This is a genomic window from Prosthecobacter fusiformis, assembly GCF_004364345.1.
Lineage (GTDB): Bacteria > Verrucomicrobiota > Verrucomicrobiia > Verrucomicrobiales > Verrucomicrobiaceae > Prosthecobacter > Prosthecobacter fusiformis.
The window spans coordinates 58,487-154,221 of sequence record NZ_SOCA01000011.1; the positions used below are offsets into that span (position 1 = coordinate 58,487).

The 95,735-nt window shown below is 57.6% G+C and carries 77 protein-coding genes and 2 tRNA genes; 41 read left to right on the forward strand and 38 right to left on the reverse strand.

The genetic code is table 11. The features are described 5' to 3' along the window. Nucleotides 1–123 precede the first annotated feature (123 nt). Together EI77_RS20320 and EI77_RS20325 are read left to right on the forward strand one after the other, a co-directional pair. Nucleotides 124–711 carry an REP-associated tyrosine transposase gene (locus EI77_RS20320; protein ID WP_133797148.1) on the forward strand — a complete coding sequence of 196 codons (588 nt, stop codon included), beginning with the start codon at nt 124–126 and terminating at the stop codon, nt 709–711. A 442-nt stretch (nt 712–1,153) separates the two neighbouring features. Then, the gene (locus tag EI77_RS20325) at nt 1,154–1,630 is read left to right on the forward strand and encodes a hypothetical protein (RefSeq protein WP_133797149.1); all 477 of its coding nucleotides are present in this window, start codon (nt 1,154–1,156) and stop codon (nt 1,628–1,630) included. Nucleotides 1,631–1,654: 24 nt separating this feature from the next. Here EI77_RS20325 and EI77_RS20330 read toward each other — a convergent pair whose 3' ends face one another. The 6 genes from EI77_RS20330 to EI77_RS20355 all read right to left on the reverse strand — a co-directional run bounded on the left by EI77_RS20330 (nt 1,655) and on the right by EI77_RS20355 (nt 11,100). After that, nucleotides 1,655–5,293: a PVC-type heme-binding CxxCH protein gene (locus EI77_RS20330; protein WP_133797150.1), complete on the reverse strand. Its 3,639-nt coding sequence runs from the start codon at nt 5,291–5,293 to the stop codon at nt 1,655–1,657. 747 nt (nt 5,294–6,040) lie between these two features. Then, the gene (gene ilvA, locus EI77_RS20335; RefSeq protein ID WP_133797151.1) at nt 6,041–7,291 is read right to left on the reverse strand and encodes a threonine ammonia-lyase; all 1,251 of its coding nucleotides are present in this window, start codon (nt 7,289–7,291) and stop codon (nt 6,041–6,043) included. A gap of 266 nt (nt 7,292–7,557) precedes the next feature. After that, the gene (locus EI77_RS20340; RefSeq protein ID WP_133797152.1) at nt 7,558–8,520 is read right to left on the reverse strand and encodes an alpha-ketoacid dehydrogenase subunit beta; all 963 of its coding nucleotides are present in this window, start codon (nt 8,518–8,520) and stop codon (nt 7,558–7,560) included. Continuing rightward, the gene (locus tag EI77_RS20345; RefSeq protein WP_243838963.1) at nt 8,517–9,560 is read right to left on the reverse strand and encodes a thiamine pyrophosphate-dependent dehydrogenase E1 component subunit alpha; all 1,044 of its coding nucleotides are present in this window, start codon (nt 9,558–9,560) and stop codon (nt 8,517–8,519) included. The genes EI77_RS20340 and EI77_RS20345 overlap by 4 nt, the downstream gene beginning before the upstream one ends. Nucleotides 9,561–9,839: 279 nt before the next feature. After that, nucleotides 9,840–10,748, reverse strand: coding sequence for a nucleotidyltransferase family protein (locus tag EI77_RS20350; RefSeq protein ID WP_133797153.1), 909 nt, complete (start codon nt 10,746–10,748; stop codon nt 9,840–9,842). A gap of 139 nt (nt 10,749–10,887) precedes the next feature. Continuing rightward, entirely contained in the window at nt 10,888–11,100 is a 213-nt protein-coding gene (locus EI77_RS20355; protein ID WP_133797154.1) for a hypothetical protein, read from the reverse strand. Nucleotides 11,101–11,356: 256 nt separating this feature from the next. On the opposite strand from EI77_RS20355, the gene EI77_RS20360 reads away from it, so the two are divergent. From EI77_RS20360 to rpoC, 11 genes are all read left to right on the forward strand, one after another. Then, a tRNA-Thr gene (locus tag EI77_RS20360) sits at nt 11,357–11,431 on the forward strand. Nucleotides 11,432–11,503: 72 nt separating this feature from the next. After that, nucleotides 11,504–12,688, forward strand: a complete 1,185-nt coding sequence (gene tuf, locus EI77_RS20365) for an elongation factor Tu (protein ID WP_133797155.1) — start codon at nt 11,504–11,506, stop codon at nt 12,686–12,688. A 120-nt stretch (nt 12,689–12,808) separates the two neighbouring features. Then, nucleotides 12,809–12,884: transfer RNA gene (locus EI77_RS20370), tRNA-Trp, on the forward strand. A gap of 46 nt (nt 12,885–12,930) precedes the next feature. Beyond that, a complete protein-coding gene (locus tag EI77_RS20375; RefSeq protein ID WP_133797156.1) occupies nt 12,931–13,152 on the forward strand; it encodes a preprotein translocase subunit SecE in 222 nt (73 codons plus the stop codon). 43 nt (nt 13,153–13,195) lie between these two features. Continuing rightward, complete coding sequence (gene nusG / locus EI77_RS20380; RefSeq protein WP_133797157.1) at nt 13,196–13,765, forward strand: transcription termination/antitermination protein NusG; 570 nt, start codon at nt 13,196–13,198, stop codon at nt 13,763–13,765. Nucleotides 13,766–13,836: 71 nt separating this feature from the next. Further along, nucleotides 13,837–14,262, forward strand: a complete 426-nt coding sequence (rplK, locus tag EI77_RS20385; RefSeq protein ID WP_133797158.1) for a 50S ribosomal protein L11 — start codon at nt 13,837–13,839, stop codon at nt 14,260–14,262. A 48-nt stretch (nt 14,263–14,310) separates the two neighbouring features. Further along, entirely contained in the window at nt 14,311–15,009 is a 699-nt protein-coding gene (gene rplA, locus EI77_RS20390; protein ID WP_133797159.1) for a 50S ribosomal protein L1, read from the forward strand. A gap of 18 nt (nt 15,010–15,027) precedes the next feature. Continuing rightward, nucleotides 15,028–15,558 carry a 50S ribosomal protein L10 gene (gene rplJ / locus EI77_RS20395; RefSeq protein WP_133797160.1) on the forward strand — a complete coding sequence of 177 codons (531 nt, stop codon included), beginning with the start codon at nt 15,028–15,030 and terminating at the stop codon, nt 15,556–15,558. Between the two features lie 132 nt (nt 15,559–15,690). Continuing rightward, the gene (gene rplL / locus EI77_RS20400; protein ID WP_133797161.1) at nt 15,691–16,071 is read left to right on the forward strand and encodes a 50S ribosomal protein L7/L12; all 381 of its coding nucleotides are present in this window, start codon (nt 15,691–15,693) and stop codon (nt 16,069–16,071) included. Nucleotides 16,072–16,427: 356 nt separating this feature from the next. Beyond that, nucleotides 16,428–20,282, forward strand: coding sequence for a DNA-directed RNA polymerase subunit beta (gene rpoB, locus EI77_RS20405; RefSeq protein ID WP_133797162.1), 3,855 nt, complete (start codon nt 16,428–16,430; stop codon nt 20,280–20,282). Between the two features lie 48 nt (nt 20,283–20,330). After that, nucleotides 20,331–24,479, forward strand: a complete 4,149-nt coding sequence (gene rpoC / locus EI77_RS20410; RefSeq protein WP_133797163.1) for a DNA-directed RNA polymerase subunit beta' — start codon at nt 20,331–20,333, stop codon at nt 24,477–24,479. A gap of 125 nt (nt 24,480–24,604) precedes the next feature. Here the strand turns inward: rpoC and EI77_RS20415 are convergent, their stop codons facing one another. Further along, nucleotides 24,605–24,967: an MmcQ/YjbR family DNA-binding protein gene (locus EI77_RS20415; protein WP_133797164.1), complete on the reverse strand. Its 363-nt coding sequence runs from the start codon at nt 24,965–24,967 to the stop codon at nt 24,605–24,607. A 134-nt stretch (nt 24,968–25,101) separates the two neighbouring features. Between EI77_RS20415 and EI77_RS20420 the strand changes: the two genes are divergently transcribed. Then, a complete protein-coding gene (locus EI77_RS20420; RefSeq protein WP_133797165.1) occupies nt 25,102–26,328 on the forward strand; it encodes a PQQ-binding-like beta-propeller repeat protein in 1,227 nt (408 codons plus the stop codon). A 247-nt stretch (nt 26,329–26,575) separates the two neighbouring features. On the opposite strand, the gene metK is transcribed toward EI77_RS20420, so the two are convergent. From metK to EI77_RS20440, 4 genes are all read right to left on the reverse strand, one after another. Then, complete coding sequence (gene metK, locus EI77_RS20425) at nt 26,576–27,796, reverse strand: methionine adenosyltransferase (protein ID WP_133797166.1); 1,221 nt, start codon at nt 27,794–27,796, stop codon at nt 26,576–26,578. Nucleotides 27,797–27,905: 109 nt separating this feature from the next. Further along, nucleotides 27,906–29,330, reverse strand: a complete 1,425-nt coding sequence (locus EI77_RS20430) for a hypothetical protein (RefSeq protein ID WP_166647396.1) — start codon at nt 29,328–29,330, stop codon at nt 27,906–27,908. A gap of 138 nt (nt 29,331–29,468) precedes the next feature. Next, on the reverse strand, nt 29,469–30,554 hold the full coding sequence (locus EI77_RS20435) for a PDZ domain-containing protein (RefSeq protein ID WP_133797168.1): 1,086 nt from the start codon (nt 30,552–30,554) through the stop codon (nt 29,469–29,471). Nucleotides 30,555–30,556: 2 nt separating this feature from the next. Further along, nucleotides 30,557–31,522: a S1C family serine protease gene (locus EI77_RS20440; protein ID WP_133797169.1), complete on the reverse strand. Its 966-nt coding sequence runs from the start codon at nt 31,520–31,522 to the stop codon at nt 30,557–30,559. Nucleotides 31,523–31,683: 161 nt separating this feature from the next. Here EI77_RS20440 and EI77_RS20445 point away from each other — a divergent pair, with 161 nt between their 5' ends. After that, the gene (locus tag EI77_RS20445) at nt 31,684–33,864 is read left to right on the forward strand and encodes a transglycosylase domain-containing protein (protein WP_166647397.1); all 2,181 of its coding nucleotides are present in this window, start codon (nt 31,684–31,686) and stop codon (nt 33,862–33,864) included. A 12-nt stretch (nt 33,865–33,876) separates the two neighbouring features. Here the strand turns inward: EI77_RS20445 and EI77_RS20450 are convergent, their stop codons facing one another. Further along, nucleotides 33,877–35,178, reverse strand: coding sequence for a nucleotide sugar dehydrogenase (locus EI77_RS20450; RefSeq protein WP_133797171.1), 1,302 nt, complete (start codon nt 35,176–35,178; stop codon nt 33,877–33,879). A 78-nt stretch (nt 35,179–35,256) separates the two neighbouring features. After that, nucleotides 35,257–37,125, reverse strand: coding sequence for a SulP family inorganic anion transporter (locus EI77_RS20455; RefSeq protein WP_133797172.1), 1,869 nt, complete (start codon nt 37,123–37,125; stop codon nt 35,257–35,259). A 129-nt stretch (nt 37,126–37,254) separates the two neighbouring features. On the opposite strand from EI77_RS20455, the gene holA reads away from it, so the two are divergent. From holA to EI77_RS20475, 4 genes are all read left to right on the forward strand, one after another. Continuing rightward, nucleotides 37,255–38,391, forward strand: a complete 1,137-nt coding sequence (gene holA / locus EI77_RS20460) for a DNA polymerase III subunit delta (protein WP_133797173.1) — start codon at nt 37,255–37,257, stop codon at nt 38,389–38,391. A 109-nt stretch (nt 38,392–38,500) separates the two neighbouring features. Further along, on the forward strand, nt 38,501–41,041 hold the full coding sequence (locus EI77_RS20465) for a PQQ-dependent sugar dehydrogenase (protein ID WP_133797174.1): 2,541 nt from the start codon (nt 38,501–38,503) through the stop codon (nt 41,039–41,041). 47 nt (nt 41,042–41,088) lie between these two features. Continuing rightward, the gene (locus EI77_RS20470) at nt 41,089–42,003 is read left to right on the forward strand and encodes a hydroxypyruvate isomerase family protein (protein ID WP_243838966.1); all 915 of its coding nucleotides are present in this window, start codon (nt 41,089–41,091) and stop codon (nt 42,001–42,003) included. Between the two features lie 19 nt (nt 42,004–42,022). Then, nucleotides 42,023–42,415: a VOC family protein gene (locus tag EI77_RS20475; protein WP_133797176.1), complete on the forward strand. Its 393-nt coding sequence runs from the start codon at nt 42,023–42,025 to the stop codon at nt 42,413–42,415. A gap of 104 nt (nt 42,416–42,519) precedes the next feature. Here the strand turns inward: EI77_RS20475 and EI77_RS20480 are convergent, their stop codons facing one another. The 3 genes from EI77_RS20480 to EI77_RS20490 all read right to left on the reverse strand — a co-directional run bounded on the left by EI77_RS20480 (nt 42,520) and on the right by EI77_RS20490 (nt 47,912). Beyond that, complete coding sequence (locus tag EI77_RS20480; protein WP_133797177.1) at nt 42,520–43,689, reverse strand: class I SAM-dependent rRNA methyltransferase; 1,170 nt, start codon at nt 43,687–43,689, stop codon at nt 42,520–42,522. Between the two features lie 134 nt (nt 43,690–43,823). Further along, nucleotides 43,824–45,251, reverse strand: coding sequence for a hypothetical protein (locus EI77_RS20485; protein WP_133797178.1), 1,428 nt, complete (start codon nt 45,249–45,251; stop codon nt 43,824–43,826). Nucleotides 45,252–45,296: 45 nt separating this feature from the next. Next, the gene (locus tag EI77_RS20490; protein ID WP_133797179.1) at nt 45,297–47,912 is read right to left on the reverse strand and encodes a hypothetical protein; all 2,616 of its coding nucleotides are present in this window, start codon (nt 47,910–47,912) and stop codon (nt 45,297–45,299) included. A 447-nt stretch (nt 47,913–48,359) separates the two neighbouring features. Here EI77_RS20490 and rpsO point away from each other — a divergent pair, with 447 nt between their 5' ends. The 3 genes from rpsO to EI77_RS20500 all read left to right on the forward strand — a co-directional run bounded on the left by rpsO (nt 48,360) and on the right by EI77_RS20500 (nt 51,108). Continuing rightward, nucleotides 48,360–48,617: a 30S ribosomal protein S15 gene (rpsO, locus tag EI77_RS20495; RefSeq protein ID WP_133797180.1), complete on the forward strand. Its 258-nt coding sequence runs from the start codon at nt 48,360–48,362 to the stop codon at nt 48,615–48,617. 147 nt (nt 48,618–48,764) lie between these two features. Further along, a complete protein-coding gene (locus EI77_RS23640; RefSeq protein WP_208300431.1) occupies nt 48,765–48,959 on the forward strand; it encodes a hypothetical protein in 195 nt (64 codons plus the stop codon). Continuing rightward, nucleotides 48,946–51,108 (forward strand): polyribonucleotide nucleotidyltransferase, encoded by a 2,163-nt coding sequence (locus EI77_RS20500; protein WP_133797181.1) that lies wholly within the window; start codon nt 48,946–48,948, stop codon nt 51,106–51,108. The genes EI77_RS23640 and EI77_RS20500 overlap by 14 nt, the downstream gene beginning before the upstream one ends. A 128-nt stretch (nt 51,109–51,236) precedes the next feature. Here the strand turns inward: EI77_RS20500 and EI77_RS20505 are convergent, their stop codons facing one another. Together EI77_RS20505 and rimO are read right to left on the reverse strand one after the other, a co-directional pair. After that, a complete protein-coding gene (locus EI77_RS20505) occupies nt 51,237–51,593 on the reverse strand; it encodes a hypothetical protein (RefSeq protein ID WP_133797182.1) in 357 nt (118 codons plus the stop codon). Nucleotides 51,594–51,720: 127 nt separating this feature from the next. Then, nucleotides 51,721–53,070 (reverse strand): 30S ribosomal protein S12 methylthiotransferase RimO, encoded by a 1,350-nt coding sequence (gene rimO / locus EI77_RS20510; RefSeq protein WP_133797221.1) that lies wholly within the window; start codon nt 53,068–53,070, stop codon nt 51,721–51,723. A gap of 143 nt (nt 53,071–53,213) precedes the next feature. On the opposite strand from rimO, the gene EI77_RS20515 reads away from it, so the two are divergent. The 5 genes from EI77_RS20515 to EI77_RS20535 all read left to right on the forward strand — a co-directional run bounded on the left by EI77_RS20515 (nt 53,214) and on the right by EI77_RS20535 (nt 60,159). Further along, nucleotides 53,214–54,125 (forward strand): hypothetical protein, encoded by a 912-nt coding sequence (locus EI77_RS20515; RefSeq protein WP_133797183.1) that lies wholly within the window; start codon nt 53,214–53,216, stop codon nt 54,123–54,125. Between the two features lie 15 nt (nt 54,126–54,140). After that, nucleotides 54,141–54,650, forward strand: a complete 510-nt coding sequence (locus EI77_RS20520) for a hypothetical protein (RefSeq protein WP_133797184.1) — start codon at nt 54,141–54,143, stop codon at nt 54,648–54,650. 93 nt (nt 54,651–54,743) lie between these two features. Next, entirely contained in the window at nt 54,744–57,260 is a 2,517-nt protein-coding gene (locus tag EI77_RS20525) for a serine/threonine-protein kinase (RefSeq protein ID WP_133797185.1), read from the forward strand. A 28-nt stretch (nt 57,261–57,288) separates the two neighbouring features. Beyond that, the gene (gene malQ / locus EI77_RS20530) at nt 57,289–58,860 is read left to right on the forward strand and encodes a 4-alpha-glucanotransferase (protein WP_243838968.1); all 1,572 of its coding nucleotides are present in this window, start codon (nt 57,289–57,291) and stop codon (nt 58,858–58,860) included. Between the two features lie 105 nt (nt 58,861–58,965). After that, nucleotides 58,966–60,159: a right-handed parallel beta-helix repeat-containing protein gene (locus EI77_RS20535; RefSeq protein ID WP_166647398.1), complete on the forward strand. Its 1,194-nt coding sequence runs from the start codon at nt 58,966–58,968 to the stop codon at nt 60,157–60,159. A gap of 76 nt (nt 60,160–60,235) precedes the next feature. Here EI77_RS20535 and EI77_RS20540 read toward each other — a convergent pair whose 3' ends face one another. Beyond that, the gene (locus tag EI77_RS20540) at nt 60,236–61,327 is read right to left on the reverse strand and encodes an MGDG synthase family glycosyltransferase (protein ID WP_133797187.1); all 1,092 of its coding nucleotides are present in this window, start codon (nt 61,325–61,327) and stop codon (nt 60,236–60,238) included. A gap of 40 nt (nt 61,328–61,367) precedes the next feature. Here EI77_RS20540 and EI77_RS20545 point away from each other — a divergent pair, with 40 nt between their 5' ends. The 3 genes from EI77_RS20545 to EI77_RS20555 are packed head-to-tail and all read left to right on the forward strand — an operon-like array spanning nt 61,368 to nt 63,697. Then, nucleotides 61,368–62,171: a peptidoglycan recognition protein family protein gene (locus EI77_RS20545; protein WP_243838970.1), complete on the forward strand. Its 804-nt coding sequence runs from the start codon at nt 61,368–61,370 to the stop codon at nt 62,169–62,171. Nucleotides 62,172–62,187: 16 nt separating this feature from the next. Beyond that, nucleotides 62,188–63,087 carry a hypothetical protein gene (locus EI77_RS20550; protein WP_133797188.1) on the forward strand — a complete coding sequence of 300 codons (900 nt, stop codon included), beginning with the start codon at nt 62,188–62,190 and terminating at the stop codon, nt 63,085–63,087. A gap of 40 nt (nt 63,088–63,127) precedes the next feature. Then, on the forward strand, nt 63,128–63,697 hold the full coding sequence (locus EI77_RS20555) for a C40 family peptidase (protein ID WP_133797189.1): 570 nt from the start codon (nt 63,128–63,130) through the stop codon (nt 63,695–63,697). 13 nt (nt 63,698–63,710) lie between these two features. On the opposite strand, the gene EI77_RS20560 is transcribed toward EI77_RS20555, so the two are convergent. Further along, on the reverse strand, nt 63,711–64,739 hold the full coding sequence (locus EI77_RS20560; protein ID WP_166647399.1) for a Gfo/Idh/MocA family protein: 1,029 nt from the start codon (nt 64,737–64,739) through the stop codon (nt 63,711–63,713). 86 nt (nt 64,740–64,825) lie between these two features. Here EI77_RS20560 and EI77_RS20565 point away from each other — a divergent pair, with 86 nt between their 5' ends. Then, a complete protein-coding gene (locus tag EI77_RS20565; RefSeq protein WP_133797191.1) occupies nt 64,826–65,284 on the forward strand; it encodes an MOSC domain-containing protein in 459 nt (152 codons plus the stop codon). Between the two features lie 85 nt (nt 65,285–65,369). Continuing rightward, nucleotides 65,370–67,391: a redoxin domain-containing protein gene (locus tag EI77_RS20570; protein WP_243838971.1), complete on the forward strand. Its 2,022-nt coding sequence runs from the start codon at nt 65,370–65,372 to the stop codon at nt 67,389–67,391. 336 nt (nt 67,392–67,727) lie between these two features. Here the strand turns inward: EI77_RS20570 and EI77_RS20575 are convergent, their stop codons facing one another. Beyond that, complete coding sequence (locus EI77_RS20575) at nt 67,728–69,584, reverse strand: N-acetylmuramic acid 6-phosphate etherase (RefSeq protein ID WP_133797193.1); 1,857 nt, start codon at nt 69,582–69,584, stop codon at nt 67,728–67,730. Between the two features lie 104 nt (nt 69,585–69,688). Here EI77_RS20575 and EI77_RS20580 point away from each other — a divergent pair, with 104 nt between their 5' ends. The 3 genes from EI77_RS20580 to EI77_RS20590 all read left to right on the forward strand — a co-directional run bounded on the left by EI77_RS20580 (nt 69,689) and on the right by EI77_RS20590 (nt 73,338). Then, nucleotides 69,689–70,420: an efflux RND transporter periplasmic adaptor subunit gene (locus tag EI77_RS20580; protein ID WP_133797194.1), complete on the forward strand. Its 732-nt coding sequence runs from the start codon at nt 69,689–69,691 to the stop codon at nt 70,418–70,420. A gap of 7 nt (nt 70,421–70,427) precedes the next feature. Further along, a complete protein-coding gene (locus EI77_RS20585) occupies nt 70,428–72,629 on the forward strand; it encodes an efflux RND transporter periplasmic adaptor subunit (protein WP_133797195.1) in 2,202 nt (733 codons plus the stop codon). Between the two features lie 64 nt (nt 72,630–72,693). Further along, nucleotides 72,694–73,338, forward strand: coding sequence for an NAD(P)H-dependent oxidoreductase (locus tag EI77_RS20590; RefSeq protein ID WP_133797196.1), 645 nt, complete (start codon nt 72,694–72,696; stop codon nt 73,336–73,338). Nucleotides 73,339–73,402: 64 nt separating this feature from the next. Here EI77_RS20590 and EI77_RS20595 read toward each other — a convergent pair whose 3' ends face one another. From EI77_RS20595 to EI77_RS20640, 10 genes are read right to left on the reverse strand one after another with little or no spacing between them, the layout of a single operon-like run. Further along, on the reverse strand, nt 73,403–74,629 hold the full coding sequence (locus EI77_RS20595) for a type II secretion system F family protein (RefSeq protein ID WP_166647401.1): 1,227 nt from the start codon (nt 74,627–74,629) through the stop codon (nt 73,403–73,405). Between the two features lie 16 nt (nt 74,630–74,645). Then, entirely contained in the window at nt 74,646–75,125 is a 480-nt protein-coding gene (locus EI77_RS20600; RefSeq protein ID WP_166647402.1) for a prepilin-type N-terminal cleavage/methylation domain-containing protein, read from the reverse strand. An 8-nt stretch (nt 75,126–75,133) separates the two neighbouring features. Further along, nucleotides 75,134–76,726, reverse strand: coding sequence for a hypothetical protein (locus EI77_RS20605; protein ID WP_133797199.1), 1,593 nt, complete (start codon nt 76,724–76,726; stop codon nt 75,134–75,136). 15 nt (nt 76,727–76,741) lie between these two features. Next, nucleotides 76,742–77,740 carry a type II secretion system protein gene (locus tag EI77_RS20610; protein WP_133797200.1) on the reverse strand — a complete coding sequence of 333 codons (999 nt, stop codon included), beginning with the start codon at nt 77,738–77,740 and terminating at the stop codon, nt 76,742–76,744. Then, the gene (locus EI77_RS20615) at nt 77,737–78,501 is read right to left on the reverse strand and encodes a hypothetical protein (protein ID WP_133797201.1); all 765 of its coding nucleotides are present in this window, start codon (nt 78,499–78,501) and stop codon (nt 77,737–77,739) included. Before EI77_RS20615 ends, EI77_RS20610 begins: the two co-directional genes overlap by 4 nt. A 6-nt stretch (nt 78,502–78,507) precedes the next feature. Further along, complete coding sequence (locus tag EI77_RS20620; protein ID WP_133797202.1) at nt 78,508–79,086, reverse strand: hypothetical protein; 579 nt, start codon at nt 79,084–79,086, stop codon at nt 78,508–78,510. A gap of 19 nt (nt 79,087–79,105) precedes the next feature. Further along, the gene (locus tag EI77_RS20625) at nt 79,106–79,657 is read right to left on the reverse strand and encodes a hypothetical protein (RefSeq protein ID WP_133797203.1); all 552 of its coding nucleotides are present in this window, start codon (nt 79,655–79,657) and stop codon (nt 79,106–79,108) included. 36 nt (nt 79,658–79,693) lie between these two features. Beyond that, nucleotides 79,694–80,560 carry a hypothetical protein gene (locus tag EI77_RS20630; protein ID WP_133797204.1) on the reverse strand — a complete coding sequence of 289 codons (867 nt, stop codon included), beginning with the start codon at nt 80,558–80,560 and terminating at the stop codon, nt 79,694–79,696. Beyond that, the gene (locus tag EI77_RS20635; protein ID WP_133797205.1) at nt 80,547–81,611 is read right to left on the reverse strand and encodes a type IV pilus twitching motility protein PilT; all 1,065 of its coding nucleotides are present in this window, start codon (nt 81,609–81,611) and stop codon (nt 80,547–80,549) included. Before EI77_RS20635 ends, EI77_RS20630 begins: the two co-directional genes overlap by 14 nt. Nucleotides 81,612–81,626: 15 nt before the next feature. Then, complete coding sequence (locus tag EI77_RS20640; protein ID WP_133797206.1) at nt 81,627–83,228, reverse strand: choice-of-anchor K domain-containing protein; 1,602 nt, start codon at nt 83,226–83,228, stop codon at nt 81,627–81,629. Between the two features lie 355 nt (nt 83,229–83,583). Between EI77_RS20640 and EI77_RS20645 the strand changes: the two genes are divergently transcribed. Beyond that, the gene (locus tag EI77_RS20645; protein WP_166647403.1) at nt 83,584–85,482 is read left to right on the forward strand and encodes a type II secretion system protein GspD; all 1,899 of its coding nucleotides are present in this window, start codon (nt 83,584–83,586) and stop codon (nt 85,480–85,482) included. A 91-nt stretch (nt 85,483–85,573) separates the two neighbouring features. On the opposite strand, the gene EI77_RS20650 is transcribed toward EI77_RS20645, so the two are convergent. Next, the gene (locus tag EI77_RS20650) at nt 85,574–86,236 is read right to left on the reverse strand and encodes a hypothetical protein (protein WP_133797208.1); all 663 of its coding nucleotides are present in this window, start codon (nt 86,234–86,236) and stop codon (nt 85,574–85,576) included. 258 nt (nt 86,237–86,494) lie between these two features. Between EI77_RS20650 and EI77_RS20655 the strand changes: the two genes are divergently transcribed. Continuing rightward, a complete protein-coding gene (locus EI77_RS20655; protein WP_243838972.1) occupies nt 86,495–86,974 on the forward strand; it encodes a peptidylprolyl isomerase in 480 nt (159 codons plus the stop codon). 81 nt (nt 86,975–87,055) lie between these two features. Here the strand turns inward: EI77_RS20655 and EI77_RS20660 are convergent, their stop codons facing one another. The 3 genes from EI77_RS20660 to EI77_RS20670 form a co-directional block, all read right to left on the reverse strand. Then, nucleotides 87,056–87,340: a hypothetical protein gene (locus EI77_RS20660; protein WP_133797210.1), complete on the reverse strand. Its 285-nt coding sequence runs from the start codon at nt 87,338–87,340 to the stop codon at nt 87,056–87,058. A 117-nt stretch (nt 87,341–87,457) separates the two neighbouring features. Beyond that, nucleotides 87,458–87,901, reverse strand: coding sequence for a helix-turn-helix domain-containing protein (locus EI77_RS20665; protein WP_208300432.1), 444 nt, complete (start codon nt 87,899–87,901; stop codon nt 87,458–87,460). A 124-nt stretch (nt 87,902–88,025) separates the two neighbouring features. Next, the gene (locus EI77_RS20670) at nt 88,026–88,661 is read right to left on the reverse strand and encodes a carbonic anhydrase (RefSeq protein ID WP_133797211.1); all 636 of its coding nucleotides are present in this window, start codon (nt 88,659–88,661) and stop codon (nt 88,026–88,028) included. A 222-nt stretch (nt 88,662–88,883) separates the two neighbouring features. On the opposite strand from EI77_RS20670, the gene EI77_RS20675 reads away from it, so the two are divergent. The 3 genes from EI77_RS20675 (at nt 88,884) to trxB (ending at nt 91,285) form a co-directional block, all read left to right on the forward strand. Then, nucleotides 88,884–89,741 (forward strand): TIGR02587 family membrane protein, encoded by an 858-nt coding sequence (locus EI77_RS20675; protein WP_208300433.1) that lies wholly within the window; start codon nt 88,884–88,886, stop codon nt 89,739–89,741. 19 nt (nt 89,742–89,760) lie between these two features. After that, nucleotides 89,761–90,180: a hypothetical protein gene (locus EI77_RS20680; RefSeq protein ID WP_133797212.1), complete on the forward strand. Its 420-nt coding sequence runs from the start codon at nt 89,761–89,763 to the stop codon at nt 90,178–90,180. Nucleotides 90,181–90,352: 172 nt separating this feature from the next. Then, nucleotides 90,353–91,285: a thioredoxin-disulfide reductase gene (trxB, locus tag EI77_RS20685; protein WP_208300434.1), complete on the forward strand. Its 933-nt coding sequence runs from the start codon at nt 90,353–90,355 to the stop codon at nt 91,283–91,285. Between the two features lie 81 nt (nt 91,286–91,366). On the opposite strand, the gene EI77_RS20690 is transcribed toward trxB, so the two are convergent. Together EI77_RS20690 and EI77_RS20695 are read right to left on the reverse strand one after the other, a co-directional pair. Further along, complete coding sequence (locus EI77_RS20690) at nt 91,367–91,942, reverse strand: sterol desaturase family protein (RefSeq protein ID WP_133797213.1); 576 nt, start codon at nt 91,940–91,942, stop codon at nt 91,367–91,369. Nucleotides 91,943–92,072: 130 nt separating this feature from the next. Continuing rightward, nucleotides 92,073–92,699, reverse strand: a complete 627-nt coding sequence (locus EI77_RS20695) for an RNA recognition motif domain-containing protein (protein ID WP_166647404.1) — start codon at nt 92,697–92,699, stop codon at nt 92,073–92,075. 463 nt (nt 92,700–93,162) lie between these two features. Here EI77_RS20695 and EI77_RS20700 point away from each other — a divergent pair, with 463 nt between their 5' ends. Then, nucleotides 93,163–94,452 carry an outer membrane protein assembly factor BamB family protein gene (locus tag EI77_RS20700; protein WP_166647405.1) on the forward strand — a complete coding sequence of 430 codons (1,290 nt, stop codon included), beginning with the start codon at nt 93,163–93,165 and terminating at the stop codon, nt 94,450–94,452. A 503-nt stretch (nt 94,453–94,955) separates the two neighbouring features. Here the strand turns inward: EI77_RS20700 and EI77_RS20705 are convergent. After that, a complete protein-coding gene (locus EI77_RS20705) occupies nt 94,956–95,150 on the reverse strand; it encodes a hypothetical protein (protein WP_133797216.1) in 195 nt (64 codons plus the stop codon). Nucleotides 95,151–95,735: the final 585 nt, after the last annotated feature.

Here is a 95,735-nt window from a genome sequence, read left to right on the forward strand (position 1 = left end):
TGGTTTTCGAGGTCGGAGGAAAGTTAGGCGAGTAGGATACTCACGCTCCGGGGAAGCGAAGGCTGCTCGCCATTCGTTGTGATTCAGCTTGACCGGGTAGCACGATCTTTTACCTCCTGCTTTATGGCCATCTCCAAAGACCATTCGGGTTGGACTGATCGGGGTTTTCTGCCGCATTATGATCATGCCGAGCTCGTCCAATCCGTAACTTTCCGGTTGGCGGATTCACTTCCAAAGGAAAAGCTGTTGGAATGGGAACACCTGTTGAAAAGCCTCGATGACCGCGAGCGGATTCGGCAGATCGAGCTCTATCTGGATCGAGGGAGCGGTTCCTGTGTGCTTCGTCGTCAGGAGTGTGCGGAGATTGTTGAAAAGGCATTGCTCCATTTTGAGGGCCAGCGTTACCAGCTGATTGCTTGGTGCATTATGCCCAATCATGTTCATGTTCTCATGAAGACCTTCATGGGACATCCCCTCGGTAGGGTCGTTCATTCATGGAAGACCTTCACGGCTCGTGAAATCAATAGGCTTCTCGGCCAGTCCGGACCTTTTTGGCAGGAGGATTACTATGATACCTTCATGCGTGATGAAGAGCATCAGTACAATGAAGTTTTATACATCGAGTCCAATCCGGTGAAGGCAGGGCTTGTTGGGAAGGCAGTCGATTGGCCTTGGTCAAGCGCAGCTAGGAAATGGAGGTGGATGACATAGGCATGTGGGGGGCACGGGCAATCACTGGAATGGGCATCTGTGACGTCCCTGCCTTTGAGGGTTTTCGGGGTCGGAGGAAAGTTAGGCGAGTAGGATACTCGCGCTCCGGCTGCGATGCCGATGGGGGGAGCGCGAGTATGCTGAGCGAAGCGAATGCTACTCGCCATTCTGAAAGAGGCGTGGAGGTGCGGGCAATCTCCGGAATGGGGATCTGTGACGTCCCTGTCGTGGATGGTTTTCGAGGTCGGAGGAAAGTGAGGCGAGTAGAATACTCGTGCTCCGACTGGTTTGTTCAAATTCCACAAATATTTGTTTTACTCATCCGGCGATGTTTGGGCAGCGTTGTGATTGGGTGATGAGCCTTTCAAAGGAGGGCTCGAAACCCCACCGGTTCCCCCTACCGGATAACCATGGATGTTGAACAAGCCAAAGTCTGTACCTGATGAGTCCGGAGAGAAAAGCGAAGATTGATACCGCCAGCGATGGCGAGTTGTGGCGTCTTTTGTCAGCCCCGCGCACACCGCCGGGGGTGATGGCCTATGTGAGGGAAAAGCTGGCCCAAAAGGCTCATGCGGAGACGCTGCGGAAGCTGGAAGATGTGACCCGTCGGCTGAAGCAGGTGGAGGAGACGGGACGCCGCTCCAGCCTGAATGTGCCGACCTTTTGGCTGGCGGTGATGGCCGTCGCGTTCTCGTCTTTCTCGGTGCCCTGGGAGACGGTGGATGAGCGGGTGACCCTGTGGAGTGAGAAGGCGAAAAAGGCTCTGCAACAGCCGCCTCAGCGTCGGGCGAATATGAACGTCCGGGCGGAGAGGATGATCCCTCACGAACCGGAACTTCCTGCGGATTCTTCTTCACCTTTGGCTGACGCTTTGCTGCTGCTGCCGGGTGTGAATACCCGGCCAAGTGCCTTGCCATAAAGTATATCGCGAAGCCCAGTCAGGTCATTGCAGTTCGCCCTGGGTCCAGAAGGTGCTGCGGTCACTGTTGGCTGCGCGCACCTGCTTCACCTGATCCGGGGTGATGGGGCTGGCATCATTGCCGAAATTGGAACGAACGTAGCTGAGCACGTCAGCCATCTGCTGGTCATCCAGGCCCATGGGGGGCATGGGCAGCGGGGCCATTTGTTTGAACTCCTGACCATCCACCTGGATGGGGCCGCTGAGGCCATGGAGGACGATCTTGATGAGGCGGGCGGGGTCACCTTTGATCCAGTCGGTCCCGACAATGCTGGGGTAAATCCCTGGCAGGCCCTTGCCTTCAGGCTGGTGGCAATTGAGGCAGAGGGCATCATAGACGGCTTTTCCTGGGTGGGTGATGACTGGAGCGGCGTTGGCGATCTTTTTGACATACTCCGCCTGGGCGGGTTGCTGAAAGGTGAGGGTGGCCAGGGCAGGCTGCCACTGGGGCTGGAGGGCACGCACGGCCTGCCGGAGGGCGTAGTCGAGAAACTTGTCCATGGGATGATCCAGCACCTGGGTGGCCACTGCCACAGATTCGGCTTTCGGGATGCGCGCGGTTGCGACGACAGCCTCCAGGCGCACTCGTGGATGCTCATCATGGGCGGCTTTGGCGAGCTGACCGAGTGCATCGGGAAGCCGGTCTGCCCAGGCTCCGACGACGCGGGCAGCATAGGCGCGGATGCGGGCATCCTTGGCGTTCAGCAGGCGGTTGAGTAGGGATTCATTGACGTGCTCGTGGGCCTCATAGACACCGCAAACTTCCATGAGATGATGCTCGTCCGGGGTTTTGGCGATGAATTCATCAGCAGCGGGGATAACATCTTTGGTTAGGCCGTCGAAGAGCAGGCGCTTGGCCTGGTAGCGGGTCCAGCGCTCACGCGAGGCGAGCTGGGCGAGGAGTTCGGCGGGCTTCATTTCGGCCAAGGCTGGCTGCTTTACAGGAGCGCGGCCCTTGGCGGTGATGCGCCAGATGCGGCCATGCTGGCGGTCGCGACGCGGGTCGGCATAACTGGCCTGATAGTGGCCGATGACGGGATTGAACCAGTCGCATAGATACATGGCACCGTCGGGACCGACGCTGACATCCACGGGACGGAAGGAGGGATCGGACGAGGTGACGAGCTTGGGCAACTGGGTGGTTTTATACCCGGAGCCTGCATCTTCGAACCGGTGCAGTTCCACGACGCTGCCGAAGTATCCGCCAATGAGAGCGTTGCCCTGGATGTCATCCGGGAGGGCTCGGGTGCCGATGATCTCGATGGAATTGGTCTTGGGATTGGTATCGAAGAGCATGCCTGTCGGATGGTATTCATCGGGGTCTTTCATGGCGATGAGGCCGGGGGTGCTAAAGTATCCGGCGGGGCGGTCACCGCTTTTGTGGAAGACCTGGTTATAGTCATCGAAGGCGACTCCCCAGCAGTTGTGCCCGGCTTTGCCGCCATTGAAAAAGGCGTCCATCTTCTGGGTGCGTTTGTTATACTTCCAGACACCGGCTTTCTCCAAAATGGCTAGGCCATGGGCGGTTTCTACGCGGGAATACGCGTGCAGGCCCTGGGTGAACCAGAGGCTGCCATCTGGCCCGTGGCAGATGGAATTGACGAGCTGATGAGTATCCCCGATGCCGAAGCCTGAGTATAGAACGGTTTTCACATCGGCCTTGCCGTCGCCATTCGTATCCTTGAGGTGGAGGATCTGGTCAAAGTCGCAGACGTAAACGCCGCCATCGCCGGGCTCGACGCCCTGGACCATGGTGAGGCCTTCGGCAAAGCGGGTGGATTTGTCCGCCTGGCCATCGCCATTGGTGTCTTCGAGGATGAGGATGTAATCGTTGGGCTGGATGCCGGGAAGTGTGTGTGGGTAGGTGGGGGAGCAGGCGACGTAAAGGCGACCGCGCTCGTCCCAGGAGAACTGGGTGGGCTTGGCGACATCGAGTTCTTCGGAAGCGAAGAGATTGATTTCGTAGCCGTCGGCGACGGTGAAGGCGGCGAGCTGCTGGGCGGGGGTGAGGGGCGGAGGGGAGGGCTTTGTAGTCCCGGCTTCAGCCGGAGGGGGGAGGGAGGCAGCTTTTTCTGAACCGGCTGAAGCCGGGACTACAGAGCGGGCTATCGCCAGGATGTGGGCATCGTGGGTGGCGATGAGGGGTTTGTAGCTTTCGAAACTTTCCCGCAGTGAGGGGGCGTTTTCGGAGGGTTTGCCGAACATTTGGGTGACGCGATCTCCGTAAACGAAGGACCAGTTGGCGGGACGCCAGCAGTCGAACCAGAGGCGGTTTTTTTCAACGATGGCGGCCTTGAGGGCGGTGAGGTCATCGGCCTCGCTGATGGAGACGCCGAGCTGGCTGGTGATGAGGCGGGCGACGACGCGCAGACCTTCTTCATTGAGATGCAGGCCGTTGTCGGTGAGGCGCGGCTGGCTGGAGCTGCGCTCGGACAGGGGCGTGTAAAGGTCCACATACAGGGCACCGCGCTGCTTGGCGATGTCCCGCACAGCATTGGCATAAAGGCCGACGTCGTCGTTCCTGAGGGTGAGGTCGGGCGCGTGTGGGGCGTCGGTTTTCTCAAAGGGCATGGGGCCAATGAGGACAAGGCGCGGGGTGCTGCTGCTAAACTGGTCTAACAAACGATTGTAGGATGACTGGAATTCGGCGAGGCGGGTTTTGCCATCGAAGGATTCCACCTGGCCGAACTGGGCGATGACGATGCCTGCGCCGACGGCCTGGAGCTGGCCTTTCCAATCGCCAAAGTTGAGGTCACGCCACTGCTCATAAACGGTATCGCCCTCCCAGGCCATGCTTCGGAAGCGGGGAGCTTTTTCAGCGAGTGCATGGGTGAGGGCGGATTCCAGCTCGCCGGATTTTTGCTCGCGTACGAGGTTGGTCTGACCGGTGAAGACGATGATTTCCTGGTCGCTGACTTCAAATTTTCCATCCTTGAAGGGAGCCAGGACAGAGCGGGCTGCATCCGGCTCACCAAAACGGTTGAGGACTTCCTTTTCACCCGGGACAAGGGCATCGGGTAGTTCTTCAATAACGATGTTGCGGTAGGCGATCTCGGCTTTGCACTTGCCGTGGATCTGGAGGGCGATGTGGCCCTTCATGGCGATGTCTGAGCCGCGCTCGGTGTAGTCCACAGTGCGCACACCATTGACGATGAGGCGGATGCGCTCGGCCTCGGCGATGATCTCATAAGTGTTCCACTCGCCAGGTTTCTCGGCTTTTTCGATGATCTCTTTGACGGCGGTGGCCAGCATCTTTTTGCGCCGGGATTCATCATAAAGGCAGCCGCTGTAACCTGCGCCGATATCCGCCTGATAACCCATCATTTCATTGGGCGGCTCCTGGATGCGGACGGAGCGGAACTGGACGCCACCATTCACAAACCCCTCGGTGCCGACGAGCTTGTATTCGAGCTTGAGGTGAAAATTCCGATACTGCTTTTTGGTGGCCAGGAATTCGTTCTGCGGGTTTCCCTCCAAGGAGCCGCCAACGATGGTGCCATCCACGACGCGCCAGACTTGGGTTGTTTCACCTTCCCAACCATTGAGGTTTTTGCCGTTGAAGAGGGATACGGGGGCCGCAGTGGCTGAGGAGATAAGCAGGCAGGCGAGAAGAAAGCGTAACATGATGAACCTGTGTGAAAGTGGCGGAAAGGGTAAGGTGGGAACCGGTGGGGGGCAAGGCTTGGGGAGTGTTTTAAATTTATCCCCATGTGGGGATTTGAGGGCTTAAAACATTGGGAATGAGATCTTTGCGATGGGGATTTTCATCCCCATGAAATCCCCGCCTGGGGACTGTGGGGATTTTTTGGGGAAGGCGGGGAAAAGGACCGGGGGATGATGTTTTCGTGAACTGGTGTGGTTTTCTTTCAGCGAGAGGGGGAGACGGAGTGGTGTGGGGGCTTCGGTGGTGGGCTGGTGGTAGGAGGGCGGGAGGGGGCTTCGGGGTGGCTTCTGCTCAGGGGACTGAGCAGGCTACTTTTTGGGGAGTGGTGTGGGGTGCTTCGGTGGTGGGTTGGTGGTAGGAGGGCGGAGGGGGCTTCGGAGTGGCTTCTGCTCAGGGGACTGAGCAGGCTACTTTTTGGGGAGTGGTGTGGGGGGCTTCGAAGGTGGGCTGGTGGTAGGAGGGCGGGAGGGGGCTTCGGAGTGGCTTCTGCTCAGGGGACTGAGCAGGCTACTTTTGGGGAGTGGTGTGGGGTGCTTCGGTGGTGGGCTGGTGGTAGGAGGGCGGAGGGGGCTTCGGGGCGGCTTCTGCTCAGGGGACTGAGCAGGCTACTTTTGTGGTGTGGTGGAGGGTATTATTAAATAATGTAAGGTAATATGATGTTGGAGTCAATGCAGGGAGGGGAGGGTGGGGGCGTGGTGGCGGGCGCATTACTTGGGAAGGATGGAGCGGTCTGCCTGGGCGATTTCTACGCCGTTATCGGCCAGCCGCTGCTGGACTTCGGCGATGTGCGCCCGGTCGCGGGTCTCGATGGTGCAGAGCACATGCACCCGGGAAAGGTCTGGGCCGGAGAAGGTGCGGTTGTGGACGATCTCGGTCACATTGGCACCGGCGGCTGCAAGCACGGCTGAAAGGTGGGCTAGGCCGCCTGGGCGGTCGCTTAGCAGCACATCGAACCGGTAGATGCGGCCATCGGCAGCGAGGCCGCGCTCGATCACCCGGCTGTGGGCCAAGGGATCAATATTGCCACCCGTGAGTAAAACGACAACACGGCGGCCTGTGAGATCTGGAAGATGCCCGCCGAGGAAAGCTGCGAGTCCGGCGGCTCCGGCTCCTTCGATCACGCACTTATCCAGCTCAGCCAGCCGCAGCATGGCGAGGGCGAGTTCTTCCTCCCCGACCATGACCATGCGGTTCACTAAGGGACGGGCGATGGCCAGGGTGTTCCTGCCTGCCTCCGCCACGGCAAGGCCATCGGCCAAGGTGTATCTGGTGGAGATACGCACGGGACCGTCTGAGGCCAGCCCGGCGGCAAAACAGGCCGCATTGGCAGGCTCCACGCCGATGATTTGCAGGTCCGGTTTGAGCGCCTGAAGGACGGTGGCGACACCTGCGAGCAGACCGCCGCCGCCGACGGGGACGATGATGGCCTCCGCATCTGGCACCTGCTCGAGGATTTCAAAAGCCAGGGTGCCCTGTCCGGCGATGACTTGGGGATCATCAAAGGGGTGCACATAGGTCAGCTTCTTTTCTTCAGCCAAGCGGGTGGCCTCGCTGCGGGCTTCATCAAAAGTATCTCCATGCAGGACGACGGTGGCACCGAACTGGCGGCAGCGGGCCAGTTTTACCAGCGGGGCAAAGCGGGGCATCACGACGGTCACAGGAATGCCCAATGCGCGCCCATGCCAGGAAAGGCCCAGGGCGTGATTGCCGGCGGAGGCGGCGATGACACCGCGTGAGGACTGTTCCGGCGTCAACTGGGCGAGTGCATTGCGTGCGCCGCGCTCCTTGAAACTGCCCGTGCGCTGCAGATGCTCCTGCTTGCAAAAGATGCGTGCTCCGGTCAGTTCACTCAGGGCGGCGGATTCCACGCAAGGTGTGCGTGCGATGGCCCCGTTCAGACGCAGGCGCGCGGCCATGATTTCGGAGAGCGAGACGGTGCAGTCGGGGGCGGCTTTCATTGTGAAGAAGGGCAGGGGCGAGCAGGGGGCAACAAAAAAGCCCTGAGTCGTGAAACTCAGGGCGGAGGATTAAAAGGCGATTTCTTTGAAAATGGCGCGTTTATCCCTGCCCTGAGAGGGCTCCAATAATGATCACGAGGATCGGCATGGAAAGAGGGGAGAGGGAACGCATTCTAAAGGCAGTGTAGTTTGCTAGTAAAGGCTATGGTGTCAATGCTGGCATGAACGCCGAGAGAGGATTTCGGCCTAACGGATCCTCATTATCCTCAATACCTCAGCAGGTCACGCAGGGCGGCGGTGATGCTATTGGTGGTGGGGCGATGGCTTTTCCAGAGGTTAGGATGGTAGGGGATGGGTGTGTCCTTGGAGTTCAGGCGCATCGGTGGGGCATCGAGCATGTGGAAGGCCTCACTGCTGACGCGGGCGATGATTTCTGCGGTGACTCCACCCCAGGGGAAGGCCTCGCCGACGGCCAGGAGACGTCCGGTGCGAGAGACGGAGGCAAGGATGGTATCCGTATCCATGGGCTTGACACTGCGGAGGTCCACAACCTCCACTTGGTAGCCGTCCATTTGCAGTTCCTCGGCGGATTTCAGCGCTTCATGAAGCATGGCGCTGTAGGTGACGACGGTGGCATCTCGGCCAGGGCGGGCGATGCGGGCCTTGCCTATGGGAAGATTATCCCCGAAGCCTTCGGCCTTGAGGTGGTAATAGAGGAACTTGTGCTCGCAGAAGATGACGGGATCATTGAGCTTAACGCTTTGCAAAAGCATCCAGTAGGCGTCCTCGACGGTAGCGGGGGTGAGGATGACGATGCCGGGATAGTGGGCATAGATGCTCTCCATGCTCTGACTATGAAATGGGCCGCTGCCTGCGGTGCCGCCAGAAGGCATGCGGATGGTGATGGGGCAGGGGGTATTCGTGCGCCAGTAAAGCGTGGCGGCCTGGTTGACGATCTGGTTAAAGCCGACGGATGAGAAATCCGCAAACTGCATCTCAATGATGGGGCGGGCGCCTTCGATAGCGGCCCCGACGGCCATGCCGATCATGGCATCCTCACTGATGGGGGAATCAAAGACGCGTCCGGGGAATTCGCGGCTGAGATTTTTAGTGGCTTTGAAAGCCCCGCCGAAGGTGCTGATGTCCTGTCCGTAAAGGAAGACGTTGGGGTCGGAGCGGAGCGCCTCATACTGCGCCTCGCGAATGGCTTCGAGATAGGTGATACTCATCCGTGCTGTCCTTCTACTAGCCCGCTGGTGGACAGGGCATGCCAGGTTTCCCGGTAGGGATCGGGGGTGGGTTCTTTGCTGGCGATGGCCTGCGCGGCGTCAACTTCGCGGCGGGCCTCTTCCTCCCAGGTGCGGAAATCGGTTTCGGTGGCCCAGCCAAATTCCAGGGCCTGCTGTTTGGCGACCTCAATGCAATCGCGCGCTTCATGTTTGTGCTTGGCGGAATCAGGAATGTAGGAAGCGTCATCATGCTCCCCGTGACCGCCGAGGCGAAGGAGCTTTCCGACGACCATCTGGGGGCCGTGACCGGCGCGGGCGCGGGCGAAGGCGGTACGAAAGGTGGCGACGCAGGCGAGGAGGTCTGTACCGTCCACGCTGTGTCCATCCACACCGTAGCCACGGGCGCGATCCACGAGGTCCTCACAGGCATATTGGCGGGCTGTGGGGGTGGAATAGGCGAACTGATTGTTAGCGACGCTAATGATGAGGGGGAGTTTTTCCACGGCGGCCATGTTCAGACCTTCGTGAAAAGCGCCGGTGGAGGTGCCGCCATCGCCAATACTGGTGGCTCCGACGGTATCCCCCAGCGTGCCGCGCAGGCGGCGTGCAAAGAGGGCACCGGAGACGACGGAAAGGAGGCTGCCTAGATGGGAAATCATGGCCATGAGACCTTCACGGGGCCTTCCCCGGTGGATATTGCCATCGCGACCACGCATGGGGCCGGTCACGACGCCCAGGTAGGTGCGCATGGCGTCCAGAAGGGGCTCGCCATAGGCGATGCGGCCAGCCTGGTCACGAATGAGAGGGCCGTAAATGTCTTTGCCGTAGCGGAGATTATTTCCGGCGGCGGCACTGAATGCTTCCTGACCACGCCCCAGATAAACGCCGCCGACAATGCGGCCACCAGCGCGGTAGAGGCTGCCGAGTTTCTCCTCCAAAATGCGGGAGACGATCATGCAACGCAATGTCTTCAGGAAGTCATCACGCAGGTCCGCAGGGGCGGCGACATCAGGGCTGGATAGCGTTGAGGTAGCAGGCACGGTGGAGATGGATCATTCTTTGATGGCAGCGGGGGATACCAAATCGTGAGACGTTTTCACATTCCCACGGGATTGTCCAGAGGGGAAAATGGTGGAAGAAGGGTATGCGGCCTGGGAGTTCTCATTTATCAGAGAATAAGGAAGCGGCGGCGGGACTGTGATGTGAGGGAGCTGGTCTTTATGGCTAGCAATACCGGAGGAAATTTTCCCTTTATCAAAGCAGGGCGCTGGGTAGCTCTGGAAAAGAGGCCTGATAACAGCGCCCTGCATCGCCTGGGGCTAGGCCCAGAGATTTTCAGGATAGGCACCGGCTGCGACGAGGGCGCGAATGCTGGCGACGACGTCGGCCTTGTCTTCAGGGTAGGTGACGCCGAACCAAGAATCATTGGATTCCAGGACCGTGACATCCGCTTTGCCATCGCGGATGAGGACATCCACTTCTTTGGGCACATAGCACTCGGACTTGAGGTCGGTGCCGCTGGTTTCCAAGAATTTGGTGAAGGCGGTGCGCAGGTGGCCGAAGATGTCCGGGGTGAAACCGAAGAAATTCATGGAGACGACTTCCTCTCCTGTGAGGGGAAGGGGGGGCTCGGTTTCGCGGTTTTCTGCACCGGTGGAGGTGCGGAAGATCTTGGTCATTTCCGTGACGGAACTGAGCATGCCGTCAGCACCGCGGGTGCATACGCCACGGGCGACGCTGCCGTGGTCTGAAAGGGTGTTTTTCAGATAAAAACCGACCATGGAGTAGTGGCTCTTGCCGTCTTCTGGGCGAGGGGAGGAGAGATCTGCGCCGATTTTAGCAAAGGCATCGCGGCCATAAAAGTCATCCGCATTGATCATGAGAAAGGGCTCATTGACGACGCCTTCCGCTGCCAGCACGGCATGGGCGGTGCCCCAGGGCTTGGTGCGACCTTCTGGCACGGAGAAGCCGACGGGGAGATCATTGATGTCCTGGAAGGCATAATCGACGGCGATCCGGTCGCCGAACTTGCTGCCGATCTGATTGCGGAACTGCTCTTCAAAATCCCGCCGGATGACGAAGACGACTTTGCCGAAACCGGCGCGGATGGCGTCAAAGACGGAATAATCGAGCACGACCTCGCCGGAAGGGCCCATGGCATCGAGCTGTTTGAGACCGCCGTAACGACTGCCCATGCCGGCAGCGAGGATGAGGAGAGTGGGTTTCATGAAATATAAAAGAGGGGAAATTAGAAGGGCTGCACTGATGGGCAGGGCATGCGAGGCGTCAACAAACGTTGAGGTGGCATTTTTTTGGAAGGAATAGAGAGGCGGCTGCACTATTGGTTAGCCGCGCGGTGCTGCCCTACTAAAGAAGGGTGCTATCGTCTTCCCGCTCCAGCTTGCCGACTTTCTTTTTAATGGTTTCGAGCTGCACGGTCATTTCATGGAGGGCCTTCAAACAATCGCCCATGGTTTCGCCATGCTGGAGGTGCGGGAGGGCAGGGTGGATCTTCATGAATTGAAGGGCGATGGTTTTGCAGGCGTCACGGATTTGCTGAATGGCTTCGGGGCGGGTCATAATGAGGGTGTAAATGGCCAGGAAAGAGAAAGTTGCCAAGCTGAGGAGCACTTTTGGTGAAGATAAATGAAGAAATGCACAAAAAGAGACTAAAATGTCTTTGACAGAAGGCGCTTACCATCTACCCTCAATCCACTTTTTCACCAAAAGAGCCGGGGTGTATTGTCGCCTGATCTTATTCAGGATAGACCATGTGTCCCGGTTTTGTTGTCGAAAGAGGAGGAGATTCTTCGTGAGTCGCCGCCGGATAAATTTTGCTGATGTAGCTCAGTGGTAGAGCACGTCCTTGGTAAGGACGAGGTCGAGGGTTCAATCCCCTTCATCAGCTCCAGCGGAGTCATGCACAGGAATCGCCGTTACACGACAAACGAACATTCTAGCGCAATAACCTCACCATCAACTCATGGCTAAAGAAGCATTCCAACGCAACAAGCCGCACGTGAACATTGGCACCATCGGCCACGTTGACCACGGCAAAACCACGCTGACAGCGGCGATCACGACGACACTCGCAACCAAAGGGTTTGCAGAAGCTCGCAAGTATGATGACATCGACGCTGCTCCTGAAGAAAAGGCACGCGGTATCACCATCAACACCGCTCACGTGGAATACCAGACCGAAAAGCGTCACTACGCTCACGTTGACTGTCCTGGACACGCTGACTATGTGAAGAACATGATCACCGGTGCTGCCCAGATGGACGGCGCTATCCTGGTCTGCTCTGCAGCCGACGGCCCAATGCCACAGACCCGTGAGCACATCCTGCTCGCTCGTCAGGTGGGTGTGCCAGCCATCGTGGTCTTCCTTAACAAGGTGGACATGGTGGACGACGCCGAACTCCTCGACCTCGTCGAAATGGAAGTTCGTGACCTCCTTTCCAAGTATGAATTCCCTGGCGACGACATTCCGATCGTCAAGGGTTCCGCCCTCAAGGCTCTCGAAGGTGACGAAGCGCAGCGCGCTAACATCTTCAAACTCATGGACGCTGTGGATGAATACATCCCGCTTCCTGAGCGCCCGATCGACCAGGACTTCCTGATGCCAGTTGAAGACGTGTTCGCGATTGAAGGTCGTGGCACTGTTTGCACGGGCCGTGTGGAGCGTGGTATCGTCAAGAAGATGTCCGAAGTCGAAATCATCGGCATCCGTGACACCATCAAGACCACCGTCACCGACATCGAAATGTTCCGCAAGCTGCTCGACGAAGGTCGTGCTGGCGACAACGTGGGTCTCCTCCTTCGTGGCGTGAAGAAAACCGACATCGAGCGCGGTCAGGTCATCGCCAAGCCAGGTTCTGTGAAGCCTCACAAGAAGTTCCAGGCTGAGATCTACGTCCTTTCCAAGGACGAAGGTGGCCGTCACACTCCTTTCTTCAACAACTATCGCCCACAGTTCTACTTCCGCACCACGGACGTGACTGGCAGCGTGACCCTTCCTGAAGGTGTTGAAATGGTGATGCCTGGTGACAACGTCTCGATCACTGTCGAGCTGATCACCCCGATCGCTATGGAAAAGACCATCCGTTTCGCTATCCGTGAAGGTGGCAAGACAGTGGGTGCCGGTCGTGTGGCCGACATCCTCGACTAGTCTGCGTTTTATTGTTCGCTTGTCAAAGCCGTCGTAGAATCTGGCGCACAGGTTCTGCGGCGGCCCCTTCATCGGGAGGCAGGCAGACATGATCGCAATCCGCAGGAAGAATGCACATACAGGTCAGTAGCTCAGTTGGTAGAGCGGCGGTCTCCAAAACCGCGTGTCGGGGGTTCGAGTCCCTCCTGGCCTGCCATCCTTCCTTCTTTTACGTTAGTATTTTCCGTTGACGCCCGATTCACATGAGCAGCATCCGCACCTATCTTGGTGAAGTTTACATTGAACTCAAGAAAGCCAATTGGCCGTGGGACCCGAAAGAAAAGGGTTTTGCGAAATACAAGGAGCTGATCGATTCGACGATTGTCGTTTTTATCGCGATGCTTTTGCTTGGTGCTTTCGTGGCATTTTTCGACACCGCTTTGCGCGGGGCTTTTGAGGCCTTGGCCAAGTGGATCGCCGGCTGATTACAGCCAATTTTTTTTAATTTAATACTCACCGATTGACTATATGGGAGCTATCCCCGCCCCTCGCGATCAATGGTACGTGATTCACGTGCGCTCCGGCTTCGAACAGAAAGTCCGGGACAGCATGGTGCGCCGTATTCAGACAGAAGAGATGGGTGATTACATCTTTGAAGTGCTTGTGCCTACGGAGCGTGTCTCCGAAGTGAAGAAAGGCAAGCGCTCGGAGACCAATCGGAAGTTTTTCCCCGGTTACGTGATCGCCAACTGCTACCTGCTTAACGAGCACAATCAGCTCGTGGACCGCACGTGGTATTTCGTCAAGGAAACCGATGGTGTGCTCAACTTTGCAGGTACCAAGGATCATCCGATCCCCATGCGTCAGCGTGAGGTGGACGGGATGCTGGCCCAGGTGCGCGACAAGGATGACTCGGTCGTGCCGAAGATCGCTTTCACGGTGGGCGACAGCGTCCGCGTGGCAGACGGTCCATTCGAGAGCCAGACGGGTATCATCGAGGAAATCGATCCTGAGCGCGGCGTGTTGCGTGTCTCGGTGAACATCTTCGGCCGTTCTACTCCGGTGGACCTCGAATACTGGCAGGTGGAGAAAGCCTGATCCAAGCCAACTGGCGGTCCTGATTATCGAGGGGCCGCTTCTATTAAATCTCAAGCAAGCGAACAAAAAACATGGCCAAAGAAATCGTCAAACTCATCAAGCTCCAGATCAAGGCTGGTGCTGCTAACCCCGCTCCGCCCATCGGTCCTGCGCTCGGTCAGGCTGGCGTGAACATCATGGCCTTCTGCAAGGAGTTCAATGCTGCCACGCAGAAGTCCAGCGGCGACGTCCTGCCGACCGTGATCACGGTTTACAAGGATAAGAGCTTCACCTTCATCACGAAGCAGCCCCCTGCTTCCAACATTCTGAAGAAGGTGGCGAACATCGCCTCCGGCTCTGGCGAATCCGCCAAAAAGAAAGTTGCCAAAATCAGCAAGGCCCAGCTTCTGGAAGCTACCAAGATGAAGCTGGTGGACTTGAATACTACTGACCTGGAGCGTGCCTCACGCATCATGGCCGGAACCGCCCGCCAGATGGGCATTGAAATCACCGACTAACCTAAGCGCAGGAGAACGGATCCCGTTCGACAGCACTGCATCGACCCCATGATAACAAGAAGCAAAAGATATAAGAAAGCTGCCGAGATGGTTCCGGCAGGAAAGACCTTTTCCCTTGAAGAGGCAGCAGAACTCGTGCGCAAACTCCCTGGCACGAAGTTCAACCAGACCGTGACCCTGTCCTTCCATATGGGTGTCGACCCGAAGAAGGGCGACCAGATGGTTCGTGGCACTTGCCCGCTCCCTCACGGTTCCGGTAAAAGCGTCCGTGTGGCTGTTTTCGCCACCGGTGCTGCTGCGGATGCAGCCAAGGCCGCCGGCGCTGAGCTGGTCGGTTATGAAGACCTCATCGCCCAGGTGAAGGACGGCAAGATGGATTTCGATGTCGCCATCGCTACCCCAGCTGCCATGAATGAAGTTCGTAAACTTGGTAAGCAGCTCGGACCTCGCGGTTTGATGCCTAACCCAAGAACAGGTACGGTGACGGACGACGTCGCTGGCGCTGTGAAGGCTGTGAAGGCTGGTCGTGTGGACTTCAAACTCGACAAAAACGGCAACATCGCTGCTACTATTGGCAAAGTCGCCTTTGATGTGAACGCCCTGGCCGAAAACGGCAGCGCGCTGATCGATTCCATCGTCCGTGCCAAGCCTGCCTCTGCCCGTGGCAAGTATGTGCACAGCATCACGCTGGCTGCGACGATGTCGCCTGCTCTGCGCATTGATGTCTCCAAATACGTGAAACTGTAATTCTGAGGAAAGACACCCATGAAAGCTGAAAAGACACTCCTCATTGAAGACCTGCTGAGCCGGGTCAATGCATCTCCGTTCCTCTTCGTCGTGGACTACACGGGCTTGAAAGTGGATAAATTTGCCGAGCTGCGTAAGCGCCTGAGCGCCTGCGGTGCCGAAATCCACGTGTTCAAGAACACTCTGGTGAAGAAGGCCGCTGAGCGCGCCGGATACCCAGGCGACCTCAGCACCCACCTCGTCGGCCAGAGCGCCTTCGTGACTGGTGCCCAGGACGTCTGCGCTGCCGCCAAGACCCTGAAGAATTTCACCGCTGAGTTCACCAAGCCGGTCGTGAAGGCTGGTGTGCTTGACGGCAACCTCCTGGACGCCAATGGCATCAAGGTGCTGGCTGACCTTCCTTCCAAGGAAGTGCTCCAGTCCCAGTTGCTCGGAGTCCTTCAGGCCCCTGCTTCCAAGCTGGTCCGCCTCCTCAACGAGCCTGCTGCCTCCCTGGCACGCGTGCTCAAGGCAAAAAGCGACGCCGCTGGCGAAGCTGCAGCAGCTTAACACCCACCCCTTTGATCAGATGGCCCTGTTATCGGGGCCTGAACGCAACATCCAATGGTTCCTTGCCGGAGCGAAAGCTTTCTCTCTTAAATCACCCGATGCTTCGGGAAACGGCGACACCGACACACTATTATGGCAGACCTTACAAAAATCGTTGAAGAACTGAGCGGCCTTACGGTCCTCGAAGTCGCAGAACTCGTCAAGTCCCTCGAAGAGAAGTGGGGCGTGAGCGCCGCTGCTCCTGTCGCAGTCGCCGCCGTTGGTGGTGGTGCAGCTCCTGCTGCCGCTGCTGAAGAGAAGACTGAGTTCGACGTCATCCTTACAGATGCCGGCGCTAACAAAATCTCCGTCATTAAAGAAGTGCGCGGCGTTGTTCCTGGCCTGGGCCTGGCTGAAGCGAAGAAGCTCGTTGAGAGCGCTCCGCAGAAAGTCAAGGAAGGTGCCAAGAAAGAAGAAGCTGAAGAGATCAAGAAGAAGCTCGAAGCTGCCGGCGCCAAAGTGGAGATCAAGTAACCTCCTGTCCTTTCCCGTGTGCCGTCTTTACGGCGGCGCACGGTTGAAAGGAGTCTCACAAAGAACCTCCTTTCTGAAAAAATTTAAATCTCGCATGCCCCGCCCACTGGTTCGTACATTCTCCACTGACCGAAGCGTTTGCTTTGGAAATGAGAGTGTCAGACCGGAAGCGGGTCGCGTAATATCTGCTTCACCGCCTGAACGGGGACTTCGGTCTGCGTTCTGGCTTCGTTATTTTCACGCTGAGTCCTTCAGTTTTCCGGCTGGCTGCCGGATTGACTGACCCTCAGTGCCCGCAGGTTCACCCCCCTGCACCCCGCCTCCGCCGTTGCCACCCTGTCTCCTTACCTTTGCTTATGTCCCAGCGCACCAATTTTGGCAAAATTCATGAAGTCGCCGAGCCGCCGAATCTGATCGAGATTCAGCTCCGGTCCTATGAGGAGTTCCTTCAAAAGAACATCCTCGCCTCCAAGCGCAAGGAAGTTGGTTTGCAGGCTGTTTTCAAGGAAGTTTTTCCTATCGAGAGTTACGATGCCAAGATGACGCTCGATTTCGTCATGTATGAAATCGGCGAGCCCAAGCTCACGGCCCTGGAAGCCATCCGTGAAGCTGAATCCTACAGCGCCCCCCTTTATGTCACCTTTGAGCTTCGTGATGAAGCCGGTGCCAAGCAGGAGCGTGTATACATGGGTGAAATCCCACTCATGACGGACCGTGGCACCTTTGTCATCAATGGTGCTGAGCGTGTTGTCGTCAGCCAGCTTCACCGTTCCCCTGGTATTTGCTTTGAGAGCAGCCAGCACTTGAACGGCCGTTGGCTCTACGGATTCCGCATCATTCCTGACCGCGGTACCTGGCTGGAAGTCCAGTTCGATACGAACGATCTTCTTTACGTTTACCTGGACCGCCGCCGCCGTCGTCGCAAGTTCCTGGCCACCACGCTTCTTCGCGTGATCGGCTATTCCCACGACGAGGACATCCTCAAGCTGTTCTACAACATCGAAGACCTGAAGCTGAAGGAAAACCTCAGCGAAGAAGAAGTCTCCACGAAACTGCTGTTCAAGGACATCCTGGATGGTGAACTCATCGTTGCCCGTGCCTATGAGCCACTGACTGCTGGCGTTATCCGTCAGCTTATCCAGCTTGGTCACAAGAGCGTCAAGGTCATCGCTGCCTCGCAGGACGACCTCATCGTCACCTCCCTGCGTAAAGATCCGGCGAAGGATGAAGATGAAGCTCTGAAGGAAATCTACCGCCGTCTGCGCCCTGGTGATCCTCCGACCATCCCAAATGCCCGTGCTCTGGTAAAGCGTCTGTTCTTCGATCCGAAGCGCTATGACCTTACCCGCGTCGGCCGTTACAAGATCAATCAGAAGCTGACTCTGAAGACAGATTCAGACATGCGCATTCTGGACCCGAATGACGTGATCAGCGCCATGAGCTACCTCTTCAAGCTGCGCGCTGGTGAAGGTCTTCTGGACGATATTGACCACCTGGGCAGCCGCCGTGTGCGTGCCGTGGGTGAATTGCTGGCTAACCAGTGCCGTGTGGGCCTTGCCCGCACGGAGCGTCTGGTGAAAGAGCGTATGACCTTGTTTGACGTGAGCATGGACACCATGACTCCGGCTAAGCTGATCAATCCCAAAGCGCTCAGCGCTGTGGTGCGTGACTTCTTCGGCCGCAGCCAGTTGAGCCAGTTCATGGACCAGATCAATCCTCTGGCCGAGCTGACCCACAAGCGCCGTCTATCTGCCCTTGGGCCTGGCGGTCTGAACCGTGACCGCGCTGGTTTCGAAGTTCGCGACGTGCATCCTTCTCACTACGGCCGTATCTGCCCGATTGAGACACCGGAAGGTCCGAACATCGGTCTGATCAACTCCCTGGGTTCCTATGCCCGCATCAATGAATTCGGTTTCATCGAGACTCCTTACCGCCCCGTTAAAGACGGCGTGGTGGCAGACAAGATCGAATACCTCACGGCTGATCAGGAAGAGAACCACTTCATCGCCCAGGCTAACAACCGTCTGGATGACAAGAGCCACTTCACGGCCGCCAAGGTGACCGTGCGTTATCGTGGTGACTTCCTGGAAGTCGAGCCGAACAAGCCGACGCTGATGGATGTGTCTCCAAAGCAGCTCGTCTCCATTGCTGCCAACTTGATTCCTTTCCTGGAACACGATGACGCCAACCGTGCGTTGATGGGCTCGAACATGCAGCGCCAGGGCGTGCCGCTTCTGGAAGCTGAGGCACCCCTCGTGGGCACCGGTATGGAGGGCAAGGCTGCCCGTGACTCTCGTGCGGTGATCGTTTCTGATTCCAACGGTGTCGTCGCATCCGCGACGGCTGACATCATCATCATTAGCAAAGACGGCAACCTGCCTGTCAGCGATAAACAGTTCTTGGCTGATCCGATGAAGTCCGTGCAGACGGATACGGAGAAGGGGATCTTTGTTTACCCGCTGCGTAAGTTCGGCCGCTCTAACGCTGGCACTTGTATCAACCAGCGCCCGCTGGTGAAGCGTGGACAGAAAATTAAAAAGGGTGACGTGCTCGCTGACGGTCCTTGTACCGACAATGGTGAACTGGCCCTGGGCAAGAACATGCTCGTCGCGTTCATGCCTTGGAACGGTTATAACTTCGAAGATGCCATCGTCATCAGCCGTCGTGTGGTGAAAGAGGACATCTATACCTCCATCCACATTGAAGACTTCGACGTCATCGCCCGTGATACAAAACTTGGGCCTGAAGAAATCACCCGTGACATTCCTAACGTCGGTGATGAAGCGCTGAAGAACCTGGACCAGGACGGCGTCGTCCGCGTGGGTGCTGAAGTGAAGCCTGGCGATATCCTCGTCGGCAAGATCACTCCGAAATCTGAAACGGAGCTGGCTCCTGAAGAGCGCCTCCTGCGCGCCATCTTCGGTGAAAAAGCGGCGGACGTGAAGGACACTTCCCTGCGCGTGCCTTCGGGTTGCACCGGCATCGTGATGGACGTCAAGCTGGCCCAGCGTGGTGGCGTCAACGGTGCGGACAAGGAGAAGCTTTCTCCTGCCGAAGCCAAGAAGCAGATCAAGCAGATCGAAGAAGACTATCGCGCCAAGAAGGAAGACCTGACCGAGCAGCTCACTGAGAAGCTCAGCGACATCCTTCTGAACGAGAAGATCCCTCTGGACGTGGTCAACGGCCAGACCGGTGAAATCATCCTCGGCGCTAACAAGAAGATCACCAAGACCCTGCTTCGCAAGCTCGCTGAGAGCTACGATTCCGTGGAAATCGATCCGAGCCCGATCCGTAACAAAATCTTCGACATCATTCAGACCTTCGAACAGAAGTTCGCCGATGCTGACATGGAACGTGAGCGTAACCTGGACCGCATCGAAACCAGCGAAGACGGAGCCGCTGACGGCGTCGTCAAGCAGGTCCGCGTGTTCGTCGCCAGCAAGCGTAAGCTTTCTGTGGGTGACAAGATGGCCGGTCGCCACGGTAACAAGGGGATCGTCGCCACGATCGTGCCGGAAGAGGACATGCCTTATCTGGAAAACGGAACTCCGGTGGACATCGTGCTGAACCCTCTTGGGGTGCCTTCACGAATGAACGTCGGACAGGTGCTTGAAACCCACCTTGGCCTCGCGGCTAAGGCTCTGGGCATGACTATTGCCACACCCGTTTTCGACGGTATTCCTGAGACCAAGATCATGGAATACATCCAGGACGCCAAGAAGGTGCCAGGGTATGAATGGATGGGCCTGAACGGTAAGTCGAAACTCTTCGACGGACGCACAGGTGACTCCTTCTACCTCGACGTCGTGGTGGGTTACATTTACATGCTGAAGCTGGGACACCTTGTTGCTGACAAGATCCACGCCCGTGCTGTCGGCCCATACTCTCTGGTGACCCAGCAGCCTCTGGGCGGCAAGGCCCAGTATGGTGGCCAGCGTTTCGGGGAAATGGAAGTTTGGGCTCTTGAGGCCTACGGTGCCGCTTACACGCTTCAGGAACTCCTGACAGTGAAGTCGGATGACGTGCAGGGCCGCACACGAATCTATGAACAGATCGTCAAAGGCGATAACGCGCTGGAGGCTGGTACACCTGAGTCCTTCAACGTGCTGATCAAGGAAATGCAGTCCTTGGGTCTGGATGTGCGGGTCCACAAGCGTGCCTCCATGGACGCTGATGTGGAAGCCATCGAGCGTTTCACCGCCGGTGCGTAATCAACCCTGAACCAAGCCAAAAAACCTTTAACGCATCAAATAACGACTATGAATGCTGACGCGAGCTTGAAAGAAATTTTCGGGGAAAAGCCCACCGGTGAGGAGTTCGACTCTGTGTCGATCTGCATCGCCTCTCCAGACCGGATCCGGTCCTGGAGCCACGGGGAAGTGAAGAACCCTGAGACCATTAACTATCGTACGTTCAAGCCAGAAAAGGGTGGCCTTTTCTGCGAACGTATCTTCGGACCTACCCGTGACTGGGAATGTGCCTGCGGTAAATATAAGCGTATCAAGCACAAGGGCGTGATCTGCGACCGCTGCGGCGTCGAAGTGACCCTGTCCCGTGTGCGCCGTGAGCGCATGGGCCACATTGAGCTCGCCGTGCCGGTGACGCACATTTGGTTCTACAAGTGCATGCCATCCCGTATCGGCCTCATGCTGGACATGACGGCCCGCAGCCTGGAGCGCGTGATCTATTATGAAGACTACATGGTGGTGGATCCCGGCAGCACCCCGCTGCTGCGCGGCCAGCTCCTGACCGAAGTGGACCTCCGTGAAGCTGAAGAACAGTACGGTGCTGACGCTTTCCGCGTGGGCATGGGTGCTGAGGCCATCCGCGATATTTTCAGCCAGATCAATCTGACCGATGCGATCAAGGACCTGGAAGAAGCGATGACGAAGACACGCTCCAAGCAGATCCGCAAAAAGCTGGCTAAGCGCTTGAAGCTCTGCCAGGGCTTTGCCGAATCGCACAGCCGCCCTGAGGCGATGATCATGGAAGTGCTTCCTGTCGTGCCGCCGGACCTGCGTCCTCTGGTGCCTCTGGAAGGTGGACGTTTCGCTACCTCGGATTTGAACGATCTCTATCGTCGTGTCATCAACCGTAACAACCGTCTGAAGAACCTGCTTCAGCTGCGCACGCCGGACGTCATCATCCGCAACGAGAAGCGCATGCTTCAGGAAGCGGTGGACGCCCTCTTTGACAACGGCCGTCACGGCCGTCCTGTCACGGGTGCTGGCAACCGTCCTCTGAAGTCCCTGTCCGACATGCTCAAGGGCAAGTCTGGCCGCTTCCGTCAGAACCTTCTCGGCAAGCGCGTTGACTACTCTGGCCGTTCCGTCATCGTTATCGGACCTGAGCTGACTCTGAACCAGTGCGGTCTTCCGAAGAAGATGGCCCTCGTCCTGTTCGAGCCGTTCATCATCCGCCGTCTGAAAGAGATGGGCCTGGTGCACACGGTGCGCTCCGCCAAGAAGATGATCGAGCGCCGCACACCTGAAGTCTGGGACATCCTGGATGAAGTGACGAAGGGACACCCAGTGCTCCTGAACCGTGCGCCGACCCTCCACCGTCTGTCCATTCAGGCTTTTGAGCCGAAGCTGATCGAAGGTGAAGCTATCCGCGTGCATCCCCTGGTTTGTACCGCTTATAACGCTGACTTTGACGGTGACCAGATGGCCGTCCACGTGCCGCTTTCTGTGGAAGCACAGCTCGAAGCACGCCTGCTCATGCTGGCTCCGAACAACCTGTTCAGCCCAGCCAGCGGTAAGCCAATCACCACGCCTTCCCAGGACATTCCTCTGGGCTGCTACTTCCTGACCTATCTGCGCGAGTTCCCTGCGCATGATGCCAAGGCCAAGAAGTCAGACAGCCCTGACCGCATGCCGATCTTTAATGATCCGGCCGAGGTCGAATTCGCCCTCGATGAAGGCGGATTGGGCGTCAATGACAAGGTGCGTTATCGCAACCCGGATTATCAGCAGCCAAAGCGTGCCTTTGGTGACCCGACGAAGACTTTCATCGAGACGACCGCAGGCCGTGTGCGTTTCAACGAAATCTGGCCTGAGAAGCTCGGTTTCATCAACAACACCGTCGGCAAGAAGCAGATTTCGGACATCATCTGGCGCTGCTTCCAGACCGTGGGTCAGAAGGAAACCGTGGCATGCTTGGACCGCCTGAAGAATCTGGGCTTCCGCGAAGCGACCCGTTCCGGTTGTTCCATCGGTATTACTGACATGGTGATCCCGGCTTCCAAGAAAGGTGCCCTGGAGCGCGCCTACAAGGAAATCGAAGACGTGGAAAAACTCTACCGCCGTGGTTTGATCACGGACGGTGAGCGCCAGCAGAAGGTGATCGACGTCTGGACGCAGGTGGGTGACCAGACTGCTGATGAAGTGTTCCGCACACTGGAATACAACGACGGCAAGAAGCACCACAACCCGCTTTACGTGATGGTCACCTCCGGTGCCCGTGGTAACAAGACGCAGATCAAGCAGCTCGCAGGGATGCGCGGCCTGATGGCCAAGCCGTCCGGTGAGATCATTGAGCGTCCGATTACCTCGAACTTCCGTGAAGGCCTGAGCGTGCTTGAATACTTCATTTCCACCCACGGTGCCCGTAAGGGGCTGGCGGATACGGCTCTGAAGACGGCTGACTCCGGGTACATGACCCGTAAGCTGGTGGACGTTTCCCAGGACGTTATCGTCACAGAAAACGACTGCGGCACGGTCAATGGCATCACGCTCGCCTCCATCTATCAGGGTGACGAAGAAGTGGTGGACCTGAAGACCCGTGTTTATGGCCGCACAAGCTGCGAGACCATCCACGATCCGGTCACTAAAGAAGCTATTATTTCTGCCAACCAGCTCGTGCTGGAGAAGGAAGCGGCCCACCTCACCAAGATCGGTGTGGAGAAGCTGAAGATCCGCTCCGTGCTGACTTGCGAAAGCAAGCGTGGCTGCTGCGCGATGTGCTACGGCCTGAGCCTGGCTACGAGCCGCCTGGTGAAAATCGGTGAAGCGGTCGGCATCGTTGCCGCCCAGTCCATCGGTGAGCCTGGAACGCAGTTGACGATGCGTACGTTCCACGTCGGTGGTGCGGCCATGAGCAGCTTCAAGCAGCCTTTCATCAATGTGAAGAATGCCGGTATCCTCAAGATCTCCGACATGCGCATGGTGCAGACGCCTGAAGGCCAGTGGATCGCCCTGACGAAGAATGGTGTCCTGACCATCATCGACGAAGACGGTCGTGAGCTGGAAAGCCATAAGTTGATGCTGGGCGCTATCATCGCCAAGCCGGATGGCACGGTCGTGAAGAAGGGTGAACAGGTTGCGACCTGGGATCCATACAACATGCCGATCATCACGGAGAAGGCGGGTAAGATTGAATTCCGCGACATGATCGCCGGCATTACCTTCACGAAAGAGAAGAACGAATCTACAGGCAACGAAGAAACCGTCGTCATTGAGCACAAGGAAGACCTTCACCCACAGGTGGTGGTGACCAATGCCAAGACGCACGAAGTCCTCGCCAGCTATACCATCCCTGCCGGCGCTCACATCAACGTGAAGAACGGTGAGAAAGTGGAAGCCGGTACGACCCTGGCCAAGACGCCTCGTAAGGCCAGCAAGACGAAGGACATCACTGGTGGTCTTCCTCGTGTGGCCGAGCTTTTCGAAGCCCGTAAGCCGAAGGATGCCTGCGAAATCGCCCGTATTGACGGTGTCGTCGAAATCGGCGGTCTGGTCCGTGGCAAACGCCGCGTGATGGTGACCGACCAGAAGAGCGGCCAGCAGGAAGAGCACCTCATCCCGCGTAGCAAGCACATCCTGGTCTATAATGGTGACATTTTGACCAAGGGTGACCAGCTGACCGACGGGCCTGTGGTGCCGCATGAAATCCTTGAGATTCTTGGGCCTCAGGCGCTCCGCGAGCATTTGGTCAACGAAGTGCAGGAAGTTTACCGCGCCCAGGGTGTGGAAATTAACGACAAGCACGTCGAAATCATCATCCGCCAGATGCTGCGCAAGGTGAAGATCACGGAGACGGGAGACACGGAATTCCTTTGGGGAGACCAGGTGGACCGCACCGAGTTCGAGCGCGAAAACGAGCGTGTGTCTGAAGAAGGTGGTAAGCCTGCAGAGGCTGAGCCGGTTCTTCTTGGCATCACCAAGGCTTCCCTCGAAACGGAGTCCTTCATCTCCGCCGCTTCCTTCCAGGACACTACCCGTGTGCTTACGGAAGCCGCCACCCTTGCGAAGTCGGATTACCTCCGTGGCTTCAAGGAAAACGTCATCATGGGTCACCTGATCCCAGCCGGCACCGGTTTCATCAGCCATCGTAACTTCGACATCGTGGAGACTGAGAAGTCCCCTGTTGTTGAGCAGGAAGATGAAGCGGACCTGATGCAGGCCTAACAACCCCTCACTCAAAACCCCTGCCCGGACACTTGTCTCGGCAGGGGTTTTCTTTTTTGGGGAAGAGGTTTGTGGCTTGGACTGTCGGCCTTCTTCTGGTCTTTTGAAACGTGGGGTGCTAGAGATTACTGGGAGTCTGAGCGTAAGGTCTCGCGCAGCTTTTTAGGCAGACCAGAGACGACGAGCTGGTAGGAGTGCCCGATAAGCTCTTTGACCAGTTTAGTGGGCAGGCTGCTTTCGAGGATGAGGGTATTCCAATGGCGTTTGTTCATGTGATAGCCGGGTTGGATGTCCTCGTATCGGTCACGCAATTCGATGGCACGCTCAGGATCGCACTTCAGATTGGCTGATGGCGGATACTCATCGGGGGTGGTGAGGGCAAACATCTTGCCGGCCACTTTATAGACGAGCACGTCTGGGCCGAAGGGGGTGGTTTCTTCCACCTGGGGGAGGGAAAGGCAGTGGGCGCAGAAATCAGCGAGGGTCATGACGGCAGTGAGCCTAAAATGGAGGCACTGGGAGAATGTGCCAGCGGATTGAGGAGCCAGAGGCAGGGTGGGAGCCGATACATTCAAAACCGCTTTTGATTGAACCGCCTGTTTCAAACCGATACTGTCTGACTATGCGTTACGTTTTGTTCCTCCTCCTCGCCACGAGTCTTCAGGCTGAGAACTGGCCGCAGTGGCGGGGGCCGCAGATGGATGGCCGCAGCCGAGACCGTGGATTTCCCCTGGAGCTGACGGAGAAAACGCTGGCCTGGAAAACGGAACTGCCGGGGGAGGGTCATGCTTCTCCGATTGTCTGGGGGGAACGCATCTATACGGTGGCGTCCCTGCCGGAGGAGCAGACGCGGGTGATCCTGTGCCTGGACCGGAGCAGCGGTAAGCTGCTGTGGCAGAAGCCAGTGCTGACGACGGTACTGGAGGGGAAACACCGGCTCAACAGCCATGCCTCCAGCACACCTGCTACGGATGGGGAGAGGATTTTCACGGCTTTTTTGGATCAAACGGAAGTGGTGGTCAGCGCCCATGATTTCTCTGGAAAGCAGGTATGGCAGGTGCGGCCTGGCCCCTTCGCCAGCAAGCACGGCTTCTGCTCCAGTCCGATCCTGTTTGAGGACAAGGTGATCGTGAATTGTGACCATGACGGCCCTGGTTACATGGTGGCGTTTTCCAGGACAGATGGCCGGGAGCTGTGGCGTATCCAGCGGCCTAACCAGACGCGTAGTTACTGCGTGCCGCTGATCCGTGAGATGGCAGGCCGCACGCAGATGGTGCTGACGGGAAGCAAGTGTGTGACAAGCTATGATCCACGTGACGGACGGCTGCTGTGGATGATGGACGGGCCGACTGAGCAATTCGTGGCATCGCCGGTTTATGATGAAAAGTCTGGTCTGCTACTGCTTAGCGGTGGCTTTCCTGAGCATCATATCTTGGCCATCAGGCCGGACGGTTTTGGGGATGTGACTTATACCCACATCGAGTGGCGCACGAACAAGGGGGTGGCTTATGTGCCGAGTCCTTTGTGTGAGGATGGCTGGTTCTTGGTGGTGAGTGATTCAGGTATCGGTCATTGCTTTGAGGCGAAGACGGGAGAGATCGCCTGGGAGGAGCGGATGAAGGAGCACCATGCGTCTCTGGTGAGCGCGGAGGGATGTGTGTACTTTGTGAATGATTTCGGCACGCTGCGCAGCATCAAGCCGGGGAAAAAGTATGATCTGCTGGCGGAGAGCGAGCTGGACGAAAAGGTCTTTTCTTCTCCGGCTTTGAGTGAAGGGCAGATCTTTATCCGAGGCAGCAAGCATCTGTTTTGCGTGGGCAAAAGGACGGCGCAGACGGTGGCGCGGTGAGGCTCAGTGCTCAGTGCTCAGTGCTCAGTGCTCAGTGCTCAGTGCTCAGTGCTCAGTGCTCAGTGCTCAGTGCTCAGTGCTCAGTGCTCAGTGCTCAGTGCTCAGTGCTCAGTGCTCAGTGCTCAGTGCTCAGTTGGGCGCGGGAGGAGTGGGGGCTATAGAGCTCACGACTGGATAACAAAAAGCCGCGCAGGGCGGACCCGGCGCGGCTTGATGTGAGGGGTATTAGCCTAACTGGAAGTGTGTTTTACTTCGCGGCTTTCTTGAGGGCCTCTGCCTTGCTGGTGACTTCCCAGGTGAGGTCTGGGTCGTCGATCTTGCCAAAGTGACCGTAGTTGGTGGACTTGGAATAGATGGGGCGGAGGAGGTCGAGCTGCTTGACGATGTCAGCAGGCTTGAAGGAGAAGGTCTTCAGGACGGCGTCCAGGATGGCGTCATCGCTGATGGTGCCGGTGCCGAAGCTGTCGATGTGCACGCTGACTGGCAGCGGGTGACCGATGGCGTAGGCGAACTGGATTTCGCACTTGGAGGCGAGACCTGCGGCGACGACGTTTTTGGCGACCCAGCGGCCCATGTAGGCGGCGCTGCGGTCCACTTTGGACGGGTCTTTGCCGGAGAAAGCACCACCGCCGTGACGGCCCATGCCGCCGTAGGTGTCTACGATGATCTTGCGTCCTGTGAGGCCGCTGTCCCCTTGTGGACCACCGACGACGAACTTGCCGGTCGGGTTGATGAGGTATTCGGTGTCCTTGGTCAGCATGCCCTTTGGAAGGACCTTCTTGATGACCTGCTCAATACAGAATTTTTCGATCTCGGCGTGCTCGACGCTGGCGGCGTGCTGGGTAGAGATGACGACGTTGACGATGCGGGTCGGGCGGCCGTCCACATATTCCACGGAGACCTGGCTCTTGGCGTCGGGGCGGAGCCACTTGGCGGCTTTACCTGCCTTGCGGATCTTGGTCAGCTCACGGCCCAGGCGGTGGGCATACATGATGGGAGCAGGCATGAGCTCCTCGGTTTCATCACACGCGTAACCGAACATGATGCCCTGGTCGCCAGCGCCCTGCTCGGAGTGCTTCTTGCCTTCGGCAGCCTTTTCATCCACACCCTGGGCGATGTCCGGGCTCTGGATGGTGAGGTAGTTGTTGATGAAGATCTGGTCGGCATGGAAGATGTCGTCATCATTGGTATAACCAATGCCACGGACTGCATCACGGATGACTTTGCCAACGTTTATCACTTCATCGATGGGCTTGGTGGTGCCTTTCTTTTTGTCCTGGAGCTTGGGGATGGTGATCTCTCCACCGACGACGACGATGTTGCTCTTGGCGAAGGTTTCGCAGGCCACACGGCTCTTCGGGTCCACGGTGAGGCAGGCGTCGAGAATGGCATCGGAAATGGTATCGCAGACTTTGTCTGGATGGCCTTCGCCGACGGACTCAGAAGAGAAAATGTAAGAGCGTGACATGGTGCTTTATTTGATTATATGGACGAATGATGATGCGTTGATGCGTCGGTATAGAGTATCGTCCCCGGCGTTGGCGTCAATGTGGAATTGAGGTCGGTGGCCAGCCCCTTTACTTGACCCGGATGGATCTGAAGGTCTGATCGATGGTGTCCCCGTGTATTTCCAAACCTTCCTGAGTACGCTGAGAGGTTAAGATGAGGAATTTATCACCATCCTTGCGGACATAGGTGACGAAGCTAATGCTGATTTCCAAGGCTCCCTTCATCGCGATGGCCTGGTGGTGGGTGGAGGTTACTCCCAGTGCCTCATTGGTTCTCTGAGAGGGGGCTGGGGCCCACTCAATGCTGTCATAATTTCTGCTCAACTTTGCTTTGTAGTCTTCTGTAGCGGTCGCGAAGTCGGCTTGGTCATTCAGCAGTGCATCGAAGGCAGCGATTCTGTCCGGTGATTCTGAAAAGGCTCCATGCTCTATGGTTTGCAAGCTCCAGCCAGCCGGGAAGTTGATGGTAAAGACGGGGTCTTTATCATTGGGATAGCAGTAGGTCTGAGTCAGGCTGGGTGGCGAGAATTCTGTGAGGAGCGATAGAATCTTTTTTTGCTCATTATCAATGGCTGCTTCAGCGGTGGCGTAGTCGCTGTAACGGCGAGAATATTGAAGACACAAGAGGCCATTGGCGTTTTTTTGAATGCGCATCAGAGCCCACTCGACAAATGGCGGGGTGGTGCCTTCCGGGGAGGGAAGCAGGTGATCGGTGATGTAAATGCCCGTGTCTTCATCGGTTATCACCTTGGCCTTGGATTTGGGGTTGGTTGCTTGGGTGTTTTCGATGATTTTATTAGCCAATGCCAGCGGGTCATCGAATCCTTCCACTTTTTGGATGGAAAAGAGGGTCTTCCAGTCTTCCACGATTTCACCCGCAGGCAGATACTCGTGCATGCCTTGGTGGGTGAAGCGCAGAAAAAAGCTTACCTCATTGAAAGTGAAAGCCGCTTTCTCATTCTCGCTTGCAATGACATGCGCGGGCAGGGCCGGAGGTTCATCCCCGACAGAAGCGAAGATTCTATGGATGATTTTTTCGTGCAGCTCAATTTTCTCGGGGGATGAAATGAGGGAAAGTAAAAGGTGTGTTTCAGCCTTTGGATGACGAATCAGGATGAGGAATAGGAGGCTTTCACCTTCCTTGCTTTCCCCGATGCAGCGGCTAAGATTGACATCAAGGCCGTTGATGTTTCTCCAGTCACCTTCTTCGAAAGAGGTGAGTTTAAAGTCCTCCTGCGCCCAGGCTTTGGCCTCCGCCAATGCGGCTGCCGGATTATCCTTAGTGGCTTTCAAGTGGCTGAACTCTACCGCCGTCGGGTCATTCTCCACTGGAGGCACGACAAACAGGCTGCCCTTTTCCTCCGCGGACAACCAGTCATCAGGAACAGCTATATAAACGAGGGGCTTTTCTTTGGGAAAACCGATGGGTTGCTCTGCTGCAAGAAGGGAGGAAAAGATAAACGTCGTCAGACAGAGTAGCCGAGAGGTATTCATTTTATAGAGGTCCACTAAAGACTTCATCACCTAAGCGAGGTAGGAATTTTTGTCTAATTTAATGGTGGTGTCTATAGGTTGTAATACGTATCGAGAGTGGTTAATCTATTATTCAATTCTTATTGATGACGTATCGTCTCAACCGTTTGGCTGCATTTTTTTGACAGGCTGTGGGGGACTGGATTCGAGCGCGTTGGCAGGCACGGCCTTGGGTGGGTGGAGGTCGGCCTCCATCCATTTTTCGATGATCGGCCAGAAAATCTCGCTGGGCAGTGCGAAGGTGGTGACTCGGTCCACGCGGGCGATGTTGAGGCCGATGGCGCGGCCCTGGAGGTCCAGCAGGGGGCCGCCCATGTCAGTCGGGTTCAGGGGCAGGTCATGCTGGAGGATCTCGGCAAAGTTGTCGGTGCGGATGGAGATGCCGCCATTGGCAAAGTCCTCACCATCCCAGTTTGAAAGTACTTTGGTGCGGCTGGCCAAGCGGACGTGCAGCAGGTCTTCTTTGCCCGCGCGGCGGTATTTGACGGCGATCTCCTCCCCTGGCTGGCGCTTGGAGATGATCTCATTGACGCGGCGAAATTCACGTACGCTTTCCCCGGCCAGCTCGATCATGATGTCATCGGCTCGTAATCCGGCAGTGGCAGCGGGGCTGTCTTCAGCGACGCCGACGATGCGGACCCCGGCTATCTCGGCAGCGGTGCGGTCATCCATACGAATGCCAATGGCTGCCCCGAATCCCTTGATGGGGCGGCGCTTGGCGCTGACGACACCGATTTTCAAATCCGTACCCCTGGAGGGGGCGACGATCCATTGGCCAAAAGTGAGTTTTTTGGAGGAGTCAAAGCGGACGGGTGAAACCTTCTGCACGCCGATGGCCTGGGCCAGGACGACATCGTGCTTGGTATCACGGCGGATTTCGCGGATGCGGGCATTGGGACCGCTGCTATGTTCCACGGTGCAGTCTTCCAGGCGTGGCACCTCGCTGGCTTTGGTGATGAAGTAACCTTCCTCCCCCACCCAAGTGGCGGTCGCGGTGGGCTTACCCTGAGCGTTCATTAGCAGGGCCGTGCTGCGGATGACCTGGGTCTGGAGCTGGGCCAAAGGGGCCAGCGTCTGGCTGCCATTGGTCATCTCCTCTGTTTGCAGGGGTGCTTTTAGCTCTCCCCGCACCGTATGGGTGAGGATCATCAAGGCCGCTATCCATGGGGAGGCTGGGAATTTCATGATTATCCTTGGTTCTTGGGGCGGGAGCCCAGTGTGATTTTTACATCGCGTTCGCTGTTGAGGTGGCGCAGCCGCAGTTGTACTTCCTCCCCGGCAGGGCGGGCGCGCACGGCATGGGTAAACTGGGGCAGACCGGTAATAGGCTCGCCATTGAGAGCCAGGATGAGATCACCATTTTTCAGGCCGGCTTGTTCAGATGGCGACCCGGCCAGGACCTCAATGACTTCCAGTGCTCCCTGGTCATTCATTTCCGTGGAGACGCCCAGGTAGCCGCCGCTGCCAGTGCCCCAGGTGCGGATGACGAGGCTGCTTTTCATGTCATCCCAGGAGCGGAGAAAGGGGGCCATGGAGACGTGCATGTTTTCATCGCGCCCCTCCCAAATGAGGCTGTGAATCCCGATGACGTCGCCATTGAGGTCGAAGAGCGGCCCTCCAGAGTCCCCACCCATGAGAACGCAGTCCGTTTGCAGGGAATTGGCGGTCTGTTTTACGATGCGTCCTACGCGCAGGACGACACCGCGTTTTTCATCAAAACCGCCTGGATGGCCGAGGGCGAAGCACCATTCCCCTGGCTGTGCCTTGATGACTTGGCGGGAAACTTTGACATGGGGCCATTCACGGTCGTTTTCATTGAGCTGCATGAGGGCGGCATCGGTGGTCTTGTCCAGCCCCAGCGTGGTGGCGGTGGCCTGGGTGCCGTCTTCAAAGATGACGCGCAGTTCCCGTCCAGGCCGCTCGGCCACGTGGGCGGCGGTTAGGATGAGGCCCTCTTGACTCATGATGACGCCACTGGCGGTACCATCTCCCGTGAGAATGGCGACTACGGCGGGGCGAACTTTCGGGAGCAGGGTCTGGACTTTTTCCTGGAGTTCCAGGAAGACGCGTGGGTCTGGTGCCTCTGCCCCAACGGCCAGGACAGGCAGATATAAGATCAGCCCTACAAGTCTCAGAAGGAGGTCATTTCTCATAACGACTCAAATCTAACGTGCAAGATGGCTGAAATTCTTCTTAATTCATCAGCGAGATTCAAGCCAAGATGTCTAAAGCTCTTCGAAACGGGAGCCAAAACGGATGCATTGCCAGATTTATAGAATATCAAAGTCTGCGGTTGCGTCCAAAAAACCCACTTATGAAAAGTCAGCCCTCAGCCCCGCATCATGCGCCCGCCCCTTCATCCCGCTGGCGCAGGTGGTGGCGTTTCTTTTTGATCTTTGCTATGGGAGCCAGTCTGCTGGTGACGCTGGGTCTGGCCATTACGTTGGGCGTTTACTCTCATCTGGCCAGGCAATATGACCTGAGCAAACTGGGTGAAATGCCGGAGCGTACAGTGGTGTTGGATGCCCAGGGGGAGATGCTGGGGAGAATGCATGGGGAGAACCGCATCGTGGTGCCACTGAGCCAGGTCTCGCCTTTTTTTGTCAAGGCACTGCTAGCTCGTGAAGACAGCCGTTTTTATAAACACGGCGGCATCGACTATGTGGGGGTGGCGCGGGCGACCGTCAGAAACTTCAAAGAACGCCGTGTGGTGCAGGGGGCCAGCACCATTACTATGCAGCTCGCACGCAACAGTTACCCGGACCTGAATGACCGTAGCTTTCATCGCAAAATGCTGGAGATGATGCTGGCGCGCCGCATTGAGCGATACTGGTCCAAGGAGCAGATCCTAGAGCATTACGTAAACCGCATCTTTTTTGGCACGAATCTCTATGGTATCCAGCGCGCCAGCCAGGTGTATTTCGGCAAGCATGCCAGCCAGCTCAACCTGAGTGAGGCGGCGGTCATTGCGGGTATCATCCGTAGCCCGGTCCGCTTTTCTCCGTTCCGTAATTTCGACGGGGCGCTGAAGGAAAGGGATGATGTATTGAAGCGCATGGTGGCCACCAAGGTCATCACGGCGGAGGAGGAACTGGCGGCGAGGTATGAGGACATCGCACTGCATGCGCAGCCTGCCTTTCAAAGCCAGGGCGGTTATGCTCTGGATGCGGTGAGGCGAGATTTGGACCGGATTTTGGAAGACCACGAGATCGAGGACGGGGGCCTGATCGTGTACACGACATTGAGCCAGGAACTGCAAACGCTGGCTGAATCCTCTGTGGCCACCCGGTTGGAAAGTGTGGAAAAGCTGCCGGGTTACAAACATGTGACCAAGACTGCTTTCGACAGCACCTGGAACGGGACTCAGGAGGTGTCATCCACCCCATATCTGCAAGGGGCCCTGACCGTGCTGGACAATGAAACGGGAGGTATCCTGGCTTTGGTCGGAGGTCGCGATTACAGGCAGAGCAAGTATAACCGCGCCATCCAGGGGCAGCGGCAGATCGGCTCCACCGTGAAGCCATTTGTCTATGCCACGGCCATCGCCAGCGGCTTTCTGCCAGGCACTTACATTGATGACGCGCCTATCCAGCCGGGGGAGATTGAGCTGGCAGATCCAAATTGGTCCCCGCAAAATAGCGATGGTAAATTCACGGGTCAGCAGACGCTCATGACCGGGCTGGTGCAGAGCCGCAATACCATGACCATCCGCGTGGGCAATTACGCGGGGCTGGACCGGGTGATACACCTGCTGGGGGATGCAGGCATCGGCAATCATGCTGAGCGCACCCCGCAGATTTTTATCGGCAATCTGGGGGGGACACCCCGTGACCTGACCAGCGCCTTCAGTGTTTTTCCCAATGATGGCATCCGCCGCAGGCCTTTCCTGATCGATAAGATCACGGACAAAGCAGGAAATATTTTTTATAGTACCAGCATGCTGGAATCTGAGGTGGTCAGCCCAGGTGTGGCGCATCTGATGCGGCGCATTCTCGGGCAGGTCATGGATCGTGGCACAGCGGCCAGTGTGCGCAGTGAGCATAAGTTCAAGGACCCGGCCGGTGGGAAGACCGGCACGACCAATGATTATAAAGATGCCTGGTTCGCCGGTTATACCGACCGTGTGACCTGCGCGGTGTGGGTGGGCCTGGACAAGCCGCAGACGATTGTGGAGCAGGGATACGGTAGCCGCCTGGCCATCCCCATCTGGGCGGATGTGGTGAAAAAAGCCGTGGATCTAGGATACATCCCTGCAGGGCCACGCGTGGAGCCTGAGCTGGCAGCGGTGCAGCTCTGCCATTTGAGCAGCCAACTGGCCTCTCCCTCCTGCCATGCCAGCGGTACCTCCTATGAGGAGAAGCTGCCTTATGATCTCATACCTCAAGGTTATTGCACAGCCCACCAGGGCGTCATTGCAGGCCCACCGCCCGGCTACGATCGGCCTCGTGTCAAGGCATCCGGGTTGTTTAACCGCATTCGTGGCTGGTTTCAGTGACGGGCATGGGAGTTACCAGCACAGGCCTTGGTAATTCCATGGGAGTTTATCCAAGTCGCGCCAGCCGTTGATATCGATGACGCTCTGCTCTGGTTTTACCCAGGCAGCGAGGTCGTCCATGGATGCGCATTTTTGGGAAGCGACGATGAGTTCACTGCCCTCAATGACTTCGCGCACATTGCTTTTAAGCAAAGAGGCCAGATGCGGCATGCGGCGTTGGATTTCCAGTTCGTTAGCGCCAATGAGGCGGGTGAGGTTGAGGCTGGGATCGTAAATGCGCAGCTCATAACCGCGGCCTAACAAGGTTTCCGCCACAGCCACCATCGGGCTGCCGCGCAGGTCATCCGTATCGGATTTGAAGGCGAGGCCAAGCAGGCCGATCTTACGACTGCCGTTTCTGACGATGAGCTTGATGAGCATGTCCAGATGGGCCTGGTTGGTGTCCAGCGTGTTGTCCAGCAGGGGCAGGGAAATGCCTTCCTGACGGGCGAATGAAAGCAGGGCACTCACGTCTTTCGGCAGGCAGGAACCTCCGAACGGATTGCCGGGTTTCATGTAGTATGAGGAGATGTTCAACCTCGTATCTTCGCAGACTACGTCCATCACCCGTGCACCGTCCTCGCCGAGGAATTTGCAAACGCGACCAATCTCGTTGGCGAAACCCACCTTTAGGGCGTGGAAATAGTTGCAGGAGTATTTGATCATCTCCGCCCCTTCCCAGCCAAGCACGGAGGGGCGGCCGCCGAGTAGTTCATGGGCTTCATTACCCTCCGGTTCTTGACCGTTATGGGTGCCGACGACGGAGAGGGAGGGCTCGCGAAAATCCTTCACGGCGGTGCCTTCACGGAGGAATTCAGGACAGTAGTAAATGCGCAACTGGTCAGTCAGGCGCAGGTCTTCAAAGAATTCACGCACCATATTCCGGGTGCTGCCGGGAAGCATGGTGCTGCGGAAAAGTACGACGTGTTTTTTCCCGCTCTCTTTTAGGGCCTGGGAGATCTGCTCGCTGACTTTGCGGACGAAGTCCAGGTTTAACCGGCCCGACTCCAAGGAAGGTGTGCCGACACAAATGATACTGACATCTGACTGTGCCACGGCATCGGCTGCGCGGGTGGTGGCGGAGATTCTGCCACTGCGTTTGGCTGCCTGGAGAAGATCATCCAGCTCTGGTTCAATGATGGGTGAGAAACCACGGCCAAAGGCATCCACCTTTGCCTGCTGAACATCGACTCCGATGATGGTGTGCCCCAGCTCTGCCAAGCACCCTGCGGTGACTCCGCCGACATACCCAAGACCAAAAATGCTGACGTTCATGAGGCCACTTAGCATGGTGGGCTGGCATTCGACAAGCGCTGAGGTGGTGACGATGAATGAATCTCCAGGGTGCTTGGCTCACTCCTCCTTCTTTTTGCCAGGATCGAAAAAGATCTTCACATCAGCCTCGGTGGTGCCGAGGATCTGCTGGGCGCGTTTGAGGGCGTTGCGAGTCGCCACATTGGGATTACTGGGGCTGGAAAGGAAGAGGTTGTCCTTGCCGATGACCTCGACCATTCCGGAATCGCGAAGCACGCGGTAAATATCCTTCATGACGCCGCTGATGAGGAGATCGCGCCCGTCCGCACGCAGAGCACGGACGAGGTCTTCCAGAGCCATGACCGAGGTGGCATCCATATGGCGGGCATTTTTCAGCCGGAGGATGATGATGCGCAGATTGGGGTCTGCACAGGCCTGCTGAACCTGGCTGCGAAAGAGCTCTGCGGCGCCAAAGAACAGCTCCCCTTCCACATGGACGATGGAGATGGCGGGGTTTTGACGGATGCCGGGCTGGGTAGCCTCCGCCAAGTGGCCTTCCTGGTTGAATTCATATTCCACTAGCGAAGGGCGGCTGGCCTTCCGCAGGTAGAGCATCAACGAGATGCCGACACCGGTAAAGATGGCGACATGCAGGGGGACCATGAGCGTGGCGGCCAGGGTGACGAGAAAGGTGAAGGCATCCGACCCGGTGGCCTGGAGGCAAATGCGGATATGCCGGGGCTGAATGATGGACAGCGCGACGCAGATGATGAGGACTGCCAGGGAGGCCTTGGGCACATAACCGACGGCGCTGCCGAGCGTGAGTGCGCCGACCAAGCACACGAGGCCGTTGATCATGGCCGAGATGGGGGTGCGGGCACCACTGGAGAAATTCAACGCGCTACGGGTCAGGGAACCGGAGCAGGGCATGCCGCTGAGGTAAGCACAGCTCAGATTGGCCATCCCCAGGCCGAACATGTCCTGGTTGGGGTCCACCCGTTGACCTTTGAGACCGGCCAGTGTTTTACCCATGGTGGAGCTTTCCAATGTGGACAGGAAAGCCAGGGCAATGGCCAGGCCAAAGAGGCGACTGAAGTCCGAAAGGAACATTGGCGAGGCAAAGTCCGGGAAAGGCGGCAGGAGGTCCAGCCAAGTGAACTGAGCATCCTGAAAGGTGGGCACATCCAGTTTTAGCATCTGCATGCCTGCACCCACCAGTGAGGCTGCGACGAGGGCGATGGCGAGGCTGGGCCAAGTGGCGCGCACACGGCGGATGCCCCAGTAAATGCCAGCGGTGACTGCGGCTACAATGAGGCTTTCCCAATGAGTCTGCCCCAGCTTTTCTACAAGGTGCCAAACGATGCCGGGAAAGGTGCGAGGCTGGAAAACCTGACCGTCCGCCGTCGTGATGCGGGTGCTGATGCCCAGTACATTGCCCGCTTGATTGGCGATAATGAGGAGGGCGGCACCGGTGACGTAGGCGACCATGACCGCCCGGCTGATGTATTGTGCCAGTTCCGCGACCTTCACAAAGGAGCCGATAAGCAGCAGCGTGCCGACCATGAAGACCAACAGTGGCATGAGGGCAATCCTGTCCAGATGCGCATCCGCAGCAAAGTAGGAGAAGATCATGAAGGCCGTGGCATTGGTCGGCCCCAGAACTGTATATCGGGAACTCAAAAACAGGGCACCGACGATGCCCGCCACGGCGGAGCAAGTACTGCCGAATTGGAGAGGCAAGCCGGCGATGGCGGCATAGGCCATGCCCTGAGGGATATCCAGCAGGGCGACCGAGGTGCCGGCCTTCAAATCTGATTTAAAACGTCCCGGCCCGTAGCCTGAAAGCCAGCGCCTGATGGGGAAAGGATCCAGTCCTGTATCGGCCAGATTTTCGCTCATCCAGGTACGCCCCTGTCGCGTCAGATTGCGCGCAATCTGCCACCAGGAGGGCGTGGAGGGGCCGGACATGGACTACGTTAGTGCGGGGTAGAGGAAGATGGAAGTGGTTGATTGAAGGTTATTCGTTATTGATGACCTGTTCAGCTTGGTTTCCAGTCTGTCAGTTCCATTTTTCTTAACGCCGCAGCGTCTCTCCCCATGCCCCCACCGAAAAAGACCGCCTCCACCAGCAGCCAGGTCCACGCCATTTTAGGCACGGACGATGCGAAGGTGAAGGAGATGGCCATGAAGACCGTTCAGCGGCTGACCCCGCCAGGGGCGGATGAATTCGCCAATGAGATCATCGAGGGCAATGCGGACAATGCCGAGCACGCTGGGCAGATCTGTTCCAATGTCATCCTGGCGCTGCAAACCATGCCTTTCTTTGGCGGGGCCAAGATCGTGTGGCTGAAGGGGGCCAATTTCTTGGGGGACAACCAGACCGGCAAATCCCAGGCGGCGGTGCAGGGCTTTGAAAACATTCTGGATGTGGTGGAGGCCGGCCTTGGCCCTGAAGTCCAATTTGTAGTGAGCGCTAACAGCATCGACAAACGGCGCACCTCATATAAGCGACTGGGCAAACTGACCACTATTGAGGTCTTTGACAAACCGGATACCAGCAAGGCGGGCTGGGAGGGTGCCGTCATGGCCCAGGCGGGCCACAAGGCCCGTGAGCTGGGGCTTTCCTTTGAAAGTGGAGCGCTAGAACTCCTGGTCCAAATGGCCGGGGATGACACGCGGCAACTGGAGAACGAGATCGAAAAGATCGATCTTTACTTGGGGGAGCGCCGCCGCTGCGGCATCGCCACCGTGCGTGGCCTCGTGTCCCTGAGCCGGGCCGGGGTCATTTGGGAGATCGGCAATGCCATCGGCGCTCGGGATTTGCAGCGCTCGCTGGAGCTTTTGGGGGTGCTGCTTTATCAGGGGCAAAATGCTATCGGCATTCTCCTGGGGGCCATCGTTCCACGGGTGCGCAGCCTGCTCATCGTCAAAGAACTCGCCACGAAGTATAAGGTGAACCGGAACAATTACAGCGGCTTTACCGCCAGCCTGGATGCTCTGCCCAGCAGTGCCACCTCCCATCTGCCGCGTAAAAAAGACGGCACGGGCTTCAATGCGTACCCGCTTTTCCTAGCCTTGAACGAGGCTGGTCGCTTCACCCTGGAAGAACTGCACGCCGCCCTCGTCGCCTGCCTGGATGCCAACGTGAAACTCGTCACCACCCAGCTAGATAATAAAGTGGTGCTGGAACGCCTGCTCGTCGGCCTGCTCACCCCGCGCACTGCGAGGCGATAGCTGAGGTGTATTTCATGAGGTAAAGCAATTGCGGGCACAAAATGGGGGTTTTGCTTGTGGTCGCCTGCGGTTTCTGGTGCAATCATCGGCCTTCCCTCAAGCTGTGTCTATGAAAGTCCTGCGTTGCCTCGCCCTGTTGATTGGTCTGCCTCTTTTGACGCAGGGGGCATTTCCGCCGATTTATTTAAAGAATGTCTGCGATGATCAGCTTCACGCGCCGACCAATATCACTCATGCCAAGGACGGCAGCGGTCGTTTGTTCATCTGCGATCAGCCGGGCCAGATCCGTGTGCTCCACCAGGGGATGCTGCTGCCGACTCCGTTTTTGGACTTGGGCAGCACGGGCCTAGACCGGGTGCTGTCTTACAATCCCACTCCGGAGAATGCACGACTGAATTATTCTGAACGTGGTTTGTTAGGCATGGCTTTCCATCCAGACTTTGCCAATTCTGAAGCCAGTGGGTATCGTCGGTTTTACGTCAATTACACAGCGGTAGCAGCCACTACGACAGACAATCCCTCCACGCCGCAGAATTGCGTCACTGTCATTTCCGAGTTCCTTGTTTCGGTGGACAATCCAAATGTGGCCGATGCCAGCAGTGAGCGTATTTTGCTGACTTATGGACAGCCGCAGTCGAATCACAACGGCGGGCAGATCGCGTTTGGTCCAGACGGTTTTCTCTACATTGGTAGTGGCGATGGCGGTGGTGCCAACGACAATGCCACGGGGCATACTGGCGGCTCAGGTTCCACATCGGCAGGGCCAGTCAGCGGCACTCTGGGCAATGCGCAGGACAAGACCAAACTGCTGGGCAAGATCCTGCGGATCGATCCTTTGGGGACCAATGGTGACAATGGGGAATACGGAATTCCTGAAACCAACCCGTATGCGGCCTCCTCAGGCGATGAGAAAAAGGAGATCTATGCCTTCGGCCTGAGGAATCCCTGGCGCTTCTCCTTTGACCAGCCGGAGGGTGGCCCTGTGCGCCTTTTTTGCGGGGATGTGGGGCAGGTGAATGTGGAAGAGGTGAACCTCATCACTTCGGGTGGCAACTACGGCTGGCGTGTCAAGGAAGGCAGTCTTGACTTTGACTCCACCGCCCCCAATGGAGGCGGTACACTGCTGCCACCCATTGCGGAATACGCGCACCCCGGCGTCTCCACACCAGGCACCGAGGCCATGCCGCAATATGGCACCTCCATCACGGGTGGTTATGTCTATCGAGGTCAGGCCATCGCGGGTATGCAGGGGAAGTATTTGTTTGGAGATTATGCGATGAATGGCAGCAGCGGCGGCGGTGGTGTGTTGCTGGGGCTGGAGGAAACAGCGCCCGGCGTTTTTGCCCTGAGCCAGGTGACTCCCTGGCAGAGTTTGCCGACTGCGGCGCGCATCTATGCCTTTGGGGTGGATGAAAGTGGAGAGATGTATGTGGCGACGAAGACGACGGGTGGCGTCCTGGCCCTGGATGGAGGAAAACCGGCCGGCACCCTTTACAAAATCATGCCTGTCCTACCCATCACACGGAGCATCACGGCAATGAAGGACAACACCCTCTATGAGCCCGCTAAAGACCCGAACGAAGAACCGAGTAATGACCCGAACCCACCTGAACCTTTTTTCGCCAGCAATGGCAAAGGAGAGTATCTCTTTGCTGGAAAAACAGGCTCCTCGGCGTTCTTCGCAGTACGTCGGGCGGTGATGCGTTTTGATGTCAGCGATTTTCCGTTGGATGCGGAATTTATCTCCGCCAGCCTGCGGCTTCGCCTGAATCAGCAGGTGGGACAGGGTTTTCCCATGACCCTGCACCGTCTGACTACGGACTGGGGTGAAGGTACCTCGAAGACCCTCGGGCCAGGCGGTTCCGGAGTGGCTGCCACACCTGGAGATGCTACTTGGAAGCATCGCTTTTACACAACCACGGACTGGACGACTCCGGGCGGGGATTACATTGCATCGGCCAGCAGCAGCCACAATATCGGGTCAGAGTTTAGCGACCCTTATCCAGTCTGGTCGGGCACCGGAGTTTTGAACGATGTGCTGGGCTGGATAGAGCAGCCGACCACCAACCATGGGTGGATTCTCGTCGGGGATGAATCCCAGGAATTTACCGCCCAGCGTTTCGCCAGTCGTGAGGCTCCGGTGGCCAATGACCGGCCACGCCTAGACGTGGTTTATCTCGGCTTACCCCCTCCCACCCATCGGGAAAGCTGGCTTGCCACTCATTTTCCGCAGGAGCCGGTGGGTTTCTTTTTGGAGAATGAGGGGGATCTGGATGGGGATGGCATTTCCAATCTGCATGAGTATGCATATGGCTTGGACCCGCTGGTGGCGGATGCTGATCAGGAGAGTGTCATCACCAGCAGTCGGACGCCTGGCAGCGCAGGCACGGTGCAGCACGTGATCAGCTTTCCCCGTGATACGGCGGCCACGGATATGCTTTACCGTGTGCAGACCAGCGATGATCTGGTTACTTGGACCACGCTGGCTACCAGTACGGCAGGCGCTGCGCCAGTGAGTGCTAACGGTGCCGTCATCGTCTCCGATGTCAGCCTATCCGGCAGCTTGCGGCGGGTGACGGTAAGGGAGACTTTGAGCGCGACTCAGCAGGCTCGGCGTTTTATCCGCTTGCAGGTATCGCAGGTGTTTTAATCGCCGATATTCTGCCCTAGAAAAAGCTGACCTGATACTCGTTGACTATGACCATGACATCTACTCAGCTCCCCCGCCGACAGTTTCTCAATCGCACGCTGGGAGTTGCCGCAGTCGTGGCGCTGCTCAAGGACCAGGTCTGGGCTGCTGAGGCCGCTACCACCGGTGCAGGGAAGGTGAAGCACTCCGTCTGCAAATGGTGCTACAAAGACATCCCTCTGGAGACCCTTTGCCTGGCCGCCAAGGAGATCGGCCTGGAGTCCATCGAGCTGCTGGACCCGCCGCAGTTTGAAACTGTGAAAAAGCATGGTCTGCATTGCGCCATGGTCAGCTTTCCCACTATCCAGGGACCGGCGGGTGAAAAGATCGGCAGCATCCCGCACGGCTTCAACCGCCTGGAGCATCATGACCTTCTTGTGCAGGCCTATGAACCGCTGATCAAGGCCAGCGCCGAGGCGGGGTTCAAGCAGGTTATCTGCTTCAGCGGCAATCGCGACGGTCTGGATGATGATCAGGGTCTAACTAACTGTGCAGCCGGACTGCAGCGTCTCATGCCCCTCTGTGAAAAGCAAGGTGTCACCCTGGTGATGGAGCTGCTCAATAGCAAGGTCAACCACCCTGACTACATGTGTGACAAGAGTGCCTGGGGCGTCGCTTTGTGTGAGAAGCTGGGTTCCAGTCCACACTTCAAGCTGCTGTATGACATTTACCACATGCAGATTATGGAGGGTGATGTCGTAGCCACCATTCGAAGAGACCACGCTCACTTTGCCCATTACCACACGGGCGGCGTGCCGGGGCGTGCGGAGATCGACGATACCCAGGAACTAAATTATCCCGCTATCATCCGCGCTATTCAGGACACTGGATACACCGGGTACCTGGGGCAGGAATTCGTCCCGAAAAAGGCGGACAAACTGGCTTCCCTGAAACAGGCCGTGGGCATCTGCTCTGTCTCCTGAACCCTCATGCTGCCTAACTATGAGTGCGATATCAAGATCACGTATCCGCCAGATCAGCCCCATGCTGGCGGTGGCCAATATGCAGGAAACGCTGGATTTTTACACCCGCGTATTCGGTTTTGAGGTAGGATTGAGTACGGATGAATACTCCATCGTGGGCCGGGATGGAGCCACCATTCACTTCATGAAAGCAGCGGATGAATCCGTGATGGCCGCCGTGCGTGGTCACACGGAGATTTACATTGAGGTGGATGACATCCTGCCCCTTTGGCAGCAAGTACAGCCTTTCCGCAGCCAGTATAAAATCACGGATCTCTCGGAGCGGCCTTATGGCATGACCGAATTCCACATCGATGACCCTAACGGCTGCTTGATCTTTGTCGGCCAGGAAACGTTACGCGGCGAGGCGTGAGCAGGAAGGGCAGGTGTAATTTTTCAAACGACTCAGAAGTCCCAACGCCATCCTTCCTTGGTTGGGAAGAAGGGCTGTTGGAATCTCCATCGATACGCTGAAAATTACCAAGCCGCCACGACTTCATAGGCATAGCCCACGAGGTATTCAGTCTCCGGGATGGTGGCCAGGATGGGGTGGTCGGGGCGCTGAGTATAGACAGCAATGCGTCGCAGCGTCTTGCGGGCATCCACAGCCGCGTCTTCGATACTGGCATGAAACTCACCTGTGCTGACGTGATGACTGCAACTGTAAGTGGCCATGATGCCGCCTGGCTGGAGCATCTTGAGAGACCGCAGATGGATCTCCTTGTAACCGCGCATGGCGTCCTTCACCTTCTCTTTCGTCTTGGTGAATGAAGGGGGATCCAGGATGATGAGGTCATACGTCGCCCCGGCAGCTTCCTGGGTTTTGAGGAAATCAAAGCAGTTAGCGGCGATGAAGTTCACCTTGGCACCGGAGATTTCGGCATTCTTTTTCGCAAGTTCGGTAGCGCTTTCGCTAATGTCCACGGCGGTCACTTCTGCGGCACCTGCCAGGGCGCACGCCTGGGCGAAGCCACCCTGGTTGCTAAAGCAATCCAGCACCCGGCGTCCTTTGGCCAGTTTGGCTGCATGCTGGTAGTTGTCCAACTGGTCCAGATACAAGCCTGTCTTCTGGCCTTCTAGGAGGTCGGCATGGAACGCGCTGCCTTCATGCCTAACCACAAACGTTTCAGGGCTTTCACCATGGATCACGCCTTTCACCTGCTCCAGCCCTTCAGCCTTGCGAACGCCACCTTCATTGCGCTGGACGATGCCCTTTGGGGAAAAAATCTGGACGAGCGCCTGAATGATCAGGTCCTGGCGCATAGCCATGGCCAGGGTCAGCGTCTGCAGAACCAGAAAATCACCATAGCGATCCACCACAACGCCAGGCAGCCCGTCGGACTCACTCCACACCACGCGGCAAAGGGAGGTATCCACACCAGCATCTGTGCGTACTTTTAGCGCGCGCTCGATGCGGCGGATGAAGAAATCCAGGTCCAGATCCTGACGGCGGTAAGAAAACAGCCGGACGCTGATTTGCGACTGAGGATTATAGATGGCGCTGCCCATCGGTTTACCTCGGGCATCCTGAAGCTGTACCACATCCCCGGGTTTCGGATCTCCAAAGCGGCCCTTGATTTCGGTGGCATAAACCCAGACATGACCGTGAAAAATGCGTGCGCGAGGCTGGATGGAAAGAGTGGGCATGGGAATGAGGAAACCGAAGTGGTGAACCTTTACCCATGGCGGAGGATGTGTGCCGGTTCAACCCCAAGTCCTGCATTGATCACTGATCGAGCAGGTGCGGCGTTTGGCCACGAACTGGAAACTGCTGGCGCAATCTAAAGCTGTTTCAAGATTTCTTGCTGCGCGCGGTCTTCGGCAGTGAGTGCCTGGGCGGGGATCTCTGCGTAGGCGCGGAGGGCGAGGGCGGGCTGCTGCTCCTTGAGGTGGGCCTGGATAAGGCGGCGCTGGGCGGCGAGGTCTTCAGGGAAACGGCGCATGTAGTCCTGCCAGAGCACGGCGGTGGAGCCGTGAGTCTGTGCGGCTGCAGCAGCCAAGGTGGCGGAAAAATGCAAATCCCGCTGCCGGGGGGCGGCACGCAGCCGCTCAGCCAGGACCTTGTGAGCGATGGACTCCGTCTGCGCCAGTTGCAGCACGGTGAGCTGCATTTCCGGGCGATCCAGGGCGACAGACAAGGCGGTTGCAGCCTCCGCTTTCAGGGCTGGGGTGGTGGCTAGGGCGCACAGGCGGGGCAGGGCCAGGGGACTGCGGGCGGCAGCCAGCCGGAGGTAGGCGGCAAAGGCGATCGTCGCAGGCTGCTCTTCATCACAAATGGCAGCCTGACAGGTCAACCAGCGTACGTAATCCGGATGGATGTCGGTTTCAAAAGCCAGCTTGGCGGATGGCAGGTCATGCTCTGGAAAGCTCTGCAAGTGACGCTCCAGTATGGGCAGAAGTCGCGAGCCCTGATGTGCCCGGCGGGCGACGAGGTAGGCGCGGTCGAGCAGTCGTTCTGAGTACGGGCTGCCGCCGGCGAGATCGCTGAGCTGCTGGGACAGGGCTTCGGGGGTGAGGCCATCAGCCAGCATCAGCGCCAGTTCCAGGTCGCGTGCTTCCTCCAGGTCCGGGTGGGTGCCGCTGTCCTGATGTCGCTGGATCCACACATGCAGGGCACGCATGGCGGGGGCGGTGTTGCGGGCGGCGCGACACGCGTTGGTAAGTTGCTGAAGAGTTTCCCAGGTGGCGCCGGGAAGTTCGGTGGCTCGGCCCAGGATGGTGACGGCACCGGGTGCATCTCCCTGGGCAAGGGCGCGGCGGGCTAGCAGCCCTAGGGCGGAATGACGAGCATCATCGCTGAGCCGGTCACCCGAGGCGGCGATCATCAAATGCACCTCAAGCAGGTCCACTGGCTGCGCATGGGCTAACCAAGCGTGCAATAAAAAGTCCCCCCACTCTGGCCCTAGAGTGGAAATGGGTCCTCGATACACGGTCAGATGTCTCACCTGGCCGACCGGTGGCATGGACACCCAGTCTGCAAGTGCCTGGAGTTGATCCTGCGGCAGACCCACCAGTCCCATCAAGGCGGGCATTGCTGTGCCGTCGGGAGCTTTGGCCAAGTATGGGACGATGCGTTCCTGCATGGTCTGGCGCTGCTGGGCCTCCCTGTCATCCGTCTGCCGTGGGGCCAGCCGCCAGGTCCACACACCTGCGAGTATAAAATAGAGAAGGAGCAGCAATCCTGCAGTGCGGCGTGTGGCGTGCGTCATGGAGTGGGAGAGAGAGATCGGCAAATGGAGAAAGGACTGTCGTTTTTACCGCATGGCGGCCTGCTGGCTGTTCAGCACCTCCAGCCGGATGGTGGTCTGCGCAGGAACGGTCACTTCCACTTGGCCCTGGGCATCCGCCAAGATGTACTGTGGCTGGTCCGAAGTGAAGATTTGGCACATGGCACCGGGCTGGATTCCTGCAAAGGCTAGCTCCACCGGCCGCAGGTCCGCCACCTGGAGAAGTGCGCGGTGATGCCCGGCCTCCAGGTAGCGCACGTGGCCGCTGCTGCCTGCCAGCCGCAGATGCGCGGGGCTACCTTCAGGTGTGAGCAGCAACTCCGTGCGGCGACGGCCCAGCGTGTGGATATACAGATCCTCCCCACGCCGGGTATAACCAGCAATGCCGATGCTGCGATCCAGGTCCGGTATGCCGGCGCTGGCGGGCAGGCGCAGGGTGCGGGCATGGCCTGCATTGACGATGATCCAGTGGCCTTCCCCCTGGATGAAAAAGCGTGTCCGGGAGGCATCGCGAACGAGTTTGGCGTGGTCGGCAGAACTCATGGCATGGAGTGGCTGGGCGGCGCACCAGTCCAGCAGCCGCTCCATTTCCCAGAGTCCGGCCTCGCTACTGGCATCGTGAAAATTCAGTGCCACATGCACCGGAGCCATCCATCGCGAGTCCTGCGCCTCCGCCTGGGCGATGAACGCTGTGGCATCCAGTGCGCCGGGGCGGCGTAGGCTGGGGGCCAGGGACTGGTGGCTCTCCGCACGGCCCCAGGACATCGCTATCGGGACGGGCGTGCGGCCAAGCAGGTCGCGCTGCCAAACTGGCAGCACATTTTCCACCCCCATGCGGTGGCTAAAGGCGACGGCTGCTGGAGTGAGTACACTCCCCTCAGGCCACAGCATCAGCTCCACATGACGGCCCGCAGGCAGTAACTGGCGGTGGATGTAGGCCATCGTCCCGGCCACCTCACGCTCCATTTTTGGAGAGGCAGCCCAGTCCTTGGGACGGGTCAGACTGGCGGAGGCGGCATGTACCTGCGGCAGGGCGAACAGGCTGCGGGCGGCTGTTTCATAACGCAATGCATCACGGGGATCCAGCCCAGGATTGAGGCCACGCAGGTCTCCCTCACACACAGCTACGGTGAAAGGCAGGGAGTAGCGGGAAAGGATGCGCTCCGTCATCACCTCCGCCGCAATGGGTAGGCCCTTCATGCTGGTGGTCTGGGTAAAGCCCTCGCTGCTAATCTGCGGCACCAGCAGGCGGCGACCATTCTGACTGGCCACATCCATTACCGGTGTGACAGGTCGATTGCCTAACCAATGGTTTAGAAAAGGCAGCGGTTGCAGTTGCGGTCCGGCCACCCTCGCCAGAGTATCCATCCACAGGCCGCCCCAGGGAGCCAGGAAGACCTGATCAAAAACGCGGCTCGTTTTACCACCGTTGGCCTGTAAGGAACTGAGCACCCGTGCCCCGGCAGGAGCCTGGAGATCCCGAAAATCCTGGGTACGCGGGCGGACTGCTCCGGCTTCTTGAAGCCAAGCATGCTCAATGAGGCGTAGGCGTGCCGCCTCCCCCACCGCCAAAGATTTACCACTGCCGCCCAGGCCCAGCTTTTGTGCCCAAGCCTGAAATTCCTCATCATTGCCCCAAGGCGCACCGGTGAGCAGCAGCGGTACTTGCTGGCTAATAAGGCCATCTGCCAGGCCTAGCAGGGCAGCCTGCTGCCCAGGTTGCGGAGCCAGCGTAGCATCCAAGATGACACCATGGACCTGCGCCATCTCTTTTTCCCAAACCGGCTGTGCCGCGATGCCCGCATCCACATACCGCACCTGATAGCCCAGCCACTCCAGGCTGCCATGGAGCACCCGCGCAGTAAAAGTTTCCCCCGCAGCCCCGGAATGGATCACCAGGATGCGCCGGGTGATCTCCTGCAGCGGCCCCAGATGGGTACCATCCAGCGCGGGGGTGGTGAAAAAAGGCACCGCACCCATGCCTCGGAAATGTTGAGCACGCTCAGCGATGTCCGCCTTAGAAACACCCACATCGGCGTAATCCACCACCAGCGGACGCACTCCCAGCCGTTTCACCTCACGGATCCGCTGGTCCCGATAGCCCGCAGATTCAAGATCCCCAACAAACAGCACCCCTTCCAACGCTCGCCGTGCCTCTGGCACCAGGTCCAGCCCGCCTTCGATGACGAGCTGTTTGTCTGGGTATGCCTGGTCTAGGCTGGCGATGGCCGCTAGGCACCCGGCACGCTCCGCATCCTGGCTGATTGTCTCCAGCCCGGTCAACACGAAACCGTCAAAACCACGCTCCGCCGCCGACTGCACGATCTCATGCACCACCAGGGCCACCCAATGGGGATGCGTAGCATCCAGTCGCACGCGGCCTTTTTCAGTCGCCTCTAATAGTGGGACACCCACGGATCGTGCTGCCTTCGCCGCGGAGGAGTCTGCGGCCACCTCAAAGATATTCACCCGCGCCAGCATTTTATTTCCCAGCGTCTGCTGGTCTTCCAGGTTCACCTTCGCCTGGGCATCAACGATGCAGAGGTCAAAGGCGCTGAGCATCACCGCATCCGGCTGTGGGGAAAGGTCCATCATCAGACGGATGGGATTGACCGCGCTCAAAACGCCTGTTTGAAGCAGCATGACCATACAAACAAGGCTTCGAAGGGTTGATGGAAGAGAATACATGACGCGGCAGGTTCTATCAAATATGATAATATCACCATGGTAGCGTCTCAAATTATGGAATCAATAGTCGTCGCGGAGGTTTACAAACTACTTACCTTCTGGATCTCCCTCATTTCCTTCCTCTTCCTATTCGCGCTTCAGCAGATCATTGGCGGGATCAAATCTTGGGTATTCAAGCCTGGTTATTTATATGGGAGTGAAACTCAGACGCGGGGATGAAACTGACAGGTGCCGAGGCCAGGCCATGTACATCTGCGGCCAAATTTGATCAAAAACCCATGGAAAGCGTTTTCCAAAGCATGAATTTCCTCTTGCCAATGCCAAGTTCCGTGGTTTCTTCGCGGCCCTTTTAACATTCCAAACACAACCCGCCTGACAAGGTGTCGGGTTCCACAACTGACCATGAGCGAAGCTACTACCAGCCCCAAAGAATTCAAACTGCACGAAAAAGACACCGGCAGTGCCGACGTGCAGGTCGCCATCCTGACGGCGCGCATCAATGAATTGACGGGGCACCTGACGATCCACTCCAAGGATCATTCCACACGCCGCGGCCTCCTGAAGATGGTTGCCCGCCGCCGGAAGCTTCTGGATTACCTGAAGCTGACCGCCAACGAGCGCTACGTGAAGCTCCTCAAGAGCTTGAGCCTGCGCCGCTAATCAAATTTTCCCAGCGACAAGGGGTGATGCACAAACATCACCCCTTGTTTGCATTTAATCTCAGTGACCGTGACTGGATGCGTTTCGCATCCCCGCCTAGCACCCCATTAGGGATCACGCAGGCATCGGCATTGAATACTTCGCGCAGTGCAGCGCCCCACTCCCCTGCGTGACCTGCTCACGCTGAGCTGCCTGCCAATCTATTCACCCTCAGCCCGCCTCCGCCAGGCCTATGCCTGCGCACTGGGCGCTGAAATCCGGGAATACACCTGCCTGACCGGCCGTATTCCCATTCCTTCCCCAAACAACAAACACATACATCGCCACCATGGCTATCCATAAAGTAACAACTCCCTGCGGTTCAGGGATCATCGAAATCGAAACAGGCAAGCTCGCCCACCTCGCTGATGGCGCGGTGACCGTCCGCCTGGGTGACACCATCGTCATCGTCACTGCCGTCTCCGCCACCAAGATCAAGGAAGGTCTCGACTTCTTCCCTCTGTCAGTGGAGTACAAAGAAAAAGCCTCTGCTGCTGGTAAGTTCCCCGGTGGATACTTCAAGCGCGAAGGTCGCCCAACAGAAAAGGAAATCCTGACCTGCCGCATGACGGACCGCCCATTGCGCCCGTTGTTCCCGAAAGGCTACCTTTACGAAACCCAGATCGTTGCCCTCCTGCTCAGCGCAGACGGACAGAATGATTCGGACATCCTCGCCATCAACGGTGCATCTGCCGCTCTTTGCGTGTCTGACATCCCCTTCGCAGGCCCTATCGGTGCCGTGCGCGTGGGTCGCGTGAATGGCCAGTTCGTCGCCAACCCGACGCACAGCCAGCGCGAAGTGAGCGACCTGGACCTCGTTTACGTCGGTAACAAGACTGACGTCATCATGATCGAAGGCGCGGCCCTGGAAATGCCAGAGTCCGACTTCATCGCCGCCCTCCACTTCGCCCAGGACGCCATCCAGGGTCTGGTGAAAGCGCAGGAAGAGCTGGCCTCCCTGGCTGGCAAAGTGAAGCGCGTGGTGCCCCTCATGCTCGTCAAAGATGAGCTGCTGGAAGTCGCCTACGAAATCGCCGGAGACCGCATCGAAGGTGCCCTTTATCAGCCAAGCAAGATCGCTCGCAGCAAGGCTGTCGGCGCTCTCAAGGACGAAGTGGAAGCCGCCATCAAAGGCCGTTTCCCTGAAGCCTCCGGTTTTGATATCAGCCAGGCTTTCGATTACCTCCAGAAGAAGGCTTTCCGCATCTCCATCCTGGACAAAATGAGCCGCTGTGATGGCCGCGCCATCGACCAGATCCGCAATCTCTCCGGTGAAGTCTCCGTCCTCCCTCGCACACACGGCTCCGCCCTGTTTGCCCGTGGCGAAACCCAGGCCCTTTCCATCGCGACACTGGCCCCGGCCGATGAAGCCCAGGAGATGGACACCTACGCCGGCGGCGTGGACAGCAAGCGTTTCATCCTTCATTACAACTTCCCTCCCTTCTCTGTGGGTGAGTGCGGCCGCTTCGGTGGTCAGAATCGTCGTGAAATCGGCCATGGTGCCCTCGCTGAGCGCTCCATTGACGCCGTGATCCCGCCAAAGGAAAAATTCCCCTACGCCATCCGCATCAGCAGTGAAGTGATGGCCTCCAACGGCTCCACTTCCATGGCCTCCGTTTGCTCTGGCGTCATGGCCCTCCTGGATGCAGGTGTGCCTCTGATCCGCCCGGTGGCCGGTATCTCCGTCGGTCTCGTCACTGAGTTCGAAGGCGACAACATGAAGCGTTACCTGACGATGATGGACATCCTGGGCTCCGAAGACCACTTCGGCGACATGGACTTCAAACTTTGCGGCACGGACGTCGGTGTGACCGGTTACCAGCTTGACCTCAAGCTTCCTGGTATCCCTCTGAGCATCCTGGAAGAAGCCATCGCCAAGGCCAAGAACGGCCGTGGTGAAGTGCTCCGCGCCATGGCCGATGCCATCAGCGAAGTGCAGCCTCTGAGCCCTCACGCCCCACGCATCGAAATCCTCAAGATCAACCCAGACAAGATCGGTGAACTCATCGGTCCTGGTGGCAAAAACATCAAGGGCATCCAGGCTGAGTCCGGCGCTGAAATCAGCATCGAAGACGACGGCACCATCTACGTTTACGCGACCCGCCGTGAAGGTCTGGAGCGCGCCATCGAGATGATCGGCGGCGTCTCCCAGGAGATCGAACCGGGCAAGATCTACACTGGCAAAATCGTCAGCACGACGAACTTCGGTGCGTTCATGAACCTCGGTGGTAAAAAGGACGGCCTGATCCACGTGAGTGAACTGGCTGACTTCCGCGTGAACCGCGTGGAAGACGTCGTCAAGGTGGGTGACATTGTCACCGCCAAGTGCCTCGGCATCGACGAAAAAGGCCGCGTGAAGATGAGCCGCAAGGCCGCCATGAAGGAGAAGGACGACGCCGCCAAGGCCGAATCCGGTGCACCTGTCACCGCCGAAGCAGAAGACCTCGGCTAATTCAGCATCGTTGGTTAGCCAACGCCTACACATTCAGCGGCAGTCCGGGAAACCGGCTGCCGCTTTTTTATTGAGGATGACCGAGAGGCTTTGCCAATGGGGTGTTTGTCTTCGGTACTCCCCTATCCTCAATTGGCTGGGACGAAACCGCGGGCGACTTGGGCGGTGGTTTCGAAATCCGTGAAGGTCAGGGTCAGGTAGCGGATTTTGGACTTGAGAGGTTCCTTCAGGGTGGGGGCGACAATGAGGGTGTCGTTCATGAAGATGGAGATGGGTTTATTGAGGTTGTTCTCCACCACGGTCTGGGTTTCACTGAGCTTGGCGCTTGTAAAATAGACGCGCAGTTGGGGGTTGGAGTCGTATTCCAGTTCGATCTCCACATGATCTACGTCCTTGGGCTTTAAGTAGAGGGAGCCGCCAGGTTCTGCTCCCTGGCTGGAGGTGAGGATGAGGGAGACGAGGGTGAGGAGAAGGTACTTTTTCATGGGTGGAGAGGGCCGCCCTGGGGAGGACGGGCCGATGCCTGGCCATGCCAGCAAGTTCGCTTCCAAGGACCGGAGTTATACCCGGTACCCTGCCTTCAATACCTCAAAATGGTATGTTTGGGGGATGTCACCCGGCTACGAGGTCGTAACCGCGCCAGTCTTTAATGGTGACGTCGGCAAAGCTGCCGATGGGCAGGCTCTTATCCACAAAGACGGTGGTATCGATGTCCGGGGCGTCCATCTCACTGCGGGCGACACCGGGTTCCTCGATAAGAACACGCATGGTTTTGCCGACTTGCTGGCGGTTGACGTGCTCGACGCTACGCTGGATGGCGCGCATGGCCTCGCTCCAGCGGGCTTTGCGGGTCATGTGGTGGATCTGGCCTTCCATTTTGGCGGCGCGGGTGTCTTCTTCACGGGAATAGTTGAAGACGCCGGCGCGCTCGAATTTTTCGTCTTCGATGAACTGAACGAGCTCGTTGAAATCGGCCTCGGTCTCGCCAGGAAAGCCGACGATGAACGTGGTGCGGATGGCGATGCCGGGGATGCCGGCGCGGATGCGTTTGACGAGGTCGCGGATGTAGGCGCCGTCGGTTTCACGCTTCATCAGGCTCAGCATGTTATCGCTGATGTGCTGGAGCGGCATGTCGATGTAGCGGGCGACCTTGGGACTTTCGGCGATGGCGGAGATGAGGTCATCGCTCCAGTGTGCCGGGTGGGTGTAGAGCAGGCGGATCCAGAAGTCGCCTGGGATGGCGTTGAGCTCGCGGATGAGGGTGGAGAGGGAGTCCCCCTTGGTGGAGTCCACGCCGCTGCGAGGCTTGGGCCGGTCTTCGGTCCATTTGTCCATGCCGAAGTAGGTGGTGTCCTGGGAGATAAGGTTGATCTCCTTGACGCCGCTTTCGATGAGCTGGCGGGCTTCTTTCACCACGCTTTCCTGCGTGCGGCTGCGGTGGCGGCCACGGATGCGAGGGATGATGCAGAAGGAGCAGGGGTGGTTGCAGCCTTCGGCAATCTTAATGTAGGCGGAATGCTTCGGCGTGAGGCGGAAGCGGGGCGTGTCAAAGTCCGGGATATACTGGGGCTGGCGGGTGACGTGGTTCTCCTGTACATCCGTGCCCATGAGCCGCTGGATGATGGGAGCCACCTGGGTGATCTGATCCAGGCCGATGAAGGCATCCACTTCCGGCATGAGGCCGGGCAGCTCTTGGGCGAAGCGCTGGGAAAGGCAGCCGGCCACGATGATCTTCTGGCGTTTGCGGTTAGCCTCCTCACGGGCATCCACGGCTTCATGCACGGCACCCACGCTTTCCTTCTTGGCCATATCAATGAAGGAGCAGGTGTTAATGATGAGCACATCGGCAAGATCTGCCTCCGGGGTCATGGTCATGCCTGCCTGCTGGAGGTGGCCGACCATGATTTCGGAGTCAATGAGGTTCTTGGCGCAGCCGAGGGAGACGAGACCGACTTTGATCATAGGGGGGATGAGAATACGGGTAAAAAGCCAGGAGGAAAGGAGAAGATGGTGCGCCCAGATGAAAGTCGTGGTGCGAATGTTTGAAAACAAGCCCTAGCAATCGCTGGAAATATGCGAAGCACCCACGTATATCCTCATCAGCCATGTCTCTCGCACGTTTATTTCCTGCCCGCGCCATCCTTTTGTGTGTGCTCGCCGCCCTTACCATTGGGGTTGGCTGGGCGCAGACGCCGCCGCCTGCGGCTCCGCCCGCCCCGCCTTCACCTCCGGTACCGCCTGTCCCTGGGCAGGAGGGCCAGCGCATGGCCATCCCGGATGATCTGCTGGGAGATGAGCATGTGCGGGAAGAATTTGGTGTAAACCAGTTCACCACACCCAGCATTCGCAAGCTATTTGAGATGCTGGACGGTCTGGGCAAGCTGTCCTATGATGCGTTAAAGCGTCCTATTACACGGCAGACTCCTTCGGACCGCGTCCTGGTCTCCCTGGGATTGGGCACCTTGATTGCGGATGGATTCCTCATCGTCCAGTGTGAAAAGGTGGAGGCCATGGAAGATGTGGGCCGCGCGCTGATCAAGTATGCCAAGGTGCTGGGCACGGGCAGTCGGATGAACCGCCATACCCAGAGCCTTTTTGAGCACAGCATTGAGGGCCAATGGGACAAGCTGCGCACAGAACTGGCGCTGACCCAGGCGGATGTGGAGGCTGAAATGGTGCAGCTTCGCGATGTGGACATTGCCCACCTCGTGAGCCTGGGCGGGTGGTTGCGGGCATTCGAGATCGCCACTCGCAGTGTGCAGGACAATTACACGCCGGAGAAATCCCTGCGCCTGCTGCGCAAGGACATTGCCGAATATTATTTGATGAGCCTAGAGCACCTGGGTCCGCGTTTGCAGAACAATGCCTCCCTGAAGGCTCTGCGTGAAGGTTTCCAAGCACTGATCCCGCTGATGGATGTGCCCCAGGACCAGCCACTGACGCAGGAGCAGGTGAAAGCGCTGAGCGACCAGGCTGCCAAGCTGGCTGGCGTGGTCACTGGTGCAATGAAGAGCTGATCCGTCCATTCAATCATGTCCCAACTTTCCCCCGAACAACTCGCCCAAGTAGAAATCTGGGCTGCCGATGGTGCTAACCTTAACCTGGTGCAGGACCGTCTGCGGACGGAGTTTGGCATCACGATGACATATCTGGACGCCCGCCTGCTGATGCTGGATGTGGGAGTACGCATCAAGGACAAACCGCGTGAGGTGGCCAAACCTGCTGATCCAGCACCGGCTGCACCGTTGACGGGTGAGGCTTTCCCTGCTGAGGATGAGACGTGGAATGAGAACTTCGACGATGTCTCCACCGAGCAAATGCCCTCTGCGGGCATTACCATGAGTGCGGACCAGATCACTATTCCCGGTGCCCTGATCAGCGGGAAGGTGACGTTTAGCGATGGGGTGAATGCCTCCTGGTTTCTGGACCAAATGGGCCGTCTCGGCCTCAGCGGCGCACCGCAAGGGTATCAGCCACCGCCGGTAGATGTGCCGCAGTTTCAGCAGCAGCTAGACCTCTTTCTACAGAAAGCCGGGCTGTAACCGCCTTCTTTCGGTTTTTTTTACAGAGGATGGACGGCTTTGTGCGTTCTTGACGGAGGTAGCCGCGTGCTGCCTCCGTAGCCTATATTGAGAATGAGTCACCCAGGACGTCCTTCAGTCACGGTTTCAGCCGATTCGCTGAGCCCGCCGACGCATCATGCGCTGGCGATGCTGGACTTGGCTCTGGAGCCCGCCGTTGAAGGAGGGGATGTGGGGCTGCTGGAGCAGACAGGGGATATCATCGGCAGTTACACGCTGGAAAAAAAGTTGGGGGAGGGCGGCTTCGGCATTGTCTGGCAGGCAGTGCAGACTGAGCCGATCCGTCGAACAGTGGCTTTGAAGGTGATCCGACCGGGCATGGACTCCCTGGCTGTGCTGTCCCGCTTTCGCACAGAGAGGCGGGCGCTGGAGCGGATGTCCCACCCGAACATCGCGCTGGTGCTGGATGCCGGGACGACACCGTTGGGTCGGCCATTCTTTGTGCTGGAACTGGTGAAGGGCCGCGCCATCACCTCCTACTGTGAGGAAGCTGGGCTGGACAGGCGGCAGCGCATCAGCCTGTTCATGGATGTGTGCCGGGCTATTCAGCATGCGCACCAGCGGGCGGTTCTGCACCGGGATTTAAAACCTTCCAACATCTTGGTGGCGGATGGAGATGACGGGCCGGTGGCCAAGGTCATCGACTTCGGCATCGCCAAGGCTCTGAGTGAGGATGCGGACTCTCCTGACAGCCTAGGCCATACCCTGCGTGGCATGGTGCTAGGCACGCCGGAATACATGGCCCCGGAGCAGGCGGCCATGGGAGTAGAGGCGGTGGATGTTCGGGTAGATGTGTATTCGCTAGGTGCCATCCTTTATCAATTGCTCACCGGGGTGCCGCCGCTGGAGGCGGAAGCTGGGACGACTCAAAAGACCTCCCTCACCGCCATGCTGCAACGCATCTATGAGGTGGATCCTGTGCGACCTAGCGTGCGTGCCCGCCAGCGCCAGGCGCAGGGGAAGCATTCACCTTGCAAGCCGGAAGAGCTGGTTGGGGACCTGGACTGGATCATCCTCAAGGCTTTGGAGAAGAATCCTGAGCGCCGCTATGACTCCGCCAATGCGCTGGCTGATGATCTGAAGCGGCATCTGGAGGATGAGCCTGTGAGCGCCGGGCCACCGGACCGATGGTATCGTTTTCAAAAGTTGGTTAGGCGTAACCGTACGGCCTTTGCAGTGGGGACTGTCATCGGTGTGAATGTCCTCATTCTGGCCTGCGTGAGCACCCTCGCTTTCATGCGGGAGTCTGAGGCACGGCGCAATTCGGAGAGGCTGCGCAGTGTGGCGGAATCGCAGTCCCGCAAGGCGCATGCGCTGACTGGTTATCTCACGGAACTATTGACCAAGGCGGGGGAGTTCGTCAGCCAGGGGAAAAATCCTGAAGCACTGCGCTTGGCTCTGAATGAAAGCGTGAAGGAGGTAGAGCAACTCAATGCCGAGCCGGCGCTGCAAATAGAAGTGCTTGAGCGGCTGGCCAACATCATGATGGCCATGGGGGATGCGCGCAGCGCGCTGCCGCTGGTCAAACGTCTTCATGAACTTATGAAGACGCATCATGGGGAGGCTGTGCCTAGGACATTGGCTGCGCAGTTGCTTTTGGCCCGCGCTTATTCTGAGATTGGGGACAAGCCGGAGGCACTGCGCCTGTATCAGCAGATGGATGCAGCTTGGCTAACCCTGGGACCGTCTTATAGCGCCCAGCGGCAGACAACCGCTAAATATCATGCTCGTGAACTGGTGCGGCAGGGGCGGGGAAGGGAAGCCATGGCACTGGTACAAACGGACCTGCTGACCGCTTCCAACGATGCGCGAGAAAAATCGCTTGGCCTGCTGTTCATGGCGGACCTTCAATCCGGCATGAAAGACTATGAAGGGGCTGAGAAAACTTTGTTAGACGGCCTGCGCCTCGTGGACAGCTTGCCGATTGACCAAGGGGGTTCCCGACGTATTTTTCTGCGCTCTCTCTCCCGGGTGAAGGCCAGCCAAGGGGATTATGTACAGGCAGCAAAACATCTGGAAGATATTATTCAAATGGGTGCTTCAGCCCAAGGTGCTGATCACCACTCCCTGGTGGCGCGCTGGATCGAGGTGGCGCATCTGTACCTGAAGACAGACCGGGTGCAGGACGCCTTCCGTGCTACGGATGAAGCGATGCAGATCAGTCGTCGCCAGGACAATAACGTCCTGCTACCCCGCGCACTGAGGGCTGCTGCGGAAGTGCGTGAAAAGGCGGGCCAATTTGAGGCCGCGCTGGCCTACCGGAGAGAATGCATGGAGATGGAGCGGCTTTATAATACTGACCGTGGAAAGTGGATCTATGAGCTGTCTCAGATCGTCTTACTGGAGTCGAAGTTGCATCTGTATGATGATGTGAAAAGGGATGCGGCTTTGCTGTGGCAACGGTCCCAGACGGAGCCTGCGGTGACGACTGATCCCCCTTTCATGCGATCAATCTGCAAAATTCTTACTGAGGCCTGTGAAAAGTGGCAAAAAGCCACAGGCAGTCTGGCATTCCAAGACGATATACTGGAGTGGAAGACCCTCACAGCTCAAGGCGTGGTGCAGCAATAATCAGGCCCGCTTCATGCTAGGTTGAAGGTTGACCACGACCACCTCCGTCCTATCCGTCCACTCCATGTTTTCCATCCCGCGTTCCAGTGGCATCCTCCTGCATCCGACATCACTCCCAGGGAGGTTCGGCATCGGGGAAATCGGGCCGGAGGCTCACCAGTGGCTGGATGCCCTCCATCGCATGGGGCAGAAGCTTTGGCAGATGCTTCCGCTTGGGCCCACGGGCTTTGGGGCCTCACCTTATCAGAGCTTATCCAGCTTCGCCGGGAATCCGCTGATGATCAGCTTTGATGCGCTGCGCAATGACGGGGTGCTGAAGCCCCAGGACCTGGCCATGATCCCAGCCTTCCCGGATCACAAAGTGGATTTCCTGGCGGCAGATGAGGTGCGTTCTGCGTTTTTGAAGCTGGCCTGCCAACGCTTCATGGCCCAGTGTGACAGCAGCCCGCTCCTGCAGCATGCCTTTGATGCTTTCTGTGAAAGGCAGGCGGACTGGCTGGATGATTACGCGCTCTTCATTGCCATTAAGGCTGAGCAGGGGGGGCGCACCTGGAACGACTGGCCACCGGAGTTGTCCATGCGCCACCCAGAGGCGATGGCGGATGCCATGGTCCGCCTCAGTGAAGCCATCGAGGAAGTGAAGGCACAGCAGTTCTTCTTCTTCCGCCAGTGGCAGAAGTTGCATGCCAGGGCGCAGGAACTGGGCATCAGCCTCATCGGTGACATCCCCATTTTCACTGCTCATGATAGCGCCGACGTGTGGGCGCGGCCGGACCTTTTTGAGCTGGATGAACGGGGCAATCCTATCGTTGTGGCCGGCGTGCCTCCAGATTACTTCAGCGCCACTGGCCAGCGCTGGGGAAACCCGCTTTACAAATGGAGCGCGCATGAAGCAGAGGGATTCGCCTGGTGGAAGGCGCGCCTGCGCAAAACCCTGGAGATGGTGGACATCGTCCGCATCGACCACTTTCGTGGTTTCGCCGCCTACTGGGAGATCCCGGCAGCGGAGCCGACGGCCGTCAATGGTCGCTGGGTGGGCGCTCCTGGGGATGCCCTTTTTGAAGCTTTAAAAGGGGAGATGGGAGAGCATGTGCCCGTCATTGCCGAGGACCTCGGCATCATCACCCCGGACGTCACCGAGTTGCGCCTGCGCCATGGATTCCCCGGCATGAAGGTTATGCAGTTCGCCTTCGGTGCGGATACGATTTCAGAAGATTACATTCCAGAAAATTATCCGGATGAGTCCGTCGCCTACACCGGCACGCATGACAATGACACTGTGCAGGGCCTGTTTAACAGCGGCGTGGGAGACGATACCACCCGCACTGCCGAGCAGGTGGAAGCAGAGCGCCGCACCATCCTTGGTTATACTCACACGGACGGATCCGACCTGCACTGGGACTTCATCAAATGCGTCTGGAATTCCCGCTCCCGTATGGCCGTGGCACCCGTGCAGGACCTTATGGGCCTGGGCAGTGAATCCCGCATGAACACACCGGGGAAAATGGGGGACTTCTGGAGCTGGCGCTTCACCTGGGACCAGCTCACCCCGGACATCGAAGCCCAGATGCTGGCCATCACCCGCGAGGCGGGTCGCTGAGACTTGGTATTGCCTCCTTCTGCGTCATGCCATCCACCAGCAGGCATGAAGCGGCACATTTCTTTTGAAGACCCATGCCCCGGCAGCCGTTCATTCTGCCCCTTCATGAAGTTCCTTGCTTGCCTTTTCATCGTATCTCTCGCCTGCACCGCCTCGGCTCAGCGTGCCCTGCATGTGGACCCGGCTAATGGAAATGACATCAATGATGCCATCAGCGCCCCAGTGAAAACCATCGCCCGAGGCATCCTGCTGGCGGAGCCTGGAGACACCGTGCATCTGGCCACGGGCACCTACTTTGAGAGTGTGAACCTGGCGGGAAAAAAGGGCCTGCCTGGACAGCCCATCACCCTGGACGGTCATGGTGCCATCATTGATGGCAGCGAGCCTGTCAACGCCACTGAATGGGAGTCCCTGGGCCAGGGCTTATATCGTAAGACCGATCTCCTGCCTGGGCTGACCCCAGCCGCCCTGAGACGCTGGTATTTCCTCTGGGATGGCCGCATGGATACCATGGGCCGCACCGCCAAAGGCCCCAGTGCAGCCCTGAAAAAAGTGGCGGAGCTAAAGCCCGGTGAATGGACCTATGAAGAGGCTGAAAAAGCGTTCTATATCAAACTGACGGATGGACAGTCCCTGGATGTCGCCCGCCTCCGCTACCCCGCTCGCAGCAACGGCGTTAGCCTCTCGGGCCAGGGGCGCCATCTGACTGTCCGCAACCTTACTTGTACCCATGTTTGGAACGATGGCTTCAACATCCATGGAGACCAGTTGGACACCGTCTTCGAAAACATTACCGCCATCGAATGTGGAGATGATGGATTCAGCGCCCATGAGACCGCTGAATGCCGTATTAATGGCTTCACCAGCCTGCGCAATTCCACGGGTCTTTGTGACATCGGCTCCAGCGTCACTCATTTTAAAAATATTTTCATTAGCGGCTGCTATGGACATGATGTTTTCTTCCATGGCAACACAGCCCACAGCTTGGAAAACGCCCTCATAGAAAGCCGGGCAGCCCACGTCATTACCGTTACCCACCGCGGCAGCGAAACGAGTCAGGCCCCCTGCCGTGCCACTTTTAAAAACGTCCTGCTGCGCCGTTTCGAAAGCCAGGCTGGTGAAGTCCGCATCACCGGTCCCTGTCAGATAGAAATGCACGGATGCACCCTTTTTGATCTGTCCAGCCAAGTCAGTGCCGAGGCCACTCTGTCGATGACTAATACCCAGTTAGGCCCGCCCGCGTCCGCTTCTACCTGGGGTGCGGATGCCGCTGCACTTGAGGCGTTGCGGCGTGAATAAAAGGGATGAGTTTAGCCGCAGGGGGCATACACTATACCCCATGCTTGCAGCAGTCGCGTAGCACGCTGCTCATCGCTCACGCGAGGGCAGCTTGTGCGGTACGGATGGCGGCATCGGGAACGCTGATGGCGAGCATGTTGGTACGCATCTGGCGGCCGATTTTGCCGTTGTTGTCCAGGATCTTAGCCACGCATTCACCAGTCTCTTTGGCCGTGAAAGCGCGGTAGGCGCAGTTTCTGGAGAGGAGCATCTCAGCATTGCCTTCTTCCTGGCCGGGTACGACGTAATCAATGACGGCGGGAATGCGCGCGGCCAGGACTTCATGAAGGATGGCACCGCCAGCTTTGCAGATCACCACATCATGCGTGCGCAGCAGCTCGGGGATTCGGGTGGTCCAGCCGATGATTTCCACTGGGGCATCGGGCATGGCATCGGTAAATTTACGCAGCACATGGTAAAGGCGGGAGCTGTGCTTGCCTACAGGGATGGTGAGCTGGACATCCTTCCTCAAAAGCGGTTTTAATGAGGCCAGAGTGGCTGCCACATGTCGTGCGGTCGTGGAGGGCAGGTATAGAATGCGCTGCACGCCCGGGCGGGTGGCTTCCGGCGGTAAGGTCTCAGTGAATTGCAGGCTGACAGGGAAGCCGGTGATGCGGATTTTTTCACGCGGCACTCCCAGCTTTTCCACCACTTCCTTCGTTTCGGCATCGGCCACGCAGTAGAGATCGCTCGGCTGCATGAGCCAGATGCGGTGAACGCTGATGGAATCGGTGATGATGGTGACTAGACGAGGCACGGGCTCCCCCTGCTTGCGCAGGGCATCCAAAAGAGCGGCATACAGCGGATAAGTGCTGATGATGAGGCGGGGCTGAAGGGCTTCGATCTTTTCCTTCAGTCCGCGCACGAGCGGGGCCAGCCAAGCGCTGTCCTGGGGGTCCACATCGGATTTTTCCAGCATGTGATAAACCATGCGCCAGCCGCTGGGGAAATGGGTAATGGCCTGCTGGTAGAGATTTTTCAGCAGGGTGGCGATGCGGGGCTGGACCTCGCTGACGAGGTCGATGGCCTGGATATCCTCTCCTGGGTAAAGTTGCCTAAGCGCTTCAGCCGTGGAAAATGCGGCGGTGTTATGCCCATCGCCAAAGCCTGCTGTCAGCACTAAAATCATAGGCCTATGGCTGGCCGGAAATCGGCAGAACTCAAACTAAATGTCAGAGGGCTTACTCCTTGCTGGCAAACAGTCAGACCTCCAGCATACTGCGGGCATGAATAAAGGCAGTGCTCTTCTGGCTCTTCCCCTCCTGCTTCTCGCCGCTGTTTTCTTCGCTGCTTGTGGGTCCTCCACTGGCCGCTCCAAGATCGCGATGTGGGAATCCCGTTATAATGACAAGGCCCTGGGCCGTGTCACGCCGGATCAGCTCCTCCGTGAGGTGGGGCTACAGACGGACTTGATCCCACCTGGTAAGGCGGGCCGCTACAAGTACCGGCCGATGACGCCGCGCTACATCACCATTCACAGTACTCAAAATTACACGGGCAATGCCTATAACCATGCCCTGGCGCTGAAGCGCGGTGCGCTGCGTGCCACCAAGCGGGTGGGGGGGAACCGCATCGGCTTCCTGACCTGGCATTTTACCACCCAGTCCAATGTAGCCATCCAGCATCTGCCCTGCCGGGAGCAGGGGGAGCACGCGGACTTCGATGGTCCGGGGAACAACTACAGCATCGGCATTGAGATGTGTGAGCACCGTGGCAATGACATCGCGCTGACCATTGATAAAACCGCCCGGCTTTCCGCTTACCTCATGTATACATACGGGATCCCACTGAGCCATGTGGTGCCGCATTATCACTGGCCGCGTATCAGCCCCAGCATCAAGGACCCTCATAAAAACTGCCCACATTTCCTACTGGACCGCGGCCGCCCTGGTGCCACCTGGCAGTGGTATTTACGCCGGGTAAACCTGCACTACAGCCGTCTGATTCCGGGTCCGGCTCGTAACCTGGGCTGAATGAGGAGTGATTGCCATGAAGATGTGGGCCGCCATCCTTTGTCTGGGCTTGTCTGCGGCTGCCTTGTCGGCGGAGGTGGAGGAGCCTCCAGCGGTGCGGGTGGCGGTGTTTCAGGATAAACGCATCCATGAGAGCAGCGGCATCGCCCGCAGCCTGAGGCACGCGGGGGTCTTCTGGACCCATAACGATTCGGGCGGGGAGCCGTGCGTGTTTGCCATTAATCGAAAGGGTGAGACCTTGGCCAAGATCCGCCTGCCGAAAGCGGCCAATTTCGACTGGGAGGATATGGCCTCTGGATACGATGAGGATAACCGGCCCTGCCTTTATATTGCGGACATCGGGGATAATCTGAAAGTGCGCGCCAGCCTGCAGATCTACCGGATTCCTGAGCCCGAGCTGCCTGACGATCCCGGCAAGGAGGAGGACAGTGCAAAACCGGAAATCTGGCACCTGGGCTATCCAGATAAAAGATACAATGCGGAGTGCCTGCTGCTGCATCCACAGACGCGTGAGATCCACATCCTAACCAAGGAGGAGGACGGCCATAGCACGCTTTTTAAGTTACCAGACGGCCCTCGCCATTCCGGCCAGGCATTCATGCTGGAAAAGGTAGGGCATGTGGACTTTCCAGCCCTGCCGCGCCTGGGCAAGAGGCCTGGTATCGCCTGCCAGACCAGCGGAGGTAGTATCTCCCCGGATGGTCGGCGGGTGGTCATCGCCACTTATAGTTATTTAAATGAGTGGCGTTTGAACCCTGGCCAGACGCTCGCGCAGGCGCTCCAGGGGCCGCGGCACCTCATCTTACCACCGCTGACGCCTCAGATGGAAGCCGTCTGCTATGATGAGGACAATGCTTCTCTGTGGTTCACCTCCGAGCTATTACCTTCACCTTTGTATCATTTGAAAAGAAACTAGTCTTGGCTTTTTCTAGTCTATAGGCTTATCATTCTAAAATATGAAGGAGCCTGAAGATTTCATACCCGATTCCCTGGGTGACACCCCAGAGGCAGCAACCGTGAAAAACCTGGGCCGACGTGACTGGCTAAAGATGACCGGCCTAGGAGCCCTGGCCGCAGCCGGTGGTGGCGCGGGACTCTACTATTATAACCAGGTGCCGCTGCTGCATTTCGACGGGCGGCATGCGCGAGCTACGCCTTACCACCCGCCGGTGCTGCATCACCTGGTTTATTATGCCAATCAACTTGTGGATAAGCCCTACAAGTGGGGTGGTGGGCACCAGCAGCTTTTTGACAACGGTTTTGACTGCTCCGGCTCCATCTCACACATCCTTTACCGCAGCGGCCTGCTGGTGCGGCCTTTGAATTCCAAGGGATTCGCCGGTTATGGCCAGTCCGGTCCTGGGAAGTATGTGTCCATTTTTGTGAAACCGGGGAACCATGTCTTCATGTCCGTCTGCGGTCTGCGCTTTGATACCTCAGGCACGCAGACCGGGGAGGGACCGCGCTGGCGCTCCACGGCTCGGTCCACATCTGGATTCATCAACCGGCATCCGCAAGGGCTGTAAGTCTAGGAAGTGGTCAGGCGCACTTGACGCCGGACCGGTTTTCCATGGATTCCCACACAGCTTCCACCACACGCATGTAGCAGACACCTTCGGTGAAATCGGGCTTTGGACGCGGAGCCTGGGGATCGCGCACGGCCTGGATAAAATCACGCTCCACGGTCCAGTCCCGCTGCATCTCATACGGCACCGGCACGACTTCAAGCTTTCCACCCCGGCTGCCCAGGGAGACTTCTTCCGTGGTGAAATCATAGCTCAAGCTGCCTTCATTGCCGAAGAGCCACAGCTTGTCCGTCGGCGCATGGGCCGCGACGCCGCTGAACAGCATCGTCGCCTTCAGGCCGCTGCGGAACCGGGCCAGGACATTGACGAAATCCGGTGTCTCCACGGCGTAGCCCTGCCGCTCCGGGATGACCACGCCGCCCCGGGCCTCCACGTGGGTGATGTGGCCTAACCATTTTTGCAAAACTTCCGTGTAGATGCCCAGGGTGAGGATCTGGATGCCGCTCACCTCCGTGCGCTGGCGCCAGTGGGCGGGCTGGGCGGCGTCCAGCCAGGCGCCGTTGAAACTGTGCAGCAGGGCCTGATGCGGTGTGCCGATGGCGCCTTCCGCGAGCAGCTTTTTCACCATCTCGCCGCCTTTCATGCCCTGGGGTGCGGGGCAGATGGCCGTCACCAGCTCCGGGCAGCTCTGGGCTCTCTCCCACATATGCTCCGCCTCCTGGAGAGTGGCCGCCATGCGCGCCTGAGTGAAGACATGCTTGCCGCATTGCAGGCCGAAATCGGTCACATCGTGGTGCATATACGGGTGCGCACCGATCCACACCACATCCACGTTTTCATTGTCCACCACATCCTCCCAGCGGGCGATGGGTTTTGCCTCCGGGGCGAAGTCGCGGCAGAAGGTCTCTGCACTCGCCAGCGTGGAATTCGCCACGGCGGTGATCTGCACATTGGGCAGCGCCCGCAACCCCGGCAGGTGCCGCTGCTTCACGATGCCGCCTGCACCGACGATGCCCACCCGGATGATTTTTTCTTCGTTCATGCGGCATTTGTCACGCAGGCTTGAGGGCGGCGCAAAGGGATAGATTCCGGCTTGGCATGCCCCCCTCCCCGGCATCACACTGGTGCATGCAGATCCTCCACCTTTACATCTCCCCGGAGCATAATTTTTTCGGTCATCATGGCAAGCCCGCCGGGCAGGCTCCCATGGTGGAGGTGGACTCCGTCGAATGCGTGGCCGGCCAGGGGCTGAAGGGAGACCGTTTTTTTGGCTTCAAAGAGGACTATAAAGGCCAGGTCACCTTCTTTGCCCATGAGGTGTATGAGCGCCTGTGTGAGCAATTTCAGGTGACTGGCGTGGAACCTTCGGTCTTCCGGCGGAACATCATCACTCAAGGTGCCGATTTGCCCGCCCTCATCGGCCAGGAGTTTGAGGTTCAGGGGGTGCGTTTCCTTGGTACCCAGGAAAGCGCGCCCTGCTACTGGATGAACCAGGCCTTTGCCGAAGGGGCCGAAGGAGCCATGAAGGGCCATGGCGGCCTGCGCGCCAAGGTCCTCAGCGACGGGGTGCTGCGGACGGGAGTGTGAGGCGATGTTGTTTTGGCCATACCCCAACAAAACTTTCCTCCCGCTGTCATACATTCCCGGTCATCCGGTCACCCAGCAGCATTGCATGAAACGCGCCGCCTTTATTCTCGCCCTCCTCGTCCCGGGTTACATCTGCATGCAGGGAACTGCGGCTGGTAAAACGGGCATCGCGGCTTTCGATAACCTGGATAAAAATGAGGATGGCCTGCTGACGGCGGATGAGCTCCCGCAAAAGCGCTGGCTGCGTTTTCTGGATCAGGATGGCAATGGCAGCGTGACCCTGGCCGAGGCCACGGAGGGCATGCTGAAACTGCGCCAGAAAGGCGGCTCCGCTCCGGACAGCGCGCCGGTGAAACCCGCCAGCGAAGACCCCGCCCTGACCGAGGCACCCGTGGTATTGAAAGCTTCCGAGCATGGCGTCGGCCATCTGGTGCCAGACCTCATGCTGAAAGATGGCCGTGGCCAGGAGTTTAAGCTCAGCCAGCAGCTCACCGGCAGGCAGGGGATCATCATCGCCTTCTTCGGTGCCACCTGTCCCATCAGCGGCAAGCTGGGACCGGAACTGGCCCGGCTGGAAAAAGACGCCATGGCCAGGCAGGTGGCCATGCTGCTTGTCTGCCCCGTCGCCACGGAGACCGCGGATGACATTCAGAAATTTATCACCGCCCACGGCCTGAAATCTCCCGTCATCCATGATGCAGACGGCCAGCTCACGACCACCCTGGCCGCCACCACCACCACGGAGGTCTTCCTGCTGGATGCCGCCCGCACGCTGGTTTATCGCGGGGCCATCAATGACCAGTACGGCCTGGGTTATGCCAAAGACCAGCCGAACAAAACGTATCTTCGCGATGCCGCCGCCGCCATGCTGCGCAGTGAGGCCCCGCTCATCGCGGCCACCACCGCACCGGGCTGCGCGCTGGATCTGAAAAAGACCGCTGCTGTCACCCAGACAGCCGTCACTTATCACAACCAAGTCTCGCGCATCCTCCAGGCAAACTGCGTGGAATGTCATCGCCCAGGAGCCGTAGGGCCTTTCAACCTGGAGAGTTATGACGACGTGATCGAAAACGCCGGTATGATCCGCAAGCAGGTGGAGCGTGGTGTCATGCCGCCCTGGTTCGCCGCGGCACCGCCGGACGGCCAGCACTCCCTCTGGCTCAATGACGCGTCCCTTTCTCATCAGGACAGGCAGGACCTGCTGACGTGGCTGGCCAGTGACCGGCCCCTGGGGAATCCTGCAGAGGCTCCCAAGCCGCGACACTTTCCTGAGGAGTGGGCCATCGGTACGCCGAATGCCATCGTGCAACTCCCCAAACCCGTCCAGATCAAGGCGGAAGGCACCATGCCCTATCAGTTCGTCACCGCCACCACCGCTTTTGAAGAAGACCGCTGGGTGCAGGGTTATGAGATCTTGCCGACGGACCGTGGTGTGGTGCATCACGTCATCGTCCAGGTGCATGCCAAGGGCAGCGATGTGCGCGACCGGGGCGAGGGTGCGGAAGGTTACTGGGCCGCCTATGTGCCGGGGAATGCCTCGCGAATGTGGCCGGCGGGCTTTGCAAAAAAGCTGCCCGCAGGTGCCATCGTGAGCTTTCAGATCCACTACACGCCCAATGGCAAAAAGACCCAGGAACAGCTCCGCATGGGACTCATCTTTGCCAAAGCGGCGCCGAAGTATGTCGTCCACACCGCCGCCGTGGCACATCCCCGGCTGAACATCCCTGCGGGGGAGGCCAACCACATCGAGGTGAAGGAGCAGACCGTCCCCCGGGACATGAACATCATGGCCTACATGGCCCACATGCATGTGCGCGGAAAGGCCTTCAAATTTGAGGTCACCCCACCGGGAGGCAAGAGTGAAGTGCTGCTGGACATCCCTGGTTACGACTTCAACTGGCAGCTCCGCTATGACTATGCCCAGCCCAAATTTCTGCCTCGCGGCAGCAAGGTGAAAATCACTGCCGTCTTCGACAACAGCGACGCCAATCCGGCCAATCCCGACCCCACCAAAAACATCCGATGGGGCCCGCAAACTTCCGATGAAATGATGATCGGTTACTTCGAATACTTCACACCGAACAACGCGGCTGTGGCGGCGAAGTGATCGGGCACTCTGGTTTTGCCGCTTCATCGTAGCCTAAACTGGCTGTTGATGCCTCGCATTATGGTTTCCTTCTCAGAAAGATCGGGGCCAGTAGAAGAGATAAAAGGATCATGAATCCTGTCAGCAGATAGCCTTTGATTTCATCAGCCTCTGTCATCCTCGCATTGCCTTCAGAATTAGCCACGGCAAGCCAGAGAGTGATGGCTATCAAATAAAAGATGAATATGGATAGCGTGATGGAGCAGCCCCATCTTCTGGTATAAGCATATTTTAGCCGGTTAACATACCAGTGTAATAATTTCATGGGCCTCTTAATGTCAGGGGCAGCACTCGCAGTTACTTCAATTTCAGATAGGCATCTTTCACCTGCCAGCCGGTGGATTGCAGGGCCTCACGGGCAGCGTCGCGAGTGCAGCCGGTGAGGTCCACGAGGATGCGCAGGGCGCGGTCGCGCAGCTTCACGTTGGAGGGGTTCAGGTCCACCATCAGGTTGCTGATGACCTTGCCGGTCCGGGTCATGGCCAGGGTGGTGATGAGGTTCAGCACCAGTTTCGTGGCCGTGCCGGATTTCAGGCGGGTGGAGCCGGTGAGCACTTCCGGGCCGACGTTGGGGATGATGAGAGCCTGGGGCTGCCAGGCGCTGTCGTGGATTTTTTTCACGGCTGCGCGCATGGCGGGGTTGAAGCAAAGCAGGGCGGTGAAGGCCCCGCGTCGGTTGGCCTCATGGATGGCGCCCCAAACAAAGGGGGTGCGGCCGCTGGCGGCGATGCCCACCAGTACATCGTCCGGGCCTAACTGACGATGTGTCATGGCGGTGGCTCCCGCTTGGGCATCATCCTCCGCACCTTCCACGGCACTCCAGAGCGCCTGCCGCCCGCCTGCGATGATGCCTTGCACCTGCTCACGCGGGGCGCGGAAGGTGGGAGGGATTTCACTGGCATCCAGCACGCCGAGCCTGCCGCTGGTGCCTGCACCGGCATAAAAAAGACGGCCACCGTTTTCAAAGGCGAGCATGACCTGGGCCACCACTTGGTTGATCGCCCGCTTCTCCTTGAGGATGGCCGGAGGGATCAGGGCATCTTCACTGAGCATCAGCTCGATCCCCTGGATGACGTTCAGGCGGTCCAGGGTCATGGATCGTGGGTTGCGCTTTTCGGTGGGGGAATCCTTCAGCACGGCCAGGTCCACAATGGATGCAGGAAGCTCCAGGGCAGGGGAGGCCTGGGCTGCCACGCGGGAAGTCTGGCGGGTGGAGGAAGGGGCGGCGTTTAAAAGCACGCCCCTGGCCAGATTCACCGCGCCGAGCACCGAGGGGCCTTGCAGGGGGCTCACGCGGGCTTTTGACCAGCATTTCCGGATGCGCCGTGTCACATCCTTCATGAACGCCGGGTTTCTCAGCATCACCCCGCCATTGAGGATGAACTCCACCGGCGCGCCATCCTCAGTCAGTTGACAGGCACAGGCGCAGGCGTCTTCCGCCAGCATCGCAGCGGAATCGCTGAGGATCTTTTTCGCCAGAGCATCCTTTTTTTGAGCCAGGGCAAAGACGGTGATGGCCAGATTGGCGATCTCTGTCTTGGGCGCATGCACGGACCAGGGGATGAGCTGGTCCGGATCATTAAACATGAGCGCATTGAGAATGGCCGCACCCAGCGGACCCATGCGGCCGCGGTGGTCCAGGTCCGCCATCACGGCACGTAGCGCGCGCAGACCGATGTCACAGGCGCTGCCCCGGTCCCCGATGATGTGCCCGCGCCCGCCTACCTTGGCGGTGCGGCCATCGGGTGCGCGGCCAAAGCAGCATGAGCCCGTGCCGCTGAGCACGAGCACGCGCGGGATTTCCTTCTTCCCCACCGGGGCTGCTGCCAGGGCGGTCTCCAGGTCATTGGTGGCCACGCAGGGGATGCCGGGCCAGACTCTGAGTGTGGCGCGCCGCAGCCGCTCCTGGTCAGCCGCCGTTCTTGCCCCGGCCAGGCCGATGCCGATGGCCTGCGGTCGCTGGGGCAGGCGGCTGGCGATATCGCGCAAATGCCAGCGCAGTTCGCGGTCGGTCATCAGGGAGAGCACGGCCGGATGGGTGTGGAAGGCCTTAATCGTGGTCCCGGCTCCATCCACCAGCCTGACCGTTGTCCGTGTGCCTCCACCCTCAATGCCGAGCAGCACAGGTGATGTCACGGAAGGAGCGGGAGTCATGGCTGCGATTTTAGACGAGGTTTGGAGATTGCCAAATCCATCTCCACTTTACACGTGCAAGAGCCATTCATATCGGGACACTGCCGCGTATCCTTTTGTCCCGAATGTCTTTCTTTCCTACCAGTCTCCGTTTCACCCTCCTCCTGGCGCTGCTGGCTACGACTGTCCGGGCCGGTGTGGTGCCAGGACTGATCCTGCCTTTGAATGAAGTGAAAATAGGCACGCCGGTGGAGGGGCTGGTCCGTGAGATGCTGGTGGATGAAGGCGATACGGTGGAGGCCGGCCAGCCTTTGGTGCATCTGGCGGATGATCTGGAAAAGCTGGATGTAGAGCGTGCGGAAAAGATGCTGGAGAAGGCCAAGTTCGACCACGATGCCGCGCAGAAGCTGCTCAAAGAAAATATCGGCACCCGCGAGGAAGCGCTGCGCAAGAGCATCGAGCATGATCTGGCGCGCATCCAGCGGGATGCAGCCATCGTGCGGGTGAAGCAGAAAACGCTGACAGCCCCCATGCAGGGCGTGGTGGTGAGCCGTGGCAAAGAGCCGGGCGAGGCCGTGCAGCTTCATGAGGTGCTGTTGCAAATCGTCCACATCCGCCAGGTGGAGGCGCAGTTTTATCTGGAGCCCGCCCAGGCCCTGACTTTGAAGATGGGGGATCAAAAGAAACTGCGCGTGCCCTCCTTGCCGGAGCCCCGGGAGATCACCGGCGAGGTCGTCTTTCTGGACCCGCGGCTGGATGCGGAAAGCGGCCTGTCCCGTGTCAAATTCCGCGTGGACAATGCCAGCCTGCGGCTGAAGGCCGGCATGCGGGTGGAGGCGGATTTCGCCCAACCTTAAGTGTGACATGACAGCGGCACTGTCCATCACTGAGGTCACGGAGGAGGCCGCTTCGTCCACGGATGACATCGTCCCTTCCGCCCTGCGGTCGGACCTGGCCATCAGCCACCAGCTCTTTGAGGGCCGTGCCTTTGCCATCATCAAAGACCCGCTGTCGTTGAAATACTTTCGGTTACCGGCGGAGGATTATGCGCTGGCGGGACTGTTTGACGGCAGGCGCTCTGTCCGGGAAATCCGCGAGGCCTTTTCCCGCAGCCATCCCCACACCGGTCTTGCGCAAAATGAGGCCGCGCTGACGCAGCGCATCGTCGCCTTTGCCACGGAACTGCTCACTGCTGGATTCCTGGAGGCTACTGCGGCAGGTGCCCGCCGCCAGCTTGAGCTGCAACGCCTGCGGTACAAGCCGGCCACACCGTGGGGCCTGTTCATGAAGGCGCTATTTTTGAAGCTCCCCTTGTGGGATCCGGATGCGCTTCTCATCCGCATGGAGCGGCACATGCGCTGGATCTGGAGCTGGGGCGGCTTTGCTCTCAGCATGATCATCCTGCTGGCGGGCATTGCCGTCTTTGCGCTGAATTTCCCCCGCATCTCTCCGTCACTGAATGACTTTCTGACGCTGCCGAATCTTGCGCTCGTCTGGGTGCTGACCATCCTGGTGAAGATCATTCACGAATTCGGCCACGGCCTGACCTGCAAGCACTACGGCGGGGAGGTTCATGAAATGGGAGCCATGCTCCTGGTCTTCAGCCCCTTCTTGTATGTGGACGTGACAGACAGCTACCTTTTCCCGAAGCGGCGGCATCGCATTCTCGTCGCTGCAGCGGGCATTTACATTGAGCTCATCATCGCGGCCATTGCCACCCTGCTGTGGTCGGTTTCCCAGCCCGGCCCCACGCAGCAACTTCTTTTTAATCTGATGCTCATCACCAGCGTCTGGACCATCCTGTTCAATGCCAATCCGCTGATGAAATTCGATGGCTACTACATGCTCACCGACATCCTGGGTGTGCCGAATCTGCGGGCGAAGGCGCAGATGTGCGTGAGTGATCTTTGCCGCCGTCTGTTCTTCGGTGGTGTCACGCCTCCGGCAGTGGAAAGACTGCTTCCCAGGAAAAATCGCGGCTGGTTCGTCTTGTATAGCATCGCAGCCCAGCTCTACCTGCTGGAGATCACCCTCGGCATCGCGATGATCTTCCATTACCTGCTGGAGCCTTATGGCTTGAGCTGGCTGGGAGATGCCATCGGGGCTGGGGCAGTGGTGTCCATGTTGATCGTTCCGGTGAGCCGTTTTTTCAGCCAGCAATTCTCTCAGTCCGCCGCCACCCCAGGTGCCTGGCGGCGGCCGCTGCGTGCCTTTGGCCTGCTGACGGTGGTGGTGGCCGGGCTGATGTTCTGCCCCTGGCAGATCAAGGTGGAGCGCCCCGCCGTGCTGCGTCCCCTTCAGGCGGACTGGGTGCGTGCGGAGGTGCCAGGAAGGCTGGCGGAGATCAACGTGGTGGCCGGTCAGACGGTCCAGGCCGGGGATGCGGTGGCGGTGCTGTCCAACCTTGGCCTAACCAGTGACGTGGAAAAAAACAGGTTTCTGGTAGAGCGTGCCCGCCGTCAGGTGGACCTGATGCTGGGGTCCGATGCGCCTGCCTACTACCAGCAGGCCAAAGCGATGCTGGCAGAGCAGGAAGTCGCCCTGGCTGAGGCGGAGCGGCTGGCCGCTCGGCTGACCCTGCGAGCAACGGAATCCGGCGTCGTTTTGACTCCAGATCTGGAGCGTCTTATGGCAGGCAGCCTGCGGCCTGGAGATGCCCTGTGTGAGATCGCTCCGCTGCAGCCGCTGCAACTTTACATCCCGCTGAATGAGCGCCAGGCCCGCCATATCCGCGCTGGTCAAAAGGTTGAACTTCGCGTCTCTGCCCGGTCCTCCCGCACCTATGAGGGGCAGGTCATGGAGGATCTAAAAACCGCACCCGCCACTGAGCTGCCATCCAACCTCATCGCCACTCTGGGCGGGGATATCGCGGCCGAGCCAGATGCGGATGGAAAGCTCAAGCCCCTGGAGGTGACCTATGGCATCCTGGTCTCCCTGCCCAATGAGGACATCAGTCTGCGCCCTGGCATGACCGGCACTGCTCGCATCCATGGCGATACCCTACCCCTGTGGAAGGTCCTATGGTTAAACGCCCTGGATTTTGTGAGCCTGGATTACCGTTTGTGAACGGGAGAGTCCGCCCACTTCCCATTTGACCGCACGGGTGCATGGGCGCACAGCATTGATCTCCATGAGCAGTCCTTCTGAGATTCTTTCCGCCCTGAACTGGCGTTATGCCTGCAAGGTCTTCGACCCTGCCCAAAAGATCCCTGCGGAAACGTGGGCGGCGCTGGAGGCATCTCTGGTGCTGACTCCTTCCAGTTTTGGCCTGCAACCGTGGAAGTTTCTGGTCATTCAGGATGCTGCCCTACGCGAGTCCCTCGTGCCTCATGCCTGGCATCAGCGGCAGGTCAGCGATGCCTCCCATCTTGTGGTCATGGCTGTGCCGAAGGTCATGGATGAGGCGCACATTGATGCCAATCTCATGCGCATGGCGGAGGTGCGTGGCGGCACCCCAGATGCGCTCATAGGATTTAGGAATATGGTGGTGGGTTTTCGCAATGGGATGGAATCCAAAGGCGAGCTGGAGCAGTGGGCAAAACTGCAGGCCTACATCGCTCTGGGGCAATTCATGATGAATGCCGCTCTCCTGGGGGTGGATACCTGTCCGATGGAAGGTTTTGTGCCAGCCAAGTTTGATGAGATCCTCGGCCTGGACGTTCAGGGTTGGACCGCCGCAGTGCTCTGCCCAGCAGGCTACCGGCATGCGGATGACCGTTACGCCTCTTTGCCAAAGGTGCGCTTTGAAGCCAGTGATGTGATCGAGCATCGGTGAGAGCAGGGGAGTTTAGCCTTCAGCTACGAAGGCTAAACGGCATCCCCACTCTCCCCTGGAGTCGTTATTTCTTCTTCAAAATCACGTCGCCGAGGCTGAACATCGGGCCATAGATGGCATAGATGAGAAAGCCAACCATGACACCGAGGATAAGCATGGTCAGTGGCTCAATGAGCTTGTCGAGAGAAGCGGCCATGTTATCGAGTTCCTCTTCGTAGTCGTCTGCAATCTCGGCCAGCATTTCAGTGCCTGATCCGGTTTCGGAGGCAAGTTCAATGAGGCCGCAGAGGTTGCGACCGTCCGCGCCGAGCCAGTGGGATTCCATGAGGAAACCTTCATGCAAGGTGCGACCCACGCTGATGTGATCCCGCAGGCGGTTGAAGAATTCTTTATAATGGTAATGCCAAGTGGCTGAGGAGGTGATCTCCAATGCACTGGTGAGGCGCACGTTGGATTCCGTGAGCATGGCCAGGGTACGGAAACCAGCTGCTGCTGCGGATTTTCGCACAAGCATGCCTACGACCGGGATTTTCAGGACAAGGTCCTGCACCCATTTCATGGCGGTGAATTTGCTAAAATTGGAAAAGAAAATGTAAAGAGCTACAAGGGGGAGTGCCGCCATGTAAGGCTTGTGGATAAAGAGGTCCGAAAGGGCGATGAGAGCCTTGGTGGCGAAAGGTAGCTCGCTGTTGAAGCTGAGGAACAGCTTGGACATGGCCGGCACCAGGGTGAAGCTCATGATGATGACCACGATCACGCCCAGCACGATGACCACGCCTGGGTAGATCATGGCTCCTTTCAATTTCTTCAGGGTCTTGGAAGATTTTTTCTGGGCCACGCCGATGCGCTTGCACACGCGGGCTAGCTGGCCGGCCTCTTCCCCGGCGATGATGAGAGAGAGAATATCTTCGGAAAAGATGTCGCGAAACCGAGACATGGCATCGCTGAATTTTTCCCCCATGGAAATGGAGTGCACCACCTCGGCGATCATGCCTTTGTAGCGTGCGGAGATGACACGGTTGACCTGCAACTTCAGGCTTTTGGTCATGCTGATGTTGCGCTCAAGGCAGCGCCCGAGGCCACTGAAAAAAGCGGCGCAGTCTTCGCTCCCGCCTTTGGGAGAGGTCATCCGCTGCAGCTTTTCATCCGGGCCGGTGATGTCCTCGATTGAGGCTGTTTCGTTGGCGGCGATACCGGATCCCAGGAGCGCCTTTTCATGCGTGTCCGTATCCACCATGGAGATGGATTTGTTGCCGGTGTTGACGTTGGTGATGGTGACTTTTTTCAGCATGACGGCGGCAGGTGGATCATTTCTTTTCGGTCGTGCGCAGGCTGGCAGGGAGGGCGGGCCGGTAAACGTGAAGAGTGAGTGGGGCACCTTCCACTTCAGCTCCTGGATTCCCGGAGGCATTGACGGTAGCGATGATGGCTGCCTGCTGCATGAGGCCCAGGCCATCCACACTAGCGGCTTCTCCTTCTTTGATGACAGGGGTGCCGTAGATAGCTTCCTCGAGCCTTACGCTGTCCTTTTGATTGGGCATGACGGCGCTGATGCTGGTGGCATCACTGCTGCCTGCAGGGCTCATGCCGAGCTGCCAAAGGCGAGCCATATTTTCCTGATAGTTCCGTGTGATGGCGGTGCGCCAAGCTAGCTCTTCTTGCAGCATGAGGGAACTGCTGAGGCTGACAGCTGCGGCGGACGCAACTGCAATCACAGCTCCGGCAGCCAGGACCTCAATGAGGGTATAACCCGTGCGCTGTGACGGCTGCTGGGTCAGATTTTTCATGGCGAGCTTCATGGTTGGTCAGGGAGGAAATAGCTCTCAAGCCACGCATCGCGGGGGAGCATCGCCTGATGGGTGGCATCCGTGGTGGTGTCAGTCTGGAAAAGGAGACGCTCGGTGCGCACACCGGTATTTACAGCGCGGCGGAAGGACCAGTCCGTCATGACGCCGCCGATCCAGCGAATGTCATAAGCGCTGTTTTTGTCATGCAGGAGCAGGAGCACATCATGTCCTTCATTGACGAAGGTCATGCGCCAGCGCAGCTCGCGTCCCTGAAGGGGATCACCGGACCAAGTGAAGTTCAGCGCCCGGCCTTTTTGGGACTCTTTGAGCGCATCTTTGACGGCTAGGATGACGCGGCGGTTGTTTTCATGGAGGAAGCCGAGGTTGACGCAGTAATCAGATCCTTCGTTGATGATGGTCACGGTCACTGGAGGAAGTTTCCCTGCGGCTTCAAAAGAATTCACGGAAGTCTGGCCGACAAAGATGATCTGGTTCATGGCCGGGTTCACACCGGTATTGACGACTCGCAGATACTTCAGGTCTGGATCGGCCAGGTTGACGTAGAGGACTTTGAAGTTGTCCACGTCGTATCCGCGTGGGTAATCGGGGGGGAGGACGAGGGGGTTCTCTCCAGAGCGGTATTTTTTAAAGTACCAGGGCTCGGTTGTGGCCATGTCCGCTATGAAAACATCCTGCGGGGCCTTTTTGTCTGCGGGTACGGTGGTGTCCGCATCCATGAGATGCCAGAGAGAGTTTTGCGGGTTGCTGTCGTTTTTAGTGACATTGAGGTAGCCGTCGAAGAGTTTAGTCTCGGTAGTGGACTGAGGGCCGGAGGAGCTAGGGACGACGGGGAGGTTAGAGGGCAGCAGCTTAGCCCCATCCAGACTCGTGCCAGTGACAGGGTACCGGCCTGCGGCATCGTGGGACTGGATGTAGAGGGACCGGGCCTGCATGGGCAGGGACACGGTGGAGGTGGTACGTGCAAAGAGAGATGGAGGATGGCGGAGGACTACCCGGCCTTCGACACGGTAGGGGGCGGTGTTTCTGTAAATGTCCAGGATGTCATTGCTGACGTAGCGTTCAGGCTTGCGATAGACGACCAGGAGGTCTCCGCTCAGGGCTGGGCATTGGCTTTTCAGAAACAGGTGGGAGGTGAAGGGGTCTAGGTTGACCTCCCCAGAGATGTTTGGCCTAACAAATTTTTCAGGAATAAAAAAAGAGCCGCCAGGGCGCAGGCCTGTTTGGTTGTAGGGTGTGACCGTGGAAGTGGACAAGACACTGTAGGTGGCGAGGTCTTTCCACCCGCTGACTGTATCGAGGCCGCCACCGGCACCGTCCAGCAGGAGGGAGGACTGGCCCTTGAGGTCTGTTTCGGGATCAAAGCCGTGGTCCATGGCGGTCTGCCAAGCCAGCAGGCGTGAATTTTCCAGGGAAAGGCGCCGTTGCACGGCAGACTCCAGCCAGCTCACCTGAATGGCACGTGTGCTCATCATGGTGACCCAAGAAGCCAGAAAGAGGCCCGTGCACAGCATCATCAACAGGACCACTCCCATGAGGGCACCGCGCTGGCGGGGGATGGTGTTTGGAAGGGTGGTTTTCATGAGCCAGGGGGGGATTCAGAGCGCTGGGAACATGGGCACTGTGAACATGAATGCGGTTCGCCCAGCCATGTGGTTGTAGGCATTCTGCGGTGTGCCTGGGGCGGCGGTGTTCGGCTGTGCGCCGAGATGGCGGGCAGCAGGGTCAGGCCACCAGATGAAGTAGAAAGGGCGCTCGGCCGCCACTTTAAAGCGGTCGATGGTCGTGCCTTCACGCAGGGCTAGGCGGGTGTAGCGCTCGAAGGTGACGTAAAGAGGCGTGAAACCATCGGTACTGAAGTCCGCCTCTTTAGCCGCGAGGGGATTGGCCGGGGGGTAAAAGACGCGGTAACCGGCGGAGTAAATGAGGGAGTAAGCGGTGCCATCTGGCGGACCTTTGGGGTCTGCATAGCGTTTGACGCTCGCATGGAATCCGAGTGGCTGCTGGGTGCTGGTGAACCGGATGACATCAATGTCATAGATGGCCAGCACCCTCAGGAATCCAGACTGACCAGTGTAGCTGAGAATGAAAATGCTAACATTGGGCTGGTTAGGCTCTTTATTAGTGATGCCAGGATTGCGAAAGTCGCGGTAGAGGTCTTCAGACACGCCTGCTACGCGGATGATGTGAGAGCGAAATTTCTGTGGAGTATCCAACTCATCATCTGTTGAGGGATCATAAGGAATGTAGGCAGGCTTCCATGTATTGTCTCCGCTGCGGGCGAGACAAAAGACGGCAGTAGCGCTGATTACATCGTGATTGAATTGCTCACGCAATTTTTCAGCTTCAGCCAGACTGCCATAGGATGGAGCAGACTGGGTATCCCGATATTCTGAATTACTGGTGTTGAAGAAGGTGGAGAGCCGCTTTGCGTCCAAGGGAACGTCCACAATGCTAGCCACCAGAGGCTGGCTGCGGACGAGGTTCCCATAACTGACGACTATACCACCCATGATGAGGGCGGAGAGCGCGAGCACGACCACTAGCTCCATGGAACTGAAGCCGTGCCGCAGTGACTGGACTGAGGCGGCTTTCATTTCGGCTCAGGCGGACGGTTGCCAAACAACATGCGCATCACGGAGGCCTCCGGCACATTCGCAGGTGGCAGCGGAGGTTTGACTGAAGATGGGGCTGCCGGGGGCGGGGGGGCTAGCGGGGCGGCGGCCGGACGGGGCTGCTCTTCCACCGGCTCAGCTCGGGCCACGGAGGGTTCCTCAAAATTTCTGCCTGGGGAAAAAGCGGAAACGTCTGGGCGGCGCAGAGTGCCCATGTCGCCACCACCACCTCCTCCTTGCTCACTGCCTGTGGCACCGTTTGGCATTCGGTAACGGACACTGGGGGAGCCATCCATAGGGATGACGAGGAGCTTGGGCGGCAGACCGGTAGGTTTCTTTTCCACCCAAACAAGTTCGATGGCAGAGGCGTTGATGGATTTCACGCGCAGGACCACCTGCTGGTCAGGAATGACAGGAGGAACATCCATGCCAGGCTCCAGTCGCATGCCGCCGAGCATGACACGCATGCCTTTTAGACCGGAAGCGGCACCACCCACGGGCATGCGCAGCAGCAGATCACGCACCTGATTTTCTTCCGTACTGTTATCATCTTCCTCTCGACCAGACGCGACGGACTCAAAGGGATTGTTCTCTTCCGGCTTGACCAGTTCAGGCGTTTTTTCTTCAGGAAGGATAAGGGTGTATTGGACGCGCTCATCATCACCCTCTTCTTGAGCCGTGGCTTTCAGACAGGGAAAGGAGACGATGAGCAGGGCGCTCAAACAGGCATGAAATCGTTTCATCGGAGATTAAGCCTTCTTCTTGGATTTGGTGGATGCGGGCATTTCCGAAAGGTTGATGAGCGGAGTTTCCAGAGAGACATCCAGGCGCAGTTGTCGGGCGGTGCTGCCGCCTGTGATGCGGCAAGTTTTCACACGGGCCAGCGGAAGGCGTTTTTCTACATCGCCCAGCCAGTTCATGACCTTGGCATATTCATCCTCAATCACCAGGGTAGTGAGCACACTTTTGGGGATGATCTTGTTTTCACGGGCCACCTTCAGCTCCGTCTTGCGTGAGCGGACCAGGGTGATGCCGCGCTCGCGCAGGCTAAATTCGATAATGCCTTCCACTTCCTGCTCAGTTTGGGCCTTGTCCACGTATGGGGTCCAGGCCTGGAGGAAACGGCGGATTTCCTCACTCTCCGCCTTCACTCGGGCAGTAAGGATTTCAGCGGTCTGGCGGGAGCTTTCCGCAGCGATGGCATCCTGCTCAGCCATGGCCGCTGATTTTTTCATGGCGGTGACTTTTTGATGAACAGTCTGCGCAAAGTAGGTGACGAGACCGATGAACATCATCAGCACGACACAGGCGAGTTGCTTTGGATTCATAAACGGTTAGGCAAAAGGGTTACTGCTCCTGGCGGACGAGTGTGGATCGGTATTCCACCACCTCACCCGTCTTGCTCTGTTGGGGAGAGTAGGAGCGGTAGTTCAGGCGTGAGATACTGCTTTCGATGAGGGCCACTTCATTGGCGGAGCCGCCATTGATGCGGACTGCCAGGGACAAGTTGGACGGCACTTGGTCGCTACGCTCAATGGAGAGGTCAGAGAGGCGCACCTCCGGTGGCATGGCGCGGGCGATGGCGACGCTGATGGGCTGAAGGTTGCGTGCGCCTTCCACCCATTTGGCCACTCCTTCTGCCTTGGCCGTCTCGCCGTCGAGGTAGGCCTTCTCCTCCATCTGCGCCCGGGTCACGCTTTCATGCTGCTTTTTGACGAGCTCGGAGGCTGTTTTGTCCTGCTGGGCACGCTTGTAGGCCATGTAGTCCATGGTCATGAAATAAGCACCGCCGATGAGCGCCACGTAAAAGAAGGCGGGGACCAGTTTAAAGGAATTCGGCAGCCGCTTTGAGGTGTCATTGCGCGGCGTCTTGAAGTCGTGGCAGATGTATTCAGACATGGAAAGTAAAGGTGGGGGATTGCGCTGAAGCCGGGATCAATGGCTGCCGATGATGCGCCACAGCAGGTCTTCCTGGGTGAGGTCTGTGGCACCGATGCGTTGGAGGTGAACAAAAAGATCTGCGCGGAATTTGGCATCCTGACCGTCACTGATGAAATAGACGGGGCTGCCCTGGGGCACCTTTTGGATGAGCGGGCTGATAATCTGAAGAGATGTCTCCACAGCATCGGGCCCAAGTCCGCTGCGACAGCGTAATTCCTTCCACTGCCCATCCTGCTGCACGAGCACGGCGATGGACCCTTCGCAGGCTGAAATAAGGATCATATTTGGCTGCACGCTACGCTGCTCCACATAGAGCTGGTGCACTGCGTATTCATTGAGCGCGAAGAGGCCGCAGCAGACACGACCCGGGCGGATGCCGATGGTCTTCAGTACATCCTCAGTGACTTTGACCATGCTTTCCTCACAGGCCAGCAGCACGCTGGCAGAGCTTTCCGGGTGATGACAAATCGCGTACCTTTTGCCACGGTCGAATTTTGGACCCAGCACGGCGCGTGGATTGGTGCGCAGTAGATTGACGCAGTTTTCGCCACGCATCATGTTATTCTCCAGGCTCATGATGAAGCGGTTGTTAACGGAGACCACACACCATCCGCCATCAGCTAGCATGCGCCATTCATCAGCGCGTTGAGGAGCGATGTCGGCAAACTCACCGTCCATCATTCCGCCTTCTTCAAAGCGGCCTTTTTTATTAAGGCCGCGCCAGCTTGTCTGGTTGCGACCCACATTCAGCAGGAGAGTCTTGCGCCCCTCAAAGCGCTGGTTCCAGGACACGCTGGCATCATCCGCCTCCGGCTTGAAGGCGGCGAAACTCAGGACAGATTTGATTTCATCCAACAGCATAAACAGAAGTTAGGTTTTCGCGTGATAAGTAATCGTACACCTCATGCTCGGCGTATCCGGTCTTGCGTGCCTGGGTGGGCCGCCAGCCATCCTGCTGACGGAATCCGAGACACCTTTCAAAGCTGATCATCCCGCGCGTAAAGCCCGCTTCGAGCTCCTGCTCCAGGTTCTTAAATTCACCCCGGCGGATCATCCCGCACACGGAGTCATACGGCAGCAGCAGTTCATGAATAGGAAAGCGCTTGCCGCGTGTTTCATCAAACAGCAGTCGCTGACAGAGGATGCCACGAAAGCTGTCGGCAAAGGAGAGCATGGCGTTTTCCATGCGGTCGCTGGGGATGAGTTTGAGGTAACGCTGCACCGTTTGGGCCGCGCTGGAGGTATGCAGGGTGGCCACGACGACGTGGCCGGTTTCTGCCGCTTGCAGGGCGATTTCAGCCGTCTCGCCATCACGTATTTCCCCCACTAGAATGACATCCGGCGCTTGGCGCAAGGCAGCGCGCAGAGATTTATTAAAGTCCAGTTCATCTGTGCCAATTTCCCGTTGAGACACCAGCGAAGGCGTGCCCTCAGGGTAAACAAATTCGATGGGATCTTCAAAGGTAAGCACATGCTCTTGGCGGCGCTTGGCCCGCTCCAGGATCATGGACGCAATGGTGGTGGACTTACCGGATCCTGTCGCACCGCAGACCAGGAACAGGCCGTTTTTGGCCTCCAGGAAAGCCTTGATAGCCGCAGGCGGAACCATCAGTTTGCTGATGTCTGGAATAGTCTCCGGCAGCAGGCGCATGACCCAGCGGGGACGTCCACGGGTGACCATGCGGTTCACACGGTAGCGGCGGTTGCCTAGGGTCAGTGCATAGTCCACGCATCCGGCCGTAAACTCCAGCGGTCGCTCCGGCTGGTAGATGAAGGAATCAAAGAACAGCTTGCCATTGCGCTTATAAGTCAGCGGCTCCCATGGGGTGATATAAAAGTCGCTGACCCCGGCATCCTTCGAGAGATGAAGCATGCGGTATCCAAGCTGACTGCGTTCATTGATATCTTCCATGACGTTGAAAAAAGCTTACTTGTTAGGAATGAAGCGGCCTCGCAGCATCGCGCTGGCCGTAGCGGTCTCGTAAACGTAGAACTGGTTCCCTTTCACCACGCCGGCTCCTGCATCCAGGGTCTCCCAGCTTAGTTCCAAGCGGTATTCCACCCCATCCACGGTGACTTTAAAATCAGTGTTCGGATTGCGCAGTTCCACGATGTCGGCACTGGCCATCTGGTCCGCCGTGTTTTCCGTGCTGATGAGGCCCAGGTTGATGTGCACCACCGTGGAGTAGGCCGGCTCGGTGAGCTTCATATTGATGCTCAGGGTCACTCCGGTGGCCTCGCTGTTATAAAACGTATTGCCATTGAGCATGAGCAGTTCGCCCAGCTCAAAATATACATTGGGCGTGATGGTATCAAATGTGCCTGGGGTGAACTTCAGCATGTTTTCCGTCCCTGCATCCAGGAACTGCCCATTGCCCAGATCCACTTTCGTATTGCCATGCAGGAAGGTGGAGCTTTCCACGCCGTTCTGCACTGAGGTCACTAGATTGGACCCGCCTGTCGCATTGCCCCAGGTGCCGCTGCCTGTGCCTGTGAAGCCGGATGTCAGTCGATAGTAGGAGGCGGAGGCATTGCCGCTCGTTTTGTATTTAGTAGTATCCGTGGAGATGTTTCGCGCTTCCACTTTATCCGCCGGGGTGAGTGAGATGCTGCCAGAATACGTCGTCCAGGCACCGCCATTGAGGCGGTATTCCAGGCGTGATCCCGAGGCTGGTGCGCCATTGGGGCTGAGCGCAGCTGTCGTGGGAAATGAAGCATAGGCAAAGGTGCCGCTAGTTGGGCTGATGAGCGGGCGTGGTAACTGTTCGGCTACCGGGACCTGGGGGCCATCATCCCCACCTCCATCGTCTCCGCCTCCACCGCCGCCACCGTCACCAGGATCTTCTCCGTCATCTGGAGGCGTTACCGGGGCGTCTTTCGTCGGGTCAAAGGGATTGGAATTGCCCTCGCCTTGATTGCCGGCCGGAGTATTATAGTTGGGTTTTCCCACACTGGAGTAACCCCAGACCCAGCCTTGGTTCTTTCCCTCGACGGAATTGTAGGTCATCCTGGATGCGGTCCGCTTTTCTGTACCGAAGTCTTTCGACGCTAGACTCTCGTCCAGGTAAAACTCACTGACGGCGCTGCCTTTGGCCTCGGTCAGCTCAAAGCGCATCGTTTGGGGATTCCACTTGGCCCGCTGCTGCCCGGCGGATTCAGGAGCGGAAGTGATGCGGGCACGCAGCCGGGAATCCACTAGGCGACCCGAGACTGGACCTGCATGCTGCTTCCATTCGGACTGCGGGCGGCTGCGCTTCATTTTATCTAGCACCGTCTGTGCATTCGTCTGGCCAATAAGGTTACCGCCATCGGAGACATAGGCTGCCACCATTTGATTCAGTGTCGCCACGTCCGAAGCGATCTTGGCATTCCTCACGGCGGCTGGCTGGGTACCCACCACACTGACGATCACGGTGATCAGGACGCCGATGATGGCGATCAAAACAACCAGTTCCATCACGGAGAAGGCCAACCTGCGGTGCAGGACAGACTTTTCAGTGAGTGTGATAACCGGAACTTTTGTTTCCATGGATGTTATGGTAAATATTTAAACATAGCGAAATTTGTGGACTAAATCAAACGGAAGTGAACTTTTTCTATATTTATCATATTTCTCGGTTTCGTGCTTTTTGCTTTTTTTTGCCAAAAGGCTGGATGTCGGGGGTGAGTGATAATTTAGATTTACGGAAAATATTCTCATGGCGGTGGTAAATAGCATTTGAGTAAATTATCTGCTTCCACTATATTTATCATAATAACACCTTTCGATGCACACTCCGCGCCATTTCTTTCTGGTTTTCTGCCTCGGCGCCTGCTTGACGCTCCAACATGCTGGAGCGCAGATGGGCACCCAAGGCTTCAATTTTTCTACCTCCCAGTATGAAATGGAATCACAGAAGCTGCGGGACGCACCTCCCCAGCAGTATGATTTCTCCAACGCCATCCTCTCGGACGTCTTGAGGTTCCTGGCCACGGATGCTGGTATTTCCTTCTTCTCCCTGCCCAATGATAGTCCAGAAGGATCTCGCCTGATCACTTTCTCCATCCGGTCCAGTCCCTTTCGTGTTCTGGAAACTCTCTGCAAAGCAAATGGACTGGCCATCATCCCTGACAATGGCATCTGGTACATCCGTCCAGCAGATGACAAGGAACTCATCGGTAAATCCTACCTCATTCGTCACAACTCCCTGGAGCGTGTGGATCGAGTAAACTCCAATAGCGGACTTAACATGACTCCAGTAGGGGGTGGCGGCGGCGGTGGGGGAGGGGGCGTAAATCTCCAGGGCAACCAGGAAACCTTTTCCGTCCGCCGCAGTGAGATCATCAATGACATCCGCTCTCTGCTCAGCCTCCCCACGGAGGAGCAGGAAAACGGGCAAAACAGTGCTGTGGGTGCAGATCCCGCAAGTGCTTTGGGCGGCGCAGGGGGAGATGAAACCAAGGCAATGAACTCCAATGAGCTCAGCAGCTTCCGCAAGCCCAAGATCATTTGGAAGTCCGATTCTAACACGCTTTATATCGTCGCTACACGCCTACAGCATCTTTGGATCGAAGGATACCTGGATGCTGCGGACAAGCCACAGACCCTCATCGCCATTGAAGTCAAATTCATCGAAACCACCCGAGACCCGGAACGCGAATTCGGCATCGACTGGACCGGTACCTTTGACACCGGCAATTTCCGCCAGGTGGAGCAAGTGACCCAGGAAACGGATACCGCCACCGGGGTCAATAAAATCAACGTCGAATACAACAATGTGGCCACCAACGGCGGCTACAGGGCCGACCTGTCCAACCTGCTGAGTCCCACCAACCTCAATGCTGCCGGCGGAGCGTTGGGCTTCCCCGCCCTCGGCATCCTCAGTTCTCAGGACATCAACGTCAAATTGCGCGCTTTGCTGAGGGATGAAGAAACTCAGATGACCTCTTACCCGCGCATGGTCACCCTGAATAACAGTGAAGTATCCTTCCGCAGTGTCGTGAACCAGCCCGTGCTGGATGGCACCGCCTCCGCCACCGTCGGTGCCGGGGCAACCACCACTTCATCTATCGCTTACTTGCCCATCGGCACCGTGTTGAACATCCTGCCCAAGCGCATGGAAAACGACAAAATCCTGCTGAACATGGCCGTCACGGTTTCTAGCATCATCAGCACCGAGGTGATCAACGGTAACCCTTATCCAGTGGCCTCATCCCGTGTTTACAACGCCCCTGTGGAAGTGAATTCCGGATACACCGTTGCTGTCGGCGGCTTGGATGAAGCCCGCGAGCGCGAAGGCAAAGCGGGCATTCCATTCCTGCACAGCATCCCCCTGCTGGGCAAAGCTTTCAAATACGATAGCAAGAGCAAGAACCACAAAAACCTCATGCTCTTCATCACTCCGCAGATCATCGATGCACGCGACGGCGGTCTGCCTGCCGAGCCACAGTCCGTTATTCCCCAGCGCCCTGCTCACTTGCTGCCAAAAATTCCCAAAGTGGACCCCAACAGCGGTGCCATTATCGGTGGCCCAGACTCTCTGCCCAATGCCGTCTCCTACTTGACCCGTGAGACTGACATCTTGCACCACACCATTTATGAAGGCCGCATCACCCCTGATGAAACACGGAAAGTGAAAGAGCTCAAAATCGCAGTCGAGCAGCTCGATGCTCAGTGCGAAATCTTGAAAGTCCAATACCCAGCCCAGCTTTCCCTCATCAATAGCCATCAGTTGCAACTCAAAGGTCTCCTGGACCGCAATCAGCAAATGGCTCGTTTGCTGTTCTCGAAGAAATATTTCTGATCGTTCAGGAACATGAAAAAGGCAGGAAACCCGGAGCCTAGGCTCTGAAGTTTCCTGCCTTTTTAATTTTATACCGACTTATCAAACCGCATTAACGCGAACGGCGGTCACGGTCCGAAGACCGGGAAGAGGAAGATGGTCGCGAAGCGGAAGGCCGACCAGAAGATCCGCCGGAAGGACGCGAGATCGAAGGCCGTGAGGACGAGCCACCTGAAGGCCGGGAATAGGATGCCGATGTTGTCCGCGGGGAGGACCGTACAGAGGGAGGTGAAGACCTAAACGAGGACGACGGACGGGAGGACGAAGGCCGTGACAGACTGCTGCCTCCTGGACGGCTCAACTGACGCGAAAATGAAGAACTGGGAATCCGGGGTGCGGAGGCGTTGAATCCACTGCGGGAGGAACTGGGCCGTGAAACACGGGAAGCATAGGAGGAACTGCCAGGGGAGCGACGGTAGCGGTCACTGCTGTAATGGTCATGATGGTCGTGATGATGGTGACTGCCGTAATTGCGACCACCCAGACCGAAGAAGCCAACATTAGAATACAGAGGAGAGTAACCGAAGCCCCGGTTGTATCCATACCCGTAGTCATTGTAGCCCACGTAATTATCCACCACCACACCGCGGCTTACCAGGGGCGCACCCCCGTAATAACCACCATCCACGTAGCCGTAATCATCATAGGCGACGCAAGAACTCAATGCCGCCACGCAGACGGCAACACCAGCCAGAGAAAAAAGTTTTGGTTTCATAACAAATGACAGACACCCTCCACAGCTGTTTTATTCAAATACGCTGCTTTTGAGGCGCGTAACACCATGCACACCCAGGGTGGACGTGCACATTTACCCTTTGCAAAAGCGCCTGCCCATGGCTCATTCACCTTCCCAACCCTTATGAAATTCAATCTTCCGCTTCTAGCCGCCCTCGCATTTACGTTTGCCGGCTCGTCCGGTTTAACCCAAGCCCAAGAGACCCCTGTGAGCGATACCAAACCAGTCAAAATTGTGATGGAGACCAACAAAGGTTCCATCGAAATCGAACTCGACGCCGCCAAAGCCCCCCTCAGCGTTGCTAACTTTGTCAAATACGTCAAAAAAGGCCATTATACCGGCACTGTGTTCCATCGTGTCATTCCTGCCTTCATGATTCAGGGCGGTGGTTTTACCGCAGACATGCAGCAGAAGGACACGGAGGCCCCTATTCAGAACGAAGCCAAAAACGGCCTCAAAAACGTCAAAGGCACACTGGCCATGGCTCGCACGCCTAATCCCCACAGCGCTTCCAGCCAGTTCTTCATCAACTTGAAGGACAATAGCTTTCTGGACTACCCTGGCCAGGACGGCTGGGGCTACTGCGTTTTCGGTAAGGTGACCAAAGGAATGGATGTCGTTGAAGCCATCGAAGGCGTCCCCACTACTACCAAAGCTGGCCACCAGAACGTGCCGGTGGAAGCAGTGACCATCACCAGCGCTAAGGTCGTGGAATAACCTCCAAGACTGTGATTATTCTCGCCGGTCCCTTTTTAGGGACCGGCTTTTTTATGCGTGGAAGGGTAGGGGTCTGGCTTCTCACAGTTTAGCTTCACCCTGAAGGATGCGTTTGAGCAACTGACCCCGCACGCCCACTCCGTCCTGCGTCAGCTTTAGTAGCTTGGCGTCCACCTTGTCCTGCTCCATCAGCGGCAGGTTAGCCCATGGCAGTGTGATGCTGTGGGGGCCTTGGCAAAGCGCATCGTAGCGGATAAGACCTTTTACATACGCAGACCACGATGGATAGCCTAAGATTTTAGCACGCTTTTCAGCTACATCGAGGAGATCTGGAGGTAATTTCAAGGAGCGGGTGCTGGATGCCATAGGGAAAGAATGTTAGCTGCGGATCGGGAGGACCGCCACAATCTTGCGAGCCGACTGCTCTTGTCTAGTATGTTCTTTTGAACATAATTCTCTGGAGGGCCGTAATCTTTTTTGCCACTATGATGAAGCTGGCTTTTTCTTTTTGAGATCGTTTTTTTGAATGCTGGCAGGCTCCTTTAACATCTCCTGCCGCACCAACCAGATCATATAATCACGTACAGACATAAATCCCGTGCTGGCTCTGCGGCGTTCCAGCTCTTCCCATTCTTTCAGAGTTAGCGGCATGTCCCAATCTGCGTCTCCAGAGGAACTGAAAAGTGGAGTTCCCTCGATTAAATGCTCCAGCAGCAAAGAGGCCGGCCCAGAAGGAGCTTGCCCCTTTTCCCATTGGGTGACTGTGGTGGGGGATACCCGCAGCATCGCCGAGAACTGGCTTTGAGTCAGCCCTTTGGATTCGCGATAGTTACGGATTTGCTCAGAATTCATGGCTGAATTATTCAGTGCATTATCAATCATTGCAATCCTGTATATAACTCTATTTCGAAAGCTTGCAGTGCCCAAAAGCTCATTCTGCTTCAGGCCAACCGATGACTGGTGGCTTCTGATCTATGATCGCAGGCCATACTTTCGATTAACTATACCAATAGGAAAGCGGGAGCATCGATAGCCCCCGATTTCATGGGCGTTAATCAAATAGGTTGTAGATCTTTTTGATGCCTTGGAGCTTCGCCTCAAAATCAATGTGAAGGTCTTTAAGGCGACCCGTTTGGATGTCGAATACCCAGCCGTGGACGATGGGGAAGCCCTGTTGGCTGTGACTGAGCTGGACGGAGGCTGTCTTGATGACACTGAGGCACTGCTCCTGGACGTTGAGCTCCACAAGGCGGTTGTAGCGGGCGGCTTCATCGCGGATGTCGTCCAGCTCTTCCTCATGCAGGCGGTAAACATCGCGGATGCTGCGCAGCCAGGGATTAAGGATACCCATGTCTTTGGGCACCATCGCGGCCTTAACACCGCCGCAGTTGTAGTGACCACAAACGATAATGTGCTTCACGGCCAGATAGCGAACAGCATAATTAATGACGCTCATGACATTGAGGTCGGTGCTGACAACAAGGTTGGCCACGTTGCGATGTACGAAGGCTTCGCCTGGTTTCAGGCCCATCATTTCTTCGGCAGTCACGCGGCTGTCACTACAGCCGATGTAGAGATAATCCGGCTTTTGATCGAGCGACAGTTTTTCAAAATAATCGGGTTGCTCTGCCTTTTTGGCATCAATCCAGGCTTTGTTATTGTCGAAGATTTCACGGTATGTGGTCATGCTAAATGAGAACTCTAAACAGAATGATTGCCGATGCGAGCAGGACTTAGCCCCTGGGGTGATGGGACTAGCAGGGAAGGGGGGCTTCTTGTCTGCGGTGCCTGAGGCCGGAGAGCGTACCTATCTCGGCTTCTAATTGATACACGGCGTACGTTTGCATCCGCAGGGGCTTGTGTCATGATAGAGCGGGCTTTGGGAAGGATCGCTATGCCCTGACAAGCCATGAGCAAACCCGCAGCCCAGATGAACCGGACACCGCTGATCCAGCGATCCAACAAGGACTTTTTTATCGGTCTCTCCCGTGCCTTCGGTGGGGCGCTTGTTTTTGGCCTGCCTCTGCTCATGACGATGGAGATGTGGTCCATGGGCAGTACGGCGGAAGAGGGGCGGCTAGCGTTACTATTCCTCATGAGCATTCCTCTGCTGGTGGGGCTTTCACATTATGCGGGTTTCGAGGAAACTTTCTGCATGCTGGATGATGTGGTGGATACGTTTGTAGCGCTGGCAGTTGGTTTTGTGACCAGTGGCGGCATCCTTTGGATGCTGGGTGTCATCGGTCCGCAGACCGCAGCGGATGATTTAATTGCCAAGATAGCCATCCAGGCCGTCCCGGGCAGCATCGGTGCGCTGCTCGCAGCCAGCCAGTTCGGCACAAAGGAGGAGGAAGAGGAGGAAAAGCAGCGCTTTACCCGCTATGATGGGGAGCTTTTTCTCATGGCTGTGGGGGCCATCTTTTTCGCATTCAATCTTGCCCCCACGGATGAGATGTTAGCCATCGCCCAGCAGATGGGCTTGGCTCAGGTATTGGGGCTGCTTGTGTTGTCCCTGGCAGTTATGCATGCCTTTGTGTATGCCGTGAAGTTTTCCGGCACCCCAGACACGCCTGAGAGTACGCCGCAGTGGAGCCTATTTCTGCGTTTCACCATTCCTGGTTATGCCATCGCACTGTTGATGAGCCTGTACATTCTCTGGACGTTTGGCCGCATGGATGGCGCGAGTCTGCAGACCGGCCTGGCTACGACAGTGGTTCTAGCCTTTCCTGCGGCCATCGGAGCCGCTGCCGCACGGCTTGTCATCTGATCTCTTTTTCACTCACTGTATGGCCACACCTCAGAAAAACTCTTCAAATGCAACTGCGAACGCCGCGCCGGAGATCCCGCTGGCAGAGTGGATCGCCAGCGGCGTCGGCCTGCTACTGGTGGCTGCCACCGTCGGCTATCTGGCCTATGCCGCCGCCACGCAAGAGGATGGCCCGCCGGATATCCGAGTGGAGGTGCTGGCCGTGCAGCCGTTGCGTCACGGGTATGTGGCCCAGTTTCGCGCAATCAACGAAGGACAGCAGGCTGCCAGCGATGTCCACATCACCGGCGTGCTCGGTCAGGGGGCGGAATCAGAGGAAAGCGCTGCCGTGCTGGACTTTCTGCCCGCAGGCTCCGAGAAGGGCGGTGGCCTCTTCTTCACTCGAGATCCCTCCGCCAGCCCACTCACCCTGCGCGCCACCGGCTTTCAAAAGCCGTGATTGAAGTCAGGCGCTCGGCTTCGTTGTTCCTCGCTATTCAAATACAATCTCCATGTTCCTAATGGCGGAATGGGGAATAAATGAATCAGCCACGCTTCATCCCTGTATAAACCACACCTTGCACTGGTCCGTGGCCTCCCCACATTCGTTGTCTCTTTTGATCTCTTTAAACATGGAAAACGTCATTATCATCGGTACCGGCTGCGCGGGTTATACGGCAGCTATCTACACGGGGCGCGCTAATCTGAGCCCACTTATTCTTTCAGGAAACCAGCCTGGTGGCCAGCTTACGACCACCACTGAAGTGGAAAACTTCCCGGGTTTTCCGGAGGGTATCATGGGGCCTGACCTGATGATGAACATGCAGACCCAGGCTGAAAAATTCGGCGCACGGATTGAGTATACCCTGGTCACCGGCGTGAAAAAGACTGACGAAGGCCACTTCGAGATCATCAGCGATGATGGTACCGTCCGCCAGGCCCGTTCCGTTATCGTGGCCACGGGGGCTTCCCCGAAGCATCTCGGCCTGCCCAATGAAAAAGGGCTCATCGGCCACGGGTTGACCAGTTGTGCCACCTGTGACGGCGCTTTTTACCGGAACGTTCCCGTGTGTGTTATTGGTGGTGGTGACAGCGCCTGTGAAGAAGCTAGTTTTCTGACTAAATTCGCCAGCAAGGTGTATCTGATTCATCGCCGCGATAGCCTTCGTGCCTCCAAGATCATGGCCGACCGCGCTCTGGCGAATCCGAAGATCGAACCTGTCTGGAATAGCACTGTCGCCGAATACCTCACCGATGAAAAAGGTGAGATGCGCGCCGTCACTCTGGAAAACCTCGTCACCGGGGAAAAGTCCGAATTGGAACTGAAATGCGTCTTCGTGGCCATTGGCCACATCCCGAATGCTGCATTCCTGGGAGACCTAGTGGATACTGATGAGGGCGGATACGTCCTTCAGACCCAGGGTACACGAACAAAGACCGAAGGTTTGTTTGCTGCCGGGGACGTGGCGGATCATGTTTATCGTCAGGCAATCACGGCAGCGGGTCAGGGCTGCGCAGCTGCCCTCGAAGCCGAGCGATATCTGGCTGATATCGGAGTGCATTGATCCCAGGGAAGCAGAAAACGTTTCACAAAAAAAGCCCCGCCTCTCGTGAGAGAAGTGGGGCTCTTTTTTGGTTAAAATAAGTTACGCTTGCGGCTGCACATCCGGCACGGAAGGCCCCATCGCCTGGGCGAAGCGGGTCTTGGCACGCAGCATGAGGGTACCCAGGCAAAGATCTGCCAATGGGAACACTACGTTGAAATTTTTATGCATGTAACGGTGGTGCAGAAGATGATGACCGTTCAGGCGGCGGAAAAGCCAGGACTGCTCCAAGCGGCGCGCCTTCGGTAAGTGCATGCACCAGTGAATGCGCTCGTAGAGAACATAATAGCTAGTCATGCCAATCGCGGAGCCAGTGACCAATCCCCACTGTCCGAGTGCCCATGATGCCAGCACGAAGGGAATAGAACTCAGCAGGATCAGCACAGGTCCATTCCACCACGCCATAGGGATGGTCTCCTTATCATGATCATGAATCAGATGGTAGGTGTGATCGGCCTTGAAAACTTGGTGGTGAACCACAGCGTGAGCCCGGAAAGCATACTGAAATCCGCCAAAAGGGCGATGCATAAGGAACTTATGAACCGACCATTCAAAAAATGAGCCATAAATGACTGCCAATGCAAAGCCGATGAGCGACCAAATCCAGAAAAAATCCATACAGGTTGATTAGAGCGCGGGCATTCGTTGCAAATGCCCGGTTAGTCAATACGAATTGCGGGGTTAGAGAGACGCAAAAAACCCGCCAACCGGGGGCGGCGGACGGGCTTTAAGCTTAAAATTTGGGTTATTAGCCGTCGCTTTCGCGCTGGCTACGGTCTTCACTGGAGCCGATCGGTTTAGCACCGCTGAGCTGGAGAGCGCGGTTCATGAAATCTTTGCCACCCAGTTCCTGAACGGCACGGCGGGCTTCGTCCACGCTGCCCATGGTGACAAAGGCAAAGCCTTTGGAACGCTGAGTACGGTTGTTGACCACTACTTCGCAGTTACGCACACTGCCCAGACCGCTGAAGAGCTCAAAAAGATCGCTCTCGGTGGCATCGTAGGAGAGGTTACCGACATAAAGGCGCTCCGTGGAGATGTCTGATGGATTGACGGACACTGGCTCACGGCGCGGCTTTGGCTCGCGCGGTGGACGGCTGTCACGATCTCGGTCGCGGCCACCGGATTCGGTCCGGGTGCTTTGGTTGCGAGGCTGTGGGGTGGCTGCGCGGGGCAGGCTCTTCTGTTTTCCCAGGAGGCCAAATGAGAAAAAGCTGAGAATCTTCTGAAGGCCGCTTGGTTCCTGATGGCCAGCACGCGGGGTGCTGCCTGGGCGGGATGAAGGGCTATGCTGTCCGCCGGAGGAGCCCGGACGGTTGCGTCCGCCACGGCTGCGGCGGCGGCGATTGTTTCCTTGGGTAGTGCTGTCTGACATGGGTCGTTCGTTCTTGGGTGGGTTGGGTTCTGAGCACCGCGCCATGAGGCGTGCTAGGGGTCGGCAGTGGGGATGGACGTCTTGTCACATCCACGAGGCCGGGCCGGTTGACGGACCGCCAGTGCGGGTCGTCGCAGCCCCATCGGGTGCTGCAGTTCAGTGAGCCGGACCACACGGGGTCCCGGTGCGTGTGACCACAAGTCACAATGAGGCCGCCCCGCGATACAATCGCTGGTCCATTCATAGCTTTAGGCACGATCAGAGGTCTGGCGTGGCACATTCCGCAAATTGGGTGGGGGGAGGTGGCCTCAGAGCACCGATGCTCTGATTAAACTGCAAATTCAGCCTAACTGTCAGGATGAAGGCGGTCAACATCGTATTCCGGCCCGCATGGGAAAGTCTTCATGGAAAGAAAGTGAAACCCGCTAACGATACAGTGAATCGCCATTTTCCCCCTGCTTTCATGAAAATCACCCTCGCTGCTATCCTTCTGCTGTCTTCGATTGCCTCTGCCAAGACTGAATGGAGCCGTTTCCGGGGGCCGAATGGAACAGGCGTGGCGGAAACCTCCGGTCTCCCTTCCGAGGTGACTGCTGAGAATACCTTGTGGAGTGTGGACTTAGCGAAGGGCTGGTCTTCCCCTGTTCTTTGGGAAGACAAAGTCTTAGTGACTGCGGAAACCAGCCCCGGTCGGCATGGCATCATCGCATTGGATGCTAATAGCGGGCAAGAACTGTGGCGGCATGAGGAGCCTTTCGAAGAACACAAAAAGCACAATTTCAACAGCTTCGCCAGCAGTTCAGTATTCGTGGATGCGGACCGGATCTATGTCAATTGGAGCACTGGAACCACCATCCAAGCCTTGGCCATTGACCATAAAGGCAAGCAGGTCTGGAAAAACGAGCATGTCGCTGACTATATCCACGAGCACGGTACTGGCGTCTCCCCCATTGTGGTGGATGGCATCATGATCGTTCGCAGTGAGTTCGACTGGGAGCGTGATGGCAAAGTCTATACTGAAGATCCCGTCCAGCAGGCATGGAAAAGCTGCATCGTTGGTCTGGATGCAGTCACTGGCAAGCAGGTCTGGAAATTGGAGATCCCCAATTGTCTCAATACCTATTCCACCCCGGTGGTGAATGTGCGGGCGGATGGTAAAAAGGAAATTATTTGCACCAACAACGCCAGCGGCGTCATGGGCATTGACCCCGTTACAGGCAAGATCAACTGGCAACATAACGAGGGCTACAAGCAGCGCAGCCTTGGTTCTGGCGTCCTGCATGATGGCGTTTACTTCTGCACCTTTGGTACGGGCGGTGGAGTCAAGGAATTTGCTGCCATCGACATCACTGACCCCAAACCTAAGCCGGTCAGCTTTACTTTCAGCAAAGGGCTGCCCTATGTGCCTTCTCCACTAGTTATGGGCGATTTCATGTACTTATTGGGTGACGGCGGCATCCTCAAAACGGTCAAATTCAAAACTGGCGAGCTCGTTTATGAAGAGCGCGTCAACGGCAGCAAAGGCAGCAGCAAATTTTTTAGCAGCCCCGTTGCCGGAGATGGAAAGATCTACTGCGGCAGCCAGCAGGGGGACTTGGTCATTCTCAAAGCTGGCGAGAAATTCGAGCAGCTTTCCGCCAATAAATTGGACAGCACCATCAACGCTACTCCCGCGATTGGCGACGGGCGCATTTACGTCCGCACGGAAAATAAGCTCTGGTGCATTGGCTCCAAAAGCCAGCCTGTTCCATAACAAAGATGGGAAGCTGGGCTGGGGTGAGCTGGCGTTTCAACATTTCACCCACGGCACAAGATTCTAGTTCGGTTTAATGGCTTTCCTTGTAGATGACCGTGCGGCTGGCCAGCCGATGCCTTTTTCCACCATTTGATGAATAGGAAGCCAATGGTTCTCAGATGCACTGCAGATGGAATCCATCCTCCTCGATTGATGTTTGGCACATTGAGGACCGCATATTGCGAGACCGAAATCTTCGTCGCATATTGGCTGGTCCCATTTCCGGCGATCTTGGGCGCATACAGCAAATTTCTCGAATCTGCCTGTCCAATGGCCATCAAGTTCACGCCTCGAAGCGGATAGGGTGCAAATCGTCTTCGAGCGGATCAATTCGCACCTTGATCAGTGCGGCAGATAATGGCTAGGGACCGGCGAGGAATTCTTCCCAATGTTTTGATCCCTTCGCCAAGCCGATGAAGCGACTAACCGAAAGCATGGCACCAGTCGCAACTGAGGCCATCTCATTTAGAGGTATCTTCAGTCAGATCATCCTCCGCCTGCTTGATGCCTGCATTCCAGGAGGGTGGATCACTGGCGGGAAAAGATTCCGCCATGGCTTCATCAATCCGGTCTTGCTCGGTTAGATCAGTAGTAGAGGCTTTAGTCTCTTCATCTTCAGTGTCGAGGCGGGTTGTTTCGGTAGGGGCGGGATGCATAAGGAGGAGAGTTGATGTTTTGCAACGCGGCCTCCAAAGTGTCTCTTTTTCAGCAGCGTCACACTTATTCGGACAAGACCGCCCATCTGCGCTTCTCATCATATTTCTCCTTTTTCATTTCATCCTCATGGTTAGACCGTCGAACACGATGCCGATTTTCCTCCAGCGAGTCGAAAATGCCCCAATTTTGGGTAAAAAAGGGGTCTTGGGAGAAGAAAGCGCGAAAAAACCTTCAAAAAAGAGCAGAAAGGAGTTGCGCGGATCTCGGGACTGGCCATACTGCCAATCCGCCACCGAAACAGGAGCGGCTGACAAAAGCGAAGCGAGCGACTTTAGTTGTTCACGGAGTGGAAATCAGAAAGTGATCTTTCAGAAAACAACATCTTCAGATTGGCGAGAATGAGCGAAGCGGAAGCTGAGTGAGTTTGAGTGATTTGGAGAGACAAAAACGAAAGCTAAATTGTGCGCTGCGTGTTATGGAATGCGCAGCTTGCCTGAAAGAATGGCAAGGTCAATTTAGCTGACTTAAGGAAACTAAAGTCAGCACCAATTTTTGGAGAGTTTGATTCTGGCTCAGAACGAACG

Excerpts from the sequence above, each read along its gene's own strand:
- EI77_RS20320 (WP_133797148.1), top strand. The coding sequence starts at position 124 with ATGGCCATCTCCAAAGACCATTCGGGTTGGACTGATCGGGGTTTTCTG.
- EI77_RS20325 (WP_133797149.1), top strand. The coding sequence starts at position 1,154 with ATGAGTCCGGAGAGAAAAGCGAAGATTGATACCGCCAGCGATGGCGAG.
- EI77_RS20330 (WP_133797150.1), bottom strand. The coding sequence starts at position 5,293 with ATGTTACGCTTTCTTCTCGCCTGCCTGCTTATCTCCTCAGCCACTGCG.
- ilvA (WP_133797151.1), bottom strand. The coding sequence starts at position 7,291 with ATGAAAGCCGCCCCCGACTGCACCGTCTCGCTCTCCGAAATCATGGCC.
- EI77_RS20340 (WP_133797152.1), bottom strand. The coding sequence starts at position 8,520 with ATGAGTATCACCTATCTCGAAGCCATTCGCGAGGCGCAGTATGAGGCG.
- EI77_RS20350 (WP_133797153.1), bottom strand. The coding sequence starts at position 10,748 with ATGAAACCCACTCTCCTCATCCTCGCTGCCGGCATGGGCAGTCGTTAC.
- EI77_RS20355 (WP_133797154.1), bottom strand. The coding sequence starts at position 11,100 with ATGACCCGCCCCGAAGCCATTCAGCAAATCCGTGACGCCTGCAAAACC.
- tuf (WP_133797155.1), top strand. The coding sequence starts at position 11,504 with ATGGCTAAAGAAGCATTCCAACGCAACAAGCCGCACGTGAACATTGGC.
- EI77_RS20375 (WP_133797156.1), top strand. The coding sequence starts at position 12,931 with ATGAGCAGCATCCGCACCTATCTTGGTGAAGTTTACATTGAACTCAAG.
- nusG (WP_133797157.1), top strand. The coding sequence starts at position 13,196 with ATGGGAGCTATCCCCGCCCCTCGCGATCAATGGTACGTGATTCACGTG.
- rplK (WP_133797158.1), top strand. The coding sequence starts at position 13,837 with ATGGCCAAAGAAATCGTCAAACTCATCAAGCTCCAGATCAAGGCTGGT.
- rplA (WP_133797159.1), top strand. The coding sequence starts at position 14,311 with ATGATAACAAGAAGCAAAAGATATAAGAAAGCTGCCGAGATGGTTCCG.
- rplJ (WP_133797160.1), top strand. The coding sequence starts at position 15,028 with ATGAAAGCTGAAAAGACACTCCTCATTGAAGACCTGCTGAGCCGGGTC.
- rplL (WP_133797161.1), top strand. The coding sequence starts at position 15,691 with ATGGCAGACCTTACAAAAATCGTTGAAGAACTGAGCGGCCTTACGGTC.
- rpoB (WP_133797162.1), top strand. The coding sequence starts at position 16,428 with ATGTCCCAGCGCACCAATTTTGGCAAAATTCATGAAGTCGCCGAGCCG.
- rpoC (WP_133797163.1), top strand. The coding sequence starts at position 20,331 with ATGAATGCTGACGCGAGCTTGAAAGAAATTTTCGGGGAAAAGCCCACC.
- EI77_RS20415 (WP_133797164.1), bottom strand. The coding sequence starts at position 24,967 with ATGACCCTCGCTGATTTCTGCGCCCACTGCCTTTCCCTCCCCCAGGTG.
- EI77_RS20420 (WP_133797165.1), top strand. The coding sequence starts at position 25,102 with ATGCGTTACGTTTTGTTCCTCCTCCTCGCCACGAGTCTTCAGGCTGAG.
- metK (WP_133797166.1), bottom strand. The coding sequence starts at position 27,796 with ATGTCACGCTCTTACATTTTCTCTTCTGAGTCCGTCGGCGAAGGCCAT.
- EI77_RS20430 (WP_166647396.1), bottom strand. The coding sequence starts at position 29,330 with ATGAATACCTCTCGGCTACTCTGTCTGACGACGTTTATCTTTTCCTCC.
- EI77_RS20435 (WP_133797168.1), bottom strand. The coding sequence starts at position 30,554 with ATGAAATTCCCAGCCTCCCCATGGATAGCGGCCTTGATGATCCTCACC.
- EI77_RS20440 (WP_133797169.1), bottom strand. The coding sequence starts at position 31,522 with ATGAGAAATGACCTCCTTCTGAGACTTGTAGGGCTGATCTTATATCTG.
- EI77_RS20445 (WP_166647397.1), top strand. The coding sequence starts at position 31,684 with ATGAAAAGTCAGCCCTCAGCCCCGCATCATGCGCCCGCCCCTTCATCC.
- EI77_RS20450 (WP_133797171.1), bottom strand. The coding sequence starts at position 35,178 with ATGAACGTCAGCATTTTTGGTCTTGGGTATGTCGGCGGAGTCACCGCA.
- EI77_RS20455 (WP_133797172.1), bottom strand. The coding sequence starts at position 37,125 with ATGTCCGGCCCCTCCACGCCCTCCTGGTGGCAGATTGCGCGCAATCTG.
- holA (WP_133797173.1), top strand. The coding sequence starts at position 37,255 with ATGCCCCCACCGAAAAAGACCGCCTCCACCAGCAGCCAGGTCCACGCC.
- EI77_RS20465 (WP_133797174.1), top strand. The coding sequence starts at position 38,501 with ATGAAAGTCCTGCGTTGCCTCGCCCTGTTGATTGGTCTGCCTCTTTTG.
- EI77_RS20470 (WP_243838966.1), top strand. The coding sequence starts at position 41,089 with ATGACCATGACATCTACTCAGCTCCCCCGCCGACAGTTTCTCAATCGC.
- EI77_RS20475 (WP_133797176.1), top strand. The coding sequence starts at position 42,023 with ATGAGTGCGATATCAAGATCACGTATCCGCCAGATCAGCCCCATGCTG.
- EI77_RS20480 (WP_133797177.1), bottom strand. The coding sequence starts at position 43,689 with ATGCCCACTCTTTCCATCCAGCCTCGCGCACGCATTTTTCACGGTCAT.
- EI77_RS20485 (WP_133797178.1), bottom strand. The coding sequence starts at position 45,251 with ATGACGCACGCCACACGCCGCACTGCAGGATTGCTGCTCCTTCTCTAT.
- EI77_RS20490 (WP_133797179.1), bottom strand. The coding sequence starts at position 47,912 with ATGCTGCTTCAAACAGGCGTTTTGAGCGCGGTCAATCCCATCCGTCTG.
- rpsO (WP_133797180.1), top strand. The coding sequence starts at position 48,360 with ATGAGCGAAGCTACTACCAGCCCCAAAGAATTCAAACTGCACGAAAAA.
- EI77_RS20500 (WP_133797181.1), top strand. The coding sequence starts at position 48,946 with ATGGCTATCCATAAAGTAACAACTCCCTGCGGTTCAGGGATCATCGAA.
- EI77_RS20505 (WP_133797182.1), bottom strand. The coding sequence starts at position 51,593 with ATGAAAAAGTACCTTCTCCTCACCCTCGTCTCCCTCATCCTCACCTCC.
- rimO (WP_133797221.1), bottom strand. The coding sequence starts at position 53,070 with ATGATCAAAGTCGGTCTCGTCTCCCTCGGCTGCGCCAAGAACCTCATT.
- EI77_RS20515 (WP_133797183.1), top strand. The coding sequence starts at position 53,214 with ATGTCTCTCGCACGTTTATTTCCTGCCCGCGCCATCCTTTTGTGTGTG.
- EI77_RS20520 (WP_133797184.1), top strand. The coding sequence starts at position 54,141 with ATGTCCCAACTTTCCCCCGAACAACTCGCCCAAGTAGAAATCTGGGCT.
- EI77_RS20525 (WP_133797185.1), top strand. The coding sequence starts at position 54,744 with ATGAGTCACCCAGGACGTCCTTCAGTCACGGTTTCAGCCGATTCGCTG.
- EI77_RS20535 (WP_166647398.1), top strand. The coding sequence starts at position 58,966 with ATGAAGTTCCTTGCTTGCCTTTTCATCGTATCTCTCGCCTGCACCGCC.
- EI77_RS20540 (WP_133797187.1), bottom strand. The coding sequence starts at position 61,327 with ATGATTTTAGTGCTGACAGCAGGCTTTGGCGATGGGCATAACACCGCC.
- EI77_RS20545 (WP_243838970.1), top strand. The coding sequence starts at position 61,368 with ATGTCAGAGGGCTTACTCCTTGCTGGCAAACAGTCAGACCTCCAGCAT.
- EI77_RS20550 (WP_133797188.1), top strand. The coding sequence starts at position 62,188 with ATGAAGATGTGGGCCGCCATCCTTTGTCTGGGCTTGTCTGCGGCTGCC.
- EI77_RS20555 (WP_133797189.1), top strand. The coding sequence starts at position 63,128 with ATGAAGGAGCCTGAAGATTTCATACCCGATTCCCTGGGTGACACCCCA.
- EI77_RS20560 (WP_166647399.1), bottom strand. The coding sequence starts at position 64,739 with ATGAACGAAGAAAAAATCATCCGGGTGGGCATCGTCGGTGCAGGCGGC.
- EI77_RS20565 (WP_133797191.1), top strand. The coding sequence starts at position 64,826 with ATGCAGATCCTCCACCTTTACATCTCCCCGGAGCATAATTTTTTCGGT.
- EI77_RS20570 (WP_243838971.1), top strand. The coding sequence starts at position 65,370 with ATGAAACGCGCCGCCTTTATTCTCGCCCTCCTCGTCCCGGGTTACATC.
- EI77_RS20575 (WP_133797193.1), bottom strand. The coding sequence starts at position 69,584 with ATGACTCCCGCTCCTTCCGTGACATCACCTGTGCTGCTCGGCATTGAG.
- EI77_RS20580 (WP_133797194.1), top strand. The coding sequence starts at position 69,689 with ATGTCTTTCTTTCCTACCAGTCTCCGTTTCACCCTCCTCCTGGCGCTG.
- EI77_RS20585 (WP_133797195.1), top strand. The coding sequence starts at position 70,428 with ATGACAGCGGCACTGTCCATCACTGAGGTCACGGAGGAGGCCGCTTCG.
- EI77_RS20590 (WP_133797196.1), top strand. The coding sequence starts at position 72,694 with ATGAGCAGTCCTTCTGAGATTCTTTCCGCCCTGAACTGGCGTTATGCC.
- EI77_RS20595 (WP_166647401.1), bottom strand. The coding sequence starts at position 74,629 with ATGCTGAAAAAAGTCACCATCACCAACGTCAACACCGGCAACAAATCC.
- EI77_RS20600 (WP_166647402.1), bottom strand. The coding sequence starts at position 75,125 with ATGAAAAATCTGACCCAGCAGCCGTCACAGCGCACGGGTTATACCCTC.
- EI77_RS20605 (WP_133797199.1), bottom strand. The coding sequence starts at position 76,726 with ATGAAAACCACCCTTCCAAACACCATCCCCCGCCAGCGCGGTGCCCTC.
- EI77_RS20610 (WP_133797200.1), bottom strand. The coding sequence starts at position 77,740 with ATGAAAGCCGCCTCAGTCCAGTCACTGCGGCACGGCTTCAGTTCCATG.
- EI77_RS20615 (WP_133797201.1), bottom strand. The coding sequence starts at position 78,501 with ATGAAACGATTTCATGCCTGTTTGAGCGCCCTGCTCATCGTCTCCTTT.
- EI77_RS20620 (WP_133797202.1), bottom strand. The coding sequence starts at position 79,086 with ATGAATCCAAAGCAACTCGCCTGTGTCGTGCTGATGATGTTCATCGGT.
- EI77_RS20625 (WP_133797203.1), bottom strand. The coding sequence starts at position 79,657 with ATGTCTGAATACATCTGCCACGACTTCAAGACGCCGCGCAATGACACC.
- EI77_RS20630 (WP_133797204.1), bottom strand. The coding sequence starts at position 80,560 with ATGCTGTTGGATGAAATCAAATCTGTCCTGAGTTTCGCCGCCTTCAAG.
- EI77_RS20635 (WP_133797205.1), bottom strand. The coding sequence starts at position 81,611 with ATGGAAGATATCAATGAACGCAGTCAGCTTGGATACCGCATGCTTCAT.
- EI77_RS20640 (WP_133797206.1), bottom strand. The coding sequence starts at position 83,228 with ATGGAAACAAAAGTTCCGGTTATCACACTCACTGAAAAGTCTGTCCTG.
- EI77_RS20645 (WP_166647403.1), top strand. The coding sequence starts at position 83,584 with ATGGAATCACAGAAGCTGCGGGACGCACCTCCCCAGCAGTATGATTTC.
- EI77_RS20650 (WP_133797208.1), bottom strand. The coding sequence starts at position 86,236 with ATGAAACCAAAACTTTTTTCTCTGGCTGGTGTTGCCGTCTGCGTGGCG.
- EI77_RS20655 (WP_243838972.1), top strand. The coding sequence starts at position 86,495 with ATGGAGACCAACAAAGGTTCCATCGAAATCGAACTCGACGCCGCCAAA.
- EI77_RS20660 (WP_133797210.1), bottom strand. The coding sequence starts at position 87,340 with ATGGCATCCAGCACCCGCTCCTTGAAATTACCTCCAGATCTCCTCGAT.
- EI77_RS20670 (WP_133797211.1), bottom strand. The coding sequence starts at position 88,661 with ATGACCACATACCGTGAAATCTTCGACAATAACAAAGCCTGGATTGAT.
- EI77_RS20675 (WP_208300433.1), top strand. The coding sequence starts at position 88,884 with ATGAGCAAACCCGCAGCCCAGATGAACCGGACACCGCTGATCCAGCGA.
- EI77_RS20680 (WP_133797212.1), top strand. The coding sequence starts at position 89,761 with ATGGCCACACCTCAGAAAAACTCTTCAAATGCAACTGCGAACGCCGCG.
- trxB (WP_208300434.1), top strand. The coding sequence starts at position 90,353 with ATGGAAAACGTCATTATCATCGGTACCGGCTGCGCGGGTTATACGGCA.
- EI77_RS20690 (WP_133797213.1), bottom strand. The coding sequence starts at position 91,942 with ATGGATTTTTTCTGGATTTGGTCGCTCATCGGCTTTGCATTGGCAGTC.
- EI77_RS20695 (WP_166647404.1), bottom strand. The coding sequence starts at position 92,699 with ATGTCAGACAGCACTACCCAAGGAAACAATCGCCGCCGCCGCAGCCGT.
- EI77_RS20700 (WP_166647405.1), top strand. The coding sequence starts at position 93,163 with ATGAAAATCACCCTCGCTGCTATCCTTCTGCTGTCTTCGATTGCCTCT.
- EI77_RS20705 (WP_133797216.1), bottom strand. The coding sequence starts at position 95,150 with ATGCATCCCGCCCCTACCGAAACAACCCGCCTCGACACTGAAGATGAA.